The sequence below is a fragment of the Streptomyces sp. NPDC019890 genome, from assembly GCF_044903445.1.
Taxonomy (GTDB): Bacteria; Actinomycetota; Actinomycetes; order Streptomycetales; family Streptomycetaceae; genus Streptomyces.
This window is the reverse complement of record NZ_JBJDQK010000006.1, coordinates 55,853-167,554: the sequence shown is the minus strand read 5'-3', so window position 1 is coordinate 167,554 and position 111,702 is coordinate 55,853. Positions and strand designations below refer to the sequence as shown.

General features: G+C 69.8%; 103 protein-coding genes, 1 tRNA gene and 3 pseudogenes (2 of these 107 only partly in view). 39 read left to right on the top strand and 68 right to left on the bottom strand.

From position 1 onward, the window contains the following. From ACI2LP_RS18345 to ACI2LP_RS18335, 3 genes are all read left to right on the top strand, one after another. On the top strand, window positions 1-1,990 hold the 3' portion of the coding sequence (locus ACI2LP_RS18345) for a sensor histidine kinase (RefSeq protein ID WP_404725547.1). Its footprint begins 5 nt before the window's first position; the window shows 1,990 of its 1,995 coding nt (coding positions 6-1,995); the start codon falls outside the window, past its left edge; its stop codon occupies window positions 1,988-1,990. Then, window positions 1,987-2,646 (top strand): response regulator, encoded by a 660-nt coding sequence (locus tag ACI2LP_RS18340; protein ID WP_404725546.1) that lies wholly within the window; start codon window positions 1,987-1,989, stop codon window positions 2,644-2,646. The genes ACI2LP_RS18345 and ACI2LP_RS18340 overlap by 4 nt, the downstream gene beginning before the upstream one ends. A gap of 276 nt (window positions 2,647-2,922) precedes the next feature. Beyond that, window positions 2,923-3,912: a hypothetical protein gene (locus tag ACI2LP_RS18335; RefSeq protein WP_404725545.1), complete on the top strand. Its 990-nt coding sequence runs from the start codon at window positions 2,923-2,925 to the stop codon at window positions 3,910-3,912. A gap of 177 nt (window positions 3,913-4,089) precedes the next feature. On the opposite strand, the gene ACI2LP_RS18330 is transcribed toward ACI2LP_RS18335, so the two are convergent. Further along, window positions 4,090-4,171, bottom strand: a tRNA-Tyr gene (locus ACI2LP_RS18330). 195 nt (window positions 4,172-4,366) lie between these two features. Here ACI2LP_RS18330 and ACI2LP_RS18325 point away from each other — a divergent pair. The 3 genes from ACI2LP_RS18325 (at window position 4,367) to ACI2LP_RS18315 (ending at window position 6,295) form a co-directional block, all read left to right on the top strand. Continuing rightward, window positions 4,367-4,855, top strand: coding sequence for a YajQ family cyclic di-GMP-binding protein (locus tag ACI2LP_RS18325; RefSeq protein WP_324985431.1), 489 nt, complete (start codon window positions 4,367-4,369; stop codon window positions 4,853-4,855). A 220-nt stretch (window positions 4,856-5,075) separates the two neighbouring features. After that, complete coding sequence (locus ACI2LP_RS18320) at window positions 5,076-5,579, top strand: methylated-DNA--[protein]-cysteine S-methyltransferase (RefSeq protein ID WP_404725544.1); 504 nt, start codon at window positions 5,076-5,078, stop codon at window positions 5,577-5,579. Further along, window positions 5,576-6,295 (top strand): alpha-ketoglutarate-dependent dioxygenase AlkB family protein, encoded by a 720-nt coding sequence (locus ACI2LP_RS18315; protein WP_404725543.1) that lies wholly within the window; start codon window positions 5,576-5,578, stop codon window positions 6,293-6,295. The genes ACI2LP_RS18320 and ACI2LP_RS18315 overlap by 4 nt, the downstream gene beginning before the upstream one ends. A gap of 36 nt (window positions 6,296-6,331) precedes the next feature. On the opposite strand, the gene ACI2LP_RS18310 is transcribed toward ACI2LP_RS18315, so the two are convergent. Beyond that, on the bottom strand, window positions 6,332-6,601 hold the full coding sequence (locus ACI2LP_RS18310; protein ID WP_404725542.1) for a GlsB/YeaQ/YmgE family stress response membrane protein: 270 nt from the start codon (window positions 6,599-6,601) through the stop codon (window positions 6,332-6,334). Window positions 6,602-6,687: 86 nt separating this feature from the next. Between ACI2LP_RS18310 and ACI2LP_RS18305 the strand changes: the two genes are divergently transcribed. Beyond that, a complete protein-coding gene (locus tag ACI2LP_RS18305) occupies window positions 6,688-7,974 on the top strand; it encodes an APC family permease (RefSeq protein WP_404725541.1) in 1,287 nt (428 codons plus the stop codon). Here ACI2LP_RS18305 and ACI2LP_RS18300 read toward each other — a convergent pair. From ACI2LP_RS18300 to ACI2LP_RS18240, 13 genes are all read right to left on the bottom strand, one after another. Beyond that, window positions 7,949-8,506 (bottom strand): SMI1/KNR4 family protein, encoded by a 558-nt coding sequence (locus ACI2LP_RS18300; protein ID WP_404725540.1) that lies wholly within the window; start codon window positions 8,504-8,506, stop codon window positions 7,949-7,951. The genes ACI2LP_RS18305 and ACI2LP_RS18300 overlap by 26 nt on opposite strands. Before the next feature lie 97 nt (window positions 8,507-8,603). Further along, a complete protein-coding gene (locus ACI2LP_RS18295; RefSeq protein WP_404725539.1) occupies window positions 8,604-8,996 on the bottom strand; it encodes a YccF domain-containing protein in 393 nt (130 codons plus the stop codon). After that, complete coding sequence (gene htpX / locus ACI2LP_RS18290; protein WP_404725538.1) at window positions 8,993-9,856, bottom strand: zinc metalloprotease HtpX; 864 nt, start codon at window positions 9,854-9,856, stop codon at window positions 8,993-8,995. The genes ACI2LP_RS18295 and htpX overlap by 4 nt, the downstream gene beginning before the upstream one ends. Before the next feature lie 155 nt (window positions 9,857-10,011). Next, window positions 10,012-11,559: an NADH-quinone oxidoreductase subunit N gene (locus tag ACI2LP_RS18285; protein ID WP_404725537.1), complete on the bottom strand. Its 1,548-nt coding sequence runs from the start codon at window positions 11,557-11,559 to the stop codon at window positions 10,012-10,014. Continuing rightward, on the bottom strand, window positions 11,556-13,115 hold the full coding sequence (locus ACI2LP_RS18280) for a NuoM family protein (protein WP_404725806.1): 1,560 nt from the start codon (window positions 13,113-13,115) through the stop codon (window positions 11,556-11,558). The genes ACI2LP_RS18285 and ACI2LP_RS18280 overlap by 4 nt, the downstream gene beginning before the upstream one ends. 27 nt (window positions 13,116-13,142) lie before the next feature. Next, window positions 13,143-15,149: an NADH-quinone oxidoreductase subunit L gene (locus ACI2LP_RS18275; RefSeq protein WP_404725536.1), complete on the bottom strand. Its 2,007-nt coding sequence runs from the start codon at window positions 15,147-15,149 to the stop codon at window positions 13,143-13,145. Then, window positions 15,146-15,517 carry an NADH-quinone oxidoreductase subunit NuoK gene (nuoK, locus tag ACI2LP_RS18270; protein ID WP_404725535.1) on the bottom strand — a complete coding sequence of 124 codons (372 nt, stop codon included), beginning with the start codon at window positions 15,515-15,517 and terminating at the stop codon, window positions 15,146-15,148. The genes ACI2LP_RS18275 and nuoK (ACI2LP_RS18270) overlap by 4 nt, the downstream gene beginning before the upstream one ends. After that, window positions 15,517-16,092 (bottom strand): NADH-quinone oxidoreductase subunit J, encoded by a 576-nt coding sequence (locus ACI2LP_RS18265; protein WP_404725534.1) that lies wholly within the window; start codon window positions 16,090-16,092, stop codon window positions 15,517-15,519. The genes nuoK (ACI2LP_RS18270) and ACI2LP_RS18265 overlap by 1 nt, the downstream gene beginning before the upstream one ends. Then, complete coding sequence (locus tag ACI2LP_RS18260; RefSeq protein WP_404725533.1) at window positions 16,089-16,733, bottom strand: 4Fe-4S binding protein; 645 nt, start codon at window positions 16,731-16,733, stop codon at window positions 16,089-16,091. Before ACI2LP_RS18260 ends, ACI2LP_RS18265 begins: the two co-directional genes overlap by 4 nt. Then, complete coding sequence (locus ACI2LP_RS18255) at window positions 16,733-17,701, bottom strand: NADH-quinone oxidoreductase subunit H (RefSeq protein WP_404725532.1); 969 nt, start codon at window positions 17,699-17,701, stop codon at window positions 16,733-16,735. Before ACI2LP_RS18255 ends, ACI2LP_RS18260 begins: the two co-directional genes overlap by 1 nt. Then, complete coding sequence (locus ACI2LP_RS18250; RefSeq protein ID WP_404725531.1) at window positions 17,698-18,996, bottom strand: NADH-quinone oxidoreductase subunit C; 1,299 nt, start codon at window positions 18,994-18,996, stop codon at window positions 17,698-17,700. Before ACI2LP_RS18250 ends, ACI2LP_RS18255 begins: the two co-directional genes overlap by 4 nt. Beyond that, a complete protein-coding gene (locus ACI2LP_RS18245) occupies window positions 18,993-19,613 on the bottom strand; it encodes an NADH-quinone oxidoreductase subunit B (protein ID WP_404725530.1) in 621 nt (206 codons plus the stop codon). The genes ACI2LP_RS18250 and ACI2LP_RS18245 overlap by 4 nt, the downstream gene beginning before the upstream one ends. After that, window positions 19,604-20,002, bottom strand: a complete 399-nt coding sequence (locus ACI2LP_RS18240) for an NADH-quinone oxidoreductase subunit A (RefSeq protein WP_404725529.1) — start codon at window positions 20,000-20,002, stop codon at window positions 19,604-19,606. Before ACI2LP_RS18240 ends, ACI2LP_RS18245 begins: the two co-directional genes overlap by 10 nt. Before the next feature lie 190 nt (window positions 20,003-20,192). Between ACI2LP_RS18240 and ACI2LP_RS18235 the strand changes: the two genes are divergently transcribed. The 5 genes from ACI2LP_RS18235 to ACI2LP_RS18215 all read left to right on the top strand — a co-directional run bounded on the left by ACI2LP_RS18235 (window position 20,193) and on the right by ACI2LP_RS18215 (window position 27,428). Then, a complete protein-coding gene (locus tag ACI2LP_RS18235) occupies window positions 20,193-21,368 on the top strand; it encodes a sensor histidine kinase (protein WP_404725528.1) in 1,176 nt (391 codons plus the stop codon). A gap of 666 nt (window positions 21,369-22,034) precedes the next feature. Continuing rightward, window positions 22,035-23,372 (top strand): sensor histidine kinase, encoded by a 1,338-nt coding sequence (locus tag ACI2LP_RS18230; RefSeq protein ID WP_404725527.1) that lies wholly within the window; start codon window positions 22,035-22,037, stop codon window positions 23,370-23,372. A 141-nt stretch (window positions 23,373-23,513) separates the two neighbouring features. Continuing rightward, the gene (locus tag ACI2LP_RS18225) at window positions 23,514-24,173 is read left to right on the top strand and encodes a response regulator (RefSeq protein WP_404725805.1); all 660 of its coding nucleotides are present in this window, start codon (window positions 23,514-23,516) and stop codon (window positions 24,171-24,173) included. A gap of 260 nt (window positions 24,174-24,433) precedes the next feature. After that, entirely contained in the window at window positions 24,434-26,386 is a 1,953-nt protein-coding gene (locus tag ACI2LP_RS18220) for a 2-oxoacid:acceptor oxidoreductase subunit alpha (RefSeq protein WP_404725526.1), read from the top strand. Beyond that, complete coding sequence (locus ACI2LP_RS18215; RefSeq protein WP_404725525.1) at window positions 26,379-27,428, top strand: 2-oxoacid:ferredoxin oxidoreductase subunit beta; 1,050 nt, start codon at window positions 26,379-26,381, stop codon at window positions 27,426-27,428. Before ACI2LP_RS18220 ends, ACI2LP_RS18215 begins: the two co-directional genes overlap by 8 nt. A gap of 36 nt (window positions 27,429-27,464) precedes the next feature. Here ACI2LP_RS18215 and ACI2LP_RS18210 read toward each other — a convergent pair. Continuing rightward, window positions 27,465-27,701: pseudogene (locus ACI2LP_RS18210) on the bottom strand (winged helix-turn-helix transcriptional regulator); the annotation flags it as partial. 5 nt (window positions 27,702-27,706) lie between these two features. Here ACI2LP_RS18210 and ACI2LP_RS18205 point away from each other — a divergent pair. The 3 genes and pseudogenes from ACI2LP_RS18205 to ACI2LP_RS18195 all read left to right on the top strand — a co-directional run. Continuing rightward, window positions 27,707-27,880: pseudogene (locus ACI2LP_RS18205) on the top strand (KR domain-containing protein); the annotation flags it as partial. Between the two features lie 99 nt (window positions 27,881-27,979). Then, on the top strand, window positions 27,980-28,954 hold the full coding sequence (gene rarD / locus ACI2LP_RS18200) for an EamA family transporter RarD (protein ID WP_404725524.1): 975 nt from the start codon (window positions 27,980-27,982) through the stop codon (window positions 28,952-28,954). Between the two features lie 186 nt (window positions 28,955-29,140). Further along, a complete protein-coding gene (locus ACI2LP_RS18195; protein ID WP_404725523.1) occupies window positions 29,141-29,926 on the top strand; it encodes a hypothetical protein in 786 nt (261 codons plus the stop codon). 58 nt (window positions 29,927-29,984) lie between these two features. Here ACI2LP_RS18195 and ACI2LP_RS18190 read toward each other — a convergent pair whose 3' ends face one another. Together ACI2LP_RS18190 and ACI2LP_RS18185 are read right to left on the bottom strand one after the other, a co-directional pair. Then, window positions 29,985-30,374 (bottom strand): SRPBCC domain-containing protein, encoded by a 390-nt coding sequence (locus ACI2LP_RS18190; RefSeq protein WP_404725522.1) that lies wholly within the window; start codon window positions 30,372-30,374, stop codon window positions 29,985-29,987. A gap of 2 nt (window positions 30,375-30,376) precedes the next feature. Next, on the bottom strand, window positions 30,377-30,976 hold the full coding sequence (locus ACI2LP_RS18185; RefSeq protein WP_404725521.1) for a CGNR zinc finger domain-containing protein: 600 nt from the start codon (window positions 30,974-30,976) through the stop codon (window positions 30,377-30,379). A 22-nt stretch (window positions 30,977-30,998) separates the two neighbouring features. Between ACI2LP_RS18185 and ACI2LP_RS18180 the strand changes: the two genes are divergently transcribed. From ACI2LP_RS18180 to ACI2LP_RS18170, 3 genes are all read left to right on the top strand, one after another. Further along, window positions 30,999-31,448 carry a VOC family protein gene (locus ACI2LP_RS18180; RefSeq protein WP_404725520.1) on the top strand — a complete coding sequence of 150 codons (450 nt, stop codon included), beginning with the start codon at window positions 30,999-31,001 and terminating at the stop codon, window positions 31,446-31,448. Window positions 31,449-31,755: 307 nt separating this feature from the next. Next, window positions 31,756-33,063 carry a M28 family metallopeptidase gene (locus ACI2LP_RS18175; RefSeq protein ID WP_404725519.1) on the top strand — a complete coding sequence of 436 codons (1,308 nt, stop codon included), beginning with the start codon at window positions 31,756-31,758 and terminating at the stop codon, window positions 33,061-33,063. A gap of 84 nt (window positions 33,064-33,147) precedes the next feature. Beyond that, a complete protein-coding gene (locus tag ACI2LP_RS18170) occupies window positions 33,148-33,705 on the top strand; it encodes a flavodoxin family protein (RefSeq protein ID WP_404725518.1) in 558 nt (185 codons plus the stop codon). A gap of 9 nt (window positions 33,706-33,714) precedes the next feature. Here ACI2LP_RS18170 and ACI2LP_RS18165 read toward each other — a convergent pair whose 3' ends face one another. The 5 genes from ACI2LP_RS18165 to ACI2LP_RS18145 form a co-directional block, all read right to left on the bottom strand. After that, window positions 33,715-34,587 carry an ABC transporter permease gene (locus ACI2LP_RS18165; RefSeq protein ID WP_404725517.1) on the bottom strand — a complete coding sequence of 291 codons (873 nt, stop codon included), beginning with the start codon at window positions 34,585-34,587 and terminating at the stop codon, window positions 33,715-33,717. Beyond that, on the bottom strand, window positions 34,574-35,518 hold the full coding sequence (locus ACI2LP_RS18160; protein WP_404725516.1) for an ABC transporter ATP-binding protein: 945 nt from the start codon (window positions 35,516-35,518) through the stop codon (window positions 34,574-34,576). Before ACI2LP_RS18160 ends, ACI2LP_RS18165 begins: the two co-directional genes overlap by 14 nt. An 81-nt stretch (window positions 35,519-35,599) precedes the next feature. Next, the gene (locus ACI2LP_RS18155) at window positions 35,600-36,892 is read right to left on the bottom strand and encodes an outer membrane lipoprotein carrier protein LolA (protein WP_404725515.1); all 1,293 of its coding nucleotides are present in this window, start codon (window positions 36,890-36,892) and stop codon (window positions 35,600-35,602) included. 183 nt (window positions 36,893-37,075) lie between these two features. After that, a complete protein-coding gene (locus tag ACI2LP_RS18150) occupies window positions 37,076-38,089 on the bottom strand; it encodes a CHRD domain-containing protein (protein ID WP_404725514.1) in 1,014 nt (337 codons plus the stop codon). A gap of 320 nt (window positions 38,090-38,409) precedes the next feature. Further along, window positions 38,410-39,420, bottom strand: a complete 1,011-nt coding sequence (locus ACI2LP_RS18145; RefSeq protein WP_404725513.1) for a polyprenyl synthetase family protein — start codon at window positions 39,418-39,420, stop codon at window positions 38,410-38,412. Between the two features lie 178 nt (window positions 39,421-39,598). Here ACI2LP_RS18145 and ACI2LP_RS18140 point away from each other — a divergent pair, with 178 nt between their 5' ends. From ACI2LP_RS18140 to ACI2LP_RS18100, 9 genes are all read left to right on the top strand, one after another. Continuing rightward, entirely contained in the window at window positions 39,599-41,593 is a 1,995-nt protein-coding gene (locus ACI2LP_RS18140; RefSeq protein ID WP_404725512.1) for a CocE/NonD family hydrolase, read from the top strand. An 84-nt stretch (window positions 41,594-41,677) separates the two neighbouring features. Then, window positions 41,678-42,910, top strand: a complete 1,233-nt coding sequence (gene fahA, locus ACI2LP_RS18135; protein WP_404725511.1) for a fumarylacetoacetase — start codon at window positions 41,678-41,680, stop codon at window positions 42,908-42,910. Continuing rightward, window positions 42,907-43,602 carry a GPP34 family phosphoprotein gene (locus tag ACI2LP_RS18130; protein ID WP_404725510.1) on the top strand — a complete coding sequence of 232 codons (696 nt, stop codon included), beginning with the start codon at window positions 42,907-42,909 and terminating at the stop codon, window positions 43,600-43,602. The genes fahA and ACI2LP_RS18130 overlap by 4 nt, the downstream gene beginning before the upstream one ends. A gap of 131 nt (window positions 43,603-43,733) precedes the next feature. Continuing rightward, on the top strand, window positions 43,734-44,504 hold the full coding sequence (locus tag ACI2LP_RS18125) for a GntR family transcriptional regulator (protein WP_404725509.1): 771 nt from the start codon (window positions 43,734-43,736) through the stop codon (window positions 44,502-44,504). 40 nt (window positions 44,505-44,544) lie between these two features. After that, complete coding sequence (locus tag ACI2LP_RS18120) at window positions 44,545-44,772, top strand: ferredoxin family protein (RefSeq protein WP_266479325.1); 228 nt, start codon at window positions 44,545-44,547, stop codon at window positions 44,770-44,772. A gap of 22 nt (window positions 44,773-44,794) precedes the next feature. After that, entirely contained in the window at window positions 44,795-46,144 is a 1,350-nt protein-coding gene (locus ACI2LP_RS18115; RefSeq protein ID WP_404725508.1) for an ABC transporter substrate-binding protein, read from the top strand. Further along, window positions 46,141-47,082: an ABC transporter permease gene (locus ACI2LP_RS18110; RefSeq protein WP_404725507.1), complete on the top strand. Its 942-nt coding sequence runs from the start codon at window positions 46,141-46,143 to the stop codon at window positions 47,080-47,082. The genes ACI2LP_RS18115 and ACI2LP_RS18110 overlap by 4 nt, the downstream gene beginning before the upstream one ends. A gap of 117 nt (window positions 47,083-47,199) precedes the next feature. Further along, complete coding sequence (locus ACI2LP_RS18105) at window positions 47,200-47,970, top strand: ABC transporter ATP-binding protein (protein ID WP_404725506.1); 771 nt, start codon at window positions 47,200-47,202, stop codon at window positions 47,968-47,970. A 12-nt stretch (window positions 47,971-47,982) separates the two neighbouring features. Then, complete coding sequence (locus tag ACI2LP_RS18100) at window positions 47,983-50,676, top strand: fumarate reductase/succinate dehydrogenase flavoprotein subunit (RefSeq protein ID WP_404725505.1); 2,694 nt, start codon at window positions 47,983-47,985, stop codon at window positions 50,674-50,676. Here the strand turns inward: ACI2LP_RS18100 and ACI2LP_RS18095 are convergent. Then, entirely contained in the window at window positions 50,663-51,499 is an 837-nt protein-coding gene (locus ACI2LP_RS18095) for a hypothetical protein (protein ID WP_404725504.1), read from the bottom strand. The genes ACI2LP_RS18100 and ACI2LP_RS18095 overlap by 14 nt on opposite strands. A 119-nt stretch (window positions 51,500-51,618) precedes the next feature. Here ACI2LP_RS18095 and ACI2LP_RS18090 point away from each other — a divergent pair. Continuing rightward, window positions 51,619-52,239 (top strand): annotated as a pseudogene (locus ACI2LP_RS18090) (Uma2 family endonuclease). A 4-nt stretch (window positions 52,240-52,243) separates the two neighbouring features. Here the strand turns inward: ACI2LP_RS18090 and ACI2LP_RS18085 are convergent. Beyond that, complete coding sequence (locus ACI2LP_RS18085) at window positions 52,244-52,465, bottom strand: DUF397 domain-containing protein (RefSeq protein ID WP_404725503.1); 222 nt, start codon at window positions 52,463-52,465, stop codon at window positions 52,244-52,246. After that, window positions 52,462-53,316, bottom strand: coding sequence for a helix-turn-helix domain-containing protein (locus ACI2LP_RS18080; protein ID WP_404725502.1), 855 nt, complete (start codon window positions 53,314-53,316; stop codon window positions 52,462-52,464). Before ACI2LP_RS18080 ends, ACI2LP_RS18085 begins: the two co-directional genes overlap by 4 nt. Before the next feature lie 125 nt (window positions 53,317-53,441). On the opposite strand from ACI2LP_RS18080, the gene ACI2LP_RS18075 reads away from it, so the two are divergent. Beyond that, window positions 53,442-53,855, top strand: a complete 414-nt coding sequence (locus ACI2LP_RS18075) for an ATP-binding protein (RefSeq protein ID WP_404725501.1) — start codon at window positions 53,442-53,444, stop codon at window positions 53,853-53,855. A gap of 274 nt (window positions 53,856-54,129) precedes the next feature. Further along, the gene (locus ACI2LP_RS18070; protein WP_404725500.1) at window positions 54,130-54,984 is read left to right on the top strand and encodes a helix-turn-helix domain-containing protein; all 855 of its coding nucleotides are present in this window, start codon (window positions 54,130-54,132) and stop codon (window positions 54,982-54,984) included. A gap of 52 nt (window positions 54,985-55,036) precedes the next feature. Here ACI2LP_RS18070 and nuoN read toward each other — a convergent pair whose 3' ends face one another. The 14 genes from nuoN to ACI2LP_RS18000 all read right to left on the bottom strand — a co-directional run bounded on the left by nuoN (window position 55,037) and on the right by ACI2LP_RS18000 (window position 71,253). Beyond that, window positions 55,037-56,686 (bottom strand): NADH-quinone oxidoreductase subunit NuoN, encoded by a 1,650-nt coding sequence (gene nuoN, locus ACI2LP_RS18065; protein ID WP_404725499.1) that lies wholly within the window; start codon window positions 56,684-56,686, stop codon window positions 55,037-55,039. Then, window positions 56,683-58,254 (bottom strand): NADH-quinone oxidoreductase subunit M, encoded by a 1,572-nt coding sequence (locus ACI2LP_RS18060; RefSeq protein WP_404725498.1) that lies wholly within the window; start codon window positions 58,252-58,254, stop codon window positions 56,683-56,685. Before ACI2LP_RS18060 ends, nuoN begins: the two co-directional genes overlap by 4 nt. A 5-nt stretch (window positions 58,255-58,259) precedes the next feature. Then, entirely contained in the window at window positions 58,260-60,200 is a 1,941-nt protein-coding gene (nuoL, locus tag ACI2LP_RS18055; protein WP_404725497.1) for an NADH-quinone oxidoreductase subunit L, read from the bottom strand. A gap of 14 nt (window positions 60,201-60,214) precedes the next feature. Then, window positions 60,215-60,514: an NADH-quinone oxidoreductase subunit NuoK gene (gene nuoK, locus ACI2LP_RS18050; protein ID WP_404725496.1), complete on the bottom strand. Its 300-nt coding sequence runs from the start codon at window positions 60,512-60,514 to the stop codon at window positions 60,215-60,217. Further along, a complete protein-coding gene (locus tag ACI2LP_RS18045; protein WP_404725495.1) occupies window positions 60,511-61,401 on the bottom strand; it encodes an NADH-quinone oxidoreductase subunit J in 891 nt (296 codons plus the stop codon). Before ACI2LP_RS18045 ends, nuoK (ACI2LP_RS18050) begins: the two co-directional genes overlap by 4 nt. Further along, on the bottom strand, window positions 61,398-61,985 hold the full coding sequence (nuoI, locus tag ACI2LP_RS18040; protein ID WP_404725494.1) for an NADH-quinone oxidoreductase subunit NuoI: 588 nt from the start codon (window positions 61,983-61,985) through the stop codon (window positions 61,398-61,400). The genes ACI2LP_RS18045 and nuoI overlap by 4 nt, the downstream gene beginning before the upstream one ends. Next, a complete protein-coding gene (nuoH, locus tag ACI2LP_RS18035; protein WP_404725804.1) occupies window positions 61,978-63,312 on the bottom strand; it encodes an NADH-quinone oxidoreductase subunit NuoH in 1,335 nt (444 codons plus the stop codon). The genes nuoI and nuoH overlap by 8 nt, the downstream gene beginning before the upstream one ends. A 139-nt stretch (window positions 63,313-63,451) precedes the next feature. Continuing rightward, window positions 63,452-65,956, bottom strand: a complete 2,505-nt coding sequence (locus ACI2LP_RS18030; RefSeq protein WP_404725493.1) for an NADH-quinone oxidoreductase subunit G — start codon at window positions 65,954-65,956, stop codon at window positions 63,452-63,454. Window positions 65,957-66,053: 97 nt separating this feature from the next. Beyond that, the gene (gene nuoF, locus ACI2LP_RS18025) at window positions 66,054-67,430 is read right to left on the bottom strand and encodes an NADH-quinone oxidoreductase subunit NuoF (RefSeq protein WP_404725492.1); all 1,377 of its coding nucleotides are present in this window, start codon (window positions 67,428-67,430) and stop codon (window positions 66,054-66,056) included. Beyond that, complete coding sequence (nuoE, locus tag ACI2LP_RS18020; RefSeq protein ID WP_404725803.1) at window positions 67,430-68,242, bottom strand: NADH-quinone oxidoreductase subunit NuoE; 813 nt, start codon at window positions 68,240-68,242, stop codon at window positions 67,430-67,432. Before nuoE ends, nuoF begins: the two co-directional genes overlap by 1 nt. A gap of 35 nt (window positions 68,243-68,277) precedes the next feature. Further along, window positions 68,278-69,600 carry an NADH-quinone oxidoreductase subunit D gene (locus ACI2LP_RS18015; RefSeq protein ID WP_360874263.1) on the bottom strand — a complete coding sequence of 441 codons (1,323 nt, stop codon included), beginning with the start codon at window positions 69,598-69,600 and terminating at the stop codon, window positions 68,278-68,280. Then, on the bottom strand, window positions 69,597-70,325 hold the full coding sequence (locus ACI2LP_RS18010; RefSeq protein WP_404725491.1) for an NADH-quinone oxidoreductase subunit C: 729 nt from the start codon (window positions 70,323-70,325) through the stop codon (window positions 69,597-69,599). The genes ACI2LP_RS18015 and ACI2LP_RS18010 overlap by 4 nt, the downstream gene beginning before the upstream one ends. Further along, window positions 70,322-70,876, bottom strand: coding sequence for an NADH-quinone oxidoreductase subunit B family protein (locus ACI2LP_RS18005; protein ID WP_327325411.1), 555 nt, complete (start codon window positions 70,874-70,876; stop codon window positions 70,322-70,324). Before ACI2LP_RS18005 ends, ACI2LP_RS18010 begins: the two co-directional genes overlap by 4 nt. Window positions 70,877-70,893: 17 nt before the next feature. After that, the gene (locus ACI2LP_RS18000; protein WP_030494815.1) at window positions 70,894-71,253 is read right to left on the bottom strand and encodes an NADH-quinone oxidoreductase subunit A; all 360 of its coding nucleotides are present in this window, start codon (window positions 71,251-71,253) and stop codon (window positions 70,894-70,896) included. Window positions 71,254-71,946: 693 nt separating this feature from the next. Between ACI2LP_RS18000 and ACI2LP_RS17995 the strand changes: the two genes are divergently transcribed. Beyond that, a complete protein-coding gene (locus ACI2LP_RS17995) occupies window positions 71,947-72,732 on the top strand; it encodes a C40 family peptidase (RefSeq protein WP_404725490.1) in 786 nt (261 codons plus the stop codon). A 173-nt stretch (window positions 72,733-72,905) separates the two neighbouring features. On the opposite strand, the gene ACI2LP_RS17990 is transcribed toward ACI2LP_RS17995, so the two are convergent. Next, window positions 72,906-74,192: a geranylgeranyl reductase family protein gene (locus ACI2LP_RS17990; RefSeq protein ID WP_404725489.1), complete on the bottom strand. Its 1,287-nt coding sequence runs from the start codon at window positions 74,190-74,192 to the stop codon at window positions 72,906-72,908. A 99-nt stretch (window positions 74,193-74,291) separates the two neighbouring features. Between ACI2LP_RS17990 and ACI2LP_RS17985 the strand changes: the two genes are divergently transcribed. Next, window positions 74,292-74,810 carry a GNAT family N-acetyltransferase gene (locus ACI2LP_RS17985; RefSeq protein ID WP_404725488.1) on the top strand — a complete coding sequence of 173 codons (519 nt, stop codon included), beginning with the start codon at window positions 74,292-74,294 and terminating at the stop codon, window positions 74,808-74,810. Here ACI2LP_RS17985 and ACI2LP_RS17980 read toward each other — a convergent pair. The 7 genes from ACI2LP_RS17980 to ACI2LP_RS17950 form a co-directional block, all read right to left on the bottom strand. Continuing rightward, complete coding sequence (locus ACI2LP_RS17980; RefSeq protein WP_404725487.1) at window positions 74,797-77,367, bottom strand: zinc-ribbon domain-containing protein; 2,571 nt, start codon at window positions 77,365-77,367, stop codon at window positions 74,797-74,799. The genes ACI2LP_RS17985 and ACI2LP_RS17980 overlap by 14 nt on opposite strands. A 173-nt stretch (window positions 77,368-77,540) precedes the next feature. Further along, complete coding sequence (locus ACI2LP_RS17975) at window positions 77,541-78,452, bottom strand: glutaminase (RefSeq protein WP_404725802.1); 912 nt, start codon at window positions 78,450-78,452, stop codon at window positions 77,541-77,543. Between the two features lie 13 nt (window positions 78,453-78,465). Beyond that, window positions 78,466-79,161 carry a demethylmenaquinone methyltransferase gene (locus ACI2LP_RS17970; protein ID WP_404725486.1) on the bottom strand — a complete coding sequence of 232 codons (696 nt, stop codon included), beginning with the start codon at window positions 79,159-79,161 and terminating at the stop codon, window positions 78,466-78,468. A 27-nt stretch (window positions 79,162-79,188) separates the two neighbouring features. Beyond that, entirely contained in the window at window positions 79,189-79,794 is a 606-nt protein-coding gene (locus tag ACI2LP_RS17965; protein WP_404725485.1) for a Uma2 family endonuclease, read from the bottom strand. A gap of 86 nt (window positions 79,795-79,880) precedes the next feature. After that, complete coding sequence (locus ACI2LP_RS17960; RefSeq protein WP_404725484.1) at window positions 79,881-80,456, bottom strand: hypothetical protein; 576 nt, start codon at window positions 80,454-80,456, stop codon at window positions 79,881-79,883. A gap of 7 nt (window positions 80,457-80,463) precedes the next feature. After that, window positions 80,464-81,663 (bottom strand): cyclic dehypoxanthinyl futalosine synthase, encoded by a 1,200-nt coding sequence (mqnC, locus tag ACI2LP_RS17955; RefSeq protein WP_404725483.1) that lies wholly within the window; start codon window positions 81,661-81,663, stop codon window positions 80,464-80,466. Window positions 81,664-81,814: 151 nt separating this feature from the next. Further along, the gene (locus ACI2LP_RS17950) at window positions 81,815-83,389 is read right to left on the bottom strand and encodes a serine/threonine-protein kinase (protein ID WP_404725482.1); all 1,575 of its coding nucleotides are present in this window, start codon (window positions 83,387-83,389) and stop codon (window positions 81,815-81,817) included. 185 nt (window positions 83,390-83,574) lie between these two features. Here ACI2LP_RS17950 and ACI2LP_RS17945 point away from each other — a divergent pair, with 185 nt between their 5' ends. Continuing rightward, window positions 83,575-84,621 (top strand): alpha/beta hydrolase, encoded by a 1,047-nt coding sequence (locus ACI2LP_RS17945; RefSeq protein WP_404725481.1) that lies wholly within the window; start codon window positions 83,575-83,577, stop codon window positions 84,619-84,621. Between the two features lie 73 nt (window positions 84,622-84,694). Here the strand turns inward: ACI2LP_RS17945 and ACI2LP_RS17940 are convergent, their stop codons facing one another. Next, a complete protein-coding gene (locus ACI2LP_RS17940; protein WP_404725480.1) occupies window positions 84,695-85,573 on the bottom strand; it encodes a menaquinone biosynthetic enzyme MqnA/MqnD family protein in 879 nt (292 codons plus the stop codon). 294 nt (window positions 85,574-85,867) lie between these two features. Between ACI2LP_RS17940 and ACI2LP_RS17935 the strand changes: the two genes are divergently transcribed. After that, entirely contained in the window at window positions 85,868-86,071 is a 204-nt protein-coding gene (locus ACI2LP_RS17935) for a cold-shock protein (protein ID WP_003967102.1), read from the top strand. 163 nt (window positions 86,072-86,234) lie between these two features. Then, the gene (locus ACI2LP_RS17930) at window positions 86,235-86,636 is read left to right on the top strand and encodes a DUF1992 domain-containing protein (protein WP_404725479.1); all 402 of its coding nucleotides are present in this window, start codon (window positions 86,235-86,237) and stop codon (window positions 86,634-86,636) included. A gap of 64 nt (window positions 86,637-86,700) precedes the next feature. Here ACI2LP_RS17930 and ACI2LP_RS17925 read toward each other — a convergent pair whose 3' ends face one another. The 4 genes from ACI2LP_RS17925 to ACI2LP_RS17910 form a co-directional block, all read right to left on the bottom strand. Continuing rightward, window positions 86,701-88,008, bottom strand: coding sequence for a M1 family metallopeptidase (locus ACI2LP_RS17925; RefSeq protein WP_404725478.1), 1,308 nt, complete (start codon window positions 88,006-88,008; stop codon window positions 86,701-86,703). Between the two features lie 44 nt (window positions 88,009-88,052). Further along, window positions 88,053-92,213, bottom strand: a complete 4,161-nt coding sequence (locus ACI2LP_RS17920) for a Pls/PosA family non-ribosomal peptide synthetase (protein ID WP_404725477.1) — start codon at window positions 92,211-92,213, stop codon at window positions 88,053-88,055. 383 nt (window positions 92,214-92,596) lie between these two features. Beyond that, window positions 92,597-93,244, bottom strand: a complete 648-nt coding sequence (locus ACI2LP_RS17915; protein ID WP_404725476.1) for a TetR/AcrR family transcriptional regulator — start codon at window positions 93,242-93,244, stop codon at window positions 92,597-92,599. 208 nt (window positions 93,245-93,452) lie between these two features. Then, on the bottom strand, window positions 93,453-94,265 hold the full coding sequence (locus ACI2LP_RS17910; protein ID WP_404725475.1) for a hypothetical protein: 813 nt from the start codon (window positions 94,263-94,265) through the stop codon (window positions 93,453-93,455). Window positions 94,266-94,516: 251 nt separating this feature from the next. Here ACI2LP_RS17910 and ACI2LP_RS17905 point away from each other — a divergent pair, with 251 nt between their 5' ends. Next, window positions 94,517-95,674, top strand: coding sequence for a glycosyltransferase (locus ACI2LP_RS17905; protein WP_404725474.1), 1,158 nt, complete (start codon window positions 94,517-94,519; stop codon window positions 95,672-95,674). Between the two features lie 21 nt (window positions 95,675-95,695). Here ACI2LP_RS17905 and ACI2LP_RS17900 read toward each other — a convergent pair whose 3' ends face one another. The 7 genes from ACI2LP_RS17900 to ACI2LP_RS17870 form a co-directional block, all read right to left on the bottom strand. Beyond that, window positions 95,696-95,992 carry a DUF4229 domain-containing protein gene (locus ACI2LP_RS17900; protein ID WP_404725473.1) on the bottom strand — a complete coding sequence of 99 codons (297 nt, stop codon included), beginning with the start codon at window positions 95,990-95,992 and terminating at the stop codon, window positions 95,696-95,698. A 124-nt stretch (window positions 95,993-96,116) separates the two neighbouring features. Then, on the bottom strand, window positions 96,117-96,641 hold the full coding sequence (locus ACI2LP_RS17895) for a GNAT family N-acetyltransferase (protein WP_404725472.1): 525 nt from the start codon (window positions 96,639-96,641) through the stop codon (window positions 96,117-96,119). Window positions 96,642-96,948: 307 nt separating this feature from the next. Then, entirely contained in the window at window positions 96,949-98,112 is a 1,164-nt protein-coding gene (gene mqnE, locus ACI2LP_RS17890) for an aminofutalosine synthase MqnE (RefSeq protein WP_404725471.1), read from the bottom strand. Window positions 98,113-98,239: 127 nt separating this feature from the next. Further along, window positions 98,240-98,695, bottom strand: a complete 456-nt coding sequence (locus ACI2LP_RS17885) for an Lrp/AsnC family transcriptional regulator (RefSeq protein WP_360874493.1) — start codon at window positions 98,693-98,695, stop codon at window positions 98,240-98,242. Between the two features lie 158 nt (window positions 98,696-98,853). Continuing rightward, on the bottom strand, window positions 98,854-99,519 hold the full coding sequence (locus tag ACI2LP_RS17880; RefSeq protein WP_404725470.1) for a UbiX family flavin prenyltransferase: 666 nt from the start codon (window positions 99,517-99,519) through the stop codon (window positions 98,854-98,856). A 21-nt stretch (window positions 99,520-99,540) separates the two neighbouring features. Then, entirely contained in the window at window positions 99,541-100,443 is a 903-nt protein-coding gene (gene mqnP, locus ACI2LP_RS17875; protein ID WP_404725469.1) for a menaquinone biosynthesis prenyltransferase MqnP, read from the bottom strand. Continuing rightward, window positions 100,440-101,891: a menaquinone biosynthesis decarboxylase gene (locus ACI2LP_RS17870; RefSeq protein ID WP_404725468.1), complete on the bottom strand. Its 1,452-nt coding sequence runs from the start codon at window positions 101,889-101,891 to the stop codon at window positions 100,440-100,442. The genes mqnP and ACI2LP_RS17870 overlap by 4 nt, the downstream gene beginning before the upstream one ends. An 88-nt stretch (window positions 101,892-101,979) precedes the next feature. Here ACI2LP_RS17870 and ACI2LP_RS17865 point away from each other — a divergent pair, with 88 nt between their 5' ends. The 3 genes from ACI2LP_RS17865 (at window position 101,980) to ACI2LP_RS17855 (ending at window position 103,915) form a co-directional block, all read left to right on the top strand. After that, entirely contained in the window at window positions 101,980-102,390 is a 411-nt protein-coding gene (locus tag ACI2LP_RS17865) for a PLD nuclease N-terminal domain-containing protein (protein WP_404725467.1), read from the top strand. Window positions 102,391-102,537: 147 nt separating this feature from the next. Beyond that, window positions 102,538-102,984, top strand: a complete 447-nt coding sequence (locus ACI2LP_RS17860; protein WP_404725466.1) for a nucleoside deaminase — start codon at window positions 102,538-102,540, stop codon at window positions 102,982-102,984. Continuing rightward, entirely contained in the window at window positions 102,968-103,915 is a 948-nt protein-coding gene (locus ACI2LP_RS17855) for an isopenicillin N synthase family dioxygenase (RefSeq protein WP_404725465.1), read from the top strand. The genes ACI2LP_RS17860 and ACI2LP_RS17855 overlap by 17 nt, the downstream gene beginning before the upstream one ends. A 30-nt stretch (window positions 103,916-103,945) precedes the next feature. Here the strand turns inward: ACI2LP_RS17855 and ACI2LP_RS17850 are convergent, their stop codons facing one another. From ACI2LP_RS17850 to hemL, 8 genes are all read right to left on the bottom strand, one after another. Next, window positions 103,946-104,509 carry an SRPBCC domain-containing protein gene (locus ACI2LP_RS17850; RefSeq protein WP_404725464.1) on the bottom strand — a complete coding sequence of 188 codons (564 nt, stop codon included), beginning with the start codon at window positions 104,507-104,509 and terminating at the stop codon, window positions 103,946-103,948. Window positions 104,510-104,546: 37 nt separating this feature from the next. Then, window positions 104,547-105,629, bottom strand: coding sequence for a c-type cytochrome biogenesis protein CcsB (ccsB, locus tag ACI2LP_RS17845; RefSeq protein ID WP_404725463.1), 1,083 nt, complete (start codon window positions 105,627-105,629; stop codon window positions 104,547-104,549). Further along, window positions 105,626-107,305 (bottom strand): cytochrome c biogenesis protein ResB, encoded by a 1,680-nt coding sequence (locus ACI2LP_RS17840; protein WP_404725462.1) that lies wholly within the window; start codon window positions 107,303-107,305, stop codon window positions 105,626-105,628. Before ACI2LP_RS17840 ends, ccsB begins: the two co-directional genes overlap by 4 nt. A 5-nt stretch (window positions 107,306-107,310) precedes the next feature. Further along, the gene (locus ACI2LP_RS17835) at window positions 107,311-108,048 is read right to left on the bottom strand and encodes a cytochrome c biogenesis CcdA family protein (protein ID WP_404725461.1); all 738 of its coding nucleotides are present in this window, start codon (window positions 108,046-108,048) and stop codon (window positions 107,311-107,313) included. A 31-nt stretch (window positions 108,049-108,079) separates the two neighbouring features. Continuing rightward, entirely contained in the window at window positions 108,080-108,685 is a 606-nt protein-coding gene (locus tag ACI2LP_RS17830) for a TlpA family protein disulfide reductase (protein WP_404725460.1), read from the bottom strand. 68 nt (window positions 108,686-108,753) lie between these two features. Beyond that, window positions 108,754-109,992, bottom strand: a complete 1,239-nt coding sequence (locus ACI2LP_RS17825; protein WP_404725459.1) for a hypothetical protein — start codon at window positions 109,990-109,992, stop codon at window positions 108,754-108,756. A 221-nt stretch (window positions 109,993-110,213) separates the two neighbouring features. Further along, the gene (locus ACI2LP_RS17820; RefSeq protein WP_404725458.1) at window positions 110,214-110,888 is read right to left on the bottom strand and encodes a histidine phosphatase family protein; all 675 of its coding nucleotides are present in this window, start codon (window positions 110,886-110,888) and stop codon (window positions 110,214-110,216) included. Beyond that, window positions 110,885-111,702, bottom strand: the 3' portion of a protein-coding gene (gene hemL, locus ACI2LP_RS17815) for a glutamate-1-semialdehyde 2,1-aminomutase (protein ID WP_404725457.1). It continues 499 nt past the right edge of the window; the window shows 818 of its 1,317 coding nt (coding positions 500-1,317); its start codon lies off the right edge, out of view; the stop codon is at window positions 110,885-110,887. The genes ACI2LP_RS17820 and hemL overlap by 4 nt, the downstream gene beginning before the upstream one ends.

Below are 111,702 nucleotides of genomic sequence, written 5' to 3'. Positions count from 1 at the left end.
TCGGGGGGATCGGGCACTGCGTCACACCGCGTACGGCATCGCGAGCCTGGGCACAGCGGGCTGTGTGGCGACGGTGCCCGTGCATGATTGGCTGGCTGAACGCATCGCCGTCACGCCCCTGTACTGGTCCGACCTCGTGCTCGGCTCGGTCTGGCCGCTGGTGGGCGCCGTCGTTGCCAGGGGCCGCCCGCGTAATCCCGTCTGCTGGCTGATGCTGCTGCCCGCGATGATCGGGCCGTACCATCTCCTGGCCTACTACGCCGGTTACAGCCGCCTCGTCGCCGCGGATCCCCTTCCCGGGTGGGAGGTGGGGGCCTGGGTCGGATGCTGGGGCTTTGTCGGCTACTGGTTCGCCACGCCCTTGGTGCCCTTGCTCTTTCCGCACGGTCGCCTGGAAACGGCGCCACGCCGGGCGTGCGCCTGGGCTGTCATCACGGTCGCCGGGACAGGAACGCTGGCCACGATGCTGCGGCCCAGCGGCACCGATCCCGTCCCTGGTGTCCCGAATCCTCTCGGGATCGCGGGCTGGGAGTGGCTGCACACGGTGATGTTCATCTGTGCCGCGGCCACCATGCTCGGCGGTTCCCTCGCGGCCGCCGTCTTCCTCGTCCTGCGTACCCGCGCGGCGACCGGTGTCGAGCGGGCTCAACTGCAGTGGCTGATGCTCGGCGGGCTGCTGATGGCGTTCTCCTTCCTCTCCTTCCCGTTGGACGACGCGGAGCAGCCGGCTCTGGTCGGCGATCTCGTGATGCTGGTGGGGCTGCTCGGCCCGCCTGCGAGCGTCGCGGTCGCCATGCTGCGGCACAGACTGTTCGATGTGGAGCTGGTCCTCGGCCGCGCCATCGTCTTCGCCGTCCTCAGCGCGCTTGTTCTGGGGATGTACGCCGCGGTCGTCGCCGGCGCGAGACTGATCGCGCCCGGGTCCCTGACGGGGACTTGTCTGATCGCTTTCACCGCACTGCTCGCGGCCAACGGTCGCGGCGCTGTACAGGCAGCCGTGGACCGGACACTGTTCGGGCATCGCCACGATCCGTACGCCGTTGTCGCCCACGTCGGTCGCCGTGTCGCTCCGGCCGGCGAGCCGGCGGAAGCCATGCAGCATCTCGTCGATGCGTTGCGGTCCGCGCTACGGCTGCCCTACGCGGCCTTCGAAAGCCCCGCCGTGGCGGCGGCCTCCGGCAGGCCGGCGGCGGGCGCGGGCTGGCGGGCCTTTCCCTGCCGGGCTCTGGGCCGCGAACTCGGTGTACTCCGCGTAGGGCGGCGAAGCGTCAACGACCCTTGGACGGCGAAGGAGCAGGCCGCGGTCGAAGAGGTCGCGGACCGCGCCGGGACACTCGCCTACGCCGCCGGTCTGGTCGAGGACATCGCCCGCAGCCGGTCACGCATCCTGTCGGTGCGTGAGGAGGAGCGACGGCGGCTGCGCGCGGACCTCCACGATGGCATCGGCCCCTCCCTGGCCGGCACCGCGCACCAGCTCGATGCCCTCGCCCGGCGCATCGACGACCCCCATCTCGCGGGGTGCGTCAGGACACTTCGGGACAGGCTTCGCTCCACAGTCGCCGATCTGCGCACCGTGGTCCAGGGGCTCCGGCCCGGGGTCCTCGACCAGCTCGGGCTTCCCGGCGCCCTGCGGGAACTGCTGGCCGGGTACGACACACCGGCATGTCACAGCAGCATCGACGGCGCCTGCCACAGTCTGCCGGCCGCCGTCGAGGTCGCCGCGTACGCCATCGCTGCAGAGGCGGTCGCCAACGCCGTCAGGCACAGCGCCGCCGGCCGCCTCGAACTGACCGCCCGTATGGAGGACACCGTCTTGATTCTGTCGATCCGCGACAACGGACGCGGTATTCCGCCCAGGCACAGGGCCGGTGTCGGACTGCGCAGCATGAGGGAGCGCGCAGCCGAGATCGGAGGCTGGCTGGAGGTGACGACCGCGCCCGGCGAAGGCACCCTCGTGCGAGCCGGCCTCCCGGTAGGTGACCCGCGGTGAGCGTCACCGTCCTCGTCGTCGACGACCATCCCGTCTTCCGGGCCGGAATGGCCACCGTCCTCGCCGATCTCCCCGATGTGACGGTCGTCGGAGAAGCGTCCGACGGCGCCGAAGCCATCACCGCCGCCGGCCGACTGCGGCCGGCAATCGTGCTCATGGACCTGCGCATGCCGAACGTCAACGGCCTGGAGGCCACGGCCCAGATCACCACGGCCCATCCGGAGATCGCCGTTCTCATCCTGACCATGGACGAGGACGAGGACTCGGTGTTCGCCGCCCTGCGCGTCGGCGCACGTGGCTACCTGCTCAAGGAATCGGACGGCGCCGACGTCCACCGCGCCCTGCTCGGTGTCGCCCGCGGCGAAGCGGTCTTCGGCCCCCGGATCGCCCAGCGCGTCCTGTCCCATTTCGCCACTCCGCCCGCCGTCAGATCCCCCCTCCCCTTTCCTCATCTCACCGACCGCGAACGCGAGACCCTCGATCTGATCTCCCGCGGCCTGGACAACGCTTCCATCGCCCGCCGCCTGTCCCTGTCTGAGAAGACCATCCGCAATCGGGTCAGCGACGTTCTGGCGAAACTGCACGCCCGGTCTCGCACAGAGGCAGCAGCCCTCGCGCGGGACGCGGGCCTGGGACATCCCCGTCACTCCGCGTAGGCGTCCCCTGGAGGGCCAGCTCAAGGCCCTCCAGGGGACCGGGGAGGGGAGGACGGTCAGAAAGTGGCCGTCGGGGCTGCGACGTCACGGTCAGCAAGTCCCGCTGGTCCGCAGGCAGTTCCACCTTGTCCGCGTACAACAGCGCGTGCCCCGGGTCGAAGACCAACGCCACCTCGCCCGCCAGACCGCCGTTGCCGCTCAGCACCTGTGTTGCCCCGTGACCGCCCGTCCCCCTGTCGGGAGGGCGCTGCCCATCTGAGACGCGAAGAAGTCCTGGTGCTCGCGGCGCTCGTGCAGCGGCGGAAGTCCGGCGGCCGTGCACCCGTACCAGACCGCTTCCACCATGTGCCCGGCTGCCTGGTACCAGTACCTGCCGTCGCCGGTCCGGACGACGGATGCGGCGGCCACGGCGCGCGCGGCCTTCCGGGCGGCGATAGCGAGCGGCGTCTCGGGCCGGTGCGGGCGGACGAAGGCCTACTGCGGGAGGCCCTGACGAGTCTGTACTCGCTGTTCGACAGCACGCGGGAAATCCCGCGTCGGCACGGCCCGGAGATCGCCGAGCCAAAGCGAGACGGCCAGTACAACTTCGGCTACCTGGCGGTGGCGATGCTCAACTTGGGCGTGCGCCCCCTGCCGGCCAGCTGGCACCCCGCGCTTGAGGATTGGGAAGGCCGCCGGCCCTCCGATCGCTCCCGCCACGACTACGAGCGGGCCTGGCCTGAGGCGGACCGGCTCCGTACTGCCCTGGACGACACCCGCCGGGTACTCACTGCCTACGCGGACCTCCTCGCCACCGCCTGCGGTGTCCCGAACCTCCTTGGAGCGCACGATCAGAAGGGGCTTAAGCATCGTTCCCGCAAAGCCGTGCGAGCGGTCCCGATCCCTCCGCAGTTGGTCGCCGTGCTGCGCTGGCACATCACGGTTTACGGCGTCGCACCCGACGGCCGGCTGTTCCGTACCGCACGGGGCGGCATGGTCCAAGAGAGCGGCTACGGGGAGGTACGGGCACGTGCCCGCTCCCACGCGCTGGCACCGGAGGAGGTGGAATCCAAGCTAGCCAAGCGACCGTACGACCTTCGCCATACGGCGGTATCAACGTGGCTGAGTGCGGGAGTGGAGCCGCAGATCGTCGCGACGCGAGCGGGGCACAGTTTGGCGGTGCTGTTCCGGGTCTACGCCAAGTTCCTCAAGGGCGGCGAAGACGCGGCCAATGCGAAGATCTCAGCCCGCCTGAACCAGCACCGGAACCCCTCAGCCGGATCTTGATCGAGATCAGCCCGTAGTGCCTGCTCGGGGCCGGGATTCCCGTCCACGCCCCGTCCAGAACTACTGGTAGAGAGCGTGCGAGAGCGAGACATTGCGAGACAGTCCAGCCTGACGGCTGCTCTCATGCAGATGGCCCCCGGTCCGCGTTTCCGCAGATCAGGGGCCATCTTTATCACGTGGCGGCGCCAGGATTCGAACCTGGGTAGGCAGAGCCGACGGATTTACAGTCCGTTCCCATTGGCCACTCGGGCACACCGCCATGGGATGTCGCCGTGAAAGTCACCCGCTGTGGGGTGGTGCTCCGTGGCAACGACGTAAACGATACCTGATGCCCGGGGGTGCTCCGCCACCGGATTGATCAGCCCTCGGGGTGGGTGCGGGTGGCTAGGCTTGCGGGTGCGGTCCGGGGACTCCGGCCGCGACTCCACGCACCCGATACAAGGAGCCACAGGACATGGCCGACTCCAGTTTCGACATCGTCTCGAAGGTCGAGCGGCAGGAGGTCGACAACGCCCTCAACCAGGCGGCGAAGGAGATCTCCCAGCGCTACGACTTCAAGAACGTCGGGGCTTCGATCGCCTGGTCCGGCGAGAAGATCCTTATGCAGGCCAACTCCGAGGAGCGGGTCGCCGCCATCCTCGACGTCTTCCAGACCAAGCTGGTCAAGCGCGGGATCTCGCTGAAGGCGCTGGACGCGGGCGAGCCGCAGCTGTCCGGCAAGGAGTACAAGATCTTCGCCTCGATCGAGGAAGGCATCTCCCAGGAGAACGCCAAGAAGGTTGCGAAGATCATCCGTGACGAGGGCCCGAAGGGCGTCAAGGCGCAGGTCCAGGGCGACGAGCTGCGCGTCAGCTCGAAGAGCCGGGACGATCTGCAGGCCGTGCAGGCGCTGCTGAAGGGGCAGGACTTCGACTTCGCCCTGCAGTTCGTGAACTACCGCTGATTCCGGCGGGCGCGCGCCGGGGTGGACCGGGGGCGGAGCGGCTCGACCGCCCCGCCCCAGCCCAGACGGGTGCGCTGCGCGGGCGCCGGATGGGCGTGGGGCGCGGACACTGGGCGCGATGTCCGATTCCCGCCAGCTTCGGCGAGGGCGGGCGGACAGACTCGTAGGCGTAGGCATCAGCGCGGGACACAGCCCCACGCCGCGAGGAAAGGTACAAGCCATGACGGTCTACGCGACCATCGACAGCCCACTGGGCGAACTGCTGCTGGTCGGCGAGGAGTCCGCCACCGCGAAGGGCGGCACCGCGCTCGCCTCGCTCTCGCTGCCCGGCCAGAAGGGCGCGGCCGTCGTCCAGGACAACTGGCGGCGCGACCGTGCCGCCTTCGAGGAGATCGGCAGGCAGCTGAGCTCGTACTTCGAGGGCCTGCTGACTCACTTCGAGATCGAGTACGTCGACGGCGGTACGGACTTCCAGCGCCGGGTGTGGGAGGCGCTTGAGGAGATTCCGTACGGCGCCACCACGACCTACGGCGAGATCGCCGAGCGGATCGGAACCTCGGCGGTGGGCGTACGGGCCGTCGGTACCGCGATCGGACGCAATCCACTGCTCGTTGTGCGCCCGTGCCACCGGGTGATCGGAGCGGACGGCGCCCTTCGGGGGTACGCCGGCGGGCTGGAGCGCAAGGAGAGGCTCCTCGGCATTGAGGGCGCGCGGACATCGTGAACGGCGAGGCCCTGTTCCCCAGGGAGCGGGCGACAGTGGCCCCGGGAGCGGTGCATGTGCCGGGCTGGCTGCCGGTGGGGCGGCAGCGGGAGCTGGTCAAGGCTTGCCGCGCCTGGGCGCGCGGCCCCGTGCCGATCCGGCACACCGTGCTGCCGGGCGGTGGCGTGATGTCCGTACAGACCGTGTGCGTGGGCTGGCACTGGCAGCCGTACCGGTACAGCCGCACCGCGGACGATGTGAACGGCGCCCAGGTCGCCGAATTCCCTGACTGGCTTGTGGAGTTGGGGCGCGCGGCCCTGGTCGACGCGTACGGAAAGGCCGGGAGCGGCAGCAGCGGGGTGGACCGGACGGACTGCGGGGGCAGCTGGAACAGCGGGGTCGACCGGGCGTACACCCCCGACACCGCGCTGATCAACTTCTACGACGGCGCCGCTCGGATGGGGATGCACCAGGACAAGGAGGAGCGCTCCGGTGCGCCGGTGGTGTCGCTGAGCATCGGCGACAGCTGCGTCTTCCGGTTCGGGAACACCGAGACGCGGGGCCGTCCGTACACGGATGTGGAGTTGGCGTCCGGGGACCTGTTCGTCTTCGGCGGCCCCGCGCGCTTCGCGTATCACGGAGTGCCGAAGGTGTACCCGGGCACGGCCGATCCGGCTACGGGGATGAGCAGCGGGCGGCTGAACATCACCCTGCGGGAGACCGGACTCCCCGGCTGACCGGACTCCGGAACTCCCGCGGTCCCGAGAAGGGTGCTAGCGCGAGCGCGAGTGGCCGAACAGGAGCCGGTAGATGATCAGCAGCACGAGCGAGCCGCCGATGGCCGCGGCCCACGTGGCCCCGTCGTAGAAATCCTTGGTGATCGGCCGGTCCAGGAAGCGTGTGGATATCCAACCGCCGATGAACGCACCCGCCACGCCTATGAGCGTGGTGCCGATCAGGCCGCCCGGGTCGCGCCCCGGCAGCAGGATCTTGGCTATGGCTCCGGCGAGCAGCCCGAGGATGATCCAGCTGATGATGCCCATGCCGTGAACCTGCCTTTCGTACGGTGTTGCACTGGAGGACGCCGGGGGGTGGGGCCGCGGTTGCGGAGGTCAGTAGGGTGCGGCGCATGACACAGGAGCTGCGGCGATCCCTGGGAGTCTTCGACGCGGTCGTGATCGGGCTGGGGTCGATGGTCGGGGCAGGAATCTTCGCCGCGCTGGCGCCGGCGGCCCGGGCGGCCGGTTCGGGGCTGCTGCTGGGACTGGCACTCGCCGCCGTCGTCGCGTACTGCAACGCAATGTCGTCGGCGCGGCTCGCCGCACGCTATCCGGCGTCCGGCGGGACCTATGTGTACGGGCGGGAACGGCTCGGCGAGTTCTGGGGGTATCTGGCCGGCTGGGCGTTCGTCGTGGGGAAGACCGCGTCGTGCGCGGCGATGGCACTGACGGTCGGTGCGTACGTATGGCCGGGGCAGGCACAAGCGGTGGCGGTGGCCGCGGTGGTGGCGCTGACTGCCGTGAACTATGGGGGCGTTCAGAAGTCGGCGTGGCTGACGCGGGCGATCGTCGCGGTCGTGCTGGCGGTCCTTGCTGCGGTCGTGGTGGTCTCCCTCGGTTCGGGCGCGGCGGACTTCGGGCGGCTGGATGTGGGCGCGGACGCCGCGGCCGGCGGGGTGCTCCAGGCGGCGGGGCTGCTGTTCTTCGCGTTCGCGGGGTACGCCCGGATTGCCACGCTGGGCGAGGAGGTACGTGATCCGGCTCGTACGATCCCCCGCGCGATCCCGCTGGCGCTGGGCATCGCGCTGGTGGTCTATGTGTGCATCGCGGTCTCGGTCCTTTCTGTGCTGGGAGCCGGGGAGTTGGGCCGGGCGACGGCCCCACTCGTCGATGCCGTACGGGCGGCGGGCGCGCCCTGGCTGGCTCCCGTGGTGCGGGTGGGCGCCGCGGTGGCGGCGCTCGGGTCATTGCTGGCGCTGATCCTCGGCGTTTCGCGGACGACGCTGGCGATGGCCCGGGACGGCCATCTGCCCCGGACGCTGGCTGCCGTCCACCCTCGTTTCCAGGTGCCGCACCATGCTGAGCTGGCGGTAGGTGCGGTCGTCGCCGTGGTGGCGGCGACGGCGGATGTACGCGGGGCGATCGGCTTCTCGTCGTTCGGAGTGCTGGTGTACTACGCAATTGCCAACGCCTCGGCGTGGACACTGAGTTCCGACCCGGATCGTGATGCACCCGAACGGGTGGCGGCGGCCCGAGCCTTGACGGTCCGGGTGACGGCGGGCTGCGGACTGCTGGGATGCCTGGTGCTGGCCTTCGCCCTGCCCGTGTCGTCGGTGCTGGCAGGGGCGGCCGTACTGGCGCTGGGCGCGGCCCTGTACGGCGTGCGGAAGGTCAGCCGGTGGCGGTCCGCCCCCTGAACTCCGACCAGGGCTCGAGGTCCATGCCTTCGCCCGCCTCCTCGTACCAGCCGGTGCCGTCGAGCCAGCCCCGCAGCCAGTCGGCGAGGCTCGGCGCGTCCACGTACCAGGCGCGGTCGGCCTCGTCGGCGTTCGGCTCGAACAGCAGGACCGTGCCGTGCGCACTGCGGCTGTCGACACACGCGTACATCCCGCAGCCCCAGTGGGATATCGGCAGCACTCCCGCGGGCCAGGGCCAGTCGGGGTCCTTTTCGCCTCCCTGGCGGTTGTCCAGGTACTGCACAACGGCCGGCCGCTCACCCCGGGGCGGCCCTTCGAGGAGCGGAAGCAGGCCGTACTCGGGACCGAATCCGCCGTCGCCTATGCGCGAGTAGAGGGCGGCGAGCAGTGGCGGCAGGCCGAAGCCGAGCGCGGCCTCGGCGCGGGCGAGGGTGTCGGGGCTCACCGGCTCGGGAAGTGAATCCCAGCCCCACGGACGGCTGGTCCGCGCCTCGGCAGCAACGCGGTCCAGCAACTGCTCGATCTCGGTCATGTGTTCATGGTGGACCACGGCACTGACAATCAGGCGCGAACGGAGTCGTCCTCGTCGTCGACCGGGCGCCACGCGAAAGCGGGGTCCGGCGCCGGCGTCACCGAACGGCGAACGGCTGGTCCACGGGGACGATCTCCTTGCCGAAGGGCATCAGTGAGACCGGAATCAGCTTGAAGTTGGCGACGCCCAGCGGGATGCCGATGATCGTGATGCACAGGGCGATGCCGGTGACGATGTGGCCGAGGGCCAGCCACCAGCCGGCGAGGATCAGCCACAGCACATTGCCGACGCAGGAGGGAGCTCCCGCGTCGTAACGGTCGACCACGGTGTAGCCGAACGGCCAGAGTGCGTAGACGCCGATGCGGAACGCGGCGAGAGCGAACGGGATGCCGATGACGGTGATGCACAGCAGCAGTCCCGCGACCATGTAACCGAGGAACATCCAGAAGCCGCACAGGATGAGCCATATGACGTTCAGGATTGTCTTCACGGGCGGCGACCTGCCATCTGCTCGAGTCGGGCAATACGTTCCGCCATCGGCGGGTGTGTTGAGAACATCCTGGAAAGGCCGGGTCCCGGGCGGAACGGGTTCGCGATCATCATGTGGCTCGCGGTCTCCAACCTTGGTTCGGGCGGCAACGGCAACTGCTTCGTGCCGGCGTCGAGTTTGCGAAGTGCGCTCGCCAGGGCAAGCGGGTCTCCGGTGAGCTGGGCGCCCGAGGCGTCGGCCTCGTACTCCCGCGAACGGCTGACTGCGAGCTGGATCACGGACGCGGCCAGCGGACCCAGGATCATCACCAGCAGCAAGCCGATCAGACCGGGGCCCTCGTCGTCGTCGGACCGGCCTATGGGGATCAGCCAGGCGAAGTTCACCAGGAACATCACCACGGAGGCGAGAGCGCCCGCGACCGACGAGATAAGGATGTCGCGGTTGTAGACATGGCTCAACTCGTGGCCGATGACTCCGCGCAGTTCGCGCTCGCTGAGAATCTGCAGGATGCCCTCCGTGCAGCAGACCGCGGCGTTGCGCGGGTTGCGGCCGGTGGCGAAGGCATTGGGGGCCTGGGTGGGTGAGATGTACAGGCGCGGCATGGGCTGACGGGCGGCGGTGGAGAGCTCGCGGACGATGCGGTACAGCGTGGGCGCCTCGAATTCGCTCACGGGACGGGCGCGCATGGCTCGAAGCGCCAGCTTGTCGCTGTTCCAATAGGCGTACGCGTTGGTGCCGAGCGCCACGACGAGCGCGACGAGCAGACCCGTACGGCCGAAGAAGCTGCCGATGACGAGGATGACTGCCGACAGCCCCCCGAGGAGTACGGCGGTCTTCAGCCCGTTGTGCCGGCGGTGCACGGTACGCCCTCCAAATCGTGCGGCAGGGGAACCCTTTACGTGGTGTGCTCCACTCTCCAGTGGACCCTTCTGTACTGGTCAACGCCAGGCGAAGGTGGCTGGTTCCCTTGTGCGCTCGGCCGGGGCGCCCGTGGGCTGGGCCGTTCGGGTGGCGCTCAGAACAGATTGCTCGCCGCGACGCGTAGAACCAGCTGTGGGTAGCCGGAGAGGACGACGCCCACGACGGCGGTGATCACGATGGCGACGGTCACCGGGGCGGGGGCACGCTTCCTGACGGGCTCGCCGGAGCTCTCCTCGGTTCCTGCCGCGGCGCCTTCAGGAGCTCCCTCGGGGGCCCGGAAGAGGATCGTCGTCCACTGCAGGTAGTAGTACAGGGCGATCACGACGTTGACGCCCATGATGACGGCCAGCCAGCCCAGTCCGGCGTCGATGGCCGAGGAGAAGACGGTCACCTTGGCGAAGAGGCCGATGATGCCGGGGGGCAGGCCGGCCAGGCAGAGCAGGAAGAAGCCCATCGCGAGCGCGGTGAGCGGGCGGGTGGCGTACAGGCCGCGGTAGTCGGCGATCCGGTTGAGCGGCGCCGTACGCGCGACGAGCGCCACCACCGCGAAGGCCCCGAGGTTCACGACGGCGTACATGAGGGCGTACGCGACGGTGGCGCCGATCTGGTCGTCACTGGAGTACGCGGCGGCCGCGATCGGCACCAGGATGTAGCCGGCCTGCGCCACGGAGGACCAGGCGAGCAGGCGTACCGCGCTCCACGCGCGCGTGGCCGACTGGCGCAGCGCCGCGACATTGCCCGCGGTCATGGTGAGACCGGCGAGGACGGCGACGGCCGGGCCCCAGACATTCGCGTAGCCGGGGAAGGCGATGACGGTCACCAGGACGAGGCCCGAGAAACCGACCGCCTTTCCGACGACGGAGAGATACGCGGCGATGGGCAGCGGGGCGCCCACATAGGTGTCGGGAACCCAGAAGTGGAAAGGGACCGCGGCCGTCTTGAAGGCGAAGCCGACGAGGGTCAGCGCCACGCCCGCCTTGGCGAGGGTGTCCAGTTGACCGGGGACGTTGTCGAGGTCGGCGGCGATCTGCGTGAGGTGCAGGGTGCCCGTCGTGGCGTACACGAAGCTGACGCCGAGCAGCGTCACCGCGGTCGCGGTGACCGAGGAGAGGAAGAACTTCAGGGCAGCTTCGCTGGAGAGGCGGTCGCCGCGCCTGAGGCCGACGAGCGCGAAGGCGGGCAGTGATGCGACCTCGAGGGCGACGACGAGGGTGGCGAGGTCGCGCGAGGCGGGCAGGAGGGCCGCACCGGCGGCGGAGGACAGCAGCAGGAACCAGAACTCGCCCGCGGGGAGTTGCTTGCGTGTGTCGTGGATCGAGAGCAGGGCGGTGAGCAGGGCACCGCCGAGCACCAGGAGCTGGATGACCAGGGTGAAGTGATCGGCGGTGTAGCTGCAGGCGTGGGCGTCGGTCGTGAGGCAGAACGTCGCGCGGTTGCCCTTGCGCAGCGGAACCAGGGTGATGAGAGCGGCGACCAGACCGGCGATCGCCACGCCGCCCAGCAGCCGCTTGCGGTTCTCGGGTACGAACAGGTCGGCGACCAGGACGATCAGGGCGACCGTCGCGGTGATGGTCGGCGGCGCGATCGTGAGCCAGTCGACGGACTGGACGAGGCTGGTGACGCTGTCGGCTGCCACGGTCACGACTTGCCTCCTGCGAGGAGCTTCTGCACGGCCGGGTTGGTGAGGCCGAGGAGGACCGCGGGCCACAGTCCGGCCAGCACGGTGAGGGCGACGAGCGGGGTCCAGGCGGCGAATTCGTACGTCTGCACGTCGGCGAGCGGCTTCGCCTCGGGCTCGTCCTGCCGCAGCGCGCCCATGCAGACGCGGCGCACGACGACGAGGAGATACGCGGCGGTGAGCAGGGTGCCGAAGGCGCCGATCGCCATGAACGTGAGAAAGGCGGGGCGGCTCAGACCGTCGGCGGGGTCGAACGCGCCGAACAGCGCGAGCATCTCGCCCCAGAATCCGGCGAGACCGGGGAGGCCGAGGGAGGCGACGGCGGCGAAGGCGAGGAGGCCGCCGAGGCGGGGGGCACGGCCGTAGAGGGCCGCGCCGGTGGCGCCCGCGAGGGTGTCGAGGTCGGCGGTGCCGTAGCGGTCCTTGAGCGCTCCGACCAGGAAGAAGAGCAGGCCGGTGATGAGGCCGTGGGCGATGTTCGCGAAGAGGGCGCCATTGACGCCGGTGGGGGTCATCGTCGCGATGCCGAGGAGCACGAAGCCCATGTGGCCGACCGAGGAGTACGCGATCAGGCGCTTGAGGTCGCCGCCCGCCCCCTGCTTGGCGAGGGCGAGACAGGCCAGGGACCCGTAGATGATGCCGACCACCGCGAAGGCGGCGAGGTACGGCGCGAAGGTCTGCATGCCGTCGGGCGCGATGGGCAGCACGATGCGGACAAACCCGTAGGTACCCATCTTCAGCAGTACGCCGGCGAGGAGGACGGAGCCGACGGTCGGTGCGGCGGTGTGCGCATCGGGGAGCCAGCTGTGCAGCGGCCACATCGGAGTCTTCACGGCGAGGCCGAGCCCGATCGCCAAAACGGCGATGACCTGCGCGGATGTGGTCAGTCCACGGCCGTTGTCAGTGGCGAGTGCCACCATGTCGAATGTGCCGGTCTTCAGCCCGACCAGCAGAAGGCCGAGCAGCATGACGACAGAGCCGAGCAGCGTGTAGAGGATGAACTTCCAGGCCGCGGCCTGGCGATCCGCACCGCCCCAGCGGGCGATGAGGAAGTACATCGGGATGAGCACCACCTCGAAGGCCAGGAAGAAGAGCAGCAGGTCGAGAACGGCGAAGGTCGCGAGCGTCCCGGATTCGAGGACGAGCAGAAGCGCGACGAATGCCTTCGGGGACGGGCCCGCAGGCATCTTGAAGTAGCTGTACAGCGCGCACAGGAAGGTCAGCAGCGCCGTCAGGACCAGGAGGGGGAGCGAAATGCCGTCGATTCCGAAGTGGATCCGCACATCGAGTGCGGGGATCCAGCTGATGTCCGTCGTTGCCTGCATCTTCGACGGGTGGTCGTGGTCGAAGCCGAGAGCCAGCACGATCGCCGCGGCGAGGATGACACCGGTGACGGTCACGCCGTGGCGCAGGGCCGCCTGGTCCGGGCTCTTGCCGCGCAGTCCGGGCGGTGCGGGCAGCAGCGCGGCGGCGGCCCCGACGAGCGGGCCGACGACGATGAACGCGAGAAGGAACTGCATCACGGACTCGCTGATATCGATCACGGCTCACGATCCCGCGTTGACGTTGGAAAGGACGACGGCGGCGATCGCCAGGACGACGGAACCGGCAAACAGCGCGCTGAGGTAGGTCTGCACATTGCCGGTCTGTGCGCGGCGGACGGCAGCGCCCAGCCAGCGGGCTCCGGTACCCGATCCGCGTACGTACGTTTCCACGACCTCCCGGTCGAGGAAGCTGACCAGCTGGGCGGCGGCCCGGACGGGGCGTACGAACAGGGCGGAGTAGACGGCGTCGAGGTGGAAACCGGCTGCGGCGTGGCGGTGGAGCGGGCCGAGCAACAGGCGCCCGGGGTCCGCAGGGTCAGGGGCTGCCGCGATGTCCCCGTAGGCGGGGGTGTGTGCGGCGATGGCCTCGGCCTCGACGACCGACGGCGGGGCTTCCGGATGGGCGGCGACGGCGCCCAGGGGCATGCGGGCGGCGCCCGCGCGGTACTGGATGGCGCGCCAGGTGCCGTAGGTGATCAGTCCGCCGACGAGTGCGACACCAGTGCCGAGGACAGCGGTGGTGACAGTCGGGGTGAGGCTGTGGCCGTCGAACCAGTCGTTGAGGTAACCGACGGTCAGACCGAAGCCCAGAGTGGGGACGGCAAGCACCCACAGCACGGCGTTCATGGCGATCGGCTGACGGCCGTGGTCGGGGGCTTCGGCTCCGCGGCCCCGGAAGGCGAGCAGCCACAGGCGGGTGGCGTACGCGGCGGTGAGCAGGGCGGTGATCAGACCGGAGACCAGTACGGTCCAGCCGGCGGCGCCGGGTGCGACCTCGGACTCGCCGAGCGCGGCGTGCTCGGCGGCCACCAGAACGGCTTCCTTGGAGAAGAAGCCGGCGAAGGGAGGGATTGCGGCGAGCGCGAGGAGGGCGACGGTCATCGTCCAGAACGCGTCGGGAATGCGCTTGGTGAGGCCGCTCATCCGGGACATGGCGGCCAGCGAGTTGGTGCCCGCGGCGTGGATGATCACGCCGGCGGCGAGGAAGAGGAGCGCCTTGAACGCACCGTGGGCAAGGAGGTGGAAGACGGCGGCGCCTCGGTTACCGACGGCCAGAGCGCCCGACATATAGCCGAGCTGGCCGATGGTCGAGTAGGCGAGGACACGCTTGATGTCGTCCTGGGCGAGGGCGGCAAGACCCGAGCCGACCATCGTGACGGCGGCCATCACGGCGAGGACGATCAGCGCTGCCGCCGAGGCGGTGAAGACGGGAAGGAGGCGGGCCACGAAATAGATACCGGCGGCGACCATCGTCGCCGCGTGGATCAGCGCGGAGACGGGAGTGGGGCCCGCCATCGCGTCGGGTAGCCAGGTGTGCAGCGGGAACTGGGCGGACTTGCCCGCCACACCTGCGAGCAGCAGCAGCGCGACAAGCGTGGGGTGTTCGATCCCACCGGCGGCGACGGAGCCGAGGATGCCGGTGATCTGGAACGTGCCCGCGTCGGTGGCGAGCGCGAACAGACCGATCAGGAAAGGGACATCGCCGAGCTTGGTGACCAGGAAGGCCTTGAGGGAGGCGGCGCGTGCCTCGGGCGTCTCCCAGTAATGGCCGACGAGGAAGTAGGAGCAGATGCCCATGATCTCCCAGCCGACCAGGAGCACCATCAGGTCGCCGGAGTAGACGACGAGCAGCATCGCGGAGGTGAAGAGGGAGACGATCGCCGCGTAGGAGGGATAGCGCGGGTCGTCGCGCAGATAGCCCGTCGAGTAGATCTGCACGCAGGACGCGACGACCCCGACCAGGACGGCGACGAGGACCGCGAAGCCGTCGAGGTGCAGGGCGAGGTCGATGGGGACCGACCCGGTGGGGGTGAGCTGGGTCGAGGCGTCGATCGCCTTCCCGCCGCCCTGGCGTACGGCGACGAGGACGGCGATGGCGGCCGCGGTGAGTGTCGGCAGTACGGCCAGCGGCCGGACCATACCGGGGGCAGTGCGGCCGAGCAGCAGTCCGGCCGCGGCGCCCAGGAACGGAAGGAGGGGTACGAGGACGGCGAGGGTCGTGGTGGTCACGCGGTGGCCTCAGCCTTCTGCGCCGAGGCGGTCGCGTCAGGGGCGTCGGGGATGCCGCCGGGGCCCTCGGCGGTGTCGCGGAGCCGGTCGACGTCCGAGGTCCCGCGGTTGCGGTAGACCATCAGGACGATCGCCAGGCCGATGCCGATCTCCGCAGCTGCGATGGCGATGGTGAAGAGGGTGAGCGCCTGGCCGGCGTGCAGGGCGTCGCGCAGCCAGACGTCGAAGGCGACGAGGTTGAGGTTGACCGCGTTGAGCATCAGCTCGACGGACATCAGGACCAGGATCGCGTTGCGGCGTGCGAGTACTCCGTACAGCCCGACGCTGAAGAGGAGGACGGCCAGCACGGCGGGATAGACGAGGTGCATCAGCGCTTCCCCTCGGGATCGGGATCCTTGGCGTCCTTGGCGTCCTTGCGGGACAGGACGATCGCGCCGACGAGGGCGGCGAGCAGCAGTACGGAGAGCGCCTCGAAGGGCAGCACCCAGTGCCGGAAGAGGATCTGGCCGGACACCTGGGTGGAGCCCTGGGCGGGTCCGTCCAGGTCGATCCAGGTGGTACGGAACGCGTCCACGACCACCCAGACCAGGGCGGTCGCGGCAGCGACGGCCACGGCCAGGGCGACCCAGCGGTTGCCGGAGTTCGCGTCCGGGGAGCGGCCGATGGGGGCCTTGGTGAGCATCAGCCCGAAGAGAAGGAGGACGACCACGGAACCGACGTAGATCAAGACCTGTACCCAGGCGATGAACTCGGCCGTCAGGAGCAGGTACTCGACGGCGAGGCCACCGAGCGTCACCACCAGCCAGAGGGCGGCGTGCACGAGCTGCCTGGTCGTGACCGTGATGGCGGCCGCGCCGAGGGTGGCGATGCCGACGAGGAGGAAGGCGATCTCGACACCGGTCGGGGAGAGGAAGCCATGGGTCTGGGCTGCGGCGAGCATCATGCGTGCCCTCCCTCGCCCGGGGGCGGCGTGGCGGCATCGCCGGGGCCGGTCGGACCGGCCGGACCGGCCGAGGCTGCCGGGGTGGAAGGAGCCGACGGGGGCGAGGCCGGTTCCGACTGTGCCGCCGCGAGCTTCTCGGCTGCCTTGCGGGCAGCGGCGAGTTCCTTCGGCTCCTCGGCGCCCGGGTCGAGCGCGGGCGGTGCGGGCACCGTCCACATCCACTCACGGAGCTTGTCCCGCTCATGGGTCAGCTCGCGGATGTCCGTCTCCGCGTACTCGAACTCCGGGGACCAGAACAGCGCGTCGAAAGGACAGACCTCGATGCAGATACCGCAGTACATGCAGAGCGCGAAGTCGATGGCGAACCGGTCGAGGACGTTGCGGCTGCGCTCGCGGCCGCCGGGGGCTGCGGCCGGCATCGTCTCCTTGTGGGAGTCGATGTAGATGCACCAGTCGGGGCACTCACGGGCGCAGAGCATGCAGACCGTGCAGTTCTCCTCGAACAGGCCGATCACGCCGCGGCTGCGCGGCGGGAGTTCAGGCTGGGCGTCGGGGTACTGCGCGGTGTGCGAGCGCTTCGTCATCGTGCGCAGGGTGACGGCGAGGCCCTTCGCGAGGCCGGATCCGGGGATCGGAGGCATTACTGCATCACCACCTTCACGACGCCGGTGAGGGCGATCTGGGCGAGGGCGAGCGGGATGAGCGTGGTCCAGGCGAGCTTTTGCAGCTGGTCCTCGCGCAACCGGGGATAGGTCACTCGCAGCCAGATGACGACAAAGGCGAGCACGGCCGTCTTGAGCAGGGTCCACACCCAGCCGAGACCCTCCGCCCCGAACGGGCCGTGCCAGCCGCCCAGGAAGAGGACGGTGGTCAGCCCGCACAGGACGACGATGCCCGCGTACTCGGCGAGCAGGAACAGCGCGAAACGCAGCCCGGTGTACTCGGTGTACGCGCCGAAGATGATCTCGGAGTCGGCGACCGGCATGTCGAAGGGCGGGCGCTGGAGTTCGGCGAGGCCGGCGACGAAGAAGACCAGGGCGCCCACGATCTGCCAGGGCAGCCACCACCACTCGAAGGCGTTCAGGATGCCGGGCAGCGAGACCGTGCCGGCCGCCATGGCGACGGAGGCGGCGGCCAGCAGCATCGGCAGCTCGTACGCCAGCAGCTGTGCGGCGGTACGCAGACCGCCGAGAAGGGAGAACTTATTGGCAGATGCCCAGCCCGCCATGAGCGAGCCGAGCACGCCGACGCCCATCACGGCGAGCACGAAGAAGATGCCCGCGTCGACGACTTGGCCGACCGCGCCCTGGCTCGGGCCGATCGGGATGGCGACCAGTACGAGCAGATACGGGAGGAGGGCGACGGCCGGGGCGAGCTGAAAGATGCGGCGGTCGGCGCCGGCCGGGACCACGTCCTCCTTCTGTGCGAACTTCACGCCGTCCGCGACGAGCTGGGCCCAGCCGTGGAAGCCGCCGGCGTACATGGGGCCGAGGCGGCCCTGCATATGGGCCATCACCTTGTGCTCGGTCTGCCCGATGACGAGGGGGAGGACGAGGAACACGGCGAAGACGACGACCAGCCGGAAGGCGATGTCGAGGGCGTCGTTCACGCGGGGTCGCCTCCTGCGGTGTCGGTCGGCTCGTCGTCGGGTCCTTCGGCGGACCCGGGCTTCGGCCGGGGGGTGGTCGGTGGGGTGTCGCTGTCTGCTGCGCTGCGGGCGTCGCCGCCTGCGTCCTCGTCGGTGCCGGTCCCGGTCTCGGTCCCGGTGCCGGTCTCGGTCCCGGTCTCAGCGCCGGTCTCGGTCCCGGTGTCGGCGCCGGTGGCCGGGTCGTCGAACGCGGGGCGCGCGTGGTGCCACGGCGCGTCGGCGCCACGGGTGCGGGGCGGCGGGGCCGACGTCTCCGGGGCGTCCGTCGGCGCCTCAGCCTCGGACTCCCCGGCCGTGGCCGCCGGCGCGGGCGCCTCAGCTACTGGCGGTTGCGCGGGTGGCTGAGCCTCGGGCTCCGGCGCCGCGGGCCCCGCAGGCTGTGTCTGCGCCGCGTCCGGCGCAGGGGTGGGCTCCTCGCGCTGCGTTGCAGAGCCTTCGCTCGCGCTGCGCGCGCGGCGCGGCGGGGTCGCGCCCGGGGCTGCGGTCTGGCCGGCCGAACCCTCGCCCGCGGTGCGGGTGCGGCGCGGGCCCGCGGCGGATGCCCCGGTTCCCCCGGTCTCGGCGGGCTCCGGCGCCTGGCCGGCCGAGCCCTCCCCCGCGGTGCGGGTGCGGCGCGGAGGGCGCTCGGCTGTTGCCCCGGCCGCGCGGGGTGTGCGGGCGGGGCGGGCCGGCGCCGGAGGAAGCTGACCCTTGAGGGGGCCCCATTCGTTCGGGTCCGGGACGCCCGGCGGGAGCATCTGGCGGCGCTTCGGGCCGCCGTGTTCCGACTCCCCCGGCTCCTTCGCGCCCGGCCATGCCTTCGCGACCCGGGCCGCCAGGACGAAGTCCTTGCGCAGCGGGTGGCCCTCGAAGCCATCCGGCAGGAGCAGCGGGACGAGGTGCGGGTGACCGGGGAACTCGACGCCGAACATCTCGTGGGTCTCGCGCTCGTGCCAGGCCGCGCCCGCGTAGATCTCGACGGCGGAAGGAAGCGAGGGGGCGGTGTGCGGAACGGTCGTGCGCAGCAGCAGCCGGCGCACCGTACCGCCGCCCACCGCGACCACATGGGCGCAGATACGAAAGCCCGTGCCCGGTTCGTCGACAGCGCTCAGCCAGTCGAAATACGTGCAGCCCAGCTCGTCCCGGGCGATCTCCAGCGCGGCGATCCACGAGCCGACGGGGACATCGACCGTGAGCAGCTCGTACGCGCGCTCGGCCGTGGCCTCCTCGCCGAAGATCTCGGTGACGGCGTCCGGAAGGCGGTCGTACGAGCTCATGCGCGCCCCTCCCCCGGAGTCGGGGGCAGCACCAGGCCGCTCTGGAGGGCGGCTGCGGAGGGCCGCGGGGACGAGTAGCGCTCGTCGAGCGACTCCCGGGCGATCTTCTCCTGGAGCTTGAGAATGCCCTGGAGCAGCGCCTCGGGGCGCGGCGGGCACCCCGGCACATACACATCGACGGGGATGATCTGGTCGACGCCCTTGGTCACGGAGTACGAATCCCAGTACGGGCCGCCGCAGTTGGAGCAGGCGCCGAAGGAGATGACGTACTTGGGCTCGGGCATCTGCTCGTACAACCGCTTCACCGCCGGTGCCATCTTGTCCGTCACCGTGCCCGAGACGACCATCAGGTCCGCCTGCCGCGGGCCGGGCGCGAAGGGGATCACGCCGAGCCGGATGAAGTCGTGGCGCGCCATCGAGGCCGCGATGAACTCGATCGCGCAGCAGGCCAGCCCGAAGTTGAAGACCCACAGGCTGTAGCGGCGGCCCCAGTTGAGGACCACCTTCATCGGCTCGGGGGCGAGGCGGGCCAGAGCTCCGAGCCGTTTCGGCTCGGGAAGCAGTTCGGGAAGCAGCTCAGTAACCGGCTCGGGAACCGGCTCACGGGTCACGTCCATGTCAGGACGCCCTTCTTCCATGCGTAGAGCAGTCCCACGGCCAGGAAGCCGAGGAAGATGAACATCTCCACGAGCGTCGTCGCGCCGTATCCCGCGGCCGCGAAAACCGTCGCCCATGGGAAGAGGAAGATCGAGTCGACGGCGAAAATCACGTACAGAAAAGCGTAGACGTAATAGCGGACCTGGGTGTGTGCCCAGCCCTCGCCGACCGGGTCCACTCCGCACTCGTACGTCAGGAGCTTCTCCGGCGTGGGCACCACGGGCCGCAGCAGCCGGCCCGCCCCGAAGGCGACGGCGACGAACAGCACGCCGATCAGCCCGATCAGTCCGACGACCGAATAGCTCTCGAAATAGTCCGCCGCGAGCACGGCCACGGTCGGTTCCGGCACGTCCGCCCCTCGCTCCCTGACTTCGTTGGCGATCTGTTCGACGATCTGTACGCACGGGAGTCTAGGCCCTGCTAAAGGGACGGTAAGCAGTCGGTCACGGATCAGTGGGCGGCGGGTGGGGTTATCCCTACTTCATCCCACCCATGTACCCCATGGCGTGCGGCGGCCCCGGCCCGGCAGGCTGGGCCGCATGACCGTGAGCATCACCGCCGCCGACCACGACCGGCCGCCACCCGCGTGCTTCGCCTTCGGCCGCCACACCTGGAAGGAGATCGCCTATCTCCTTGCCAGTCTGCCGATGGCACTGATCGGATTCGTCTATGTGGCGTTCATGATTTTCACCGGCGTGGGCCTGTCGGTGACCGTGATCGGTCTGCCGCTGCTCGCCATCGGGCTGGCCGGTGCGCGTCTGCTGGGCCGGGCGGAGCGGGCGAGGGCACGGGTGCTGCTGGGAGTACGGATCGAGGAGCCGAGCCCGCTGTACCGGCCGCACCGGCAGGACGGGGTCCTTCCCTGGTTGTGGACGAGCCTGAAGGACCCGGTCGCATGGCGATCGGTGCTGTACTCGTTCATCCGGCTGCCGTGGGGTGTGCTGACCTTCAGTGTGACGTTGGTGGGGCTGTTCGTGCTCTGGCCCGTACTGCCCTTCGTCGTGCGCGGGCTGACCAACGCGGATCGGGCGATGGCCCGCGGCCTGCTTTCACCCTCCGACGAACTGGAGCGGCGGATCGCGGAGTTGGAGTCGGACCGGGGTGTGGTCGTCGACACGGCCGCCGCGGATCTGCGGCGTATCGAGCGCGATCTGCACGACGGCGCGCAGGCGCGGCTGGTGGCGCTCGCGATGGGGCTCGGCCTCGCGAAGGAGAAGCTGCTGGAGGACCCGGACACGGCGGCGGCGATGGTCGACGAGGCGCACGGCGAGGTGAAGCTCGCGCTCCAGGAACTGCGCGATCTGGCCCGCGGCATCCACCCCGCCGTACTGACCGACCGCGGACTGGACGCGGCCCTCTCCGCCGTTGCGTCCCGCTGTACGGCTCCGGTGAAGGTGACCGTCGATCTGGCGGAACGGCCGGCCGAGGCGATCGAGGGCATCGCGTACTTCACCGTCTCCGAGCTGCTGCAGAACGTGAGCAAGCACGCACAGGCGAAGAGCGTCTCGGTGGATGTGTGGCGGGCGAACGAGCGGCTGCTGATCAAGGTCACGGACGACGGGCGGGGCGGCGCGCGGCTGGACGGCGGCACGGGGATGGCGGGTCTGGCGGAGCGGCTGGGGGCGGTGGACGGGGTGTTCGTGCTGGACTCGCCGGTGGGGGGACCGACGACGGTCCTGGCGGAGCTGCCCTGGCGGGGGCGGGTCGCGGGCTGACCGGGGCTCCGCCCCGGACCCCCGGACCCCCGACCGTGGCGCCCCCACACCCCGGAAGCGCTCGGTTCGTGGCGCCACGCACCCCCGTGGGTGAAGGGGTGCGTGGGGCTGTCCCGGGGGATTGTTCCCCTACCCCGCCCCTCCCGGCCGTATCGACTTGCGGCTCCGCCGCGTGGGGGCTTCGCCCCGGACCCCGGGGGCCTCGCGGGGGCCGGCGGCCCCCACACCCGCAAGCGCCGGCCTCGCGGCGCCGCCTCCCCGCCCGCGGCCGCTTCGCGCCGCACCCCGGGGCCCGTCTCGTGGGGAGGAGCGGTGCAGGGTCGTCCCCGCAGGGGATCGGCGGCAATCACCGAGTGATCAATACGCACCCCTGTACGCCGCCGACCCCGAGGAGTCGAGCCCGGAGGCGACCCGGAACCCGCACCCACGGCACCGGGCCACCCCGCGACCCGCACTGCGGACGCCCGCACCAGGCGCATCCCCGCGCCCGGAACCCGCGCCCGGAACCCGCGCCCGGCGGTACCCGCACCCCACCGCTACCCCGCGTGCGCCCCCATGGTGGGGAAAACCCCCGCCCCAACCCGGGAACCCCCCTCATGGTGCGGGCCCCTCCGCCCCGGGAGGCTTGCAGTCATGACCGCCCCATACGCAGAACGGACGACTTCGATGGCCACGGAATACCGACCGGAGCCCCGGGACCACTTCCTCCCCCCGGCACTGCGCGCACCGTTCGAAGGCCGTACCTGGCGTGAGTTCGGTTATCTGTTGCTGAGCCTGCCGATCAGCATCGTCTTCTTCACCTTCGCCATAGCGACCGTCTCGACCGGCGCGGGGCTGCTCGTCACCTTCCTCGGCATCCCCGTCCTCGCCGCCGGGCTCGCGGGCTGCCGCGGGCTCGGTTCCCTGGAGCGCGCCCGGGCGCGGGGGCTCCTGCGGCTGGACGTCGGCGATCCGTCTCCCGTGCGTGCCCGGAAGAGCGGGCTGATGTCCTGGGTCGGCGCCGTGCTCAAGAGCGGGACCTCCTGGCGGCACTTCCTCTACGCGATGCTGCACTTCCCGTGGGCGGTCTTCGCCTTCTCCGTCTCCGTCACCTTCTGGTTCACCGGCTGGGGACTGCTCACCTACCCCCTGTGGCGGTGGACCTTCCCCCGCTATCTCGACGAGCCGGGCATCTCCCTCTACGGCGACAGCGACGGCGCCAGGTTCTATCTCGACACCACCTTCGAGATCGGTGCCACCGCCGCCGTGGGCTTTGTGCTCGTACTCGCGACCGCCTGGCTGATCCGGGGCCTGACCTGGGTCGACCGGCTGATGGTCGCCGGGCTTCTCGGGCCGTCCACGCTCGACACCCGCGTCGTCGAGCTCGAGTCGGACCGCGGCGTGGTCGTCGACACGGCCGCCGCCGACCTGCGCCGTATCGAGCGCGATCTGCACGACGGCGCGCAGGCCCGCCTCGTCGCGCTCGCCATGGACCTCGGTCTCGCCAAGGAGAAGCTCACCGAGGACCCGCAGGCCGCCGCCCGCATGGTGGACGAGGCGCACGGCGAGGTGAAGGTGGCGCTGCAGGAACTGCGCGATCTGGCGCGCGGCATCCACCCCGCCGTACTGACCGACCGCGGACTGGACGCGGCCCTCTCCGCCATCGCGTCCCGCTGCACCGTCCCGGTGAGCGTCGAGGTGGATCTGCCCTCCAGGCCCGCCCCCGCCATCGAGGGGATCGCCTATTTCACCGTCTCCGAGTTGCTGCAGAACGTCAGCAAGCACGCGCAGGCACGCCGCGCCACGGTGGACGTGTGGCGCTCCGAGGACCGGCTGATGCTGCAGGTCACCGATGACGGCCGGGGCGGCGCCACGCTGCCCGACGGCGGCTCCGCCGCGGGCTCGGCCGGCAGCGGTCTCGCGGGCCTCGCGGAGCGGCTGGACGCGGTGGACGGCATCCTCGCCCTGGACTCGCCGGCCGGCGGTCCGACCACGGTCACCGCCGAGCTGCCCTGGCGTGGCTGACCGCCGGCCCACCCGTCCTCACATGCGCCTAAACCTGTCGATTACCCGAGCCTGGGCGCGGTCCGGTCCGAATGCTGGGATGCTGGAGGGTGCACGGGTGGAAAGGATCGACAGGGGGGCGTCAGGGTCGTGGAGGACAGGGTGCGGGTGGTCATCGCCGAGGATTCAGTGCTGCTTCGGGAGGGCCTGACCCGGCTGCTGACCGACCGCGGACACGATGTCGTGGCCGGCGTGGGCGACGCGGAGGCGCTGATCAAGACGGTCGACGAGCTGGCCGCGCAGGAGGCGCTGCCGGACGTGGTCGTCGCCGACGTGCGGATGCCGCCCACCCATACGGATGAGGGCGTACGCGCGGCGGTGCGGCTGCGCCGGGACCATCCCGGGATCGGCGTGCTGGTGCTTTCCCAGTATGTCGAGGAGCAGTACGCCACCGAGCTGCTCGCGGGCAGCAGCCGCGGAGTGGGCTATCTGCTCAAGGACCGGGTGGCCGAGGTGCGGGAGTTCGTGGACGCCGTGGTCAGGGTCGCCCGGGGCGGCACCGCCCTGGACCCCGAGGTCGTGGCCCAGCTCCTCGGCCGCAGCCGCAAGCAGGACGTGCTGACCGGTCTCACTCCGCGTGAGCGGGAGGTCCTCGGCCTGATGGCCGAGGGGCGTACGAATTCAGCGATCGCCAAACAGCTAGTGGTGAGCGACGGCGCGGTCGAGAAGCATGTCAGCAACATCTTTCTGAAGCTCGGGCTGTCCCCCAGTGACGGGGACCACCGGCGTGTACTGGCGGTGCTGACCTATCTCAACTCGTAGTTGACTGACACTCTGTCAGATATTGATTCACTGTTGAGTCGGACGGCAGTCCCAGAACCGAAGAATGAGTGGAGAGCGTCTTACCAGAAGGACCGGGGGCGAAAAGAGAACATGGCACATCAGGGCGCCAGGGCGTCTCAAGCGGATGTCCGGCATATGAGCGGTCCAAGGAAGGTCACCCTTAGCGACGTAGGGTGGCTAGTGGGACGGTCGGCAGGCCGGCCGGACCCGAGGAGCCGCCTCGAGGGAGGTCCAGTTCAGTGACCAGCCAGGTCAGTAGCCCAGCCGAACAGGCCGACGAGTCCAGTGACGACGAGTCCAATGAGGCTCTCGTCGGCGGGCAGCGCAAGCACGCCGGCGAGAAGGAGATCCGCCACCTCGACCGGGTGATCATCCGCTTCGCGGGTGACTCCGGTGACGGTATGCAGCTGACGGGTGACCGCTTCACCTCGGAGACCGCGTCGTTCGGAAACGACCTCTCCACGCTGCCGAACTTCCCCGCCGAGATCCGGGCACCCGCCGGGACGCTGCCGGGCGTCTCCAGCTTCCAGCTGCACTTCGCCGACCACGACATCCTCACTCCGGGTGACGCGCCGAACGTGCTGGTGGCGATGAACCCGGCCGCCCTCAAGGCGAACATCGCCGATGTGCCGCGCGGCGGCGAGATCATCGTCAACACCGACGAATTCGCCAAGCGCGCCATGGCCAAGGTCGGCTACGACGCCTCTCCCCTGGAAGACGGCTCGCTGGCCGCCTACCACGTGCATCCGGTGCCGCTGACGACGCTGACGATCGAGGCGCTCAAGGACTTCGGACTCTCCCGCAAGGAGGCCGAGCGCTCCAAGAACATGTTCGCGCTGGGGCTCCTGAGCTGGATGTATCACCGGCCGACCGAGGGCACCGAGACTTTCCTGCGGACCAAGTTCGCCAAGAAGCCGCAGATCGCCGAGGCGAACATCACCGCCTTCCGGGCCGGGTGGAACTTCGGCGAGACGACCGAGGACTTCGCCGTCTCGTACGAGGTCGCGCCAGCGAGCGCGGCGTTCCCCACCGGTACGTACCGCAACATCTCCGGGAACCTGGCCCTCTCCTACGGGCTGATCGCCGCGAGCAAGCAGGCCGACCTGCCCCTCTACCTGGGCTCCTACCCCATCACCCCGGCTTCGGACATCCTGCACGAGCTCTCCAAGCACAAGAACTTCGGTGTACGGACCTTCCAGGCCGAGGACGAGATCGCGGGCATCGGCGCGGCGCTCGGCGCGGCCTTCGGCGGCGCGCTCGGCGTCACCACCACCTCGGGTCCGGGCGTGGCGCTCAAGTCCGAGACCATCGGGCTCGCGGTCTCCCTGGAGCTGCCGCTGCTGATCGTGGACATCCAGCGCGGTGGCCCCTCGACCGGTCTGCCCACCAAGACCGAGCAGGCCGATCTGCTGCAGGCGATGTTCGGGCGCAACGGCGAGGCCCCGGTCCCGATCGTCGCGCCGCGTACGCCCGCGGACTGTTTCAACGCCGCCATCGAGGCGGCCCGGATCGCCCTGGCCTACCGCACGCCGGTGATGCTGCTGAGTGACGGCTATCTGGCCAACGGCTCCGAGCCGTGGCGGGTCCCGGACATCGACGAGCTGCCCGATCTGCGGGTGCAGTTCGCCACCGGACCCAACCACGAACTGGCCGACGGCACCGAGGTGTTCTGGCCGTACAAGCGCGACCCGCAGACGCTGGCCCGCCCCTGGGCGGTGCCCGGCACGCCCGGTCTCGAGCACCGCATCGGCGGTATCGAGAAGCAGGACGGCAGCGGCAACATCTCCTACGACCCCGCCAACCACGACTTCATGGTCCGCATCCGCCAGGCCAAGATCGACGGCATCGAGGTCCCGGATCTCGAGGTCGACGATCCGCACGGGGCGACCACGCTGGTTCTCGGCTGGGGATCGACGTACGGGCCGATCACCGCCGCCGTACGCAGGCTGCGCCGCGAGGGAATCCCCATCGCGCAGGCCCATCTGCGCCACCTCAACCCGTTCCCGAGGAATCTCGGGGAGGTTCTGGGGCGTTACGAGAAGGTAGTGGTACCCGAGATGAACCTCGGCCAGCTCGCCACCCTGATCCGGGCGAGATATCTGGTCGACGCGCACAGCTACAACCAGGTGAACGGCATGCCGTTCAAGGCGGAGCAGCTCGCCACCGCTCTCAAGGAGGCCATCAATGACTGAGGCGCTCTCACTGGTGCCCAAGGCCGAGGCCAAGCAGTCCATGAAGGACTTCAAGTCCGACCAGGAAGTGCGCTGGTGCCCGGGCTGCGGTGACTACGCGATCCTCGCAGCCGTGCAGGGCTTCATGCCCGAGCTCGGCCTGGCGAAGGAGAACATCGTCTTCGTCTCCGGGATCGGCTGCTCCTCCCGCTTCCCGTACTACATGAACACGTACGGGATGCACTCCATCCACGGCCGCGCGCCGGCCATCGCGACCGGGCTCGCCTCCTCCCGCCGCGATCTGTCGGTCTGGGTCGTCACCGGTGACGGCGACGCCCTCTCCATCGGCGGAAACCACCTGATCCACGCGCTGCGCCGCAATGTGAACCTGAAGATCCTGCTCTTCAACAACCGGATCTACGGACTCACCAAGGGCCAGTACAGCCCGACCTCCGAGGTCGGCAAGATCACCAAGTCGACCCCGATGGGCTCGCTGGACGCGCCCTTCAACCCGGTGTCGCTGGCGATCGGCGCCGAGGCCTCCTTCGTGGCCCGCACCGTCGACTCCGACCGCAAGCACCTCACCGAGGTGCTGCGCCAGGCCTCCGCCCACCAGGGCACGGCGCTGGTGGAGATCTACCAGAACTGCAACATCTTCAACGACGGCGCCTTCGACGCGCTGAAGGACAAGCAGCAGGCGGAAGAGGCGGTCATCCGCCTGGAGCACGGAGCGCCGATCCGCTTCGGCGCCGACGGCAACAAGGGTGTCGTACGGGACCCGGTGACCGGCGATCTGTTGGTCGTCGCCGTCACGCCGGAGAACGAGTCGCAGATCGTCGTCCACGACGCCCACAGCGCCAGCCCGACGACGGCCTTCGCGCTCTCCCGGCTGGCCGACCCGGACACCCTGCACCACACCCCCATCGGGGTGCTGCGCAGTGTGGAGCGGCCGGTCTACGACACGATGATGGCCGACCAGCTGGACACCGCCATCGAGCAGAACGGCAAGGGCGACCTGGCTGCGCTGCTCGCGGGCAGCGACACATGGACCGTCGTCGGCTGAGGTATCGCTGAGGCGCCCCGGGGCCCGGATCTCCTGTCAGGAGGTCCGGGCTTCGTCGTACACGGCACGGGCCTGCTGCACCTCGTCGAGCCGCCGTTCGGTCCAGCGGGCCAGTGACCACACCTGCTCGGCCGCCTCCTTGCCGAGCGCGGTCAGCAAGTAGTCCACGCGCGGCGGGATGACGGGCTTGGCATCCCGGTGCACGAATCCGTCGCGCTCCAGGGTCTGGAGGGTCTGCGCCAACATCTTCTCGCTCACGCTGCCGACCTCCCGCGTCGGAGATCCTGACAGGTGCGGGTGTCCCCGCTCCGTTCGCCGAGATCCTCGTCGACGTCGACGCGGCGGTGGGCCGCGGGCTGCTGGCCCGGACGACGGGCGACCTGGCGCGGCTGACCGGCCGCCCGACGACTCCGCTGGCCGACTCGGTCGCGGCAGCGCTCGCCGCGGTGTGACCGAACCTGCGTCATGACCGTATGCCGATACGGGCATGACAGTCCGGCCCTGTGCCGCGTACCTTCGTCGTGGTGATGCGCGCAGGGCAGGAGGGGCAGATGAAGCCTGAGGGCGAACAGCGGGCAGGACTGCTGTACGGGATCGGGGCCTACGGAATGTGGGGCCTCGTCCCGCTGTTCTGGCCGCTCCTGAAGCCCTCCGGAGCGGCGGAGATCCTCGCCCACCGGATGGTCTGGTCGCTGGCTTTCGTCGGCATAGCGCTGCTCGCACTGGGGCGGTGGGGCTGGGTACGGGAACTGATACGCAGCCCCGGGAAGCTGGGGCTGATCACGGTCGCCGCGGCCGTGATCACCGTCAACTGGGGCATCTACATCTGGGCCGTGAACTCCGGCCGTGTCGTCGAGGCGTCGCTCGGCTACTTCATCAACCCGCTGGTCACCATCGCGATGGGCGTACTGCTGCTGAAGGAGCGGCTGCGCCCGTCGCAGTGGGTGGCGGTGGGCACCGGTTTCGCGGCGGTGCTGGTCCTGGCGATCGGCTACGGGCAGCCACCATGGATCTCGCTGACGCTCGCGTTCTCCTTCGCGACGTACGGCCTGGTCAAGAAGAAGGTCAATATCGGCGGTCTTGAGTCACTGGCCGCCGAGACCGCGATCCAGTTCCTGCCGGCACTCGGCTTTCTGCTCTGGCTGGGCGCCGACGGCTCGCTGACCTTCGGCGCGCACGGGGTCGGCCACGCTGCACTGCTCGCCGCGACGGGCGTGGTGACGGCGGTGCCGCTGGTCTGCTTCGGCGCGGCGGCGATCCGGGTGCCGCTCTCCACGCTGGGGCTGCTGCAGTATCTGGCGCCGGTCTTCCAGTTCCTGCTGGGCGTCCTGTACTTCCACGAGGAGATGCCGGCGGAGCGGTGGGCGGGCTTTGCGCTGGTGTGGCTGGCGCTGACGTGTCTGACGTGGGACGCGCTGAGGACGGCACGGCGTACGAAGGCGGAGGCGCTGCGGCTGGCGAAGGCCGCGCCGCCGCTGTCCCGGGTCCTCGCGGAGCCCGCACCGCAGGCGGAACCGACGGCCTGACGCCTGACCGCGAAATCCGTCCCTCGTTCCGTCCCTCGTTCCGTCCCTCGTTCCGTCTTTCGTTCTGCCACTCGATCGGCCCACCGCCGACGCTGGGCGCAGGACCCCACCGCTGAGGCGGTGATACGCCGGAGGTCGAGGCCTTTCGCCATTCGGGCCGGGCCCGTGGAGCGGAGAGAGCGCGTCATGCCGCTGCCCCTCGCCCTTTCGGTCGACTTCGGTCAGGGGTTCACCGACACATGGACCGCGGTCGCCACATTCGTCCCGAAGCTCATCGCCTTCCTGGTCATCCTGCTCATCGGCCGGCTTCTGGCGAAGCTGACCGCCAGGATCGCCGACCGGCTGCTGCGCAGGGTCGGCTTCGAGCGGCTCGCGGAGCGCAGCGGCGTCGCGGACGCGTTCAGGGGGTCGCAGTACGACGCGACCGGGATCCTCGTCAGGATCCTCTACTACGGGATCCTGCTGATCGCCCTTCAGCTGGGCTTCGGGGTCTTCGGCCCCAATCCGGTCAGCGGCATGATCAACAGCGTGGTCGCCTGGCTGCCGAAGGCGCTCGCCGCCTGCGTCATCGTCGTGGTGGCCATGTCCCTTGCACGCGCGGTCCGCGACATCGTCCAGGGAGCACTGGCCGAGACCCCGTACGGCAGGGGCCTGTCCACGGTCGCCTGGGCCTGCATCGTGGCGCTCGGCGTGATCGCGGCGCTCGGCCAGGCCGAGATCGCGGCCGCGGTGACCGGACCACTGCTCACCGCGGCGCTGGCCACGGTCGCGGGCATCCTGATCGTGGGCGTGGGCGGCGGCCTCATCCAGCCGATGCGCCGGCGATGGGAGCGGTGGCTCTCGATCGCGGAGCAGGAGTCGGCGCGGGTCCGTGAGGAGGCGGAGTCGGGCCCGCCGACGGCGCCACGCCGCAAGCCTCCCGCGGGCCCGTCGGGTCCGGGCGAGGGGCCCGACTTCATCGACCCGATGTGAGCCGTGCGGCAACGGCCGTACCAGCCCTTCGCACGGAGACCCCGGGCCCCGAAGACCCTCAGTCCACCCCCAGCGCCTGCACGATCTCGGCCAGCACGGCCTTCCAGTGCGCCCGCTGCCGCTCACGCTCCGCCGAGCCCGCCAGATGTTCCTGATGGAAGCGGAGCACGGTCTTGTCCCCGGAGGCGGAGACGGCGACCTGGAGGGTGGTCGTGCCGTAGGTCAGCCGGACCCGGTCCCCCGGCCGATAGCTGCGCACCTCGCCCGCGATGCCGTCCTCGGTCTCGTACGGCTCCCCTTTCCCGGTGGGCAGTCGGGTGCCCTCACCGAGCCAGCGGGCGACACCCTCGGGGCTCACGACGAACTCCCAGACGGCGTCCACGGGGAGCGGCAGCGTCTTCGACACGCCGATCTCCCAGCCTGCGTCCTGCGTCAGTCCCGTAGGCATCATCAGTCCCCATCTGCGTGCCGGGCGCGGTGCGCCCGGACCTTGTTGCGGTTGCCGCACCGCTCCATCGCGCACCAGCGGCGCCGCCCCGGCCGCGAGGTGTCGACGAAGAGCAAGAAGCAGTCGTGCGAGGCGCATTCGCGGATGCGGTCCGCGTACGGACCGGTGAAGAGGTCGACCGCGTCGCGCGCAACGACGGACAGAAGTTGAGTCCCGGTGGCCGCCCGGACCCAGCCGCGGCTGCCGTCCAGGGTTATTCGCGGCGCGGGCGGAGCCTTGGCGGCCGCCTCATTGACCACGGCCAGGTCGCCGGGGCCGAGTGGGCGCCCATGCGCCCGGTCGGCGGTGAGCCGCCACAGCGCATCCCGCAGCGCACGGGCCGCAGCCACGTCCTTGCCGGTGACAACGGGCTCGAGCCCGCCGGGCAGCCGGCTCTCCGCCGCCCACCGCACCAGATCATCGGGCCCGTGCAGCACCTCGTACCGCGCGAACGCTCCAGGGCCTCCGGTGGGCAACAGTTCAAGACAGAGCGCCCCGGCGTCGAATGGATAGGTGTGCCCCTCCGGGGTGCGAAGGGTCAGTCCTCCTGCGACCTCACTCACGTAACTACTTTAACGGGTTACCATGACACTGCACTGGAAACTTGTCGTCGATACGTCCGACCCGCACGCCCAGGCCGATTTCTGGGCCGCGGCCCTGGGCTACGAGCTCGAGGACCACAGCGCACTGATCGCCCGCCTGCGCGGGTCCGGCCAGTTGCCGGACGACTCGACGGTCCAGTCGCACGGTCGCGAGGCCTGGCGCGATTTCGTGGCCGTCCGCCATCCGGACGACCCGTACGACAAGGACAGCGGCATGGGGAACGGCCGCCGGATCCTTTTCCAGCGGGTCCCGGAGCAGAAGACGACGAAGAACCGCCTCCACCTCGACCTGCATGTCGGCGCGGACCAGCGGGAAGCGGAGGTGGCCCGGCTGGAGGCACTGGGGGCAAGGGTCCTGTACGACGCGAACGAGCCCGAGGGCGTCTGGACGACGATGGCCGACCCCGAGGGCAACGAGTTCTGCGTGGAGTGACGGCCGGCCGGACCGCGGGCCCTCGGTTTGGCCCTGAACGCCCGGTTCGCGTGAACCTCACCGCGCCGCGACGTACCAGCGAGCAGCGCATTCGTTCGACATGCGAACACCAGTGACCGGTTTCCGCCCTTGACGGTGAGTCAAACTCTCACTGAACATTCAGCACGCACAGCGCATCACGCACGCGCCCCACAAGTTCCAGCGCACCAACGCACGCGCACCACAAGCTCCAGCGCCCCAGGACCCGCCATCCCGGGGCGTCTCGCACGTTCCGTCCTGTCCCCGTACGGAATCCCGGAGCCCCCACATGAACCTCTCCGTTCCCAGACGTACCGTCGCGGCTGCCGCGATAGCCCTGGCCGGGCTGCTCGCCTCCGCCGCGCCCGCCGCGAGCGCGGCCCCCGCGCCCGCGCTCGCCGCCCCCGACATACCTCTCGCCAACGTCAAGGCCCATCTGACCCAGCTGCAGTCGATAGCCTCCGCCAACGGCGGCAACCGCGCGCACGGCCGGGCCGGATACAAGGCGTCCCTCGACTATGTGAAGTCCCAGCTGGACGCGGCCGGATTCACCACGTCCATCCAGCAGTTCACCTCGTCCGGCGCCACCGGCTACAACCTGATAGCCGACTGGCCGGGCGGTGACGCCAACCAGATCCTGATGGCCGGTTCGCACCTCGACTCGGTCGGCGCGGGCGCCGGGATCAACGACAACGGCTCCGGCTCGGCAGCCGTCCTGGAGACCGCGCTCGCCGTCTCCCGCGCCCAGTTCAAGCCGGACAAGCATTTACGCTTCGGCTGGTGGGGCGCCGAGGAGCTGGGCCTGGTCGGGTCGAAGTACTACGTCAACAACCTTCCCGCCGCGGAGCGTTCGAAGATCTCCGGCTATCTCAACTTCGACATGATCGGCTCCCCGAACCCCGGTTACTTCGTGTACGACGACGACCCGGCGATCGAGAAGACGTTCAAGGACTACTTCGCGGGCCTGAGCGTCCCCACCGAGATCGAGACCGAGGGCGACGGCCGCTCCGACCACGCGCCGTTCAAGAACGCGGGCGTCCCGGTCGGCGGCCTGTTCAGCGGCGCCGACTACACCAAGACCGCGGCCCAGGCGCAGAAGTGGGGCGGCACGGCGGGCCAGGCATTCGACCGCTGCTACCACTCCTCCTGCGACAACACGTCGAACATCAACGACACCGCGCTCGACCGCAACAGCGATGCGATCGCGCACGCGATCTGGACGCTCTCGACCGGGACGACCACCCCGCCGGGTGATGTGTACGAGACCACGGCGGACGTCGCCATCCCGGACAACGGCGCTGCCGTCACCTCGACCGTCACCGTCTCCGGCCGCACCGGAAACGCCCCGGCCACCCTCAAGGCCGGCGTGGACATCAAGCACACCTGGCGCGGCGATTTGGTCGTCGACCTGGTCGCCCCGGACGGCACGGTGTACAACCTGAAGCCGTTCAGCTCCTCCGACTCGGCGGACAACGTCCAGGCGACCTACACGGTCAACGCCTCCTCCGAGGTCGCCAACGGCGCCTGGAAGCTGCGGGTCCAGGACAAGGCCGCGCAGGACACCGGCTATATCGACAGCTTCAAGCTCACCTTCTGAGGTACGCACGACTGCCACCCCCCACAGACTGCATGCGTGTGCATATACTGCGCACGCATGCAGTCGCGTACGAGGGGGAGCGCCATGACCCGCAAGTTCCTGTTCCTGCTGGGCAGCAGCCGCACCGGCGGCAACACCGAGGCGCTCGCCCGGCTGGCCGCCGAGCAGCTCCCCGACGGGGCCGAGCAGCGCTGGCTGCACCTGGCCGACCTGCCGCTGCCCGAGTTCGACGACCTGCGCCACGAGGGCGACGGCAGCTACCCGGCGCCCACCGGCGACGCGGCGACGCTGCTGGACGCCACCCTGGAGGCGACCGACCTCGTCATCGCCTCGCCGCTGTACTGGTACTCCCTCTCCGCCGGCACCAAGCGCTATCTCGACCACTGGTCGGGGTGGCTGCGGGTGCCCGGCGTGGACTTCAGGGCACGCATGGCGGGACGCACGCTGTGGGGTGTCACATCCTTCGCGAGCACCGCCGACAAGGCGGAGCCGCTGATCGGCACTCTGCGCAACACCGCCGAGTTCATGGGCATGCGCTTCGGCGGCGTGCTGCTGGGCAACGGCACGCGGCCGGGCGATGTCGTACGTGACGCGGAGGCGACGCTGACCGCCAAGTCCTTCTTCCAGCCGGTCAGGCCGTGAGGTCCCCGGTCAGGCCGTGATGTCCTTCGCCGTGAAACGCGCCCACGCCGCCGACCCGAACACCGCCGCGTACACCGTTTGCAGACCGAGGTTCTTCAGCACCTCGTCCCAGTAGACGGGCTCCCGCAGCAGGTCCGAAAAGGACAGCCAGTAGTGCGGGAAGAGATACGGATGGATCCCGTGCAGCTGCGGGATGCTGTCCAGGATCTGCACCGTGATCAGCAGCCCGACCGTCGTCGCCATGGCCGCGATGCCACTGCCCGTCAGGGTCGAGACGAACAGTCCGAGCGCCGCGAGCCCGGTCAGCGACGCCGCCACGACCACCGCGACGAGACCGGCCCGCAGCAGCCCGTCCCCGAAGGAGATCCGGGTGCCGGAGATCGTCGTGACATCGCCGAGCGGGAAGAGCAGCGACCCGACCGCGAGCGCGGACGCCGCCACCACGAGGGCCGCGACCAGGCAGAAGGCACACGCCGCGGCGTACTTGGCGAGCAGCAGCCGGGTGCGTCCGGCCGGCGCGACCAGCAGATAGCGCAGGGTGCCGGAGTTCGACTCGCCCGCGATCGCGTCTCCCGCGACGACGCCGATCGCCATCGGGAGGAAGACGGGCAGGGTCGCGGCGAGTGCCGCGAAGACCAGGAAGAGCCCGTTGTTGGTGATCTGCGTGATGAACGCCGGGCCGCCACCGCCGCCGTTGCCGACCGGACCGCCGTCGCTCGTCTCGATCTTCACGGCGACGCCGATCAGTACGGGGACGGCCGCCAGCACCCCCAGCAGGGCGAGCGTGCGCCAGCGCCGGAACGTGGTGGTCAGCTCGGAGCGGAAGAGACCGAGCGTCCAGTGACGCCGTACGGGAAGCGCCGTCGCCTCAGCCTGCAACATCGAAGCCCTCTCCGGTCAGGGCCACGAAGGCGTCCTCCAGGGAGGCGCGTTCAAGGCCGAAGCCCCGTACCCGTACGCCTGCCCGCACCAGTGCCGCGTTGAGGTCCGCGAGGTCCTTCCCGAGGTCCTTCGGAGGTGGTTCGCCGGTGACCCCGTCCTCGGTGACGGTCAGATCGCTCACGCCCTGCTCCTTGAGAACCCGCGCGGCGTCACCCGCGTCGGGAGTGGTGACGACCAGCCGGCCCCGCGCGCCCGCCGCGAGATCGGCGACCGGCCCCTGGATGAGCAGCCGCCCCTGCGCCATCACGGCCGCATGCGTGCAGACCTGCTCGATCTCGTCGAGGAGGTGCGAGGAGAGAAAGACCGTGGTGCCGTCGGCCGCCAGCTCCCGTACCAGGGAACGGATTTCCCGCATGCCCTGCGGATCGAGCCCGTTGGTCGGCTCGTCGAGCACCAGCAGTCTCCGCGGCTGCAGCAGCGCGGCCGCGAGACCGAGGCGCTGCTTCATCCCGAGCGAGTACGCCTTGGCTTTCTTGCCCGCGGCAGAGGTCAGCCCGACCCGGTCCAGCGCGGCGGCGACCCGGGCGCGCCGGGTGCGGGGGTCGGCGCTCGGGTCGGCACTGTCGTAGCGCAGCAGATTGTCCCGGCCGCTCAGGAACCCGTACAGCGCGGGCCCTTCGATCAACGCGCCCACCTGCGGCAGTACGGTCCGCACGGCGCGGGGCATCTGCCGGCCGAGAACCGTGGCGCTGCCCGCCGTCGGCTCGATGAGTCCCATCAGCATCCTGATGGTGGTGGTCTTGCCGGAGCCATTGGGGCCGAGGAAACCGAAGACGCTGCCGGCCGGCACACTCAGATCGAGCCGCTCGACGGCCAACTGCCCGCCCCGGTAACGCTTGGTGAGCCCGCGCGTCTCGATGACGGCTGTCATTCCGGTCCCCGTTTCTGTCGGTCAACGGTCCGCCCCACCGTACGGAGCGTACGGCGGGGCGGACAGCAGACGCGCCTTGCGTTACTTCGCCGCGTTCGCGGCCTGCACGAGCGCGTCCTTGGTCACGGCGCCGACGTAGACCGTGCCGTCGTCCGTCATCAGGGCGTTGACCAGGCGGGTCGTGAAGACCGTGCCCGAGCCGAACTTCCCCTCGACCTGGTCGCCGAGCGCGTCCAGGAACTTCTTGGCCTCCGGCGGGACGTCGCCGTCCTTGGGCGCGGTGACGCCCTTGCCACCCGGCGTCTCGATCTTGGCGATGGAGGTCCAGCCCTTGCCGATGACGTTCAGACCCTGGAAGTCGTCAAGGCCCTGGACGTCCTTACCGCTCCCCAAACCCTTGTCGTGCTTGAAGCCCTCAAGACCCTTGTGGTTCTTGAACCCCTCGTGCCCCTTGGCGGGGTGCCCCTTCTCCAGCTCGTCCCCCTCGGTCACCTTCGCGCCCTTGGGCGGGGTGAAGTCGAAGGTGGACGCCTCCGGCCTGGAGAAGTCGACCTTGGTGAAGCCGACGTCGATCGCGGCCTTGCCGCCGCTGCTCGGGGTGAGCGTGAACTTCAGCGGCACGCCGTTCTTCGCGTCCACCGCGACCTTGATGGAGCCGATCGTCGAACCGCTCTGCTTGGGCTTGATGACCAGCTGATAGGCGTCCCGGCCGGCCACCTGGGCCGTACCGCCGACAGTCACCGACGTGGTGTCGTCCGCGGCCTTCAACGCCTCGTCGGCGAGCGCCTTGGGCGTGGTCGGCAGGTCCTTCGGCGGTGTGGCCTTCTGGTCCTTGCCGTCGCGCGGTGCGCCGTCCTTCGAGTGGAAGGCCTCGTTCGAGGCACTGTCGTACGCCCAGACCTCGTCGCCGTTGTGGATCAGGCTGTACTCGGCGGTGTCCTCAAGGATCGACACCTTCTGCTTGTCGGGGCCGTCTGCCGCGATGCGCAGCGTGTGCGATCCCGTGGCCAGCTCCATCAGCTTGCCGTCGGGGGACGCGGACGAGCCGCCTTCGCCGTCCTGGCCCTTGGGGGCGAAGGAGCCGCCGCCCAGGCCGCCGAGACCGGCGAGCGAGGGCAGGCCGAGGTCCGTGTTGACCTTCACCGTGCCGGAGAGCTGCTGGGTGTCCGACGCGGCCATCTTCGCGATGAGTTCCTGCGCGCTGATCTTCGGCAGGTCGGGGTCACCGGAGGCAGCGAGCGCCGGGACGAGCCCGATGGTCGCCGCCGCCACCCCGGCCACCGCGACCGGGACGATGTAGCGCGCTGCCTTGCGGCGGCCCGCTGCGAGGTCCTCGGCCTCTTCGGTGGTCTGTGCGCTGTCGTTCGGTGCCATGGTGTGCCCTACCTCCGTGGTTGGTCAGGGTGGCGCTGTTCAACTGCATTCATCTGACCAAATCGGGCGTGAAGAAGCGTCAGACCGCGGGAGCAACTTGGCGTACTGCTCTGGGATGACAGAAGGACGCGGCGCCTCCCCCAACCAGTAGGGGAAGCGCCGCGAACCCTGGTGCCTTAAGGGTTACTTCTGGATGAAGACGTAGTCCGCCCCGTAGGGGACGCCGACGATCGCTCCCTTCGCGCAGCTGCCGGCCGGAGCGACGCCGCCCACGGTGTTCAGCCGGAAGATCTCCTGGGTGTTCGCGAGCAGTCCCCGCTTCTTGCCGGACTGGGTGGCCTTGAGGTCCAGCTCGGCGATGTTCTTGGCGCCGTTGGGCGTCTTGCTGATCAGCTTGCCGGTGACCGCGCTGTGGTCGGGCGCAATCCACTGCGGCGTACCGGAGTTGGGGGCGACGAAGGAGTGCGCGATGTGTCCGCCGAGGACGGCACGCACGTCGCGCTGCTGGAAGGAGTACGTGCCGTCGTCACCCTTCTTGCACTCGTAGATCTGCTTGCCCTTGACCACGGAGGCCTGGAAGTTGTCGAGGGCCTTGCCGAAGCCGAAGGAGCCGGTGACCTTGTGGAACTGGCCGCGGACCGCGCCGCCCGGGAAGGCGGCGGTGTGCAGATTGGCGTAGAAGCCGGTCGGGTCGGCCTTGAGGGCGTCGAGGACGGCCTTGTCGGTGACCTTGACGGTGCCGGTGACAGCGCCGGTCCAGCCCTTGGCCTTGGTCTTGCCCTTGCTGAGCAGCCTGGTGAAGTCCACCTTGATGCCGCCGTTGGTGCCCTTCGCGCCCTGGTGGATGTGGAGGGCGGTCGGCTTGTCGGTGCCGCGGAACTTCACGGCGACGGACACCTTGTCCCCCTTGACCTTCACAAACTCGAGCGCCGCGCCGTCGCGGTCACCGACGGCGGGTCCACCCTGCACCGGCACCTCGTTGGCGCCGTTCAGGCTCGCCACGAAGAGGGAGGCACCGCGGTCCGAGCCGGTGCGGTCCGAACCGCTCTGGACGGCGATGTCGGCGCTGTTCCCGTGCCCCGCGTGGTCGGCGGCGGAGCTCTTGCTGTCGGCCGAGGCCGGCAGGACGGCGAGCGCCACTCCGACAGCGGCGGCTACGGCGGTGGTACCGACAAGGAGGGCCTTGTTCCGCTTCATTCTGTTATCTCCCCGTACTGAGGCCAACGCCCTGTGCGTCAGCTTCTGGGCATGGGTACGGAGTGGATCGAAGGTTAGACTCAATCCAATAATGTGACCTGCGCCACAGATCGAGGGAGCGCCGGGCAGCGGTCCCCCTGAAGGGTGTACGGGAGATGAACGAGGGGTGTACGGAGGTCCTGCGGGCACGCCAGGAGGGCGCCCCGCACCGATGGTGAACAGGGCGTCCGCCATCAATCCCGGACGTTGGCCGGACAGCCCCGCGCGTCAGCCCCGAAGGGATCAGCCCACGCGTCAGCCGCGGCCGTCAGCCCCGCGCGTCAGCCCGCGCGGTGAACCACCGCGTCGCAGAGTTCCTCCAGCGCGGCCTTCGCATAGCACTCGGGCAGCGGCGCCAGCATCGCCCGCGCCTCCTCCGCGTACCGCACGGTGTCCCGCCTGGCCTGCTCCAGCGCGGGGTGAACGCGCAGCAGCCGCAGCGCCTCGGCATGCCGGGCGTCGTCCGTCAGATCCCCATCGAGCAGCGCGACGAGCTCACGGTCCTCGGGCCGCTCGTGCGCCTCCGCCTGCGCGCGCAGATGCAGCACCGGAAGCGTCGGGATGCCCTCACGCAGATCCGTGCCGGGCGTCTTGCCGGACTCGTGCGAGTCGGAGGCGATGTCGAGTACGTCGTCCGCGAGCTGGAAGGCGACGCCGAGCCGCTCCCCGTACTGGGTGAGGATGTCCACGACACCCTCGTCCGCGCCCGACATCATCGAGCCGAACCGGCCCGAGACCGCGATCAGCGAGCCGGTCTTGCCCCCGATGACGTCGAGGTAGTGCTCCACCGGGTCGCGGCCGTCCCGCGGGCCCGCCGTCTCCAGGATCTGGCCGGTGACAAGGCGCTCGAACGCCTCCGCCTGGATGCGTACGGCCTCGGGACCCAGGTCGGCCAGTATGTGGGAGGCCCTCGCGAACAGGAAGTCGCCGGTCAGCACCGCCACCGAGTTGCCCCAGCGGGCGTTGGCGCTGTCCACGCCGCGCCGCACCTCGGCCTCGTCCATCACATCGTCGTGGTACAGCGTCGCGAGATGGGTGAGCTCGACGACCACGGCCGAGGGCACCACTCCCGGCGCGTACGGATCACCGAACTGGGACGCAAGCATCACCAGCAGCGGCCGGAAGCGCTTGCCCCCGGCTCGTACCAGGTGCTGTGCGGCCTCCGTGATGAAGGGCACCTCGCTCTTGGTGGCTTCGAGCAGTCCCGCCTCGACAGCCGCCAATCCGGTCTGGACATCGGCCTCAAGAGCCTGGTCCCGCACGCTCAGCCCGAACGGCCCGACGACGGTCACGAGGGGATCTCCTGTCTGCTGACGGTCACACGGATTGTCGATGTGTCGCTGGATTCACTCAAGTCAGCGTATCCGGTCGCGTTTCGATCACCGTGGGCGCCTTCCCGCCGCCCCCGGTATGTTCGTGATCAGCCAATACGACATGAAACGGCTGCTTTGTCGGAACTGAGGTCCTGCCATGCGCATCCGCACCGACTTCCCGTACGAGACCTCCCACGAGGACATCCGGATCCCGATGCCGGATGGCGCAAGGCTCTACGCGCGCGTGTGGCGCCCGCTCACCGACGAACCCGTACCCGCCCTGCTCGAATATCTGCCGTTCCGGCTGAGCGACGGGACCGCGCCGCGCGACTGGCAGCGCCACCCCTGGTACGCGGGCCACGGCTACGCCTCCGTACGGGTCGATGTGCGGGGCCACGGCAACAGCGAGGGCATGCCCGGCGACGAGTACAGCACGACCGAGACGGCCGACGGCGTCGAGGTGATCAACTGGCTGGCCGCGCAGCCCTGGTGCACCGGCCGGGTCGGCATGTTCGGCATCTCCTGGGGCGGCACCAACTCGCTGCAGATCGCCGCGCTGGCCCCGGAGCCGCTGAAGGCCATCGTCACGGTCTGCTCGACGGACGACCGCTACGACAACGACGCGCACTACATGGGCGGTTCCGTGCTCGCCTGCGGCATGCACGCCTGGGCCGCCACCCTGCTCGCCTTCGTCTCCCGACCGCCGGACCCCCTCTTCGTCGGCGATCAGTGGCGGCAGATGTGGCTCGGGCGCCTCGAAGCGGTCTCCCCCTTCATCCACACCTGGCTCGCCCACCAGATCCGCGACGACTACTGGAAGCACGGCAGCGTCCGCGAGGACTATGCGGCGATCGAGGCGGCGGTCCTCGCGGTGGGCGGCCTGCACGACCCGTACCGGGACACGGTGCTGCGCCTGGTGGAGCAGCTGCCGCCCGATCGGGTACGGGGACTGATCGGCCCGTGGCCGCACCAGTACCCGGACCGGGGCCGGCCGGGCCCGGCCATCGGCTTTCTCCAGGAGACGCTCAGATGGTGGGACCACCACCTGAAGAACACGGCCAATGACGTGATGTCGGAGCCCCTGCTGCGCTCCTGGGTCAGCGAGTCGCATCCGCCCGCAACCGTGTACGAGGAGCTGCCCGGCCGCTGGGTCGGTGACCCCGCTTGGCCGTCGCCGCACGTCACCACCGTGTCGCACGCCCTGAAGGGCGAGCCGGTGATCGTCGACTCGCCCCAGCACACCGGCCTGGACGCGGGCCGCTTCCTCCCCTGCGGGAACGACGCCGATCTGCCGCCGGACCAGCGCGACGAGGACGCCCGCTCGGCCTGCTTCGAGTTCCCGGTCACCGACGCGCCGGTCGAGCTCCTGGGCCGCCCCGCCCTCACGCTGCGGCTTCGCCTCGACGTGCCCCACGGCCAGGCGATCGCCCGCCTCTGCGACGTCGCCCCCGACGGATCGTCCACCCTCGTCACGCGGGGTGTCCTCAATCTCTCCGCCCGCCACGGCCGCGAACGCGCGGGCGCCTGGCCGCTCGGCGCGAGTGAGGACGTGACCTTCGAACTGAACGCCGTCGGCCACAGCTTCCCGCCCGGCCACCGCATCCGGCTCGCCGTCTCCTCCGCGTACTGGCCGTGGATCTGGCCGCAGCCGGGCTCGGCGGGCTTCACCCTCGACCCGGCGGGCTCCCGCCTGGAGCTTCCCGTACGGTCCCAGGGCACGTCCGAGGACAAGATCCTCTTCGAGGAACCGGAGCAGTCCGAGCCGCTCGGGGTCAGCTCCCCCGTCACCCTCGACGAGCAGCGGCCCGAGCGTCTGGTGGTCCGTGACGTCGCCAAGGGCGAGTGGCGCCTGGAGGTCGACCCGCGACCCGGCGGCTTGCGGGTGTATCCGGACGGCCTGGAGTACACGGAGGACGCCCTTCAGACGTACACGATCCGCGAGCGCGACCCGCACTCCGCGCAGGCCCGCTCCGACTGGGCCGTCCGGCTGCACCGGCCGGAGCTGGCCTGGGACGTACGGATCGAGACACGCTCCGAACTCACCTGCGACGCGGCCGACTTCATCGCCTCGGACGAGGTGGTGTGCAGGGACGGCGACGAGATCGTCTTCCACCGCACATGGGAACGGCGCTTCCCGAGAATGGCGGGGTGAGCGGGCCGGGCGGGTGACCTGCCGCGGCGGGGCAACACCCACGTAACGTGTGCCCCACACACGTGGAAAGCGAGGCAAGCACCGATGCCCGAGCAGAGCCCGCTCGATCTGGCCGAGGGCGATCCCTTCGGCCCGCACAACCTCCCGTTCGGCGTTTTCACCACGGCCGACGAGCCCGGGCGCCGGCGGCTCGGCGTCCGCGTCGGCAGCCATGTGCTCGACGCCGGAGCAGCCGCCCACACCCTCGGCTCCCCCTACGCGGCACTGCTGGCGCAGCCGAACCTCAACCCGCTCCTCGCGGCGGGCCGCACCGCGTGGCGGGACGTGCGCCGGGCCATCACCGCATGGGTCACCGTGCCCGCCCACCGGCCGGACATCGAACCGCTGCTGCACCCGCTCGACTCGGTCGCGCTGCACCTTCCGTACGAGGTCGCCGACTATGTCGACTTCTACGCGAGCGAGCACCACGCGACGAATGTCGGCAAGATGTTCCGGCCGGACGGGGACGCCCTGACGCCCAACTGGAAGCATCTGCCGATCGGTTACCACGGCCGGGCCGGGACGGTTGTCGTCTCCGGCACCGATGTGGTGCGCCCCAGCGGCCAGCGCAAGACCCCGGCCGACCCCGCGCCCCTGTTCGGCCCGTCCGTGAAGCTCGACATCGAGGCCGAGGTCGGCTTCCTCGTCGGCACTCCCTCCGAGCTCGGCCGCCCGGTGGCCCTCGGGGACTTCCGGGAGCATGTCTTCGGTGTGACGCTCCTCAACGACTGGTCGGCCCGGGACATCCAGGCCTGGGAGTACGTGCCGCTCGGCCCGTTCCTCGGCAAGTCCTTCGCCACGTCCGTCTCCGCGTGGGTGACCCCGCTGGAGGCCCTCGACGCGGCCCGTACCGAGCCCCCCGCTCGGGACTTCGAGCTGCTGCCCTACCTCGACGACTCCGGCGACGAGGAGCCCGGCGGCTTCGACCTGCGCATCACGGTGGCGATCAACGGCCATGTGGTCTCCGAGCCGCCGTTCGCCACGATGTACTGGACGGCCGCCCAGCAGCTGGCCCATATGACGGTCAACGGCGCCTCGCTCCGTACGGGCGACCTCTTCGGCTCCGGCACGGTCAGCGGGCCCGAGGTCCACCAGCGCGGCTCGCTGCTGGAGCTCACCTGGAACGGACGGGACGCTCTCGAACTTCCCGAGGGCAAGCGGACCTTCCTGGAGGACGGCGACGTGGTGACGATGACCGCCTGGGCACCGGGCCCGGACGGCGTACGGGTCGGCCTCGGCGAGGTCACCGGCCGGATCGCGGCGAGCGCCGGACAATGACCGGACTCACCCTGCCCGAGGAGCTCCTGCTGCTCGCTCTCGACCCCGTGACGGGCCGCCGGCACTGCAGCAGGAGCTACCTCCAGTACGGACTGGCCGGCGCCGCCCTCGCCGAGCTGGAGCTCCAGGGCAGGGTCGCCGAGGCGCGCGGCAAGGTGACGGTGGTCAATCCAGTGCCGCCGCAGAACCCGCTGTCGGCGCAGATACTGGCGAGTCTCCCGGCCCCGGGCACCAGCCGGTTCGGCGACGGCGTGCGCGCCCGGCCCTGGGTCAGGCGCGCCGGGCGGCACATCGAGGAGTTGTGCCTGCACCACCTGGTGGGACGCGGCGCGCTGCGGGTGGAGACCCATCGCTTCCTGGGCATCTTCCCGTACCGCCGGTACCCCGCGGCGGCCGAGGACCTCTCGACCCCGGCCCGCGGGCGCTACGCCCAGTCGGTGTGGGCCGGCTTCCCGGACCGCCGCAGCCGGCTGCTGGCCGCCTTCACCGGGGCGATCGGCATCGCCAAAGTGCTCCATCCGAGATTCGAGTCGTGGCGGGGGCGGGGCGCACTGCGCGTTCTCGTACGGGAGCAATGGGCCCCGTACGCCGTGCACCGCGCCATACAGCGTGACAAGAAGTCGAGCAGTACCAGCGTCAGCTTCGGGGGCGACTCAGACGGTGGCGGAGGCGACGGCGGTGGCGGCGACTGACTCCCCCCGGGGTGGCAGATCTTCCCGACTGATCCACATCACCGCAGTTCAGCGGGGTGTCCCGGTGGTCGGTTCATGGCGCAACACTCTGGCAACACCACCGCCGACGCAGCGTCGGTATGGTCCGAGGCATGCCAGCCGAACGTATCCGTGAGCACACCGTGCCCCTCGCCGCCGCACGCCGGCGGCGGCTGCGCGCGGACCAGGCGCGGCAGCTCGCCGACCTGCTGCGCCACCAGGTGCGCACCGGCGGCTTCCCCGGCGGCGTGCTGCCGCTGGAGGGCACGATCGGCGACGACTACCGCGTCTCCCGCAACACCGTCCGCCAGGCACTGGATCTGCTTCGTACGGAGGGGCTCGTCGAACGCCAGCCGGGCGTCGGCACGGTCGTGGTGTCCGAGAAGTACCCGCACGGCCTCGACCGGCTGCAGGGCCTCGCCGAGACCCTGCACGAGCACGGCGACGTCACCAACGAAGTCCGCACCGTCGGCCCCGTCACCGCGCCCGCACCCGTGGCCCGGCGACTCGGCCTGCCCGAGCACACCGACGTGCTCTGCATCGAGCGACTGCGGCGGCTGAACGGCCTGCCCCTCTCGCTCGACCTCACCTACATCCCGATGGACATCGGCACCGGTCTGCTCGGCTGCGACCTGGAGCACACCGATGTGTTCCGGCTGCTCGAAACCCTCACCGGACAGCCGCTCGGCACGGCCGAGATCACCCTGGAGGCCGTCAACGCCGACGCGCACTCCGCCGCCGTACTCGAAGCCCCGCGCGGCGCCGCCGTGCTGATGCTCGAACGGCTCACGCATCTGTCCGACGGACGCCCCGTGGATCTGGAGTTCATCCGCTTCCGCGGCGACCGCATCACCATGAGCGGGCTGCTCCACCGCTCCCACTGACCCGTCCCCGTACCCCCGTACCCCTTTCCCGGAGACAGCCATGCCTCTCGCGCCCCAGCGTGCCGACGTGCCCGTGACCATCGACGAGTCGAAGTGCATCGACGGCTGCACGCTCTGCGTCGACATGTGCCCGCTCGACTCCCTCGCGATCAACCCGGACAGCGGCAAGGCCTATATGCACGTGGACGAGTGCTGGTACTGCGGCCCGTGCGCGGCCCGGTGTCCCACGGACGCGGTCACGGTCAACATGCCCTATCTGCTGCGGTAAAGCCCGAGAGGTCCGAACTCCCATGTCACGCAAGCCAGTTGTGCTCCTCGCCGCCACCCTGCTGCTGCCCCTCACCGGCTGTGGCGGCGACGCGGAGGCGGGCGACGGCTCGACCGTCACCGTCACCGTCGGCTACCAGTCCAAGACCATCAACACCGTCACGGCGGGCACGCTGCTGCGTTCGCTCGGCTACTTCGAGCGGGAGCTCGCGGCCCGCGGCAAACGTGAGGGCGTCACCTACAAGGTGAAGTGGCAGGACTACGCCACGGGCGCGCCGATCACCGCGCAGATGACCGCCGGGAAGATCGACATCGGTTCGATGGGCGACTTCCCGCTGCTGATCAACGCCACGCGCGGCAAGCAGCTGCACCGGCCGACACGGCTCGTCTCCGTCACCGGCTACAACCTGCGCGGTGGCCTCAACACCATTGTCACAGCACCCGGTTCGAAGCTGTCCTCGCTGAAGGACCTGCGCGGCAAGAAGGTCTCGACGAGTGTCGGATCGGCCGCGGACGGCACGCTCGTACGGGCGCTGCAACGGGCGGACATCGACCCGGAGAAGGACATCCGCAAGCTCAACCAGCAGCCGGCCGTGGGTGCGTCGGCGCTCCAGGCGGGCAGCACGGACGCGCTCTCGCAGTTCGTTGCCTGGCCCGGGCTGCTCGCCTTCCAGGGCAAGGCACAGGCGCTGTACGACGGGGCGGAGCTGAACCTGCCGACCTTCCACGGGGTCACCGCGCGCGAGGACTTCGCGAAGAAGCGGCCCACGGTGCTCGAAGACTTCCTGCGCGCGCAGGCCGACGCGACCGAGTATCTGCACAAGCAGCCGGTCGCGGCCGCGGAGTCGGTGGCCAAGGCGACCGGGCTCCCGGCCGAGGTCGTCTACCTCTACAACGGCGCGCACGGCATCGCGACCTTCGGACCGGCCCTCAAGCCCGAGCTGGTGGACGCGTTGAAGAAGGACGTGCCGGTGCTGAAGTCGGCGAAGCTGGTGGGCGACGTGGATGTGGACGCCTTCGTCGACGACCAGTATGTGAAGCGGGCGTACGGGAACGGCTACGCCAAGGCGCTCACGGCCGCGCCCGCGCCCGCACGCAGCGAGCTGTGGCTGAAGGGCAAGAACGCGACCCAGTCCTTCGTGACCCCGGTCGAGCTGCTGCGGCAGGTGGCCGCGGCTCCTGGACAGGTGCGCGCGGCGTATGTCCCCGACGCGACCACCGGCACACGCTGGTTCGCGGACAAGGCGGTGTGGGTGGCCGACGGCACGAAGCTGCTGCCCTTCGTCACCCGGTCCGCGGCCGCGGCCTATGTGACGGGACACGCGGGCGCCCGGACCGTGTCGTACGCCGAGGCCTTGAAGCAGGTGTCATGACCGGCCGACACGTCGTGCGCGCGCTGTCCCTGGTGGGCGCGCTCGGGGTGTGGCAGCTGCTGACCGCCTACGACATCAATCTGTGGCTGCGGTTCGAGCAGTTTCCGACGGTCGTCGATGTCGCGCGGGAGTTCGGGGAGCGGGTCGGGAGCGGTCCGTACTGGCAGGACCTGACCGACAGCCTCACCCGCATCGTCACCGGCTTCACGCTGGCGGCGCTCGCGGGCGTGGCGGTCGGCACCGCGATCGCCCGCTCCCACCTGGCGGCGGACCTGCTCGGGCCGGTGCTCGAAGTCCTCCGCCCGATCCCGGCGATCGCGCTGGTACCGGTGGCGATCCTGCTCTTCCCCAGCAACGAGCAGGGCATCGTCTTCATCACCTTCACCGCGGCGTTCTTCCCGATCATGGTCTCCACACGGCATGCCGTGCGCGCCCTGACCCCGGTCTGGGAAGAGGCGGTCCTCACGATGGGCGGCGGCCGGTGGCGGATTCTGGCGTCGGTGGTCCTGCCGGGGGCGCTGCCGGGGATCCTCGGCGGTCTCTCGGTGGGGATCGGCGTCTCGTGGATCTGCGTGATCTCGGCGGAGATGATCTCCGGAGAGTACGGGGTGGGTTACCGCACCTGGCAGGACTACACGGTGGTGGACTACCCCGGCGTGTTCGTGGGCATGGCGACGATCGGCGTCCTGGGCTGGCTGACGTCGACGACGGTGGAGCTGGCGGGGCGGCGGGTGACACGGTGGCTCCCGCGGGTGGAGTCGGGACCGCCGGTCCGGCGCCCGAGGGTTTCCGCCACCCCGCCGGTTCCCGTAACTGGGGGCAAGCCCCCAGGCCCCAGTACGCCCTTCGGGCATGTCCTCAATCGCCGGACGGGCTTGATTTCCGCCCGTCCGGAACTTGAAGGTCGCCCGGGCAAATCAAGCCCCGCCGGCGATTGAGGCGCGGTGAGGTTGGGGGTCCCCCGGACGGAGTCTGAGGGAGGGCGGGTAGGGAAAGCCCGCCGCAGGCCCCCCCCACCCACACCGCCATCCGCACCCACGAGGAGGCGTAAACCCATGACCACACCCCCCGAAACCACCCTCGCCCCCACCCCCGCACCGCCCCGTGGGACCCGGCTCACCCTGCGCGGTGCGTCGCTGGGGCGGACCGGAGCGCCCGTGCTCGACGGGATCGACCTGGAGGTCGAGCCCGGCGAGATCCTGACCGTCGTCGGCCCCTCAGGGTGCGGCAAGTCGACCCTCCTGCGGACCCTCGCCGGGCTGCTCCCCCCGCTCGACGGCGCAGTCGCGCAGGACGGTGAGCCCATCACCGCGCCCCGCGCCGAGCGGGCACTGATCTTCCAGGAGGATGCCCTCCTTCCCTGGCGCACCCTGCGCGGCAACGTCGAGCTCCCCCTGGCCATCAGGGGAGTCGGCCGCGCCGAGCGCCGCCGGAAGGCCGAGCAGTGGCTGGACCGGGTCGGGCTCGCCGACCGGGCCGCCCACCTCCCGCACCGCGTCTCCGGTGGGCAACGCCAGCGCGTCCAGCTCGCGCGAGCACTCGCCGCAGAGCCGCGGGCCGTCCTCATGGACGAGCCGTTCGGCGCGCTCGACGCGCAGACCCGCGCCGGGATGCAGCAGCTGCTCGTCGACGTGCTGCGCGGCACCGGCGCGACCGTCGTGTTCGTCACGCACGACGTCGACGAGGCGCTCTTCCTCGGCGACCGCATCGCCCTCCTCGGCACCGGACGCGTCCTCGACGTCCCCCGCCCCCGCGACCGTACTGCCCACGGCGAACCCACGACCCTCGCGCTGCGCCGCGAAGTACTCGAATCCCTCGGCACCTGAGAGGCCCTCCCCATGGACATCCCCGCACTCGCGGACGCCGAGGAACTTTCCTGCGACGTCCTCGTCATCGGCGGCGGCACGGCCGGCACCATGGCCGCGCTCACCGCGGCCGAGCACGGCGCGAACGTCCTGCTCCTCGAAAAGGCGCACGTACGGCACTCCGGCGCCCTCGCCATGGGCATGGACGGCGTCAACAACGCCGTCATCCCCGGCCGCGCCGAACCCGACGACTACGTCGCCGAGATCACCCGCGCCAACGACGGCATCGTCGACCAGTCCACCGTCCGCCAGACCGCGACCCGCGGCTTCGCGATGGTGCAGCGACTTGAGTCGTACGGCGTGAAGTTCGAGAAGGACGAACACGGCGAGTACGCGGTACGGCAGGTGCACCGCTCCGGTTCGTACGTCCTGCCGATGCCCGAGGGCAAGGACGTCAAGAAGGTCCTCTACCGCCGGCTGCGGCGGCGCGAGATGCGCGAGCGCATCCGGATCGAGAACCGGGTCATGCCGGTCCGGGTCCTCACGGCGGACGGCCGGGCCGTCGGGGCCGCGGGCTTCAACACCCGTACGGGACAGTTCGTTTCGGTACGCGCAGGCGCCGTCATCCTCGCCACCGGCGCCGCCGGCCGCCTCGGTCTCCCCGCCTCCGGCTATCTCTACGGCACCTACGAGAACCCCACCAACGCCGGTGACGGCTACGCCATGGCCTACCACGCCGGTGCCGAGCTGACCGGCATCGAGTGCTTCCAGATCAACCCGCTGATCAAGGACTACAACGGCCCCGCCTGCGCGTATGTCGCCAACCCCTTCGGCGGCTACCAGGTCAACCGGCACGGCGAGCGCTTCGTCGACTCCGACTACTGGTCCGGCCAGATGATGGCCGAGTTCGCGAACGAACTCGCCTCCGACCGCGGTCCCGTCTTCCTCAAGCTCAGCCATCTCCCCGAGGAGTCCATCGGCGCGCTGGAGGGCATCCTGCACTCCACCGAGCGCCCCACCCGCGGCACCTTCCACGCGAACCGCGGCCACGACTACCGCACCCACGACGTCGAGATGCACATCTCCGAGATCGGCCTCTGCGGCGGCCACTCGGCCTCGGGCGTACGCGTCGACGACCATGCCCGCACCACCGTGCCCGGTCTGTACGCCGCCGGTGACCTGGCCTGCGTCCCCCACAACTACATGATCGGCGCCTTCGTCTTCGGCGATCTGGCGGGCGCGGACGCGTCCCAGTACCAGGCGTACGAGGGCGAGTTGCCCGCCGACCAGCTGCGCGTCGCCCATGAACTGATCTACCGGCCGCTGCGCAACCCGGACGGACCGCCCCAGCCCCAGGTCGAGTACAAACTCCGCCGCTTCGTCAACGACTACGTCGCCCCGCCCAAGTCCGGCGCCCGGCTCTCCCTCGCCGTCGAGCACTTCGAGCGGATGCGCGGCGAGATCGCCGAGATGGGCGCCAAGACCCCGCACGAGCTGATGCGCTGCGCCGAGGTCGACTTCATCCGCGACTGCGCCGAGATGGCCGCCCGCTCCTCACTCGCGCGTACGGAGTCCCGCTGGGGCCTCTACCACGAGCGTACGGACCATCCGCAGCGCGACGACGAGGACTGGCTGCACCACTTGGACCTGCGCAAGTCGCCCGCCGGGACGATGGAGTTCACAGCCCGCCCCGTCGCGCCCTACCTGGTGCCGGTCGACGAGTTCAGCCCCACCGGCGGCCCGTCCCGCCACCTCGGCGAGGTCGCTCTTGAGCAGGTCTCCACGGCGGGGCCGCGCGAGATCGCGCCGACCGGCTCCCGCATCGCCGCGCCCGTACGCGTCGAGACACATGTCGCGGCCCACTCCCCGCGCATCCTCGAACTCCTCGCGCTCGCCGAGGAGGAGCCGTCGCTCACGGAGTTGAGCCCCTACCTTTCCGACGCCGACCCGGCGGTACGGGCCGCCGCGGTCGCCACGCTCACCGAGACCGCCCCGGACGGCACGGGCCCGGCGCTCGCCACGGCCCTGGTCGACGAGGACGCGGCGGTACGTGCCGCGGCCGCGGCCTCCCTCCAGGAGCTGGTCGAAGTCCTCCCGCCGACCCCGGAGTTGAGCACTCCCCTGGTGGCGGCACTCGACAACGACGACCCCCGGGTCCGCTCCACCGCGCTGGACGTCCTGCGCGCGCTCCGGCTGGGTGACGCCGACCGCTTCGGCGGCGCGCTCTCGGACCCGGCCATCGAGGTCCGTATCGCAGCCGTACGCGCCCTGGTCTCGGTCGACGCCTTCGATGTCATCGCCCGAGCGACCGCAGACCCGGCCCGCGAGGTCCGCGTCGCGGTGGCACGCAGCCTGAACGACCCGGCGGCGCTCGAGCCCCTGGTCCACGACCCGGACGTCCTGGTCCGCGCGGCCGCACTCGCCGCACTGTCCGTCGCGGGCTGCCCGTCCCCGTACGACACCACGGCGATCACCGCGCTGGCCACCCCGTCCTGGCAGGTCCGCGCGGGCGCGGCCACGGCCCTGGGCGCGGCCGGCCCGGACCTCGCCGTACCCGCCCTGGCCAAGGCACTCGGCGACGCCAACGCCGATGTCCGCAAGGCGGCGGTGCTGGCCCTGCTCCGGCACTCCGCCCGCGAGGACGCCCGGGCGGCGCTGGCGACCGCGGTCACCGACCCGGACGCGGACGTCCGCGCCTATGCCTCCAGGGCGGCTACCCCGGCCTGAGCGGCGGCAGCCCCATCGCATTGGGGAACGGCACCCCGCCCGCCTCGACGATCCGCCGGGCGAGCGGGCGCAGACACTCGGCGAGCCTCGCGCCGGCGAGGAGGGGCCGGGCAAGCCGATCGGTGGTGGCCTCGATGGCATCCCGCTCAAGGCGGCCCGCGTCGGTGAGGGTTCCGTCCTGCGCGAGCACTCCACGGTCGCGGAGACGGGCGTGCGCGGCCTGCCACTCGGCCTCGCTCCAGCCGCGGTTGAGGCGCTGCTCGGGCGGGGCGAGCCCCAGCGCCACAGTGATCACATTGGCCTCGCAGCCATCCACCCCGGCGGTCACCAGGGCGGCGACATGTCCGTCACCGCGGAATTCGCGCAGCGCGGTGGCGGCCCACCACAGCGCCAGATGGGGCTGCTCGGGCACGGGCAACGCGGCATGCGCGGCGAACAGCACCCTCCCGGCGACGGGCAGGGACTCGACCGCCCGTCGTCCGAGCTCCGCGGACTCGGCCACCTGCGGACCGTCGACGAGCTCGCCGAGCAGCCGACGCAGACACCGATCGGCCACGTCGAGCCGCGCCGCGAGGACCTGCGCGGGCGGGCAACGCTCCCAGGCATCGGGGAGCGCCCGGGCGACCCGGGCCGGTGCGAAGTTGTAGAAGGCGGCCGTCACCACCTCCGGCGGCACCGCACCGAGCGCGGCGGCCCGGGACGCGAAGTACCCCATCCAAAAGCCCTTGAGCCCGGACCCCGCGGCGGAGTACACGGGCCCCGTCTCGGGCGCGAAGTAGACGGGCGAGTGTACGCATTCCAGCAACTGCCAGATGTCGTCCATGAACGCCGACGCTAGCCGACACACAGGGCGCGTCAACGGCACGTGATGCCTTCACCCGCGCGCGGAAACCTGATCAACTTCCCGCGGGTTGTAGGAACAGGCACGCGAGACTCCGTCGCATGGGAACACCGACGAACGACGGCCCTGGAACCCCGGAGCTCAGCTGGCCCACACCACCTGAGGGTGGTTGGACCGCCGACGACCTGGACCGGCATCCAAATCTGCCCCCACACACGGAGCTGATCGATGCGAATCTCGTCTTCGCGACGCCGCAGACCGTCTTTCATTCCCGCGCGGTTGGCTTCTTCGGGTGACAACTGGAGTCGGCCGCACCTGAGGATCTGGAGATCGTCGTGCGATTCACCATCGACATCGACCGGCAGAACAGGCCGGAGCCGGATGTGGTCGTCGTACACGGAGAGGCCATCGAGGACTCGGACCAGACCCGATTGCCGGCCGAGTTGGTGGTGCTGGCCGTCGAGGTCGTCTCCACCGACACCATGACCCGGGATCGCGAGACCAAGCCGGTGAAGTACGTGCGAGCCAAGATCCCGCACCTCTGGCGGGTGGAGGACAACGAGGGGCAGGCCGTCGTCCATGTCTTCGAGCTGGAGCCGACCACGGGCGCGTACACCAGCACCGGCATCTTCCACGACCGGATGAAGGTCTCCGTCCCCTTCCCCGTCGACCTCGACCTCACCCAGATCAGGCCACGCCGCAACAAGGCCGCCGAAGAGTAGCCGGTCAGTCGCGTGCGAAGGCCCGGCCGCTGTTCGTCACGAAGGTCGCCCACTGGGCTTCGGTGAAGGCGAGTTGGGGGCCCTGGGTGTTCTTGGAGTCGCGGACGTGGACCGTGCCGGGGGTGGCTGCGACCTCGACGCAAGAGTCGCCTTCGCTGCCGTCGCTGTAGCTGCTCTTGAACCAGTACAGCCCCGTGCCATCCGCAACGGAGGGCTTGTCGGTCATGTGTCTCCCCGCACTTTCTCGATGAAGGCCAGTGACTCCCGTGGCGTGAGAGCCTGCGCCCGGATGATCCCGTACCGCAGCTCGAGGATCCGGAGCTGTCTCGGATCGGAGACGAGACGGCTGATGAACTGGCCCTCGTCGTGGCCCATCGCCGAACCGTCCTGGAACTTCAGAACCTGAATCCGGCCATCCATCCCTGCGTGGTCGTCACGGTCGGTCGGCATCACCTGGATCTCGACGTTCCGCAACTGACCTACCTCCAACAGGCGTTCGAGCTGCTTGCGTAGGACCATTCTGCCTCCGATAGGACGTCGGAGGGTCACCTCTTCTTGGACGAATGTGAGCGCGGGAGCTGGCGAACGGTCGAAGATCGACCGCCTGGCCATGCGCGCGGCCACCATCCGCTCCACCTCATCCTGCGAGTACGCGGGCCGCCGCATCTCGAACAACGACCGCGCATACTCCTCCGTCTGCAACAGCCCATGCATGGTGTGGTTGCCGTACGCCCCCAACTCGACCGCCTGAGCCTCCAGCTTCGCCAGGTCGCGGACCTTCTTCGGGTACCGCGCTTCCGCGATGTCCTTCTTCATTGCGGCGATTTTTCCGCCCGCGCCAAGAGCCTCGTCAGCCTTGTCCAGGAACTCCGGCCTGGGGATGCGCTTTCCGCCCTCCACCTTGTAGATCAGGTTCTCGCCGTAACCGATCGCCGCCCCGAACTCGGCCGGCCGCAACCCCGCCGCCTCGCGCCAGAGTTTGAGCTGGTGGCCGAGTGCCGCGACCACCGCCGCCGAGTCGTTCTCCGGATCGACCTCCCAGCCGGGCTCGTCCGTACCGTCACCGCTCGCGCTCATCCGAGCCCACCTCCGGAAGTGTCACGGTGGACAGCTTGTACAGGCCTGGACAGCGCCCTGACAGTCACCGTACGCATCGGCTTCATCACTGTTCAGCGTACGCACGCCCCGCCACGCTGAGTTACGTGAACCCAGAAATCACCCACGCCAGTACCTCGGTCCGCCAGTTCAGCGTGCAGCTCTCCGCCACTTGCAGAGGTGCCCGTCTCGCTCGCCTGCTGGCGACGGAGCAACTCCGCTCCTGGGGGCTGCCGTTCGAGTCGGCGGCCCATGTCGTCGCCGAACTCGCCGCCAACGCCGCGCTGCACGGCCGCGTACCCGGACGGGACTTCCGCCTCGCCCTCGCCGCCGCCGAGGGCACTCTCCGTATCGAGGTGATCGACACCCGCGGTGACCGTCTCCCCGTCGCCCGGCACCCCGGAGACGACGAGTCGGGCCGCGGACTCATCCTCGTCGACGCCTTCGCCGACCGCTGGGGCGTCACCCCGGGCCCCGCGCCCTGCAAAACGGTGTGGGCCGAGTTTGATCTCGCACCCTGACCCGGCCCCACCGGATCGCGGGGCCACACGTCCCGGTCGCCCACCATCCGGTGTGGCACGACATCAAGAGCTTTCAATTCACCGGGGCAAAGACCCTACCCATCCCCTCCAGCCTCCCCATCACTCGCAAGGGTGAAGGTTTCCAACTGGGCTGGATTTGTGACGGGTTGGCGGGCATATGCTCGCCGCAACAACTGCACACATGCGACGGCCCCCGGCCGGGACGCACAATCCCGATCGAGGGCCTGACCACCGAGGAAGTAGGAGCTTCCCGATGGATAGGCAGAACCCTAGCGCGCCCGCGCGCGCTTCGTCCCCCGTTCCCGGGGCCATTGACACGACCGTGTCCCGGTCTGGCGTCGTCCACGTCAACACCCGGCACACCAGCCGATACACCGTCATCGGCAACCACCTCGCCCAGCACCGTGAGCTCAGCCTCACCGCTATCGGACTCGCCGTCCACATCCAGTCAGTGCCCGCCGGTGCCCGCGTCGACATCAAGACCCTCACTGCCCGCTTCCCCGAGGGCGAGGTCCGGATCGCCTCGGCATTACGGGAACTTGAGGCATTCGGCTACCTGGAGCGCACCCGGAAACGGCTCCCCAGCGGCCAGATCGTCACGCACACCGTGTCGTACAACCAGCCCGGGGCGAGCCCTGCTTCGACACCACAGGCCCCGGTCACGGAGAGCGCCCCCGAAGACGTACCTCCGGCGCCCGCGCCTCGGCCCGTACCGCCTCCGGCCCCCGAAGCCGGAGACCCCCAAGCCGTCGAAGACCACCGTCCCGCCGCCGCCCTCCTCGTGGAGCTCCGGCGTGACGAGCCCCGGCTGCTGCTCTCGGAGCGGGATGTACACCGTCTCGCCCCGGCCGTCACCACCTGGCTGGAACGCGGGGCCGCCCCCGAGGCCGTACGCCGCACCCTGACCGCGAGCCTTCCACCGGACCTGCGCCATCCGGCAGCCCTGCTCGCCCACCGTCTCGCAGAACTTCTGCCTCCGCCTCTGCCCGCAGGGCGGCCTGGGCCCGTGCCGCTGCAGAACTGCGAGTCCTGCGACCGTGCCTTCCGCTCCACCGAGCCGGGCCGGTGCCGTGGCTGCGCGACAACCGGCGCGCTCCTGGCGGCATGAAAAAGCGCTCGCCGTGGCGTCGTCGACGACACCACGGCGAGCGCAAAAGCGGTCAGCGCACGAACACGCTCGCCTGGCTCGCCAGATTCAGGAAGTACTGCGGCGCCACACCCAGCACAAGCGTCACCGCCACACCCACCCCGATCGTCGTCATCGTCAGCGGCGACGGCACGGCGACCGTCGGGCCGCCCTCCTTCGGCTCGCTGAAGAACATCAGCACGATCACCCGGATGTAGAAGAACGCCGCGATCGCCGACGAGATCACACCGACCACGACCAGCGCACCCGCGCCGCCCTCCGCCGCCGCCTTGAAGACCGCGAACTTCCCGGCGAAGCCCGAGGTCAGCGGAATACCGGCGAAGGCCAGCAGGAAGACCGCGAAGACCGCCGCCACCAGTGGTGAACGGCGCCCTAGCCCCGCCCACTTGGACAGGTGCGTCGCCTCGCCGCCCGCGTCCCGTACCAGCGTGACCACCGCGAACGCGCCGATCGTCACGAAGGAGTACGCGGCCAGATAGAACAGGACGGAGGAGACGCCGTCGGGCGTCGTCGCGATGACACCGGCCAGGATGAAGCCCGCGTGCGCGATCGAGGAGTACGCGAGCAGCCGCTTGATGTCGGTCTGGGTGATCGCGACGATCGCACCGCCCAGCATGGTGACGATCGCGACCGCCCACAAGACCGGCCGCCAGTCCCAGCGCAGCCCCGGCAGCACCACGTACAGCAGCCGCAGCAGCGCGCCGAACGCGGCGACCTTCGTCGCCGCCGCCATGAAGCCGGTGACCGGCGTCGGCGCGCCCTGGTAGACGTCCGGGGTCCACATGTGGAACGGCACCGCGCCGACCTTGAAGAGCAGCCCCACCAGGATCATCGCCCCGCCGATCAGCAGCAGCGCGTCGTTCCCCATGGTGTCGGCGAGCGCCGGGTCGATGGTCCGCACGCTGCCGTCGACGACGTCCGCGATCCTCGCGTACGAGACGGAGCCCGCGTACCCGTACAGCAGCGCGATGCCGAAGAGCAGGAACGCCGACGAGAACGCGCCGAGCAGGAAGTACTTCACCGCGGCCTCCTGCGACATCAGCCGCTTGCGGCGGGCGACGGCGCACAGCAGGTAGAGCGGGAGCGAGAAGACTTCCAGCGCGATGAACAGCGTCAGCAGATCGTTGGCGGCCGGGAAAACCAGCATGCCGGTGATCGCGAAGAGCACCAGCGGGAAGACCTCGGTGGTGGTGAACCCGGCCTTGACCGCGGCCTTTTCGCTTTCGCCGCCCGGCACGGACGCGGCCTGAGCGGCGAACGAGTCGATGCGGTTGCCGTGTGCCGCGGGGTCGAGGCGGCGCTCGGCGAAGGTGAAGACGGCGACCAGCGAGGCCAGCAGGATGGTGCCTTGCAGGAAGAGCGCCGGGCCGTCGACCGCGATGGCGCCCATCGCCGCGATACGCGCCTTGGTGCTGCCGTATCCGCCGGCCGCGAGGGCGACCACGGCGGCGAAGGCGGCGGTCAGCGCGACCACGGTCAGGAACACCTGCGCGTAGTAACGGGCCCTGCGCGGGACGAATGCCTCCACCAGCACACCCACGACGGCCGCGCCCACGACGATCAGCGCGGGAGCCAGCTGCGCGTACTCGATGGTCGGGGCAGGGATCTTGTCGATCGGCTCGGCGGCCGTTGTCCACAGGCTGTGGACAATCATTGCGCTCACTTGGCCGCCTCCACTTCAGGCTGGGGATCCTTCTGATGTACGTCGGACAGCGTGTGCTCGACCGCCGGGTTCACGATGTCCGTCAGCGGCTTCGGGAAGACGCCGAGGAAGAGCAGCAGCGCGATCAGCGGTGCGACCACCACCAGCTCACGAGCCCTGAGGTCCGGCATCTTCGCCACCTCGGGCTTCACCGGGCCCGTCATCGTCCGCTGGTAGAGGACGAGGGTGTAGAGCGCGGCGAGCACAATGCCGAAGGTCGCGACGATCCCGGCCACCGGATAGCGCGTGAACGTGCCGACCAGGACCAGGAATTCACTGACGAAGGGCGCGAGGCCCGGCAGCGAGAGCGTGGCCAGACCGCCGACCAGGAAGGTGCCGGCGAGCACCGGCGCCACCTTCTGCACCCCGCCGTAGTCCGCGATGAGCCGCGAGCCGCGCCGGGAGATCAGGAACCCGGCCACCAGCATCAGCGCGGCGGTCGAGAGTCCGTGGTTGACCATGTAGAGCGTCGCGCCCGACTGCCCCTGGGAGGTCATCGCGAAGATGCCCAGGATGATGAAGCCGAAGTGCGAGATCGATGCGTATGCGACCAGCCGCTTGATGTCGCGCTGGCCGACGGCGAGCAGCGCGCCGTAGACGATGCTGATCAGCGCCAGTACGAGAATGACCGGCGTCGCCCACTTCGAGGCATCCGGGAAGAGCTGGAGGCAGAAGCGCAGCATCGCGAAGGTGCCGACCTTGTCGACGACCGCGGTGATCAGCACGGCGACCGGGGCGGTCGCCTCACCCATGGCGTTGGGCAGCCAGGTGTGCAGCGGCCACAGCGGCGCCTTGATCGCGAAGGCGAAGAAGAAGCCGAGGAACAGCAGCCGTTCGGTGCTGGTCGCCACGTCGAGCGAGCCGGACGCGCGCGCGTCGGCGATCTCGGTGAGCGAGAAGCTGCCCGCGACGACATAGAGCCCGATGACCGCGGCCAGCATGATCAGACCGCCGACCAGGTTGTAGAGCAGGAACTTCACTGCCGCGTACGAGCGTTGGGCCGCGGCGTTCTCGTCGCTGCCCGCGTGGGCCCGGTCTCCGAAGCCGCCGATGAGGAAGTACATCGGGATGAGCATGGCTTCGAAGAGGATGTAGAAGAGGAAAACGTCGGTGGCCTCGAAGGAGAGGATCACCATCGCCTCGACGGAGAGGATCAGGGCGAAGAAGCCCTGAGTCGGCCGCCAGCGCGAGGACTTCGTCTCCAGGGGGTCGGCGTCGTGCCAGCCCGCGAGGATCACAAAGGGGATCAGCAGGGCGGTCAGCGCCAGCAGCGCCACCCCGATGCCGTCCACGCCCAGTTCGTACCGGACACCGAAGTCCTTGATCCAGGCGTGCGACTCGGTCAGCTGATACCGGGGGCCGCCGGGCTCGAACCGTACGAGCGCGACCGCGGCCAGCACCAGCGTGCCGAGCGAGACCAGCAGCGCCAGCCACTTGGCCGCGGTACGCCGCGCGGCCGGGACGGCGGCGGTGGCAATGGCACCGATCGCCGGGAGCGCCGCCGTGGCCGTAAGCAGAGGGAACGACATGGCAGTTACACCGCCCTCATCAGCAGGGTCACGGCGATCAGCACTGCCGTACCTCCGAACATCGAGACCGCATAGGTGCGGGCATAGCCGTTCTGCAGCTTGCGCAGCCGGCCCGAGAGCCCGCCGAACGAGGCAGCCGTGCCGTTGACCACACCGTCGACCAAGGTGTGGTCGACATAGACCAGGGAGCGGGTGAGGTGCTCGCCGCCGCGCACCAGGACGACGTGGTTGAAGTCGTCCTGGAGGAGATCGCGGCGGGCGGCCCGGGTGAGCAGCGAGCCGCGCGGAGCGAGGACCGGCACCGGCCGGCGCCCGTACATCGCCCAGGCGATCGCGACGCCGATGACCAGACACACCATCGTGGCTCCGGTGACCGTCGCCACGCTGAGCGGGGAGTCCCCGTGCGCGTGCCCGGTGACGGGCTCCAGCCAGTGCAGGAACCGGTCGCCGATGCTGAAGAACGCTCCGGCGAAGACCGACCCGAAGGCGAGGACGATCATGGGGATCGTCATCGACCTGGGCGACTCGTGCGGATGCGGCAGCTCACCGGGGTGCACCTCGATGCCGGGCTCGATGCCGGGTGTCTTGTCCGGGTCGGGGGCGGGCTGCCAGCGCTTCTCGCCGAAGAAGGTCAGCAGCATCACGCGCGTCATGTAGAACGCGGTGATCGCGGCGCCCAGCAGGGCCGTGCCGCCGAGGATCCAGCCCTCGGTGCCGCCCTTGGCGAAGGCCGCCTCGATGATCTTGTCCTTGGAGAAGAAGCCGGACAGACCCGGGAAGCCGATGATCGCCAGATAGCCGAGCCCGAAGGTGACAAAGGTGATCGGCATGTACTTCCGCAGGCCGCCGTACTTACGCATGTCGACCTCGTCGTTCATGCCGTGCATGACCGAACCGGCGCCGAGGAACAGCCCGGCCTTGAAGAAGCCGTGCGTCACCAGGTGCATGATCGCCCAGACATAGCCGATCGGACCGAGGCCCGCCGCGAGCACCATGTAGCCGATCTGCGACATCGTCGAACCGGCCAGCGCCTTCTTGATGTCGTCCTTCGCACAACCGACGATCGCACCGAAGATCAGCGTGACCGCGCCGACCACCGTGACCGCCAACTGCGCGTCCGGGGCCGCGTTGAAGATCGCCCCGGAGCGGGTGATGAGGTACACGCCGGCAGTCACCATGGTCGCCGCGTGGATCAGGGCCGAGACCGGGGTCGGGCCCTCCATCGCGTCCCCGAGCCAGGACTGCAGCGGCACCTGGGCCGACTTGCCGCAGGCGGCCAGCAGCAGCATCAGCCCGATGGCCGTCAGCCTGCCCTCGCTCGTCTCGCCCGTCGACGCCAGGACCGGCCCGAAGGCGAAGGTCCCGAAGGTGGTGAACATCAGCATGATCGCGATCGACAGGCCCATGTCGCCGACGCGGTTGACCAGGAATGCCTTCTTCGCCGCCGTCGCCGCACTGGGCTTGTGCTGCCAGAAGCCGATCAGCAGGTACGAGGCGAGGCCGACGCCCTCCCAGCCGACGTACAGCAGCAGGTAGTTGTCGGCGAGGACCAGCAGGAGCATCGCCGCGAGAAAGAGGTTCAGATAACCGAAGAAGCGGCGGCGCCGCTCGTCGTGCTCCATGTACCCGATGGAGTAGATGTGGATCAGCGAGCCCACACCGGTGATCAGCAGCACGAAGGTCATCGACAGCTGGTCGAGCTGGAAGCCGACGTCAGCCTGGAAGTCCCCGACGGAAATCCAGCTGAACAGCGTGCTGTGCAGGGTGCGATCCTCCGCGCCCTTGCCCAGCATGTTCACGAACAGCACCGCACCGATGACGAAGGACGCGGCCGCGAGCAGCGTGCCGATCCAGTGGCCGGTGCGGTCGAGCCGCCGGCCGCCGCACAGCAGGACCGCCGCTCCGAGCAGAGGCGCCGCGACAAGCAGCGCAATCAGGTTCTCCACGATTCAGCGACCCCTTACAGCTTCATCAGGCTGGCGTCGTCGACCGAGGCCGAGTGGCGGGTGCGGAAAATAGACACGATGATCGCGAGCCCGACCACGACCTCGGCGGCGGCGACGACCATCGTGAAGAAGGCGATGATCTGGCCGTCGAGATTGCCGTGCATCCGGGAGAACGCGACGAACGCGAGATTGCAGGCGTTCAGCATCAGTTCGACGCACATGAAGACCACGATCGCGTTCCGCCGGATGAGCACCCCGGCCGCGCCGATGGTGAACAACAGGGCTGCGAGATAGAGGTAGTTGACCGGATTCACCGTGTTGCCTCCTCGTCGTCCCGGTCCCGCTCTTCGTCCCGGTCCCGTCCGAGCAGCCGCTCCTCCGCGCGCTGCTCCAGCGCCTTGAGGTCGTTCAGTGCCTCGCTCGGCACCTCGCGGACCTGTCCGCGATCCCGAAGCGTCTTGCTGACGGTGAGCTGGGACGGCGTGCCGTCGGGCAGCAACCCGGCCATGTCCACGGCGTTGTGCCGGGCAAAGACGCCGGGCGCGGGAAGCGGAGTCGGCAGGCGCCAGCCATAGGCGGCCAGCGACGGGTGCTCGGGCTCGGGAGCGGTTGCCGCCCGTACGCGCAGCTCGGCCAGCTCGCGCTGGGTCTTGGCGCGCTCGGTGCGCTCCCGGTGGGTGAGCACCATCGCACCGACGGCCGCCGTGATCAGCAGCGCGCCGGTGATCTCGAAGGCGAAGACGTACTTGGTGAAGATCAGCTGGGCCAGGCCCTCGACGTTTCCGCCATGCGCGCTGTTGGCCGCGCCGAGGCCGTTGAAGTGCTTCAGCGAGGCGTTGCCGATGCCGGCGATCAGCAGCACACCGAAGCCGAGACCACAGCCCGCGGCGAGCCAGCGCTGGCCCTTCAGCGTCTCCTTGAGCGAGTCGGCGGCGGTGACACCGACCAGCATGACGACGAAGAGGAACAGCATCATGATGGCGCCGGTGTAGACGATGATCTGGACGACGCCGAGGAAGTACGCACCGTTGGCGAGGTAGAAGACCGCGAGGACGATCATGGTCCCGGCGAGAGCGAGCGCGCTGTGCACGGCCCGCTTCATCAGGATCGTGCCGAGTGCTCCCAGCACCGCGACAATGCCGAGCACCCAGAACTGAACGGCTTCGCCGGTCGAAGTGACAGTGGCCGCCAGGGTGTTCATGCGTCCACCTCCTCGCCCTTCTCACCCTTGGAGGCGGCGACCTGCTGGACCGTGCCGGGCGCGGCCTCGGTGACCAGGCCCCGGTAGTAGTCCTGCTCGTCCATCCCCGGGTAGATCGCGTGGGGCGAGTCGACCATGTCCTCTTCCAGGCCCGCGAGGAGCTGTTCCTTCGTGTAGATCAGGTTCTCGCGGGAGCTGTCGGCCAGTTCGAACTCGTTCGTCATCGTCAGCGCCCGCGTCGGACAGGCCTCGATGCACAGCCCGCACAGAATGCAGCGGGCGTAGTTGATCTGGTAGACCCGGCCGTACCTCTCGCCCGGGGAGTACCGCTCCTCCTCGGTGTTGTCCGCGCCCTCCACATAGATGGCGTCTGCCGGACAGGCCCATGCGCACAGCTCGCACCCGACGCACTTCTCGAGCCCGTCCGGATGCCGGTTGAGCTGGTGCCGGCCGTGGAAGCGCGGCGCCGTGACCTTCTGCTGCTCCGGGTACTGCTCGGTCAGCCGCTTCTTGAACATGGCCTTGAAGGTCACGCCGAAGCCGGCAACCGGATTCTGGAACTTGCTCTCGGATCCCTCAGACATCGTCAGCCTCCTTTCCGTTACTCGGGCCGTCACTCGTAGTGTCCGGGCCGCCACTGACAATCAACGCGCGCTCGTGGCGCGGTCGTCGGCGCGGCACGGGCGGCAGGGTCTGTCCGGGCAGCGGCGGTACGGGGAATCCGCCCGCCATCGGGTCGAAGGCGGCGGGCTCCGGCTCGGCGGCCTCGGCTTCCTTCTCCTTCTTGCCGCGGAAGATGTCGGCCACGAAGGAGAGCAGCAGCAGCGCGATCACGGCGCCGCCGACGTACAGCACGATCTGCTGGAAGTCGTAGTTCTCGTTCCGCAGCGCCCGTACGGTCGCCACCAGCATCAGCCAGACCACCGATACCGGGATCAGTACCTTCCAGCCGAGCTTCATCAACTGGTCGTAGCGGACGCGGGGCAGCGTGCCGCGCAGCCAGATGAAGAAGAACAGCAGCAGCTGGACCTTGATGACGAACCAGAGCATCGGCCACCAGCCGTGGTTCGCGCCCTCCCAGAAGCTGGAGACGGGATACGGGGCGCGCCAGCCGCCGAGGAACAGGGTGACCGAGACCGCGGAGACGGTGACCATGTTGACGTACTCGGCCAGCATGAACATCGCGAACTTGATGGAGCTGTACTCGGTGTTGAAGCCGCCGACGAGGTCGCCCTCGGACTCCGGCATGTCGAAGGGTGCGCGGTTGGTCTCGCCCACCATCGTGATGACGTAGATGATGAAGGAGACCGGCAGCAGGATGATGTACCAGCGGTCCGCCTGCGCCTCGACGATCGCCGAGGTCGACATCGACCCGGAGTAGAGGAAGACGGAGGCGAAGGCGGCGCCCATCGCGATCTCGTAGGAGATCATCTGCGCGCAGGAGCGGAGTCCGCCGAGCAGGGGGTACGTCGATCCGGACGACCAGCCGGCGAGCACGATGCCGTAGATCCCGATCGAGGCGACGGCGAGGATGTAGAGCATCGCGATCGGCAGGTCGGTGAGCTGCATGCTGGTGCGTTGGCCGAAGATCGAGACCTCGTTGCCGGCCGGTCCGAAGGGGATCACGGCGATCGCCATGAAGGCGGGGATGGCGGCGACGATCGGCGCGAGGACATAGACGACCTTGTCCGCGCGCTTGACGATCAGGTCTTCCTTGAGCATCAGCTTGATGCCGTCGGCGAGGGACTGGAGCATGCCCCAGGGGCCGTGCCGGTTGGGGCCGATGCGCAGCTGCATCCAGGCGACGACCTTGCGCTCCCAGACGATGGAGAAGAGCACGGTGATCATCAGGAAGGCGAAGCAGAACACGGCCTTGATGACAACGAGCCACCAGGGGTCGCGCCCGAACATCGAGAGATCCTCGGCGGCGAAGACGCTCCGCTGGGCCTCGGCGATATGAGCGAGGGTGGTCACGCTCGCACCTCCGTTGCGGGGAGGGCCGGGCCCGGGGCCGGCCGGGATACCGCCGCGCGGCGGTCGGTGAAGGCGGTCACGACTGAACCTCCGCGTCCGTGGCGGTCTGGGACGCCGCCGGGCCGATGCGGACCAGCTGTCCGGGGGCGACGCCGGTGTCCGAGGTGACGCCGCCGCCGACGGAGTTCAGCGGCAGCCACACCACCCGGTCCGGCATCTCGGAGACCTGGAGCGGGAGTTCGACCGAGCCCGCCGGTCCCGTGACGGCCAGGGCGTCGCCGTCCTTCACTCCGGTCTCCGCCGCCGTCGCCGCGGAGAGCCTGGCGACCGCGGCATGGCGAGTGCCCGCCAGTGCCTCGTCGCCCCGCTGGAGCAGGCCCAGGTCGAGCAGCAGCCGGTGGCCGGCCAGGACCGCCTCGCCCTCGCCCGGGCGGGGCAGCGGCTGCGCCGGCTCCAGCGGCTCGCTCGCCCGCGGGCCGTCCCAGGTACCCAGCCGGTCCATCTCCCTGCGGACGGAGGGGAGGTCCGGCAGCCCGAAGCTGACGTCGAGCGCGTCCGCGAGCATGTGCAGCACCCGCGCATCGGTCGGCGCCACGGTGCGTGTCATCTGCTGGGGCCTCAGTGCGGCCTCGAACGGCCGCGCCCTGCCCTCCCAGTTGAGGAACGTGCCCGGCTTCTCGGCGACCGCCGCGACCGGGAAGACCACGTCCGCCCGCTCGGTGACCGCGCTCGGCCGCAGCTCCAGGGAGACCAGGAAGCCCACCGCGTCGAGTGCTTCACGCGCGCGTGCCGGGTCGGGAAGGTCCGCGACCTCGACGCCCGCCACCAACAGCGCGCCCAGCTCGCCGGTCGCCGCGGCCTCGACGATCTGGCCGGTGTCGCGGCCGTAGTGGTGCGGGAGTTCGCGTACGCGCCAGGCCGCCGCCGTCTCCTCGCGGGCCCGCGGGTCGGTGGCCGGGCGGCCGCCGGGCAGCAGCGAGGGGATCGCGCCCGCCTCGATCGCACCGCGTTCGCCGGCCCTGCGCGGGATCCACACCAGCTGCGCGCCGGTCGCGGTCGCGGCCCGCACGGCGGCGGTGAGCCCGCCGGGCACGCCCGCGAGCCGCTCGCCGACGACGATCACCGCACCCTCGGCGCGCAACGCCTCGGCCGCCTTGGTGCCGTCGCCTTCCAGACCGGTGCCGGCCGCCAGCGCGTCCAGCCACTGGGTCTCGGTGCCGGGCGCGGCGGGCAGCAGCGTGCCGCCCGCCTTCGCAAGGCCACGGGTGGCGTGCGTGGCCAGCGCGAAAGTGCGCTGCCCGTGCTTGCGGTTGGCCTTGCGCAGCCGCAGGAAGACGCCGGGCGCCTCCTCCTCCGACTCGAACCCGGCGAGCAGCACCGCCGGGGCGTTCTCCAGCAAGGTGTAGGTGACGCCCTTGCCGTCGAGGTCACGCCCGCTGCCCGCCACCCTGGCGGCCAGGAAGTCGGCCTCCTCTGAGGAGTGCACACGCGCGCGGAAGTCGACGTCGTTGGTGTCGAGGGCGACCCGGGCGAACTTGGCGTACGCGTACGAGTCCTCGACGGTGAGCCGGCCGCCCACCAGGACTCCGGCCCGGCCGCGGGCGGCGCGCAGCCCGTGGGCCGCCGCCTCCAGCGCCTCGGGCCAGCTCGCCGGTTCGAGGACGCCTTCGGAGTTGCGTACGAGCGGAGTGGTCAGCCGGTCGGGCTGCTGCGCGTAACGGAAGCCGAAGCGCCCCTTGTCGCAGATCCACTCCTCGTTGACCTCGGGGTCGTTGGACGCGAGCCGCCGCATGACCTTGCCGCGCCGGTGGTCGGTGCGGGTCGCGCAGCCGCCGGAGCAGTGCTCGCACACGCTGTGCGACGAGACCAGGTCGAAGGGGCGGGCGCGGAATCGGTACGCCGCCGAGGTCAGCGCGCCCACCGGGCAGATCTGGATGGTGTTGCCGGAGAAGTACGACTCGAAGGGGTCGCCCTCGCCGGTGCCGACCTGCTGCAGCGCACCCCGCTCGACCAGCTCGATCATCGGGTCGCCCGCGATCTGGTTGGAGAAGCGGGTGCAGCGCGCGCACAGCACGCACCGCTCACGGTCGAGCAGCACCTGTGTGGAGATCGGCACGGGCTTCTCGTAGGTGCGCTTCTGGCCGTCGAAGCGGGTGTCGACGTCGCCGTGGGACATCGCCTGGTTCTGCAGCGGGCACTCGCCGCCCTTGTCGCAGACCGGACAGTCCAGCGGGTGGTTGATCAGCAGCAGTTCCATCACGCCCTTCTGCGCCTTCTCGGCGACGGGCGAGGTGAGCTGCGACTTGACGACCATGCCGTCGGTGCAGGTGATGGTGCAGGAGGCCATCGGCTTGCGCTGGCCCTCGACCTCGACGATGCACTGCCGGCAGGCGCCGGCCGGGTCGAGGAGGGGGTGGTCGCAAAAGCGCGGGATCTCGATGCCGAGCAGCTCGGCGGCCCGGATGACCAGGGTGCCCTTGGGCACGCTGATCTCGATGCCGTCGATGGTCAGCGAGACGAGATCCTCCGGCGGTACGGCCGCGCCTGCGCCTCCGGCGGGGGAAGGCGTGGTGACGGTCATGACTGCACCTCCGGGCGATGCGTGTCGAAGTGGGGTGCGGGGCCCGAGGAGCGGCCTGCGGCGAAGCCGCGGCCCGGGCTCGGCGCATGCGCCACCGTCATGCGTTCACCTCCAGGTGCTTGTCGGCCCAGGCGGTCGACCGTGCGGGGTCGAAGGGACAGCCGTTGCCGGTCATGTGCTGCTCGTACTCCTCGCGGAAGTACTTGAGCGAGGAGAAGATCGGGGACGCGGCTCCGTCGCCCAGCGCGCAGAACGACTTGCCGTTGATGTTGTCGGCGATGTCGTTCAGCTTGTCGAGGTCGGACATGACGCCCCGGCCGGCCTCGATGTCACGCAGCAACTGCACCAGCCAGTACGTGCCTTCGCGGCAGGGCGTGCACTTGCCGCAGGACTCGTGGGCGTAGAACTCGGTCCACCGAGTGACGGCCCGCACCACACAGGTCGTCTCGTCGAAGCACTGCAGCGCCTTGGTGCCGAGCATCGAACCGGCCGCGCCCACGCCCTCGTAGTCCAGCGGGACGTCGAGGTGCTCGTCGGTGAACATCGGGGTCGAAGAGCCGCCCGGCGTCCAGAACTTGAGCCGGTGCCCGGCGCGCATACCGCCGCTCATGTCGAGCAGCTGGCGCAGCGTGATGCCGAGCGGGGCCTCGTACTGGCCGGGGTTGGTGACATGGCCGCTGAGCGAGTAGAGCGTGAAGCCCGGGGACTTCTCGCTGCCCATCGACTTGAACCAGTCCTTGCCGCGATTGAGGATCGCGGGAACCGAGGCGATGGACTCGACGTTGTTCACCACAGTGGGGCACGCGTAGAGACCGGCGACCGCGGGGAAGGGGGGACGCAGCCGGGGCTGACCGCGACGTCCCTCCAGTGAGTCCAGCAGCGCGGTCTCCTCACCGCAGATGTACGCGCCCGCGCCCGCGTGCACGGTGAGCTCGAGGTCGAGTCCGCTGCCGAGAATGTTCTTGCCGAGGAAGCCCGCTTCGTACGCCTCACGCACTGCTTCATGCAGCCGCCGCAGTACGGGGACGACTTCACCGCGCAGATAGATGAACGCGTGCTTGGACCGGATCGCATAGCAGGCGATCACGATCCCCTCGATCAGGGAATGCGGGTTGGCGAACAGGAGCGGGATGTCCTTGCACGTCCCGGGCTCCGACTCGTCGGCGTTGACCACCAGATAGTGCGGCTTTCCATCTCCCTGCGGAATGAACTGCCACTTCATTCCGGTGGGGAAGCCCGCGCCGCCGCGGCCGCGCAGACCGGAGTCCTTGACGTAGGCGATGAGGTCGTCCGGCGACATGGCGAGCGCCTTGCGCAGCCCCTCGTACCCCTGGTGCCGCCGGTAGGTGTCCAGCGTCCAGGACTCTTCCTCGTCCCAGAAGGCCGACAGAACGGGCGCGAGAAGCTTCTCGGGACTCGTCTCTCCCCCGGCGTCCGGCCCGGAGGTGCCCCCGTATTCGGTGGACAAGGTCATCACTCCCCCTCCTCGGCTGCGGGTCCGGCCGGGTGGTCCGGGTCGGAGTCCGATGTCTGCTGCGGTGCGTCGTGCGAACTGAGGTGCTCGGAGCCGGGTTGCGGCGCGTCCTGACGCGTCTCGCTGCGGGGGGAGACGATCCGGGCCGCCGAGGTCTCGCCCTTGGCCAGGCGCAGACCGATCAGCGAGGCGGGGCCCGCGCCGCCGCTCGCCTCGACCGCGCCCGGACGCTCGTCGGGGAAGCCCGCGAGCATCCGCGCGGTCTCCTTGTACGTACACAGGGGGGCGCCGCGGGTCGGCTCGACCTGGCGTCCCGCGCGCAGGTCGTCGACGAGCTGCCGCGCGGACTCGGGCGTCTGGTTGTCGAAGAACTCCCAGTTGACCATCACCACGGGGGCGAAGTCGCAGGCCGCGTTGCACTCGATGTGTTCGAGGGTGACCTTGCCGTCCTCGGTCGTCTCGTTGTTGCCGACGCCGAGGTGCTCCTTGAGCTCCTCGAAGATCGCGTCGCCGCCCATCACCGCGCACAGCGTGTTGGTGCAGACGCCGACCTGGTAGTCGCCGGAGGGCTTGCGCCGGTACATCGAGTAGAAGGTGGACACCGCGGTGACCTCGGCGGTGGTCAGCTCCAGCATCTCGGCGCAGAACCGGACCCCGGTGCGGGTCACATACCCCTCCTCCGCCTGCACGAGGTGCAGCAGCGGCAGCAGGGCGGACCGGCTGTCCGGGTAGCGGGAGATGATCTCCTTCGCGTCCGCTTCCAGCCTGGCGCGCACATCGGCCGGGTACTCGGGGGCGGGGAGCTGCGGCATCCCCAGCTGCACCTCTTGATTCGGCGACTTGGCCGTCATCGGTCGACGCCTCCCATCACGGGGTCGATGGACGCGACGGCGACGATGACGTCGGCGACCTGGCCGCCCTCGCACATCGCCGCCATGGCCTGCAGATTGGTGAACGACGGATCGCGGAAGTGGACCCGGTAGGGGCGGGTGCCGCCGTCGCTGACGACATGGACACCCAGCTCGCCCTTGGGCGACTCGACCGCCGCGTACGCCTGCCCGGCCGGGACCCGGAAGCCCTCGGTCACCAGCTTGAAGTGGTGGATCAGGGCCTCCATGGAGGTGCCCATGATCTTCTTGATGTGGTCGAGCGAGTTGCCGAGCCCGTCCGGGCCGAGCGCGAGCTGCGCGGGCCAGGCGATCTTCTTGTCGGCGACCATGACCGGTCCCGGCTCGAGGCGGTCCAGGCACTGCTCGACGATGCGCAGCGACTGCCGCATCTCTTCCAGGCGGATGAGGAAGCGACCGTAGGCGTCGCAGGTGTCGGCGGTCGGGACGTCGAAGTCGTACGTCTCGTAGCCGCAGTAGGGGTCGGTCTTGCGCAGATCGTGGGGCAGGCCCGCGGAGCGCAGGATCGGCCCGGTCGCGCCCAGTGCCATGCAGCCGGCCAGATCGAGATGGCCGACGTCCTGCATACGGGCCTTGAAGATGGGGTTGCCGGTGGCGAGCTTGTCGTACTCCGGCAGGTTCTTGGTCATCTTCTTGACGAACTCGCGCACCGCGTCGACCGCGCCCGGGGGCAGATCCTGGGCGAGTCCGCCGGGCCGGATGAACGCGTGGTTCATCCGCAGGCCGGTGATCAGCTCATAGAGGTCCAGGATCATTTCGCGGTCCCGGAACCCGTAGATCATGATCGTGGTGGCGCCGAGCTCCATGCCGCCGGTGGCGATGGCCACCAGATGCGACGAGAGCCGGTTGAGCTCCATCAGCATGACGCGGACGATGCTCGCCCGGTCCGGGATCTGGTCGGTGATGCCGAGCAGCTTCTCCACGCCCAGGCAGTACGCCGTCTCGTTGTAGAACGAGGTGAGGTAATCCATGCGCGTGACGAAGGTGGTGCCCTGCGTCCAGGTCCGGTACTCGAGGTTCTTCTCGATGCCGGTGTGCAGATAGCCGATGCCGCAGCGGGCCTCGGTGACGGTCTCGCCGTCGATCTCCAGGATCAGCCGGAGCACGCCGTGCGTGGAGGGGTGCTGCGGGCCCATGTTGACGACGATCCGCTCGTCGTCGGCCTTGGCCGCGGTCCGGACGACCTCGTCCCAGTCGCCGCCGGTGACCGTGTACACGGTCCCCTCGGTGGTCTCGCGTGCGCTTGCAGATGGGGTGGTCACGAGTACGACCTCCGCTGGTCCGGAGCCGGGATCTGGGCGCCCTTGTACTCGACGGCGATGCCGCCGAGCGGATAGTCCTTGCGCTGCGGGAAGCCCTGCCAGTCGTCCGGCATCATGATCCGGGTGAGGGCGGGGTGGCCGTCGAAGACGAGCCCGAAGAAGTCGTACGTCTCGCGTTCGTGCCAGTCGTTGGTCGGATAGACCGTGACCAGGGACGGGACGTGCGGGTCGCTGTCCGGGGCGGAGACTTCGAGACGGATCAGCCGCCGGTGAGTGAGCGAGCGCAGGTGGTAGACGGCGTGCAGCTCACGGCCCTTGTCCTCCAGGTAGTGCACTCCGGAAACGCCGGTACAGAGCTCGAAGCGGAGCGCCGGGTCGTCGCGCAGGGTGCGGGCCACCTGGAGGAGGTGCTCGCGGGCGATGTGGAAGGTGAGCTCGCCGCGGTCGACGACCGTCTTCTCGATGGCGTTCTCGGGGACGAGTCCCTGTTCTTCCAGCGCGCCCTCGAGCTCGTCGGCCACCTCGTCGAAATACCCACCGTAGGGGCGGGTGGCCGGGCCCGGCAGACGTACGGAGCGCACAAGCCCTCCGTAGCCGGACGTATCCCCTCCGTTGGCGGCACCGAACATGCCGCGCTGGACGCGGATCTCCTCGCCGCCCTCACCGCGCTGCCCCGGCAGGTTCTGCTCGCTGAGTTCCTTCTCGGGGTTCGGCTGGTCCGTCATCGCAGCAACCCCTTCATCTCGATGGTGGGGAGCGCCTTCAGGGCCGCTTCCTCCGCCTCGCGGGCCGCTTCCTCCGCGTTCACGCCGAGCTTGGAGGTCTGGATCTTGTGGTGGAGCTTGAGAATCGCGTCGATCAGCATCTCCGGACGCGGCGGGCAGCCTGGCAAATAGATATCGACGGGCACAATGTGATCAACGCCCTGCACAATCGCGTAATTGTTGAACATTCCACCCGATGAGGCGCAAACGCCCATGGAAATGACCCACTTGGGGTTGGGCATCTGGTCGTAGACCTGCCGCAGGACGGGCGCCATCTTCTGGCTCACCCGGCCGGCGACGATCATCAGGTCGGCCTGGCGCGGCGAGCCGCGGAAGACCTCCATGCCGAAGCGGGCCAGGTCGTAACGGCCGGCGCCGGTCGTCATCATTTCGATGGCGCAGCAGGCCAGACCGAAGGTCGCCGGGAAGACGGATGACTTGCGCACCCAGCCCGCGGCCTGTTCGACGGTGGTCAGCAGGAAACCGCTCGGCAGCTTCTCTTCGATTCCCATTGGTGCCCCTCAGCCCCTCAGTCCCATTCCAGGCCGCCGCGCCGCCATACATACGCGTAGGCAACGAAGACGGTGAGCACGAAGAGCAGCATCTCCACGAGCCCGAAAAGCCCCAGGGCGTCGAAGGTGACCGCCCAGGGGTAGAGGAAGACGATCTCGATGTCGAAGACGATGAAGAGCATCGCCGTCAGGTAGTACTTGATGGGAAAGCGGCCGCCTCCGGCGGGCGTCGGAGTCGGCTCAATGCCGCACTCGTACGCCTCCAGTTTCGCCCTGTTGTACCGCTTTGGGCCGATAAGCGTGGCCATGACCACGGAGAAGATCGCAAACCCTGCCCCGAGGGCGCCGAGCACAAGGATGGGCGCGTAAGCATTCACCCTCCTCGCTCCTTCCAGTCGTCCTTGACCGTTGGACCGCACCGGGCATTCCGCCTCGCCGCCTCGCGAAGATCGTGCTCATGTGAGGCAGTTCACAAGCCCGACTGCTCCGCATCCTATGCCTGCCGGTCTGTGATCTGCGACACGGGGTACGACAACGCCTTTGTGATCTCCACCACCCGGCGAACGATCATGAAGTCGGATGAGCGGTGATCTTCATACGCGAAGCGCCTGAGTAATCACCAGACGTGACATCTGGACCTGTTACCGCTGGTCGGAGGGCCGGTGCTCTATCAAGGAGTGGCCCGCACAGGCAAATTGGAGATGGACCGCAACGGGTGATAGTGGACGCCGCGTCACCCGGTCGGGTTGCAGGGGCAGATGAAGGTGGACGCGTGCCTGCATTCACGAACTCTCGAGCGGCCGGACGTTCACCTTTCTGTGACCTGTGCCACTCGCTCCGAGCTGCGATAAAAGCGGGCTTGGCCAACGGAGTGAAGGGATGGTAAGTGCCAGGCAATTCGGACCTTTTACGGAAAGCCCTTGATCACGGCCGTGATCAGGCGTGCCCGATTTGCCCGTTACGGCGTCAATAAGGGCCGGAGCAGAGCGGATTCAGAGGTTCCGGTAGCAACTGTGGCGCAACACACGTTTCTTGAAGGGAACCGCGCGCCCCTGATAGCGGTTGTACTCATGTCCCACACCGCTCACATACCCAGCCACCGGAAGCCCCGCCGCAGCAGCTCGAAGCTGGCGCTGCGAGCCGGAGTTGCCGGTGGCGTCCTCAGCACCATCGCGGTGGCCGCCGCCACGGGGTCGGCGAACGCCGAGCCGGTGACCGAGACCATTGAGATGCCCACGCTCACCTCCGACCTCTCGGCCGCCGTCGCGCAGTCCGCCGAGGCCACGCAGCAGGTCGCCCTCGACCTCGAGCTGCAGGCCCGGGAGGACGCCGCGGCCGCCAAGGCCGCGAAGACCGCCAAGGTGGCCAAGGCCGAGGCGGACCGCAAGGCAGAGGCCAAGAAGAAGGCCGAGGCGAAGAAGCGCGCCGAGGCCGAGGCCACGGAGCGCGCCTCCCGCTCCTCCGAGCGCACCACGCTCTCCGCCCCCACCTCGAACGCCACGGGCTCCGCAGCGACCGTTGTCGCCTTCCTCAAGGCGCAGCTCGGCGACGCCTACGTCATGGGCGGCACCGGACCCAACTCGTGGGACTGCTCCGGCCTCGTCCAGGCCGCGTTCAAGACGGTCGGCGTCGACCTGCCGCGTGTCTCGGAGGACCAGTCGGTGGCCGGCACCCAGGTGGGCACCAGCAACCTCAAGGTCGGCGACATCCTCTACTGGGGCGGCGCCGGCAGCGCGTACCACGTCGGTGTCTACATCGGCGACGGCAAGTACCTCGACGCGGCCAACCCCGGCAAGGGCGTCGTCATCCAGGACCTGTCGGGCTACCCGGCGAGCGGTGCGGTCCGCGTTCTCTGACCGCCCCACGCCCTGACGGGCACGTTTGAAGGCCATACTTCGAAGGGCCGCGGCTCCCCCGCTCGGGGGTGGAGCCGCGGCCCTTCGTCGCATCGCCGCAAGGCCGGTCACGCCCACGCGGTACGCCGCCGCGCGTGGGGCGGCGGCGCATCGTCATGGACGCGGGGCCATCGTCATGACCGCGGGGCCACCTTGCTCAGCCCGTTGATGATGCGGTCCATCGCGTCGCCGCCCGTCGGGTCGGTCAGGTTGGCCAGCATCTTCAGCGTGAACTTCATCAGTACGGGATGCGTCAGACCGCGCTGCGTGGCGATCTTCATGACCTTCGGGTTGCCGATGAGCTTCACGAAGGCGCGGCCGAGCGTGTAGTAGCCGCCGTAGGTGTCCTTGAGGACCTTGGGGTAGCGGTGGAGGGCCAGTTCGCGCTGGGCCGGGGTCTGCCGGGCGTGTGCCTGGACGATCACGTCGGCGGCGATCTGCCCGGACTCCATGGCGTACGCGATGCCCTCGCCGTTGAACGGGTTGACCAGACCGCCCGCATCGCCGACCAGCAGCAGGCCCTTGGAGTAGTGGGGCTGACGGTTGAAGGCCATCGGGAGCGCGGCGCCACGGATCGGGCCCGTCATGTTCTCCTCGGTGTAGCCCCAGTCCGCCGGCATCGAGGCGCACCAGGCCTTCAGCACCTCGCGCCAGTCCAGCTCCTTGAAGGAGGCGGAGGTGTTGAGCACGCCGAGGCCGACGTTGGAGGTGCCGTCGCCCATGCCGAAGATCCAGCCGTAGCCGGGCAGCAGCCGGTCCTCGCCCGGGCCGCGCCGGTCCCACAGCTCCAGCCAGGACTCCAGATAGTCGTCGTCGTGCCGGGGCGAGGTGAAGTACGTCCGTACGGCCACGCCCATCGGGCGGTCCTCACGCCGGTGCAGGCCCATGGCGAGGGAGATCCGGGAGGAGTTGCCGTCGGCGGCGACCACGAGCGGGGCGTGGAAGGTGACCCCGCGCTTGTCCTCGCCCAGCTTGGCGTGCACGCCGGTGATACGGCCGGTGCGCTCGTCGATGACCGGCGCACCCACATTGCACCGCTCGTACAGCCGTGCGCCCGCCTTCTGCGCCTGCCGGGCCAGCTGCTCGTCGAAGTCGTCGCGCTTGCGGACGAGTCCGTAGTCCGGGTAACTGGCGAGATCCGGCCAGTCCAGCTGGAGCCGCACACCGCCGCCGATGATCCGCAGGCCCTTGTTCCGCAGCCAGCCGGCCTCCTCGGAGATGTCGATGCCCATGGCGACCAGCTGCTTGGTGGCACGCGGGGTGAGGCCGTCGCCGCAGACCTTCTCGCGCGGGAAAGCGGTCTTCTCCAGGAGCAGAACGTCAAGTCCGGCCTTGGCCAGGTAGTACGCGGTCGTGGAGCCGGCCGGGCCTGCCCCGACGACGATCACATCGGCGGTGTTTTCGGAGAGGGGCTCGGTCACGGCGGGTTCTCCCGAAGACTCGATATTGCGTACCGAATGGCACAGGACATGTGCAGTCTATGGGTGCGAACTGATCCACAAACTGAAGGGTTCCCCCCTATGAGCAGGCCGCTCCCCGCCGTACAGCTGCGTGTGCCCACCGACGAGGACGCCCTGGCCTGGCACCGGATCTTCGCCGACCCGGAGGTCATGGAGTTCCACGGCGGCACATCGGCCGAGCTGTCGGTCTACGAGGAGCTGACCGCACGGCAGCGCAGACACGACGCCGAACGCGGCTTCTGCCTGTGGACGATGCTGGACGAGGACGGCGAGGTCATCGGCTTCACCGGGGCGCAGCCCTGGCCGTACGAGGGCTTCGGCCCGCGCGGCGAGATCGAGATCGGCTGGCGGCTGGCGCGGTCCGCGTGGGGAAAGGGCTACGCGACGGCCGCCGCCCGCACCACGCTGGAGCGGGTACGGGCGGCGGGGGTGGAGCGGGTGGTGGCGATGGTGGACGCCCTCAACGAGCGCTCCATCGCGGTGACCCGGCGGCTGGGGATGGAGCTCGCGGAGACGTTCACAACGCCGGAGTCGCGGCGGAAGGGGTACTGCTTCCGCCTGGAGCTCAGCTCGCTCTGAACGTGTTGAGCGCGGTCGAGAACACCACGTCCTTGTTCGCGTCCCAGAGTTCGGCGCGGCCTGCGGCGAGGATCGCGTACTCCGTGCCGTCCGCGGCGACGAACGCCTGGTCGATGACGTGCCGCTTCAGGGTGCCCTCGTCCGGCTCGGGGGTGTGGGTGAACTCCCACAGGGCGCCCGGCCGTCCCTGATAGGTGTTCTGGATCAGCTGACTGCGCTCGTACTGGGTCTCCGGGGTCCCCAGGTGCTTCTGCTCCAGGCCGAGGAAGTTCTCGTACGAGGACATCGGCGCGTTCTTGACGATGCCGATCTGGAGGTATTCGCCGCCGGTCGGGGCCTCGTAGAAGATCTGGCTGCCGGTCTGGCGGCGGCTCCAGCCGTCCATGACGCCGACGGTGAACCCGGCGGGGTCCTGCTTCAGCACGAAGCCCGCGGGGAGGGTGGCGGTGCCCGTCGGCTGCGTCGGCGAGGCAGACGGGGTCGGCGACTGCCGGGAGCCGGGGTCCTGGCTCGGCCGCGGGTCCGTCTTCGGGGACTCGGAGGGCGAGGCGACGGGGGGCTTGTTCTGGTTCTGGTGCTGCGTGTTGCCCGGCTTGTCGTTGTGCTTCTGCATGATCAGTGCGCCGGCCGTCGCTCCGCCGCCGATGAGGAACGCGACGGTGAGGGTGGCGGTCCAGAGGAGGACCTTGCGCTTGCGCTCGGCCGCGGGGACGGAGGCGGGGGCCACCGGAGCGGCGGCGGCGAGATGGACGGTGTGCGGGTCGTAGGCACCGGCCGCGTGGGTCTGGGCGGCGTAGGGCGGTACGACGCCGGCGGCGGCAGCCGGGTCGGTCACGGTAACCGGGGCGGCGGGGGCCGCGGGGGCGACTGGCGTCGCGGGAGCGGCCGACGCAGCCGGGTCCACCTGCGTGGGCGGAGCGGCCGGAGTGACCGGAGTGGCCGGAGTCCCCGCAGCGCCCGGGACATCCGGGCCCGCCGGAGTGCCCGGGGTCGCAGGGGCCGCCGGGGCGGCGGGGGCGGCCGGGGCGGCCGGGGCGGCGGGGGCGGCCGGGGCCGCTGCGAATCCCGGGGTCGCCAGGGGCTGGGCCCCAGGCGCCGCGTACGGCGCGACCGGCATGCCCGGGGCGTACGGCGGTACCGCGGGAGCAACCGTCGGCTGCCCGCCCGTCAGTTTCAGTACGTACGGGCCCAGGAACGTCGCCGCACCCACCCACAACAGGCCGAACAGCAGCGCGTCCGGGACACTCGGGGCGAATTCCGATGTGCCCCGGCCGCCCCAGTCCTCGATCCCGCCCGCGAGGTCCCCGCCGACCCCGCTGACGCCCATGAACAGCAGGATGAGCCCCAGCGAGAAACCCCCGGCCAGCAGCTGTTCGCGGCGGTCCGCCGAGCGGCGCGCCGCCCAGACACCCAGCGTCAGCGCGCAGACCGCGCCGAGGGCCAGCATCCCGGCGACCGCACCGCCGCCCCACACGTCCTTGATCTCGCCGAGCCCGAAACTGCCGTGCTCCGTACTGGAGCCGACCACGCTGAACTGTCCCTGGACGGCGAACTCGACAGGCACACCCCAGCTCAGCCCGAGTACCGCGAACCCGATGTTGGGCAGGATCGGCAGCGCGATCAGCAGGGCCGTGCCGTCCACGTCGTCCGCGTTCGCGTACACGACGAAGCCGACCAGGGAGCACAGCGCCACCACCGCGCCGAGCGCGCGCACCGAGGTACCGAGAGCCCGCACGGCCGACCGGGCCGCGGGCCGCTGCGCGAGCCACGCCGCGAGGTCGTCGCGCTGGAGCGCCCCGCAGCTCACCGCGAGCGAGATCCCCAGCGCACCGAGCGCCGCGAGCAGCGGGGACGAGGAGACCTCGACCCCCGCGATCTCGGGCTGCGCGAACAGCCCGAGGACCAGCACCACACCGGTGACCAGCAGCGAGAGCCGTACCGCCGCTTCCAGCCCCGCGCCGCGCGTACGCAGCATCCGCGCGCCCAGGTACACCGCGCCGATCCACAGCAGGGTCATCGTCAGCGGTACCAGGGAGAGCGAGGCCCCGCCCTGCACGATCTCGTCCGGGCTCCCGCCGCCCGAGGTGCCGGGGTATCCGCCGTCGCCGAAGATCCCGCCGGAGGAACCGGAGCCCGAGTCCGAGCCGAACGGCGAGGAGCCGCCCGTCGCCTTCACCTCGAAGCCGCCCCCGAACGCCTGCAGCAGCATCGCGAGCGCGATCCGCAGCCGGTCGCTCCAGCCGACGACGACCTCGTCGTCCTGGCCGTACGAGGGGATCGCGAGCGCCACCGCGAGCGCGAGCAGCAGTCCGCTCGGCCAGGCGGCCGCCTTCGCCGAGGACAGCCAGTCGCCGCGGAACACCCGGCCGAAGAAGGCCCCGACGGGCGAGGGCTGTGCTGGCCCCGGCCCATACGCGGGTACGGCCGGCAGCGCCGGAGGCAGCGCCGGTGGTTGCGGGCCCGCAGCCGCATCGGGCAAGCGCTCGCGCCCGCACTTCATGCAGAAGCGCGCCTCATCCGGGGATGGGTTGCCGCAGTGCGGGCAGTACGAGGCCATGGGCAGACTCCGGGGGACGAGCGGGGACAGGAACAGGGCGGATAAGCAAGCCGTAAACAAAAGTCGTAAACAACTGACTCATCTTGCCCGTCCGCCGGTTCCCGTCAACTCGCAGCTACGCAGCGCCACTTCAGGGTCCCGCCCGGGAGCGGCCCACGCCCGCGCGGGACGCGCTAGAAAATGGAAAGGCCGGTCAGCGTCGTGAAGCGGTCCAGCGCCGCGACGCCCGCCACCGAGTTGCCGCGCTCGTCCAGGCCCGGGCTCCAGACGCACAGCGTGCAGTGCCCGGGCACGACCGCGACGACCCCGCCGCCCACACCGCTCTTGCCCGGCAGTCCGACCCGGTAGGCGAACTCGCCCGCTGCGTCGTACGTACCGCAGGTGAGCATCACCGCATTGATCTGCTTGGCCTCGCTGCGGGTCAGCAGGCGCGAGCCGTCGGCCCGCAGCCCGTGGCGGGCCAGAAACCGGGCCGCCAGGGTCAGATCCGCGCAGCTCATCTCGATCGAGCACTGCCAGAAGTAGTGGTCGAGGAGCGTGGGAACGGGATTGGTGATATTGCCGTACGAGGCCATGAAGTGAGCCAGCGCGGCATTTCGGTCACCGTAGGTGGATTCGGACTCGGCGACCTCCGGGTCGAAGGCCAGCTCCGGATTGCCGCTCTCCTGCCGCAGGAATCCCAGGAGTTCGCTGCTCGCGTCGCCGGTCAGGGTCTGCAGACAGTCGGTGACGACGAGCGCGCCCGCGTTGATGAAGGGATTCCGCGGAATCCCGTTCTCGTACTCCAGCTGCACCAGCGAGTTGAAGGGATTGCCGGAGGGCTCCCGGCCGACCCGCTCCCAGAGACTGTCGCCGCCCTGGGCGAGCGCCAGCGCGAGCGTGAAGACCTTGGTGATCGACTGAGTCGAGAAGGGGCGCTGCCAGTCCCCGACTCCGTACACCTTGCCGTCCACATCAGCTATGGCCATGCCGAAGCGGTTCGGGTCGACGGAGGCGAGTGCCGGAATGTACGCGGCGGGCGTGCCGCTGCCGATCTGCGGTGCGACGTCCTGAGCGACCTGCTCCAGGACGGCCTGGTAGTCCAGCTGTTCCATGGCCTTACTGGGGCTTGGTGCCGCGGTGCAGTGCCACGATCCCGCCGGACAGATTCCGCCAGGCGACCTTGGTCCAGCCGGCCTGCTGCAACCGCTTCGCCAGACCGGCCTGGTCGGGCCAGGCGCGGATGGACTCGGCGAGATAGACGTACGCGTCGGGGTTGGACGAGACGGCCCGTGCCACCGGCGGCAGCGCCCGCATCAGGTACTCGGTGTAGACCGTGCGGAACGGCGCCCAGGTGGGCTGCGAGAACTCGCAGATCACGACCCGCCCACCCGGCTTGGTCACCCGGTACAGCTCGCGCAGCGCCGCGCCCGTGTCCTGCACATTGCGCAGCCCGAAGGAGATGGTCACGGCGTCGAAGACCCCGTCACGGAAGGGAAGCCGTGTCGCGTCCCCCGCGGTGAGCGGCAGCCACGGGTTGCGCTTCTTGCCCTCGCGCAGCATGCCGAGCGAGAAGTCGCAGGGCACGACGTAGGCGCCGGCTGCGGTGAACGGCAGCGAGGACGTGCCGGTGCCCGCGGCCAGATCCAGGATCTTCTGCGCCGGGCGGGCGTCCACAGCCTTGGCGACCTCCTTGCGCCACCGCCGGTCCTGACCGAGGGAGAGCACATCGTTGGTGAGGTCGTAGTTCGCCGCCACGTCGTCGAACATGGAGGCGACTTCGTGCGGCTGCTTGTCCAGGGTTGCTCGGGTCACGCACCCCATTGTGCCCCTCTGGCACGGTCAGGGTTCGAGCAGGGCGGCCAGGTCGAGCTCGACGGAGAACGGGAGCTCGGTGCTGAGCTTGTCCCGATGCACGGGATGCATGGGTGCCGGAAAGTAGGAGCGGGTATCCGGGTTCAGCCAGTACTCGTGCACAGCCAGCTTCCGATCCCGCTCCAGCTCGATGCGCCAGAAACAGGGCACCTTCGCCTCGGCGAACTGGGCGGGCTTGGAAATCCGGTCCTGGCCCTTGGAGCCGGGCGACATGACCTCCACCACGAGTGTCACCTTGCCCGCGGGCGTGCAGCGCACAGTGAACAGCTCGAGCCCACGCTTGTCGTAGACGACGACATCGGGCTTGATGGCCGTGGTCTCGTTGAGCTGCACACAGCGTTCAACCTCCGCTCGGAAGCCGTCGGGAGCAGCTGCTCGGAGGGCATCGCACACATTTCCCCGCACCACGTCATGCACCATCGTCGTCTCCCCACGGGCCACGATCACCCCGTCCACGAGGTCCCAGTCGAAGGGCAGCTCCAAGTCATTCACTTGGTCAACGGTCCAGCCCTCTGCGGGCGGGAACATCCAGTTGTCCTCGGTGGCCTGCTCGGTTCGACCGGTACTAGCCATGACTGCTCCCATGGACGAGAGTGTGGACGCATGTACGGAGCGCGGTCCGACGTTACCGCCACCCGAAGTGATGGACGGCCGCCTCGCTATTGACGCCGGAACACCAGGCGTCCGTCGAGGGCGGTGACCAGGCAGCGCCCGTCGTCCGCGAAAACCGCGAAGTCGGCGACGCCGGACGGGACCAGGACCCTGGGCCGGGGCCCGGTGGGAGCTTGCGGGTAGTACCGGATGCCGGAGCGTTCGACGGCCGCCCGGACCGCGGGGCGGGTGAAGGGACCCGCGAGCACGGTGGTCCCGGCCGCCAGCAGTCGCTGCACCCCGCGCCGGGCGCTCGCGCCCCACCGGGTGTCGGTCATCCCGAGCACGCCGAGAGCGTCCCCGGTGAGCGGTTCGGTACCCAGCTCGTCGGCCTCCCGCGGGTCGGGCCAGTACGTGGACTCCAACAGGGCGACCGCGTCCGGTTCGTACCGCCCGGGGGTGAGGATCCCGTCCCACTCCCGGACCCTGGCCCGGTCGCCGTACGCCGCGAACAGCTCCTCGTACGGCCCGATCGCGGCGAACCGCGCGCCCTCGACGACAACGGCATGCCCGAGGTCGGTCTCCGCGGCGCGCGGATGGTCGGCGGTGAGCCGCACTCCGCGCACCCGGTGAAGTGTCAGCATCGAGGCCTCAGTTGGAGGCGAGCAGCTTCAGCTCGGGATGCGCCGTGCCGCCCGCGATCGCCGTCGAGGAGATGTGCGAGGCCACGCGCTCGTCGACCGGGTCGTCCGCCGGATCTTCGTGCACCACGATGTGCTCGTACGTCGTCGTCCGCTGGGCCGGCACCCGGTCCGCCTTGCGGATCATGTCGATCATCTCGATCAGGTTGGAGCGGTGCTTCGCACCGGCCGACGAGACGACGTTCTCCTCCAGCATGATCGAGCCCAGGTCGTCCGCCCCGTAGTGCAGCGTCAGCTGGCCGATCTCCTTGCCCGTGGTCAACCACGAGCCCTGGATGTGCGCGATGTTGTCGAAGAACAGCCGGGCGATCGCGATCATGCGCAGGTACTCGAAGATGGTGGCCTGCGTCTGGCCCTTGAGGTGGTTGTTCTCGGGCTGGTACGTGTACGGGATGAAGGCGCGGAAGCCGCCCGTCCGGTCCTGCACGTCGCGGATCATCCGCAGATGCTCGATCCGCTCGGCGTTGGTCTCGCCGGTGCCCATCAGCATCGTGGACGTCGACTCGACGCCCAGCCCGTGCGCGGTCTCCATGATCTCCAGCCACCGCTCGCCGGACTCCTTGAGCGGGGCGATCGCCTTGCGCGGCCGCTCGGGCAGCAACTCGGCGCCTGCGCCCGCGAAGGAGTCGAGACCGGCGGCGTGAATGCGCGAGATCGCCTCCTCGACGGACACCTTGGAGATCCGGGCCATGTGCTCGACCTCGGACGCACCGAGGGAGTGGATGACCAGCTGCGGATACGCCTTCTTGATCGCGGCGAAGTGCTTCTCGTAGTACTCGACGCCGTAGTCCGGGTGGTGCCCGCCCTGGAACATGATCTGGGTGCCGCCCAGTTCGACGGTCTCGGCGCAGCGCCGCAGGATGTCGTCGAGGTCGCGGGTCCAGCCCTTGGCGGTGTCCTTGGGCGGGGCGTAGAAGGCGCAGAACTTGCAGGCCGTGACGCACACATTGGTGTAGTTGATGTTGCGCTCGATGATGTACGTCGCGATGTGTTCGGTCCCCGCGTAACGCCGCCGCCGCACGGCGTCCGCCGCCGCGCCGAGCGCGTGCAGCGGCGCGCTGCGGTACAGCTCCAGCGCCTCTTCGGGAGTGATCCGCCCACCCTCGGCAGCACGGTCCAGCACGGACTGAAGGTCGGCCTTCTCGGTCACCGGGTGTCACCTTTCGGCGGTTTTTCAGAGCATCTGCGGGCCGGTCCAGCCTACGCCAGCCGCTGCGACGGCCTGCGGCCGGTCACGACCCGCGGGTCCGGTCAGTCCGCCCGGTCGGACCGTCCGTCAGTCCGCCCGGTCGGGCCGTCCGTCAGTCCGCCCGGTCAAGGAGCGCACGCGGGTTGCCTGCCCGCGGTTCCTCGGAGGTGTACTCGAGCCGGGCCCCGGTGAGCTTCAGCTTCACCGAGTGCGTGCCCGGCGTGCAGTGGTTGCCCGCCCTGCCGCTGGACGTGCCGTCGGCGACAAGCTGCGTCGCGGTCGCGCTTCGCAGCACGATTTTGTCCTCGCAGGCGAAGTTCCCCAGGGCGTCGAACTGGGTGACGGTGCCTACCTTTGCGCCCGCCTTGCCGGGGCCGACGACGACCGAGAAGGTCCCGGCCGCGATCTTGCTGCCGGCGAACTCGACGTCGAAGGGGCCCTTCCAGGTACCGATGAAGGCCTTGGGCACCTCGTTCGGCACCGAGCTTTCGGCAGCCGGCGGGCGCGCCGCCACGTCGCCCGCGTCGCCGTCCGAGCCGTGCGACGGCCACAGGTCGAGCAGGAAGCCGGCGCCGATCGTGACCGCGGCCAGTGCGGCCGCGATCGTCAGGGTCACGGTGCAGCTCACCTTCCGGCGGCCGCGGCCCGGCAGCTTTTCCGCAGGCCGCTCCGGCGTGTGCGGCCGCGCGTCCCGCGGCGGTTCCACCGGCTCGACGGGCGGGCCGAAGGTACCTATCGCCGGGCTGCTGAAGGCGACCGGGCCCGAGACGGCGTCCGCGACCGGCGCGGCCGTGGGCTCCAGGTCCAGCAGCCTGACCGCCGACCGGCTGACCTCTTCGACCAGCGGGCCCGGCAGCCAGCCGGAGCCGGCCGGCCCGGCCGCGCCGCCGGGGGCCAGCCTCTCCACGATCTGCGCGGGCGCGGGCCGCGCCGCCGGGTCCTTCGCCAGACACTGCGCGACGAGCTCCCGCAGATCGCCCTCCAGGGAACCCAGTTCGGGCTCCTCGTGCACCACCTTGTAGAGCAGCGCCGCCGATGAGTCGCCCGGGAAGGGGGCCTCGCCCGTCGCCGCGTACGCGAGCACCGCGCCCAGCGAGAAGACGTCCGCCGCGCCCGTGACGCCCTTGCCGAGGATCTGCTCCGGCGACATATAACCGGGCGAGCCGACCGAGACGCCGGTGGAGGTGAGTGAGGCCGTGCCGTCGGTGGCCCGAGCGATCCCGAAGTCGATCAGCCGCGGACCGTCCAGCGTGAGCATCACATTGGAGGGCTTCACATCCCGGTGCACCAGATCGAGGCCGTGCACGGCCGCCAGCGCCTCCGCGAGGCCCGCGCCCAGCACCCGTACCGAATCCGCGGGCAGCGGACCGTGCCCGGCGACGGCCTGGGACAGCGCGGGACCGGCGACGTATCCGGTGGCCACCCACGGCACCGTCGCCTCGGGGTCCGCGTCGAGCACCGGCGCCGTCCACCGGCCGCCGACCCGCCGCGCCGCCGCCACCTCGCGCCGGAACCGCGCCCGGAACTCCTCGTCCAGCGCGAAATGGGGGTGGACGACCTTCACCGCGACCGTACGGCCCCCGGCGCTGCGCCCGAGATAGACGCGGCCCATCCCGCCCGCACCCAGCCTGCCGAGCAGCCGGTACGCACCGACGCTCTGCGGCTCGCCCGGATCCAGCGGCTGCATCTGCACTCCCCCGATTGCCTTACCTGCTACGGCGATTGTCCTACCAGCTCCGGCCCTTCAGCCTAGAGGCGTCGTGTCCGGCATCACGAGGATTCCTGGCGCCGCGGAGCCAACCGAACCGGGTGCGGCGCCATCTCTCTGGGCGTAAATCACACCGGTTGTCCGAAACACCGCTCGGAGTCCCCATGAAACGCCTGCCCAAGGCCCTCATAGCCGCCGTCGCCCTCGGCTCTGTCGCGCTCGTCGCGGGCTGCTCGGACGAGGGCGATCCGGTCTCCTTCGACGGCCCCACCGCCCAGGCCCCCGCCGGGCAGCAAGGCGGATCCGGCGGCCGCAAGGGCAATAACGCGACGTCGGAAGCCGCGGCCAAGACCCTGCTGCCGACCGGCCCCAAGGCGTCCTTCACCACCCAGAACAGCCTCGACGACGGCACCAAGATCGGCGTCACCACGCTGGACGGCAAGAAGTCCGGCTTCCGGGGCAAGGTCTGGGTCTGGGCCCCGAAGGAGTACTTCGACGCCACGTACGCGAACAGCGGCTTCCCTGTCCTGATCGCCCTCCCCGGCGGCAACGGCTACCCCAAGAACTACTGGATGGGCACCGACCTCAAGCTGCAGAGCAGCATCAGCAAGTGGTCGAAGGAGGGCAAGAGCCTGCCGTTCATCGTGGTCATGCCGGTGCTGAACCCGGACGCCAAGTACTACTACGACGGCAGCGACATCCCCGGGCAGCCCAAGATGGGCACCTGGATGACCGAGGACGTGCCCGACTTCGTGAGGGCCAACTTCCGCACCTTCAAGTCCCGCGACGGCTGGGCCTTCATGGGCTCCTCGTCCGGTGCGTTCGTGGGCCTCAAGTCCGTGCTGCAGCACCCGGACAAGTTCAAGGCCGTGATCGCCTCGGGCCCGGACACCGTCCCGGACTCGCCGCTCTGGGCCGGCCACGAGACCCAGCGCCGGGCCAACAACCCGGAGAAGCTCGCCAAGGCGCTGTCCGCCAAACCCGACACCAAGGACAACGACGTCTATCTGGCCTTCCAGATCGGCACGAAGGAGTCGGGGGTCAAGCGCGTCAAGCGCTTCATCCGCGACTACGGCAAGGGGCCGGTCAAGACCCGCCTCCAGCTCATCCAGGACGGCGAGCACAACGCCAAGACCTATGTGAAGGGCATGGAGGACGGATCCATCCAGTGGATCAGCGAGCACATGCAGGCGCCCATCCCTTCGTCCTAGCCGCCACCGGGAGCCGGGTCGCAACCGGCCGCCGCCCCCGGCTGTCGCAACCGGCCGCCGCCCCCGGCTGTCGCTACCGGCCGCCGAGCAGCTCGACCGCCACGTCCGCGGGGAACCCCGTCGTGGGACCGGTCCGCCGCGCGAACTCCCGTACGCCGGCGAGCTGCTCGGGACCGAAGCGGAAATCCAGCGTGCGGAAGTAGCGCTCCAGGAGCTGCGCGTCGAAGGACTCCCAGCGCGCGGCCTGTTCGGCGACCTTGACGACCTCCTGGAGCGAGAGGTCCCGCGAGGCGAGGAAGGCCTCGTGCACCTCGCGTACGACCGCCGGCTCGCGCGCCAGATACTCCTTGCGCGCCGCCCACACCGCGAAGACGAAGGGCAGCCCGGTCCACTCCTTCCACATCAGCCCAAGATCGTGGACCGTGAGACCGAGCCGGGGCGCGTCGTGCAGCGAGGCACGCAGCGCGGCGTCCCCGATCAGCACGGCCGCCTCCGCCTCCTGCATCATCAGGCCGAGGTCGGGCGGGCACGTGTAGTAGTCGGGCGTCACCTTGTACTGCTCGGCCAGCAGCAGCTGGGCCAGCCGTACGGACGTACGCGAGGTGGAGCCGAGCGCGACCCGCCCCCCGTCCAGATGCTCCAGCGGCACCTGGGAAACGATCACGCACGACATCACAGGACCGTCGCAGCCGACCGCGAGATCGGGGAAGGCAACGAGCTGGTCGGCATTGCGCAGGAATTCCACAAGAGTGATCGGCGCGATGTCGAGTTCGCCGCGCACCAGCCGCTCGCTGAGCTTTTCCGGGGTGTCCTTGGTCAGCTCGAGATCGAGGAGAGTTCCGGTACGCGCCAGCCCCCAGTAGAGGGGCATGCAGTTCAGGAACTGGATGTGTCCGACGCGGGGCCGGATCCGAGGGTGGTCGGATGCTGGGCTTTCTCCAAGACTGTCCACATCGTGAGGCTAGACCTGTGGCGCAGGGCGGGCGGCGCCGGGGCGGTGCGCACCCCCTCCGAGCTGCGGTTCATCGGCGATTCGTCAGCAGAACCAAGATCGCTTCAAACGTCCGGGTGACGTGATCTTTCCCTCTACCGCTGCGCCCACGCTGCGTGCTAGGCTCATCGCAAGTTGCAGTTTGGTTTCCCTTGCAGTACAGAGCCTGCGGAGCATGTAACCCGCAGGCTTTTGTAGTTTTCAGACTTCTTGCAGGTTCTGGAGCAGGGCAACCCTTTGGCCCAAGGAGGGCTTATGGCTACCGGAACCGTCAAGTGGTTCAACGCTGAAAAGGGCTTCGGCTTCATCGCCCAGGACGGCGGCGGCCCGGATGTCTTCGTCCACTACTCCGCGATCAACGCGTCTGGTTTCCGCTCTCTCGAGGAGAACCAGGTCGTGAACTTCGACGTCACTCAGGGCCCGAAGGGCCCGCAGGCGGAGAACGTCACCCCGGCCTAGTCAGCCAGGGTCGGCGATCGCGCACGACTTAGCAGTACCAAGGAGCCCCGTCCCCTGTGGAACGGGGCTCCTGCCTTTTTGGGCGGGTACCCGCTCCGCGAGGGCCCTGCGGCGGCCTCGTACGCCCGCCTACGATGGAACGACGAAACGGGAGGAGCGGACCGTGACCGAACGCAAGCCCCCTGGTGTCAGCTTCGAATCGTGGGTCGACAAGCAGATCCGGGACGCTTCGGAGCGCGGGGACTTCAAGAATCTGCCGGGCTTCGGAAAGCCCCTGCCCGACGACACGGCCCCGTACGACGAATTGTGGTGGGTCAAGGGCAAGATGCACCGCGAGGGCGTCTCGGTGCTGCCTCCCGCGCTCGCCCTGCGCAAGGAGGCCGAGGACGCGCGGGAGTCGGTCGACCGGGCCGTCACGGAGTCCCAGGTGCGCCGCATCCTCACCGACGTCAACGAGAAGATCGAGGCGGCGATCCGCCGCCCGCCGCCGGGGCCGCCGTTGGGCATCATGCCCTTCGACATCGACGCGGTCGTACGGGAGTGGCACGCCGCCCGCGCCGATTAGGACCTGTCCGGCCGATCTTGCCGGGCGCCGGGGCGGCACATCGTGGCGGTCGGCTTCGTGCCGCTCAGCGGCGCGGCTGCGGCAGGGCGGGAAGCTTCTCGTCGTACAGCCACATCCTGAACAGACCGTCCAGCGGATGCGCCGAGTGCCGCTGCGCCAGCGCGATGAACTCCTCGGTCCGCACCACGCCGTGGCGGTGCGTCGTGGTCCACTCACGCAGCAGCGATACGAACGCCGCGTGCCCGATCACCGTGCGCAGCGCGTGCAGCGTCAGGCCGCCGCGCTCGTAGACCCGGGCGTCGAACAGCCGCCGCTGGCCGGGGTGGGCAATGCGGATGTCCTGGCGCATCAGGGCCAGCCGAGCTCGGGACTTGGCCGCGATCGCGGCCGCCGACGGTCCTCCGGAGACCTCGGACCAGAGCCACTCGGCGTACTTCGCGAAGCCCTCGTTGAGCCAAATGTCCCGCCAGTCGGCAACGGTCAGGCTGTTGCCGAACCACTGGTGGGCGAGTTCGTGCGCGACCAGGCGCTCGCTGCCGCGCCGCCCGTCCAGATGGTTGGCGCCGAAGATCGACAGGCCCTGCGCCTCGACGGGCACGTCCAGTTCCTCGTCCACCACCACGACGGCGTAGTCGTCGAAGGGGTAGGGGCCGAAGAGGTCCGTGAAGGCGGTCATCATCTGCGGCTGCCGGGCGAAGTCGCGCTCGAAGCGGTTGAGCAGACTCCGGGGCACGGCGGCCGGCTGCGGCACCCTGCCCGCGTGCGCGACATCGACCAGTTCGTACGGGCCGATCTGGACGGTCGCCAGATAGCTGGCCATCGGCGCGGACTGCTCGTACACCCAGGTGGTGGTGGAGGCGCTGATCGTACGGGAGGTGAGGCCACCGTTGGCGACCACGGTGTACGGGGTCGGGGCGGTCACCGCGATCCGGTAGCGGGCCTTGTCGTCGGGGCGGTCGTTGCACGGGAACCAGGACCGCGCGCCGGTCGGCTGCGAGGCCACCAGCGCCCCCTCCTCCAGCTGTTCCCAGCCGAGGTCACCCCAGTCGCGGGTGCGGACGGGGCGGGGGACGCCGGTGTAGCGCACCTCGACGGTGAACGCGGCCCCGGCCCGCAGCGGCCGGGCGGGCCGCACCCGGAGCTTGTCGTCCCGGTGCGTGTACCGGGCCGGGCGGCCGCCGTCCACCAGGACCCGGTTGATCCTGAACGGGCCGAGATCGAGGGCGACTTCGGACAGCTGGCGTTCGGCGACTGCGCTGATCCTGGCCCGGCCGGAGAGCCGTCCGGTGTGCGGACGGTAGTCCAGCTCCAGGTCGTACGCCGTGGTGCGGTAGCCGCTGTCGCCGTGCTGCGGGAAGTACGAATCCGTCACCCTCGTGCGTCCTTTGTGCTGTTGCGCGCTGTTGCTCTGGTACGTCACTGCTTCCATGCAGCGATCGGGTTGCCCAGCCAGCGGGTGCCCGCGGGCACGCTCTCCCCGCGCATCACCAGCGACGCCGGACCGACCGCCGCGTGGTCACCGATGACCGCGCCGGGCAGCGCGATGCCGTGCGGACCGAGCGTCGCGCCCGCTCCGAGTACGACATTGTCCATACGCATGATCCGGTCATGGAAGAGGTGCGTCTGTACAACACACCCCCGATTGACACTGGCGCCGCCGCCGACGGTGACGAGGTCGGCCTCCGGCAGCCAGTAGGAATCGAACCAGGCCCCGCGGCCGATGCGGGCGCCGAGGCCGCGCAGCCACAGATTCATCAGCGGCGTGCCGGAGATCGCACCGACCAGCCACGGCACGGCGAGCACCTCGACAAAGGTGTCCGCGAGCTCGTTGCGCCACACGAACGACGACCACAGCGGGTGCTCGACCGCCCGGAAGCGGCCCACCAGCAGCCACTTGGCGGCGATCGCGACGACGCAGGCCGCAAGGCCGCAGACGAGGAGGAGCCCGCCGCCGGACAGCACCGCGAGCAGGACGCCGACGCGGCCGGCCAGCAGACCGAAGGCCACCAGCGCGAGCACGGCGAGCGCCGCGCCGCACATGACCGGCACGATCCGGCAGAGCTCGACCGCCGCGCGCGCCCACATCAGCCGCTTGGGCGGGTCGAACGTACGGCTCTGGTCGCCCTTCTCGGCCGCCCGGGGCAGCTTCATCGGCGGCATGCCGAGCCAGGAGCTGCCCGCCTTCGCCCGCTTCGGGGTCGCCGACAGCACACCGACCAGGCCGCGCTTGGGGACGGAGCGGCCCGCGGCGGTCATCCCGGAGTTGCCGAGGAAGGCCCGCTTGCCGATGCGGGCCTCGGCGATACGGAGCCAGCCGCCGCCGAGTTCGTAACTCGCCACCATCGTGTCGTCGGCGAGGAACGCGCCGTCGCCGACCGTCGTCATCGCGGGCAGCGCCAGCACGGTCGACGCCTCGACCCGGCGGCCGACCTTCATACCGAGCGCCCGCAGCCACACGGGCGTGAACAGGCTCGCGTACAGCGGAAAGAGATGTACCCGGGCCATGTCCATCAGCCGCTCGGTCGCCCATGCCTGCCAGGCGACCCGGCCGTGGACGGGGTGGTAGCCCTCGCGCAGGCCGATGCTGAGCAGCCGCACTCCGGCGAGGACGATCAGCGCGTAGCTGGCCACGGCAACAACCGTCGCGACCGGCACGGCGGTCAGGGCGGCCGTCAGCGCCTCGCCGAAACCGGTGCGGCCACGCAGGAACAGGCCGATCACCAGCAGCCCCGGCAGCGCCGCGAGTGCGGGCAGCAGTCCGAGAAGCAGTGAGGTCAGCGAGTAGACCCCGATCCAGCGGCGCCTGCGGGGCGGGCGGCCTTCGGGGAGATTGCGGTTGGCCTTGCCCTTCCGCGTGGCGGGCACACCCGAGAAGCGCTCGCCCGCCGGGACCGTCCCGGTCACGCCCGACCCGGCGGCGATCTCGGCCCGCTTGCCGATCCGCGCGCCGGGGAAGAGCGTGCTGCGGGCCCCGACGGTGGCGGCCGCACCGATCCGGATGTCGCCGATGTGCAGCCGGTCGCCGTCGAGCCAGTGCCCGGACAGATCCACCTCGGGCTCGACCGCGCAGCCCTTGCCGAGCCGCAGCATGCCCGTCACCGGCGGCAGGGCGTGCAGATCGACGCCCTCGCCGATGCGGACGCCGAGGGCCCGTGCGTAGTACGTGAGCCAGGCTCCGGCGAGGCTGGTCGCGCCGCTCACGTCGGCGAGGCGTTCCGCGGTCCACAGCCGCAGATGGACGGAGCCGCCGCGCGGATATGTGCCGGGGCGCAGGCCGCGCAGCAGCAGCCGCGCGCCGCCCGCCGCGATCACGATCCGGCCGGCCGGGCTGAGGACCAGCAGCCAGCCGAGCGCCAGCCACCACCAGGACACGGCCGGCGCCCAGGGGAGGCCGATGACGTTGTTGACGGCGGCCGCGACCACGCCCCAGCGCAGCCCGGCCACGCCGAACAGCGGCAGCAGAAGCAGCAGTTGCGCGAGGCCGGTACGGCGCGGCACCGGGCGTATCTCGCGGGTGTGCGCGCCGGAGGTGGAGGTCTCCTCCAGTGTCCGGGCGAGCGCGCCGAGGGTCGGGTTCTGGTAGATGTCGCCGACCGACCCGGTGGCGTACCGCTCCCGGATCCGGGACACCAGCTGCGCCGCGGCCAGGCTGCCGCCGCCGCTCGCGAAGAAGTCCGCGTCGGGGCCGCTCACCGGCGCGCCGAGGAGGTCGGCCCACTGCTCGGCGAGCCAGGCCTCGGCGGGCGTGAGCTCGGCGGTCTGCCCGTCCGGCGTCTCCAGGCTGGACAAGGGCCACGGCAGCGCGGCCCGGTCCACCTTGCCCGAGGTACGGGTGGGCAGGGTGTCCACGACGGCGAGCAGCGGCACGAGAGCGGCGGGCAGCTCCTTGCGGAGCCGCGCGACGGCGTCGGCGTGATCGAAGGGCACGGTTTCGAAGGGCAACGCGTCGCCGACCACGTCGCACGCGACGGCGCCTTCGGCGGGCGGGGCGGACTCGACAGCGTCGGCCACCGGGCCGGAGGCCGTGGCGCCGGGGTTACGGTCCGCTGTGCCCGCGGCCGGGCCGCCGGGCGCGGCGTTCTCGACAGCATCGGCCCCACCGGAGCCGGAGGCCGCGCCGTCCGCACTGTCCGTGCCGTCCGCACTGTCCGTGCCGTCCGTGCCGTCCGCGCCGTCCGCGCCGTCCGCGCCGTCCGCAGCGGACGCGGGTCCGCTCGGCACCACATAGCCCACCAGCAGCTGATGCCCCGCGCCCGTCGTGCGGACCGCGGCCGCCGCCCCCGCGACGCCCGGCAGCGCCTGCAGCGCCGCGTCGATCTCACCGAGTTCGATGCGCCGGCCGCCGAGCTTGATCTGCTCGTCGGCGCGGCCGACGAAGAGCAGGCCGTCCGCCTCGGCCCGGACCAGGTCGCCGCTGCGGTAGGCGCGGGCCCAGCCGAGCGCGGGCAGCGGGGCGTACTTCTCGGCGTCCTTGTCGCCGTCCAGGTAGCGGGCCAGGCCGACGCCACCGATGACGAGCTCACCGCTCTCGCCCATCGGCACGACCTCGCCGCGGGCGTCCACGACGGCGAGCTCCCAGCCGTCGAGCGGCAGCCCGATCCGCACCGGCCCCTCGCCGGTCAGCGGCGCGGCGCAGGCGACGACGGTGGCCTCGGTGGGGCCGTAGGTGTTCCAGACCTCGCGCCCTTCGACGGCCATGCGCTCGGCCAGCTCGGGCGGGCATGCCTCGCCGCCGAATATCAGCAGGCGTACGTCGTCCAGTGCCTCGGCGGGCCAGAGCGCGGCGAGCGTGGGAACCGTCGACACGACGGTGATGCGCTGCTCGACCAGCCAGGGGCCGAGGTCCAGGCCGGTCCGCACGAGCGAGCGGGGAGCGGGCACCAGGCACGCCCCGTGCCGCCAGGCCAGCCACATCTCCTCGCAGGAGGCGTCGAAGGCGACGGAGAGCCCGGCCAGGACGCGGTCGCCGGGGCCGAGCGGCTGCCCGGCCAGGAAGAGCCGGGCCTCGGCGTCGACGAAGGCGGCGGCGCTGCGGTGGCTGACGGCGACGCCCTTGGGCTTGCCGGTGGAGCCGGAGGTGAAGATGATCCACGCGTCGTCGTCGGGTCCGGGCCGGCTGCCGTGGCGCCCGCCCGCCGGGCCCGGCGCCTCGATCCGGCGCCCGGCGCCGATGACGGCGCCGACCGCGGCCTCGGAGAAGACCAGCTCGGCGCGCTCGTCGGGGTCCTCGGCGTCGACGGGGACGTAGGCGGCACCGGCGGCGAGCACGGCGAGGATCGACACATAGAGGTCGGCGGTCCCGGAGGGCACCCGCACACCGACCCGGTCGCCGACGCCTATCCCGGCGTCGGCGAGACGCAGTCGCAGCGCCTCGACCTCAGCGAGCAGTGCCCGGTAGCTGAGCGGCGCCGTGCCGTCGTCGACGGCTGCTGCGTCCGGGTGACGCCGGGCGGTCTCGTCGAGGATGTCCAGCAGGGTGCGTTCAGGAGCGGCGGCACCGGCGGCGAACAGGGCCGGTGCGGGCGCTTCGTCCAGCAGCGGATCGAGAAGAGTCGGGGACTCCGGGGCCACGGTCATACAGCGCACCGTTCGCCGGCCGACAGGACGTGTGGTGCGGGTTTGCTCCGGTGGTCACCGGGCTGGCTCGTACGCATCTCTCACTCTCCGTCGTCGTGTGGAGTGCGCTGCGAATCCCCATTCCGCGCACGGCAAACGAGGAGTTTATCCAGCGTTGACCCGACTCGCCTGGTGTGCAAGGCACAGGCCACGGGCGGCGCCCGACCGGCCCGTACCCCCTCGAAGCAGCATCGCCCCTGTTCGGGACGGCGATGCGCGATGCCCTACGCGCCGGTAGCCGGACCCGCTCCGAACCTCAACTGTGGCGAACCGCACTCGCGCGACCACCCTGAGTTCACCCGACGCGCCCCGGCAACCGCCCCCGTCGGCCCCGTCGGAGCATCTCAGCGGGGAGACCAGCACTCACCCTTCATGAGGCCCCCCAGCCCCGTCCAGGCGAAGTTCATCAGCGTCCCCGCGGCTTCCTTCGCCGAGAGGCCCTCGGTCTCGTTCGCCCACCCCGCGAGCGACTCGGCGGCGCCCACCAGCGCCTGCGCAAGACCCGCCACATCGCGACGGGCGAGCTCGGGGTCCCGGTGCCTCTCGCGCGCCGCGGCGCCGATCAGAACGGTCACGTATGCCAGCATCTCGTCCCGCATCGCCGACACCTCCGCGGCGAACGGCTCCCCGTGCGTACGCGCCTGACGGTGCAACACCGCCCAGCCGTCCGGGTTCTCGGCGGTGTGTGTGAAGAACGCGGCAAGTCCCGCCCACAGTTGACGGTCCGCCGGCAGCCCCGGCTCGACCCCGGCCTGGACGGCGGCGATCAGCGCCTCCGCCTCACGCCGGATGCACGCCGTGAAGAGCTCTTCCTTGGAGTTCAGGTACAGATAGACCAGGGGCTTGGAGACCCCTGCGAGCTCCGCTATCTCGTCCATCGAGGCCGCCCGGTAGCCGCGCTGCCCGAAGGTCTGCACGGCGGCGTCCATCATCTGCCGCTCGCGCACGGCGCGCGGCATCCGTTTGGCCCTCGCGCCCTTCACAGCACCCATGTTCAGCAATCCTCCCGCCCCACACCCCGACTCCGCGGTAAGCCTACGGCCACCGCAGAACGGGCGGGACGCGGCCGGGACGCGGGGCGGCCCCCGCCGCACTCGCCGCACAAGACGACGCGTGCTGCACCCGCGGAACGGGCACAGCACGCGTCGTCACGAGCTCGACCAGGTCAGTACTGCAACCGGGCCGGAACCACTACCCGAGTCAGGAGAACTTCTTGCCCTTGACGCTGGGGATGACACCCTTCACGTCGCTCTGGTCAACGGCCGACCGGAGCACGAGGGCCGGCGTGACCTGCTGCGTCCAGACCTCGGTGCAGGCGAAGCTCGGCACCGCCACCGGCGGAGGCCCGGGCGACACGAAGGTCAGCGTGCAGGTGGTCTCCCACACCTCTCCGCCCTCGGTCGACACCTGGACCGATGCCGTGCCCGGCGTCCCGTTGCTGGACACCGAGATGCCGCAGGCGTCCGTCGGGAAGGTGTCGCCCGTGTTGCTGATGTTCTCCCAGTCGTAGACACCGCCGGGGACCGTCCGGATGCCTGCGAACGCGACCCCGTTGATGAGCGCGGCGCTGAACTGGTGGGTGGTGACCACCGGGGCGACCACGAGGGGGTTGAAGGTGTCGATGTCGTTGCACGGACCCGTCGGACCGGTGTCACCCGTGGCACCGTCCAGACCGTCAAGTCCGGCAGGACCAGTCGGACCCGTGGGACCGGTCGGACCCGTCGGACCCGTGGGACCGGCCGGACCTCGGGGACCCGTCGGACCGGTGTGGCCCTTCGGCCCCTCCGGCCCTCGCGGACCCCTCGGACCGCGGTCGGCTACGGTCATTTCGTGGCCCGCGGGGGCCGCGATGGTGGTTCCGGCGTTCGCCTTGACGCTCTCCGCCGTGGCGATCGCGGGGCTCGCGATCCCCGACAGCACGAGGGCGAGCGACGCGATCGATCCGCCGGTCACCCAGGCACGCCGCCTCGGAAGCGGGCCCAGAGGGGACTTGGTCCTGTTCTCAGGACTCATACACTGCTCCTTCTTGAACCGGTTTGAGTGAAGCTCCGGAAGCGAGTTCGGGCTTCCCTCGGCATCATCGGTTCGCGGACGCAACGCCTTGAGAGGCTCGCGGAGCTATCAACGCAATGGCCTATGAGAGACACACCAATGGACGTACGCAGACGCGAACGCTGCACGGCCGTCGGCGTGCCGTCGCCCCGCCAACAGGTGTGCTGCATAGGGTCGCCGCCGGACCGACCCGCCGGAAAAGGGTGATGCCCGTGAAGCCGTCCGTGTGCCTGTGCATGATCGTCAAGAACGAGTCGAAAGTCATCGAGCGATGCCTCGCCTCCGTACGGGACTTGGTGGACACCTGGGTCATCTCCGACACCGGCTCGACCGACGGAACCCAGCAGCTGATCCGTTCGGCACTGGACGGCATCCCGGGCGAACTGCACGAGGAGCCGTGGGTCAACTTCGGCCACAACCGGACCCTGAACATCAGACACGCCCGCGGCAAGGCCGACTATCTGCTCCTCCTCGACGCCGACCACGTGATCCGGCAGGACGGGCCGCTGCCCCGGCTGACCGCCGACTCGTACATGCTGCGGCACGAAGGCGCGTTGGAGTACCGCATCAAGCGCCTGGTCCGAGGGTCCATCGCCTGGCGCTACGAGGGCGTCACCCATGAGTACCTCACCGCCGACCGCCAGGGCGCCCAGCAGAATCTCGACGCGCTCGTCATCGAGGACTTCGCCGACGGAGGCTCACGGCACGACAAGTTCGAGCGCGACGCGCGCCTGCTGAGCGCCGAACTCGAGCGCAATCCCGCCGACTCCCGCACGGTCTTCTATCTGGCACAGACCATGCGCGACATGCGCAGGACCGACGAGGCGATCGCCCTGTACGAGCGCCGCGCGCAGATGGGGGGCTGGCTCGAGGAGGTGTACTACTCGCTGTTGCAGGTCGGCATCCTCAAAGCCGATTCCGACGACTGGCCGGCCGCCATGGACGCCTTCTCCCGCGCCTGGGAGTCCCGCCCGCAACGGCTCGAAGCCTGTTACGAACTGGCGTCGCGGCTGCGCAAACTTGGCCGCCATCATGCCGCGCACGCGTTCGTCTGCGCCGCACTCGGCAAGGCGCAGCCGGACGACCTGCTGTTCATCCAGCCTTGGGTGTACCGCTGGGGGCTGCTGTTCGAGTTCTCGATCACCGCCTACTGGGTGGGCGACTACCTCCGCTCGCTCCAGGCGTGCGACAGCCTTCTCGCGCTGCCCGACGTGCCCGACGCGTTTCGCAAGCAGACGATCGCCAACCGCGAGTTCGCCGCTCAGCGTCTCGCCGCGGTTCCCGAGCCGGCGCAGCGCGCTGGGCGGCAGCCCGTCCGGACGCGGCCGCAGCGCTCTGCCGTTCCCGCGGGAAAGAGACGCGGCAACTGACGCGACGTCTGGACTCGGCGCCTACTGGACGGCGCCGTCCTCCTGCGAACGGTTCGCCTCAAAACGGGCCTTCGCCTCGTCGATCTTGGGTGCGAGCTGCTCGGACATCGCGTCGCGCTGCTTGCGCAGCAGTACGAAACTCAGCGGCGCGGAGAGCACGAGCGCGAGCAGGACGACCCAGACGAAGTTCGAGTCGCCCAGTCCCTTGGGCAGCACGCCGACCTGGACCAGGCCGCCGACGACGACGAGGCAGCCGATGAAGATGGCCAGGCGCAGGGTGGTGTACCGGATCGCGGCGCTCGACTTGGCAGCGGACACGGTGGGCCTTCTCTCTCGTACGACGGCTCGTGCCTGTCCAGTGAAGCACGCCGGGCAAAAGGGGCGGACCGCAGGGGCTCGATGAGGGGTGGCGGCCGGGCGGCGGACGAGCGATCCAGGGTGATCAGTTCAGCGGGAGCAGCATCACGATGTCGTCGCGGTCGTCGCCCTCGGCAACCCGGATCGCGCCGGGCACCCGCCCGACCTCCTTGTAGCCGCAGGCGGCATAGAAACGGTCGACGCCGGTGCCGCCGCGGCAGGTGAGCCGTATCGCCTCGATGCCGTCGAAGCCGCGGGCGGCCTCGGCCACCGCGGCCATCAGATCGCGGCCGTACCCCGCACCCTGGTGCCGGGGGTGGACCATGACCGTGTACAGCCAGACCCAATGCCGCATCAGCCGGTGGGTGTTGTACGTGAAGAAGGCGGTGGCCGCCACGGCGCCTTCCTCGTCGTACCCGACAAGCAGCCGAGTCCGTCCTCCGGCCATCGAGGCCAGATGCTGCACCAGCTCCGGCCGCACGGCGTCGGCATCAACGGGTGGCACAAAGCCGACGGAACCACCGGCATTGGACACATCGACCCAGAGCGCGACGATCCCGTTCCGCAGGTCACGGTCGATCGGTGGGTCCAGCCGAAACGTAAGGGGCATGGAGGGATGCTAGCCATTACCACGCCGCCGCCTCAACCGGTGTCCACCACGCGACTTGGGCCTGTCTTTCGGATCAGGCCGGATCAGTGAGCGGGGTCTGGTGCGTGCAGATGCAAGGCGGAGGATGGAGCCCACGCGGTGGGGGCACCTCCCGTGCCCGAAGGGCTACGGGGGAGTAGGCGACTGACGACAACGCAGCAGATGTGCGTGCCAGGGCACGCGAGCCCGGCAAGATCCGGAAGACAGGCCCCAGCCCCGGCCTGGGGCCGGGGCTTGTGACGACGACGCGCTGAGGGAGCCCCGCGCGTCAGACTCGCATCGGCTGCGGCGACTCACGGCGGTCGGCGTCCGGGCCCGGGTACTCGCGGATGACCTCGTAGCGCGTGTTCCGCTCCACCGGGCGGAAGCCCGCGTCGCGGATCAGGTCGAGCAGATCGTCGCGGGTCAGCTTGTTCGGCGTGCCGTAGTTGTCCGCGTCGTGCGTGATCTTGTACTCGACGACCGAGCCGTCCATGTCGTCGGCGCCGTGCTGCAGCGCAAGCTGGGCGGTCTGCACGCCGTGCATCACCCAGAAGACCTTGACGTGCTGGACGTTGTCGAACAGCAGCCGCGAGACCGCGAAGGTCTTCAGCGCCTCGGCGCCGGTCGCCATGGTCGTCCGCGCCTGAAGGCGGTTACGGACCTTGCCGTCCTTCATGTCCACGAAGTCGTGCTGGTAACGCAGCGGGATGAAGACCTGGAAGCCGCCGGTCTCGTCCTGGAGTTCCCGCAGCCGAAGGACGTGGTCGACCCGGTGCCTGGGCTCTTCGATGTGGCCGTACAGCATCGTGGAAGGGGTCTTGAGACCCTTCTCGTGCGCGAGCCGGTGGATGCGCGACCAGTCTTCCCAGTGGGTGCGGTGGTCGACGATGTGCTGCCGGACCTCCCAGTCGAAGATCTCGGCGCCGCCGCCGGTCAGCGATTCCAGACCGGCCTCGATCAACTCGTCGAGGATCTCGCTCGCGCTCAGCCCCGAGATCGTCTCGAAGTGGTGGATCTCGGTGGCGGTGAAGGCCTTCAGGGAGACGTTCGGCAGGGCCTTCTTCAGCTCGGAGAGCGAGCGCGGGTAGTAGCGCCACGGCAGGTTGGGGTGGAGCCCGTTGACGATGTGCAGCTCGGTGAGGTTCTCGTTCTCCATCGCCTTGGCGAGGCGGACGGCCTCCTCGATGCGCATGGTGTACGCGTCCTTCTCGCCCGGCTTGCGCTGGAACGAGCAGTACGCGCACGACGCGGTGCACACGTTCGTCATGTTGAGGTGGCGGTTGACGTTGAAGTGGACGACGTCGCCGTTCTTGCGCGTGCGCACCTCGTGGGCGAGACCGCCGAGCCAGGCCAGATCGTCCGACTCGTAGAGGGCGATGCCGTCCTCGCGGCTCAGCCGCTCACCGGCCCGGACCTTCTCCTCCAGCTCGCGCTTGAGCCCCGCGTCCATATACGGCCCGCCTCCTGTATGTCTCGTGCTGTGTCTTCCGGGGGCCACCCCCCGGACCTCCGAGCGCTCCGTCAACCGTACTTCCCCCCGCACTTTTCAAGCGGGGGACCCCCGTTGGCGTGCCGCGTCAGCCCTGCTCGGGCAGATCCCCGACCCGGTTCTCCCACTTGGTGGAGAGCACGATCGTGGTGCGCGTCCGCGAGACTCCCCGCGTGCCGGAGAGCCGGCGGATCGTCTTCTCCAGGCCGTCCACGTCGCTCGCCCGCACCTTGAGCATGTACGAGTCGTCGCCCGCGATGAACCAGCAGTCCTCGATCTCGGCGAGGTCCTTCAGCCGGCGTGCCACGTCCTCGTGGTCGGCGGCGTCGGAGAGGGAAATGCCGATCAGGGCGGTGACGCCGAGGCCGAGCGAGGCTGCGTCGACGGTGGCGCGGTAACCCGTGATGACGCCTGCCGCCTCAAGGCGGTTGATGCGGTCGGTGACGGAGGGCCCGGAGAGCCCCACGAGCCGGCCGAGCTCGGCGTACGAGGCCCTGCCGTTCTCCCTGAGGGCCTGGATGAGCTGCCTGTCCACCGCGTCCATATGTCTGGACCCTTCCATTATTCAACAATCTCGCAAGTCTACTTTAGAATCCAAGGTGCGCAGGGTCAACACCCTGTGAATCTTTCACACTTTCCGCGGCGATCCTTCAAACCGCACGGCCCGCCGCGCCAAGAAGCGCTAGTCCGGGCTAATCGGGACTAATCCGCACGAGAACCACCCAGCTCTCCCTCCCAACGGCGGTACAGCTGATGCGGCACCCCGGCCGCGTCCAGCACCCGCCCCGCGACGAAGTCCACCAGATCCTGGATGTGCGTCGCCCCCGCATAGAACGCCGGAGAGGCGGGCAGCACCACGGCGCCCGCTTCGTCGAGCGCCACCAGATGTCTGAGTGTCCCTCCGTTCAGCGGGGTCTCCCGCACCGCGACCACAAGCCGTCGCCGCTCCTTGAGCGTCACGCTCGCGGCACGCTGCAGCAGATCCTTCGAGAGCCCGAGCGCGACCCCGGCCACACACGCCGTCGACGCGGGCACAATCAGCATCCCCTTGACGGGATACGAGCCCGAGGACGGCCCGGCGGCCAGATCCCCCGCGGCCCAGTGCCGTACGTCGTCGACGTCCACCCGGAAGGTGCCCGGCTTCCCGTCGGCCCCGCGCGCCAGCCACTCCCGCAGATCGTCGCGCCAGTGCGCGTCGCGGAAGGCGATCCCCGTCTCGTCGAGCAGAGTCAGCCGCGAGGCCCGGCTGATCACCAGGTCCACGCTCTCGCCCGCGGCCAGCAGCCCACGCAGCACGGCGGCGGCATAGGGAGTCCCGGACGCACCGGATACCCCCACCACCCACGGGGTGCGCTTGGCGTCGTTCATGCCGTTGAGCCTATCCGCCGGTCACACAGTGAGGCCGCGCACCAATAGATCGAGCAGCGCGCACGCGAAAAGGACGATCCCGATCGCACCGTTCACCGTGAAGAACGCACGGTTCAGGCGGGACAGGTCGTTGGGGGTCACGATGGAGTGCTCGTAGAGGAAGGCCGCCGAGACGATCACCAGGCCCGTCCAGAAGAACCCGCCCGCGTCCGTCGCCAGGGCGTACCAGACCAGCAGCACCGTCGTCACGACGTGCGAGGCCCGCGCCCCGTACAGCGCCGCCGGGATGCCGAAGCGGGCCGGGACCGACAGCACGCCGTGCGCGCGGTCCGCCTGGACGTCCTGGCAGGCGAAGATCAGGTCGAAGCCGCCGATCCAGACACCGACCGCGAGACCGAGGATCACCGCGTCCCAGGACCACTGTCCGGTGATCGCGATCCACGCGCCGACCGGGCCCATGGCCTGGGCGAGGCCGAGGATGGCGTGCGGGAAGTTCGTGAACCGCTTGCCGTACGGATAGACCACCATCGGGATCACGGCGATGGGGGCGAGCGCGAGACAGAGCGGGTTGAGCGCGGCCGCCGCGCCCAGGAAGACCACGACCGCGATCAGCGCACCGGTCCACGCGGACCGGACCGAGACCGCGCCGGTCACCAACTCGCGCCCGGCGGTACGCGGGTTACGGGCGTCGATCTCGCGGTCGATGATCCGGTTGCAGGCCATCGCGAACGTACGCAGCCCCACCATGGCGAGCGTGACCAGCAGCAGCCGTCCCCAGTGGATGTTCTGGTCGAGCCGGAACATCGCGGTGAGGGCCGCGATGTACGCGAAAGGCAGCGCGAAGACAGAGTGCTCGATCATGACGAGCCGCAGGAACGCCCTGGTCCTGCCCGGTCCGGGTACCGCTGCGGCGGCGCTGCTCACAGGCCGTACTCCTTCCAGCGGCGGTCGACCTTCGCCGCCGTCTCCGGGTCGGACTCGACCATGTTCGGCCAGCCGCCGTCCCGGACGTACCCCTCCTCGGGGAGCTTCTTCGTCGCGTCGATGCCCGCCTTGCCACCCCAGAACTGCTGGTACGAGGCGTGGTCGAGATGGTCGACCGGGCCCTCGACGACGGTCAGGTCACGGGCGTAGTCGGTGTTGCCGAGCGCCCGCCACGAGACCTCGTGCAGATCGTGCACGTCGCAGTCCGCGTCCACGACCACGATCAGCTTCGTCAGCGACATCATGTGCGCGCCCCAGATCGCGTGCATGACCTTCTGCGCGTGCTTGGGGTACTTCTTGTCGATCGAGACGATCGCGCAGTTGTGGAAGCCGCCCGACTCGGGCAGGTGGTAGTCCACGATGTCCGGCACGATGATCTTGAGCAGGGGCAGGAAGAACCGCTCCGTCGCCCGCCCCAGCGGCCCGTCCTCCGTCGGCGGCCGACCGACCACGATCGACTGGAGCAGCGGCCGCGTGCGCATCGTGACGCAGTCGATGGTCAGCGCCGGGAACGGCTCCTGCGGGGTGTAGAAGCCGGTGTGGTCGCCGAAGGGACCTTCCGGCAGCATCTCTCCGGGCTCCAGCCAGCCCTCCAGGACGACTTCGGCGCTCGCCGGGACCTGGAGCGGCACCGTTTTGCAGTCGACCATCTCGATCCGCTTGCCCTGCACAAAGCCGGCGAAGAGATATTCGTCGATGTCGCCGGGCAGCGGCGCGGTCGATGCGTACGTCACCGCGGGCGGGCAGCCGAAGGCGATCGCGACCGGCAGCCGTTCACCGCGCTTGGCCGCCACCTGGTAGTGGTTGCGGCTGTCCTTGTGGATCTGCCAGTGCATGCCGATGGTGTTCCGGTCGTGGCGCTGGAGGCGGTACAGACCGAGATTGCGCACCCCCGTCTCCGGGTGCTTGGTGTGCGTGAGGCCCAGGTTGAAGAAGGACCCGCCGTCCTCGGGCCAGGTGAACAGCGCGGGCAGCTGGAACAGATCGACGTCGTCACCGCGCAGGACCACCTCCTGCACCGGCGCGTTCTTCACCTTCTTCGGCGGCACGTGAACCATCGTGCCGAGCTTCCCGAAGGCCTCGCGGACCCCGACGAAGCCGTGCGGCAGCTCCGGCTTGAGCAGCCCGCCGATCTTGTCGCTGATCTCCGAGTAGGACGTCAGGCCGAGCGCCTTGAGGAGCCGGCGGTCGGTGCCAAAGACGTTCATCGCGAGCGGCATCGCCGACCCGCGTACGTTCTCGAAGAGCAGCGCGGGCCCGCCCGCCTTGTTCACGCGGTCGACGATCTCCCCGACCTCCAGACAGGGATCGACCTCGGCCTTGATGCGCTTGAGGTCTCCCTCGCGCTCCAGCGCCCGGAGCAGGGAGCGAAGATCGTCGTAAGCCATGCTGTCCAGTATCCGGTACCCGCTACCCTGGCCCGGTCACCGGGGCCCGCCGCGCCCCACCATCGCTCTCCGGGGGGATCGCACCACCATGCTCCGGTATCTGCCCTTCCTTCTGGTCCTGGCGCTGTGGATCTACGCCTTCATCGACTGCCTCAACACCCCCGAGCAGGAGGTCAGGCACCTGCCCAAGGTGGTCTGGGTCATCATCGTGCTGCTCTTCGGCGAGGTGCTGATCGGTCCGATCGCCTGGCTGGTTGCTGGCCGGGCGCGCAAGGCTCCAGGTGGCGGCGGCACGCCGTCCGAATGGCACCGCAACCACCGCACGGAGTGGGTCGCCCCCGACGACAACCCCGACTTCCTCAAGTCGCTGAAGGACGAGGCTGCGTCTTCCGAAGATGTGAAGGACGAGGCGCTCCTCAAGGACTGGGAAGCGGATCTGCGCCGCCGCGAGGAGGAGCTCAAGCGCCGCGAGAACGGCGACGACCCCAAGCAGTCCTGAGGCGGAACTGCGCCTGCTGGTCACCTTCGAGAAGGTCGCCACCCTCCTCAGCTTCACCCAGGCGGCCGGTCCTGGGCAGGTCCACGAGCCAGTGAGGCGTCCTGCCGATGGTCTGATCGGCACCGCCGATGGCATACGTTTCGCGGTGTGTACGAGACGTGGCTGGCGACAGCCGTCGAGGAAGCGCGGGCCGGGCTCGCCGAGGGCGGGATCCCGATCGGGGCCGCGCTGTACGGGGCGGACGGGACCGTGCTCGGGCGCGGGCACAACCGGCGTGTGCAGGACGGTGATCCGTCGACGCACGCGGAGACGGCGGCCTTCCGGGCGGCCGGGCGGCAGCGCTCGTACCGGGGTACGACAATGGTGACGACGCTCTCCCCCTGCTGGTACTGCAGTGGTCTGGTCAGGCAGTTCGGCATCTCCCGGGTGGTGATCGGCGAGGCGGTCACCTTCCACGGAGGGCACGACTGGCTGGCCGAATGCGGCGTGGAGATCGTGCTGTTGGACGACGCCGCATGCAGAAGCCTGATGCGTGACTTCATCGAGGCCAACCCCGAGCTGTGGAACGAGGACATCGGTGACTCAGACGACTGAGGTGGCGGGACCCAGGATCCCCACGATCGATCTGCGCCCCTGGTTCTCCGGGGACCCGGCAGCCCGCGCGCGGATTGCCGCGAGCGTCGACCGGGCCCTGCGGACCGCCGGATTCCTGCTGGTCACGGGGCACGGTGTCGATCCGGGGCTGCGGATGGAGATCCGGGAGGCGGCCGGCGAGTTCTTCCGGCTGCCGCAGGAGGCGAAGGAGCCGTACGCCGTGCGGGTCGGCGGACGGGGCTGGCTGGGCCCGGGCGCGGAGGCCAACGGCTATGCCGAGGGCACCGAGACCCCGCCGGACCTGAAGGAGTCGCTGTCCTTCGCGGCCGAAGACCCGACCGGCGTTGCGGCGGTGGACGCCGAGTGGTTCCTGCCCAACACCTGGCCGGGCGAGGTGCCGCGGCTCAGGGCCCTGGTGGAGACGTATCTCGGGCAGATGCGGGACCTGTCGGACCGCCTCCTCGAGCTGCTCGGTGTCGCGCTGGGCGAACCTGAGACCTTCTTCACCCGCCACACCACGCATCCGACCTGGGGCTTCAATGTGAACTGGTACCCGAGCCGGGAGCGGCTCGGCAGGCCGCAGCCGGGCCAGTTCCGCATCGGCCCGCACACCGACTTCGGCACGGTCACGGTCCTGGACCGGCAGGCGGGCAGGGGCGGACTCCAGGTCTTCACGGACGAGGGCGGCTGGGAGGACGCGCCGTACGACCCCGACGCCTTCACCATCAACATCGGGGATCTGATGGCCCGCTGGACGGACGGCCGCTGGCGCTCGGGCCGGCACCGGGTGCTGCCACCACCGGCGGACGTACCGGCCGAGGAGTTGATCTCGCTGGTCTACTTCTACGAGTGCGACCCGGGCACGCAGGTACGGGGCATCGACTCGCACACGTATCTGCGGGCGCAGCTCGACGCGATCACGGCGGGCTGACCCGGTCCGTTCCGAGGGACCCCCAGCGCCTCAATCACCGGTTGGGCCTGGGCTTCCGCCGTACTCCACCGCCGCGTACTCCGACCGCAGCTGCTCCCACCGGTCCGGCGTCCACGCGTCCCAGTCCGCGCCCGTCATCGGCCGCCCCTCCAATGCCGCAGCCAGCAGCTCGAAGTGGTGGTGCCAGCCCGCCAGGTTGTCCAGCCGCAGCTCGTCCGTGCCCCGGAACTCATTGGTGAAGCGGAGCGTCGTGCCCGCCGTGCCGTCCGCGCCGTACCGCTCCAGATGGAAACGGATCCGGCCGTGGACGCCGACCGTGTACTCGACGACCCGCTCCATGTCCCACGCCGTCACAGTGCCCTCGGCGACCGTGTGGCGGCCCTCCGCATCGGCGTTGAGCCAGTGCAGCGCGACCGCCCCGCCGATCCGCGGTTCCAGGACGTCGGCGGCTGCCAGCCAGGTCGGCAGGCCCTCCGGCGTGGCGACCGCCGCCCAGGTCCGGATCACCGGGTGCGGCAGACGCAGCTCGAAGTGCAGAAGTTGTACGCCGCCGTCCCGGGTCTCGCTGGTGCCGTACCCGATCGCGTCGCTCATGGCACCAGCGTCGCTCCCGGGCAGCGCGTCCGCTACCTCAGACGCCCGCGTAGGAGTGCTTGCCGGTGACGAAGATGTTCACGCCGTAGTAGTTGAAGAGCCAGCAGCCGAAGGCGATGAGCGCCAGGGTGGCTGCCTTGCGGCCCTTCCAGCCCGCGGTGGCGCGGGCGTGCAGATAGCAGGCGTACGCGACCCAGGTGATGAAGGACCAGACCTCCTTGGGGTCCCAGCCCCAGTAGCGGCCCCAGGCGTCGCCCGCCCAGATCGCGCCCGCGATGATCGTGAAGGTCCACAGCGGGAAGACCGCGGCGTTGATGCGGTACGAGAACTTGTCGAGCGAGGCGGCCGCGGGCAGCCGTTCCAGGACGGACCGGGCGAAGGAGCTCGGGTTGCCGCCGTTCGCCAGCTTGTTCTCGTAGCTGTCGCGGAACAGGTAGAGAAGGGTGCCGACCGCGCCCAGGTAGAAGACCGCGCCGCAGAAGATCGCGGTGGAGACGTGGATCCACAGCCAGTACGAGTGGAGGGCGGGCACCAGCTGGTCGCTGTCCGTGTACAGCCAGGTGGTGGCGATGCCGAGGTCCAGCAGGACGGTGGTGACCAGCAGCAGCCCCATCCAGCGGACGTTCTTCCGGGCGAGCAGGAAGCCGAGGTACGCGCCCACCGCCACCGTGGAGAAGGTGATGGAGAACTCGTACATGTTGCCCCAGGGGGCCCGCTGCACCGACAGCGCGCGGGCGAGGACGCCGCCCGCCTCGACGAGGAAGGCGAGCACGGTCAGCGAGACGGCGATCCGCCCGTACAGGTCGCCCTTCTCGGTGCCGCCGGCCGCACCGGGGCCGTCCGGGACGTTCCGGGTGCCGGCCGCGGAGCGGGTGACGATCTTCGGTTTGTCCAGTACGGCGGTGCCGCCGCCCTGCTTCTTCACCTGGACCGTGACCGAGGGGGCCGCGGCGGCGGTGCCGGTCAGCGCGGCGGCCGTGCGGCCGACCTTGCTGCGGCTGCCGAAGACCCATTCCGCGATGTGTGCGAAGAAGGCCAGCGTGTAGACGGCCATCGACGAATAGACCAGCACATTGCTGATGTGCGCCAGATTTTCGTTGGTAGCGGCGGCGAGAGTCACTTCTCAGCCCCTTCGGCAGGTACGTCTTCGGGTTCAGGTTCGGGTTCCGGCGCGGTCGGCGCCTCTGCATGCAGCGTCATGGCCAGGTCGGCCAGCTCTTCGGGGAGCTTCGGGGACTCGCTGCGCCCCAGCCCCGCCATCTCGACGACGGTGACGCCGTCATCGCCCCGTACGGCCTTGACCCAGACCCGGCGGCGCTGGATGAACAGCGAGCCGACCAGACCCCCGATGGCACAGATCGCACCGGTCAGCGCCCAGCCGTTGCCGGGCTGCTGCGAGATCTGGAAGCTCGCCCACTCCTTCACTTCCTTCTCGAAGGTGATGGAACCCGCGCCGTCCGGCAGGGTCATCTTCTCGCCGGGCAGCAGCCGCGCCTTGAGGATCTGGCCGTGCGCGTCCTTGAACTGCTTCATCTTGCTGGTGTCGAGCTGGTAGACGTTCTGCGGCAGACCCGCGTCCACGCCCAGGCTGCCGTGGTAGCCGGTGAGCGCGAGCACCGGGAACTCGAGCCCCGGGAACTGCGAGAACATCGTGCCCTTGCCCGCGCCGCCGAACGTCGGGACGAAGAAGGCCTGGAAGCCCAGCTGGTCCCTCTTGCCGTTCTTGTCGCGGTAGCCGTCCATCACCTTGATCGCGCCGGTCGAGGTGACGTTGTTGTCGATCGGCAGCAGCGGCACCGGGCCGTTGAAGACGACCCTGCCCTTGCCGTCCCGGACGGTGACGACGGGCGCATAGCCGTGGGACAGCAGAAAGATCTTGGTGCCGTCGATGACCAGGGGCTTGTTGACCTGGATGACGGACTTCTTGTCCGGGCCGCCTGCCCGGGAGTAGGTGACGTCGGCCTCGAAGGTGCGCGGGGTACCGCGCTGCGGCCCGTTCTTCTGGTACGTGCCGGTGAACCTGTCCAGGCTGAAGCTGAACGGTACGAGGTCGTCCGTGCTGTACAGCGATCCGGACCTGAAGTCGTCGTACTGGATGAGGGTGTTGGAGAAGCCGTCGCCCTCTACGATCAGCTTGCCGCCCTCGGACTTCAAGAGCTGTCCCGCGGCGAAGGCGACCAGCATCACGATCAGTGCGATGTGGAAGAGCAGGTTTCCGGCCTCGCGCAGATAGCCCTTCTCGGCGGCGACCGCGTCGCCGACGGTGTGGGCACGGAAGCGGCGCTTCTTCAGCATCGCGAGCGCGGCCTCACGCACCTGCGCGGGCTCGGCCTCCGTACGCCATGTGGTGTACGCGGGCAGCCGGGTCAGCCTGCCGGGAGCGCCCGGCGGGCGGCCGCGCAGCTGCCCGACGAACTGCCAGGAGCGCGGCACGATGCACCCGATGAGGGAGACGAACAGCAGGATGTAGATCGCCGAGAACCAGACCGAGCTGTAGACGTCGAAGAACTGCAGCTTGTCGTAGAGCGGCGAGACCGTCCGGTGCGCTTCCTTGAAGGTCCGCACCTTCAGCTCGTCCACGCTGTTCTGCGGGATGAGCGAGCCGGGGATCGCACCGAGCGAGAGCATGAAGAGCAGGATCAGCGCCACCCGCATCGAGGTCAGCTGCCGCCAGAACCAGCGGGCCCAGCCGAGGATCCCGAGCGTGGGCCCGCCGATGAGCTCTTCCTGGGGAGCGGTGGAGAGCTGGGACCCGGCCGCACCGAATTCCTGCTCCGTCGCTTCTGTCTTGCTCATCGAACTCAGATCCCCACCGTGAAGCCGTTGGCCCAGCCCTGCATGTCCTGCACCAGGCCGTCCCAGACGCCGGTGAGCAGCAGCAGACCGGTCGCGATCATCATGACGCCGCCGATCCGCATCACCCAGGCGTAGTGGCGCTTGACCCAGCCGAAGGCGCCGAGCGCCTTGCGGAAGGCCACCGCCGCGAGCACGAAGGGCAGCCCGAGACCGATGCAGTACGCGACGGTCAGTATGGCCCCCCGGCCCGCGCTCGCCTGCTCGGCGGCCAGCGCGTTCACGGACGCGAGCGTCGGTCCGATGCACGGCGTCCAGCCGACGCCGAACAGCGCGCCCAGCAGCGGGGCGCCCACCAGACCGGTCACCGGCCGCTTGTGGATGCGGAATTCCCGCTGGGTGAGCCAGGGCATCAACCCCATGAAGAAGACGCCCAGCAGGACCATCAGCACACCGAGGATCTTGGAGAGGATCTCCTTCTGTCCTTGCAGGGTGGAGCCGAAGTAGCCGAAGAGCGCCCCGCCGGAGACGAAGACGGCGGTGAAGCCGAGCACGAAGAGGGAGGCTCCCGCGACCATCCGGCCGCGTCTGGCCTCGGCCAGATCGCTGCCGCTGACCCCGGTGACGTACGACAGATAGCCGGGTACGAGCGGCAGCACGCAGGGCGAGAAGAACGAGACGAGCCCGCCGAGTACGGCGATGGGCAGGGCGAGGACGAGTGCCCCGCCGAAGACCGTCTCATTCATGCCGGAAGCGGCAGCGAGAACATGCACAAGATCACTTCTCCGCGATCAGCGGATCGATGATCTCGTGGAGTTCCTTGTCGTCGAGCGCCTTCAGCGAGCGCGCCGCGATCTTCCCCTCACGGTCGAGCACGATCGTGGAGGGAATGGCCTGCGGATTGAGGCTGCCCCTGGGGAAGCCATTGACGATCAGTTTGCCCACCGGGTCGTACAGGCTCGGGTAGGTGATCGAGTAGTCCTTCTCGAAGGCGAGCGCCGGGCTCTTGTTGTGGTCGCGGGTATTGATCCCGACGAACTCCACTCCCTTGTCCTTGGTCTCGTTGGAGACCTTGGAGAAATACGGCGCCTCGGCCCGGCAGGGCGGGCACCAGGAGCCCCAGACGTTCATCACGACGACCTTGCCCTTGAGGTCGGCGATGTCGAGCTGCTTGCCTTCGAGGGTCTCGCCGGAGAGCTCGTTGGGAGCCGTCCGCTCCCCCTTCGCGACGGTCGAGATGCCGCCGGTGTTGGTGACGAAGTTGGTGTTGCCGCCACCGCCGGACTTGCCGTTGGAGTCACCGCTGCAGGCGGACAGGGTGAGCGCGCCGACGGCGACCACGGCGGTCAGCACGGCAGCGTGAGGGGCACGACCAAGGCTCATGTGAAAAGTTTCGCATGGCCGTTCCGGGGATCTTTCCGCGACCCCCTGGGTGCCCGTAACGCACCTTGTCAAGCTGCCTTAAAGAATGTGTTCCAGCCGCCGGCCGGCGACTGGCCGACCTCGAGCGTACGAAGCTTGGCGAGCACCTGCGGGTCCTGGACGTCGAGCCAGTCGCAGAACTGCCGGAAGGAGACCAGCCGTACGTCCTTCTTGCCGGCCATGCCCTTGAGAGCCTCCTCGACGGCGTCCATGTAGATGCCGCCGTTCCACTGCTCGAAGTGGTTGCCTATGTAGAAGGGCGCGCGATTGGACTCGTAGGCGCGATTGAATCCGGCGAGGTAGGCGTCGGTGGCCTGCTTCTTCCAGCCGGGATAGCGCTCGGGCATGCCCTTGGTCGAATTCTGCGACTGGTTGGCGAGGATGTTGTAGTCCATCGAGAGCACCTCGAAGGAGTGCCCCGGGAACGGCATCTGCTGGAGCGGCAGATCCCACAGACCCTGGCACTTGACGGGCCACATCTGGCGGCCGCCGGGCGAGCTCGCGTCGTAGCGCCAGCCGAGCTTCTTCGCCGTGGGCAGCAGCTTGTCCTGGCCGAGCAGACAGGGCGTGCGGGCGCCGACGAGTTCCTTGCGGTAGTCGAAGGGCAGCGGATCGATGTCCGTCCAGCCGGTGTTCGTACGCCACTCGGTGACGAACTTCACAGCCTGGTCTATCTCGTTCTGCCAGTCCGCGGGCGACCAGTTGCCGACCGATCCGGAGCCGCCGCAGAAATGCCCGTTGAAGTGCGTGCCTATCTCATGGCCGTCGAGCCATGCCTGGCGTACGTACTTCAGCGTCTCCTTGATGTGACCGTCGGTGAGATAACCGATGTCGGACGCGCCGATGCCATTGTTCGGCGGGCGGTAGATCGTTTTCTTCGACTCCGGGAGCAGATAGAGCCCGGAGAGGAAGAAGGTCATCGCCGCGTCGTGATTCTTCGCGAGTTCGAGGAAGCGCGGGAAGAGACCGTTGCCGACCTCGCCCGCGCCGTCCCAGGAGAAGACGACGAATTGCGGCGGCGTCTGGCCCGGCTCAAGCGGAACGGGCTTCGGCGGCTGGTTGGGCTGCTTTCCGGTGTCGGACGTGGAGCCGTCACCGATGGGCCGGCCCTCGGGCTTGGACGGGGACGGCTTCCCCCCGTCACCGTCCTTGCCCGATCCGATAAGTCCGCCAACGTCCAGACCGGACGAGCCGCAGCCCGCGATCGAGATCGCGGCCGCGGCTCCAAGTCCCGCCCCCAGCAAGCCCCTTCGACTGATGTCACGCATATCTGTCGCCCCCCGGTCCCCCGCTCTCCCGGGTCGGGAGAGCCCGTCCAAACCTCAATGGTTTAGATGCCAAACGGAAGACGGGGGTTCCGAAAGACTCGCACTCGTTTTCGTGGGCGTCCGTGAGGAACTGCTCACGGACTACTCACGAATGATCACCGAGCTGCGGGGCCAACCTTGCGCCGTACTAGCGCCCTACTGTGCGCCGTACGTGCGCCGCGCTACGCACCAAATGCTTTGGCCTTGCCCTTCACGGGCTTTGCACCGGCGAGAAGATGCGCCGGAACAAGATCACGCGCGGGCTCGCTGTAACCGACGGAAACAATCCGGTCGCCCTCGTACGTGAATGTGGTCAGCGATGCCAGAGTGCACTGCCGCCGTCGCGGGTCGTGCCAGAGCCGGCGCCGCTCGACAAAACTCCGCACGATCCAGATCGGCAGCTGATGGCTGACGCAGACGGCCTCGTGGCCGCGGGCCGCGTCCCGCGCCGCCTCCAGCGCACTCGTCATCCGTACGACCTGATCGACGTACGGCTCCCCCCACGACGGGCGGAACGGGTTGGTCAGATGCCTCCAGTTGGACGGCCTGCGCAGCGCGCCGTCACCGACGCCGAAGGTCTTGCCCTCGAAGACGTTCGCCGCCTCGATCAGCCGCTCGTCGGTGTCGAGGGTGAGGCTGTGGCTCTTGGCGATGGGGGTCGCCGTCTCCTGGGCGCGCTCGAGCGGCGAGGAGACGACATGGGTGATGTCGCGGTCGGCGAGATGCTCGGCGACCCGGTCGGCCATCTGCCGGCCGAGCTCGGAGAGGTGGTAGCCGGCCCGGCGGCCGTAGAGCACACCGTCGGGGTTCTCGACCTCGCCGTGCCGCAGCAGATGGACCACAGTGATCTCGCTCATGCCGACACCTCCGTCGCCTCGGCGGCGGCGCGGGCGGCGGCGGGCAGCGCGGCGGCGATCCGCTCGATCGCCCGGTCGTCGTGGGCGGTGGAGACGAACCAGGACTCGAAGGCCGACGGCGGCAGGTAGACGCCCTGGGCGAGCATCGAGTGGAAGAAGGCGGTGAAGCGGAAGGACTCCTGCTTCTTCGCGTCCTCGTAGTTCCTGACCTGAGAGCCGGTGAAGAAGACGGAGAACATGTTGCTCGCCGTCTGGAGCCGGTGGGCCACACCCTCCTTGCCGAGCGCCTGCGTCACAAGATCCTGGATCTCGGCCGAGACCGCGTTGACCTTCTCGTACGCGGCGTCGTCCAGCAGCCGCAGCTGCGCCAGACCGGCAGCGGTCGCGATCGGGTTACCGGAGAGCGTGCCCGCCTGGTAGACCGGACCGGCCGGGGCGAGGTGCGCCATGACGTCCTGGCGGCCGCCGAAAGCCGCCGCGGGGAAGCCACCGCCCATGACCTTGCCGAAGGTCATCAGATCGGGTACGACGCCGTCGACGCCGTACCAACCCGCCCTCGAGGTACGGAATCCGGTCATGACCTCGTCGGAGATGTACAGCGCGCCGTTCTTCGCACAGGCCGCCTTGAGACCCTCGTTGAAGCCGGGCAGCGGCGGTACGACGCCCATGTTGCCCGGCGATGCCTCGGTGATCACACAGGCGATCTCACCGGGGTGCGCGCGGAAGGCCTCGTGCACCGCCGCCAGATCGTTGTACGGCAGCACGATGGTGTCCCCGGCCTGCGCGCCCGTGACTCCTGGGGTGTCCGGCAGCG

What these genes read in the sequence shown, in the direction of transcription:
- ACI2LP_RS18325 (WP_324985431.1), top strand. Translation starts at nt 4,367, where the DNA reads ATGGCCGACTCCAGTTTCGACATCGTCTCGAAGGTCGAGCGGCAGGAG.
- ACI2LP_RS18320 (WP_404725544.1), top strand. Translation starts at nt 5,076, where the DNA reads ATGACGGTCTACGCGACCATCGACAGCCCACTGGGCGAACTGCTGCTG.
- ACI2LP_RS18310 (WP_404725542.1), bottom strand. Translation starts at nt 6,601, where the DNA reads ATGGGCATCATCAGCTGGATCATCCTCGGGCTGCTCGCCGGAGCCATA.
- ACI2LP_RS18305 (WP_404725541.1), top strand. Translation starts at nt 6,688, where the DNA reads ATGACACAGGAGCTGCGGCGATCCCTGGGAGTCTTCGACGCGGTCGTG.
- ACI2LP_RS18300 (WP_404725540.1), bottom strand. Translation starts at nt 8,506, where the DNA reads ATGACCGAGATCGAGCAGTTGCTGGACCGCGTTGCTGCCGAGGCGCGG.
- ACI2LP_RS18280 (WP_404725806.1), bottom strand. Translation starts at nt 13,115, where the DNA reads ATGCAGTTCCTTCTCGCGTTCATCGTCGTCGGCCCGCTCGTCGGGGCC.
- nuoK (WP_404725535.1), bottom strand. Translation starts at nt 15,517, where the DNA reads ATGCACCTCGTCTATCCCGCCGTGCTGGCCGTCCTCCTCTTCAGCGTC.
- ACI2LP_RS18265 (WP_404725534.1), bottom strand. Translation starts at nt 16,092, where the DNA reads ATGATGCTCGCCGCAGCCCAGACCCATGGCTTCCTCTCCCCGACCGGT.
- ACI2LP_RS18260 (WP_404725533.1), bottom strand. Translation starts at nt 16,733, where the DNA reads ATGCCTCCGATCCCCGGATCCGGCCTCGCGAAGGGCCTCGCCGTCACC.
- ACI2LP_RS18250 (WP_404725531.1), bottom strand. Translation starts at nt 18,996, where the DNA reads ATGAGCTCGTACGACCGCCTTCCGGACGCCGTCACCGAGATCTTCGGC.
- ACI2LP_RS18245 (WP_404725530.1), bottom strand. Translation starts at nt 19,613, where the DNA reads ATGGACGTGACCCGTGAGCCGGTTCCCGAGCCGGTTACTGAGCTGCTT.
- ACI2LP_RS18235 (WP_404725528.1), top strand. Translation starts at nt 20,193, where the DNA reads ATGACCGTGAGCATCACCGCCGCCGACCACGACCGGCCGCCACCCGCG.
- ACI2LP_RS18230 (WP_404725527.1), top strand. Translation starts at nt 22,035, where the DNA reads ATGGCCACGGAATACCGACCGGAGCCCCGGGACCACTTCCTCCCCCCG.
- ACI2LP_RS18215 (WP_404725525.1), top strand. Translation starts at nt 26,379, where the DNA reads ATGACTGAGGCGCTCTCACTGGTGCCCAAGGCCGAGGCCAAGCAGTCC.
- rarD (WP_404725524.1), top strand. Translation starts at nt 27,980, where the DNA reads ATGAAGCCTGAGGGCGAACAGCGGGCAGGACTGCTGTACGGGATCGGG.
- ACI2LP_RS18195 (WP_404725523.1), top strand. Translation starts at nt 29,141, where the DNA reads ATGCCGCTGCCCCTCGCCCTTTCGGTCGACTTCGGTCAGGGGTTCACC.
- ACI2LP_RS18190 (WP_404725522.1), bottom strand. Translation starts at nt 30,374, where the DNA reads ATGCCTACGGGACTGACGCAGGACGCAGGCTGGGAGATCGGCGTGTCG.
- ACI2LP_RS18180 (WP_404725520.1), top strand. Translation starts at nt 30,999, where the DNA reads ATGACACTGCACTGGAAACTTGTCGTCGATACGTCCGACCCGCACGCC.
- ACI2LP_RS18175 (WP_404725519.1), top strand. Translation starts at nt 31,756, where the DNA reads ATGAACCTCTCCGTTCCCAGACGTACCGTCGCGGCTGCCGCGATAGCC.
- ACI2LP_RS18170 (WP_404725518.1), top strand. Translation starts at nt 33,148, where the DNA reads ATGACCCGCAAGTTCCTGTTCCTGCTGGGCAGCAGCCGCACCGGCGGC.
- ACI2LP_RS18165 (WP_404725517.1), bottom strand. Translation starts at nt 34,587, where the DNA reads ATGTTGCAGGCTGAGGCGACGGCGCTTCCCGTACGGCGTCACTGGACG.
- ACI2LP_RS18160 (WP_404725516.1), bottom strand. Translation starts at nt 35,518, where the DNA reads ATGACAGCCGTCATCGAGACGCGCGGGCTCACCAAGCGTTACCGGGGC.
- ACI2LP_RS18155 (WP_404725515.1), bottom strand. Translation starts at nt 36,892, where the DNA reads ATGGCACCGAACGACAGCGCACAGACCACCGAAGAGGCCGAGGACCTC.
- ACI2LP_RS18150 (WP_404725514.1), bottom strand. Translation starts at nt 38,089, where the DNA reads ATGAAGCGGAACAAGGCCCTCCTTGTCGGTACCACCGCCGTAGCCGCC.
- ACI2LP_RS18140 (WP_404725512.1), top strand. Translation starts at nt 39,599, where the DNA reads ATGCGCATCCGCACCGACTTCCCGTACGAGACCTCCCACGAGGACATC.
- fahA (WP_404725511.1), top strand. Translation starts at nt 41,678, where the DNA reads ATGCCCGAGCAGAGCCCGCTCGATCTGGCCGAGGGCGATCCCTTCGGC.
- ACI2LP_RS18130 (WP_404725510.1), top strand. Translation starts at nt 42,907, where the DNA reads ATGACCGGACTCACCCTGCCCGAGGAGCTCCTGCTGCTCGCTCTCGAC.
- ACI2LP_RS18125 (WP_404725509.1), top strand. Translation starts at nt 43,734, where the DNA reads ATGCCAGCCGAACGTATCCGTGAGCACACCGTGCCCCTCGCCGCCGCA.
- ACI2LP_RS18120 (WP_266479325.1), top strand. Translation starts at nt 44,545, where the DNA reads ATGCCTCTCGCGCCCCAGCGTGCCGACGTGCCCGTGACCATCGACGAG.
- ACI2LP_RS18115 (WP_404725508.1), top strand. Translation starts at nt 44,795, where the DNA reads ATGTCACGCAAGCCAGTTGTGCTCCTCGCCGCCACCCTGCTGCTGCCC.
- ACI2LP_RS18110 (WP_404725507.1), top strand. Translation starts at nt 46,141, where the DNA reads ATGACCGGCCGACACGTCGTGCGCGCGCTGTCCCTGGTGGGCGCGCTC.
- ACI2LP_RS18105 (WP_404725506.1), top strand. Translation starts at nt 47,200, where the DNA reads ATGACCACACCCCCCGAAACCACCCTCGCCCCCACCCCCGCACCGCCC.
- ACI2LP_RS18100 (WP_404725505.1), top strand. Translation starts at nt 47,983, where the DNA reads ATGGACATCCCCGCACTCGCGGACGCCGAGGAACTTTCCTGCGACGTC.
- ACI2LP_RS18095 (WP_404725504.1), bottom strand. Translation starts at nt 51,499, where the DNA reads ATGGACGACATCTGGCAGTTGCTGGAATGCGTACACTCGCCCGTCTAC.
- ACI2LP_RS18085 (WP_404725503.1), bottom strand. Translation starts at nt 52,465, where the DNA reads ATGACCGACAAGCCCTCCGTTGCGGATGGCACGGGGCTGTACTGGTTC.
- ACI2LP_RS18080 (WP_404725502.1), bottom strand. Translation starts at nt 53,316, where the DNA reads ATGAGCGCGAGCGGTGACGGTACGGACGAGCCCGGCTGGGAGGTCGAT.
- ACI2LP_RS18070 (WP_404725500.1), top strand. Translation starts at nt 54,130, where the DNA reads ATGGATAGGCAGAACCCTAGCGCGCCCGCGCGCGCTTCGTCCCCCGTT.
- ACI2LP_RS18060 (WP_404725498.1), bottom strand. Translation starts at nt 58,254, where the DNA reads ATGTCGTTCCCTCTGCTTACGGCCACGGCGGCGCTCCCGGCGATCGGT.
- ACI2LP_RS18045 (WP_404725495.1), bottom strand. Translation starts at nt 61,401, where the DNA reads ATGAACACCCTGGCGGCCACTGTCACTTCGACCGGCGAAGCCGTTCAG.
- nuoI (WP_404725494.1), bottom strand. Translation starts at nt 61,985, where the DNA reads ATGTCTGAGGGATCCGAGAGCAAGTTCCAGAATCCGGTTGCCGGCTTC.
- nuoH (WP_404725804.1), bottom strand. Translation starts at nt 63,312, where the DNA reads ATGTTCGGGCGCGACCCCTGGTGGCTCGTTGTCATCAAGGCCGTGTTC.
- ACI2LP_RS18030 (WP_404725493.1), bottom strand. Translation starts at nt 65,956, where the DNA reads ATGACCGTCACCACGCCTTCCCCCGCCGGAGGCGCAGGCGCGGCCGTA.
- nuoF (WP_404725492.1), bottom strand. Translation starts at nt 67,430, where the DNA reads ATGACCTTGTCCACCGAATACGGGGGCACCTCCGGGCCGGACGCCGGG.
- nuoE (WP_404725803.1), bottom strand. Translation starts at nt 68,242, where the DNA reads ATGCCGCAGCTCCCCGCCCCCGAGTACCCGGCCGATGTGCGCGCCAGG.
- ACI2LP_RS18010 (WP_404725491.1), bottom strand. Translation starts at nt 70,325, where the DNA reads ATGACGGACCAGCCGAACCCCGAGAAGGAACTCAGCGAGCAGAACCTG.
- ACI2LP_RS18005 (WP_327325411.1), bottom strand. Translation starts at nt 70,876, where the DNA reads ATGGGAATCGAAGAGAAGCTGCCGAGCGGTTTCCTGCTGACCACCGTC.
- ACI2LP_RS17995 (WP_404725490.1), top strand. Translation starts at nt 71,947, where the DNA reads ATGTCCCACACCGCTCACATACCCAGCCACCGGAAGCCCCGCCGCAGC.
- ACI2LP_RS17985 (WP_404725488.1), top strand. Translation starts at nt 74,292, where the DNA reads ATGAGCAGGCCGCTCCCCGCCGTACAGCTGCGTGTGCCCACCGACGAG.
- ACI2LP_RS17980 (WP_404725487.1), bottom strand. Translation starts at nt 77,367, where the DNA reads ATGGCCTCGTACTGCCCGCACTGCGGCAACCCATCCCCGGATGAGGCG.
- ACI2LP_RS17965 (WP_404725485.1), bottom strand. Translation starts at nt 79,794, where the DNA reads ATGGCTAGTACCGGTCGAACCGAGCAGGCCACCGAGGACAACTGGATG.
- ACI2LP_RS17960 (WP_404725484.1), bottom strand. Translation starts at nt 80,456, where the DNA reads ATGCTGACACTTCACCGGGTGCGCGGAGTGCGGCTCACCGCCGACCAT.
- ACI2LP_RS17950 (WP_404725482.1), bottom strand. Translation starts at nt 83,389, where the DNA reads ATGCAGCCGCTGGATCCGGGCGAGCCGCAGAGCGTCGGTGCGTACCGG.
- ACI2LP_RS17945 (WP_404725481.1), top strand. Translation starts at nt 83,575, where the DNA reads ATGAAACGCCTGCCCAAGGCCCTCATAGCCGCCGTCGCCCTCGGCTCT.
- ACI2LP_RS17935 (WP_003967102.1), top strand. Translation starts at nt 85,868, where the DNA reads ATGGCTACCGGAACCGTCAAGTGGTTCAACGCTGAAAAGGGCTTCGGC.
- ACI2LP_RS17920 (WP_404725477.1), bottom strand. Translation starts at nt 92,213, where the DNA reads ATGACCGTGGCCCCGGAGTCCCCGACTCTTCTCGATCCGCTGCTGGAC.
- ACI2LP_RS17915 (WP_404725476.1), bottom strand. Translation starts at nt 93,244, where the DNA reads ATGGGTGCTGTGAAGGGCGCGAGGGCCAAACGGATGCCGCGCGCCGTG.
- ACI2LP_RS17910 (WP_404725475.1), bottom strand. Translation starts at nt 94,265, where the DNA reads ATGAGTCCTGAGAACAGGACCAAGTCCCCTCTGGGCCCGCTTCCGAGG.
- ACI2LP_RS17895 (WP_404725472.1), bottom strand. Translation starts at nt 96,641, where the DNA reads ATGCCCCTTACGTTTCGGCTGGACCCACCGATCGACCGTGACCTGCGG.
- mqnE (WP_404725471.1), bottom strand. Translation starts at nt 98,112, where the DNA reads ATGGACGCGGGGCTCAAGCGCGAGCTGGAGGAGAAGGTCCGGGCCGGT.
- ACI2LP_RS17885 (WP_360874493.1), bottom strand. Translation starts at nt 98,695, where the DNA reads ATGGACGCGGTGGACAGGCAGCTCATCCAGGCCCTCAGGGAGAACGGC.
- ACI2LP_RS17880 (WP_404725470.1), bottom strand. Translation starts at nt 99,519, where the DNA reads ATGAACGACGCCAAGCGCACCCCGTGGGTGGTGGGGGTATCCGGTGCG.
- ACI2LP_RS17870 (WP_404725468.1), bottom strand. Translation starts at nt 101,891, where the DNA reads ATGGCTTACGACGATCTTCGCTCCCTGCTCCGGGCGCTGGAGCGCGAG.
- ACI2LP_RS17865 (WP_404725467.1), top strand. Translation starts at nt 101,980, where the DNA reads ATGCTCCGGTATCTGCCCTTCCTTCTGGTCCTGGCGCTGTGGATCTAC.
- ACI2LP_RS17850 (WP_404725464.1), bottom strand. Translation starts at nt 104,509, where the DNA reads ATGAGCGACGCGATCGGGTACGGCACCAGCGAGACCCGGGACGGCGGC.
- ACI2LP_RS17840 (WP_404725462.1), bottom strand. Translation starts at nt 107,305, where the DNA reads ATGAGCAAGACAGAAGCGACGGAGCAGGAATTCGGTGCGGCCGGGTCC.
- ACI2LP_RS17835 (WP_404725461.1), bottom strand. Translation starts at nt 108,048, where the DNA reads ATGAATGAGACGGTCTTCGGCGGGGCACTCGTCCTCGCCCTGCCCATC.
- ACI2LP_RS17830 (WP_404725460.1), bottom strand. Translation starts at nt 108,685, where the DNA reads ATGAGCCTTGGTCGTGCCCCTCACGCTGCCGTGCTGACCGCCGTGGTC.
- ACI2LP_RS17825 (WP_404725459.1), bottom strand. Translation starts at nt 109,992, where the DNA reads ATGCGTGACATCAGTCGAAGGGGCTTGCTGGGGGCGGGACTTGGAGCC.
- ACI2LP_RS17820 (WP_404725458.1), bottom strand. Translation starts at nt 110,888, where the DNA reads ATGAGCGAGATCACTGTGGTCCATCTGCTGCGGCACGGCGAGGTCGAG.